This window comes from Massilia niabensis (assembly GCF_042655085.1).
Classification (GTDB): Bacteria; Pseudomonadota; Gammaproteobacteria; order Burkholderiales; family Burkholderiaceae_D; genus Telluria; species Telluria niabensis.
The window spans coordinates 1-115,343 of sequence record NZ_JBHSMU010000005.1 but is presented as its reverse complement, the minus strand read 5'-3'; the positions used below and the strand labels follow the sequence as shown (position 1 = coordinate 115,343).

At 62.7% G+C, this 115,343-nt stretch carries 86 protein-coding genes and 3 pseudogenes (1 of these 89 running past the window's edge); 38 read left to right on the top strand and 51 right to left on the bottom strand.

Features of this window, described 5'->3' with window-relative positions; translation table 11 throughout:
- Both ACFPN5_RS05925 and ACFPN5_RS05920 read left to right on the top strand, forming a co-directional pair.
- A protein-coding gene (locus ACFPN5_RS05925) for an RNA polymerase sigma factor (protein WP_379781101.1) crosses the window boundary here: on the top strand, positions 1–186 show its final stretch. The gene continues 417 nt to the left of window position 1, outside the view; only the last 186 of its 603 coding nucleotides appear in the window; its start codon lies off the left edge, out of view; the stop codon is at positions 184–186.
- Positions 173–1,141, top strand: a complete 969-nt coding sequence (locus ACFPN5_RS05920) for a FecR family protein (protein WP_379781099.1) — start codon at positions 173–175, stop codon at positions 1,139–1,141. The genes ACFPN5_RS05925 and ACFPN5_RS05920 overlap by 14 nt, the downstream gene beginning before the upstream one ends.
- A 310-nt stretch (positions 1,142–1,451) precedes the next feature.
- On the opposite strand, the gene ACFPN5_RS05915 is transcribed toward ACFPN5_RS05920, so the two are convergent.
- Entirely contained in the window at positions 1,452–1,829 is a 378-nt protein-coding gene (locus ACFPN5_RS05915; RefSeq protein WP_379781097.1) for a hypothetical protein, read from the bottom strand.
- Between ACFPN5_RS05915 and ACFPN5_RS05910 the strand changes: the two genes are divergently transcribed.
- From ACFPN5_RS05910 to ACFPN5_RS05895, 4 genes are all read left to right on the top strand, one after another.
- The gene (locus ACFPN5_RS05910; protein WP_379781095.1) at positions 1,810–5,361 is read left to right on the top strand and encodes a TonB-dependent receptor; all 3,552 of its coding nucleotides are present in this window, start codon (positions 1,810–1,812) and stop codon (positions 5,359–5,361) included. The two genes, ACFPN5_RS05915 and ACFPN5_RS05910, sit on opposite strands and share 20 nt — an antisense overlap.
- Before the next feature lie 205 nt (positions 5,362–5,566).
- Positions 5,567–7,402 carry a hypothetical protein gene (locus ACFPN5_RS05905; RefSeq protein WP_379781093.1) on the top strand — a complete coding sequence of 612 codons (1,836 nt, stop codon included), beginning with the start codon at positions 5,567–5,569 and terminating at the stop codon, positions 7,400–7,402.
- A gap of 15 nt (positions 7,403–7,417) precedes the next feature.
- Complete coding sequence (locus ACFPN5_RS05900; protein WP_379781091.1) at positions 7,418–7,687, top strand: hypothetical protein; 270 nt, start codon at positions 7,418–7,420, stop codon at positions 7,685–7,687.
- Entirely contained in the window at positions 7,684–9,471 is a 1,788-nt protein-coding gene (locus ACFPN5_RS05895; protein WP_379781089.1) for a glycoside hydrolase family 28 protein, read from the top strand. The genes ACFPN5_RS05900 and ACFPN5_RS05895 overlap by 4 nt, the downstream gene beginning before the upstream one ends.
- A 16-nt stretch (positions 9,472–9,487) precedes the next feature.
- Here ACFPN5_RS05895 and ACFPN5_RS05890 read toward each other — a convergent pair whose 3' ends face one another.
- On the bottom strand, positions 9,488–11,803 hold the full coding sequence (locus ACFPN5_RS05890; protein WP_379781087.1) for a hypothetical protein: 2,316 nt from the start codon (positions 11,801–11,803) through the stop codon (positions 9,488–9,490).
- Positions 11,804–12,071: 268 nt separating this feature from the next.
- On the opposite strand from ACFPN5_RS05890, the gene pelA reads away from it, so the two are divergent.
- From pelA to ACFPN5_RS05870, 4 genes are read left to right on the top strand one after another with little or no spacing between them, the layout of a single operon-like run.
- Positions 12,072–13,412 (top strand): pectate lyase, encoded by a 1,341-nt coding sequence (gene pelA, locus ACFPN5_RS05885; protein WP_379781085.1) that lies wholly within the window; start codon positions 12,072–12,074, stop codon positions 13,410–13,412.
- Entirely contained in the window at positions 13,409–14,842 is a 1,434-nt protein-coding gene (locus ACFPN5_RS05880) for a glycoside hydrolase family 88/105 protein (protein ID WP_379781083.1), read from the top strand. The genes pelA and ACFPN5_RS05880 overlap by 4 nt, the downstream gene beginning before the upstream one ends.
- On the top strand, positions 14,839–16,218 hold the full coding sequence (locus tag ACFPN5_RS05875; protein WP_379781081.1) for an oligogalacturonate lyase family protein: 1,380 nt from the start codon (positions 14,839–14,841) through the stop codon (positions 16,216–16,218). Before ACFPN5_RS05880 ends, ACFPN5_RS05875 begins: the two co-directional genes overlap by 4 nt.
- 23 nt (positions 16,219–16,241) lie before the next feature.
- Positions 16,242–19,226 carry a TonB-dependent receptor gene (locus ACFPN5_RS05870; protein ID WP_379781079.1) on the top strand — a complete coding sequence of 995 codons (2,985 nt, stop codon included), beginning with the start codon at positions 16,242–16,244 and terminating at the stop codon, positions 19,224–19,226.
- A 77-nt stretch (positions 19,227–19,303) separates the two neighbouring features.
- Here ACFPN5_RS05870 and ACFPN5_RS05865 read toward each other — a convergent pair whose 3' ends face one another.
- Together ACFPN5_RS05865 and ACFPN5_RS05860 are read right to left on the bottom strand one after the other, a co-directional pair.
- The gene (locus tag ACFPN5_RS05865; protein ID WP_379781077.1) at positions 19,304–19,987 is read right to left on the bottom strand and encodes an SOS response-associated peptidase; all 684 of its coding nucleotides are present in this window, start codon (positions 19,985–19,987) and stop codon (positions 19,304–19,306) included.
- Between the two features lie 39 nt (positions 19,988–20,026).
- Positions 20,027–20,566 (bottom strand): hypothetical protein, encoded by a 540-nt coding sequence (locus tag ACFPN5_RS05860; RefSeq protein ID WP_379781075.1) that lies wholly within the window; start codon positions 20,564–20,566, stop codon positions 20,027–20,029.
- Positions 20,567–20,815: 249 nt separating this feature from the next.
- On the opposite strand from ACFPN5_RS05860, the gene glgB reads away from it, so the two are divergent.
- The 5 genes from glgB (at position 20,816) to ACFPN5_RS05835 (ending at position 30,360) form a co-directional block, all read left to right on the top strand.
- Positions 20,816–22,981, top strand: a complete 2,166-nt coding sequence (gene glgB, locus ACFPN5_RS05855; protein WP_379781136.1) for a 1,4-alpha-glucan branching protein GlgB — start codon at positions 20,816–20,818, stop codon at positions 22,979–22,981.
- A 46-nt stretch (positions 22,982–23,027) separates the two neighbouring features.
- Positions 23,028–25,109: a glycogen debranching protein GlgX gene (gene glgX, locus ACFPN5_RS05850; RefSeq protein ID WP_379781072.1), complete on the top strand. Its 2,082-nt coding sequence runs from the start codon at positions 23,028–23,030 to the stop codon at positions 25,107–25,109.
- Positions 25,109–26,380 (top strand): glucose-1-phosphate adenylyltransferase, encoded by a 1,272-nt coding sequence (gene glgC / locus ACFPN5_RS05845; protein WP_379781134.1) that lies wholly within the window; start codon positions 25,109–25,111, stop codon positions 26,378–26,380. Before glgX ends, glgC begins: the two co-directional genes overlap by 1 nt.
- Before the next feature lie 13 nt (positions 26,381–26,393).
- Positions 26,394–27,857 carry a glycogen synthase GlgA gene (gene glgA / locus ACFPN5_RS05840; RefSeq protein ID WP_379781132.1) on the top strand — a complete coding sequence of 488 codons (1,464 nt, stop codon included), beginning with the start codon at positions 26,394–26,396 and terminating at the stop codon, positions 27,855–27,857.
- Between the two features lie 64 nt (positions 27,858–27,921).
- Positions 27,922–30,360 carry a glycogen/starch/alpha-glucan phosphorylase gene (locus ACFPN5_RS05835; protein WP_379781070.1) on the top strand — a complete coding sequence of 813 codons (2,439 nt, stop codon included), beginning with the start codon at positions 27,922–27,924 and terminating at the stop codon, positions 30,358–30,360.
- Between the two features lie 406 nt (positions 30,361–30,766).
- Here ACFPN5_RS05835 and ACFPN5_RS05830 read toward each other — a convergent pair whose 3' ends face one another.
- On the bottom strand, positions 30,767–31,009 hold the full coding sequence (locus tag ACFPN5_RS05830) for a hypothetical protein (RefSeq protein ID WP_379781068.1): 243 nt from the start codon (positions 31,007–31,009) through the stop codon (positions 30,767–30,769).
- A gap of 152 nt (positions 31,010–31,161) precedes the next feature.
- On the opposite strand from ACFPN5_RS05830, the gene ACFPN5_RS05825 reads away from it, so the two are divergent.
- Positions 31,162–32,079, top strand: a complete 918-nt coding sequence (locus tag ACFPN5_RS05825) for a LysR family transcriptional regulator (protein WP_379781066.1) — start codon at positions 31,162–31,164, stop codon at positions 32,077–32,079.
- A 151-nt stretch (positions 32,080–32,230) separates the two neighbouring features.
- Here the strand turns inward: ACFPN5_RS05825 and ACFPN5_RS05820 are convergent, their stop codons facing one another.
- The 4 genes from ACFPN5_RS05820 to ACFPN5_RS05805 all read right to left on the bottom strand — a co-directional run bounded on the left by ACFPN5_RS05820 (position 32,231) and on the right by ACFPN5_RS05805 (position 42,662).
- The gene (locus ACFPN5_RS05820; protein ID WP_379781064.1) at positions 32,231–34,675 is read right to left on the bottom strand and encodes an outer membrane beta-barrel protein; all 2,445 of its coding nucleotides are present in this window, start codon (positions 34,673–34,675) and stop codon (positions 32,231–32,233) included.
- A gap of 33 nt (positions 34,676–34,708) precedes the next feature.
- Positions 34,709–37,156: a glycoside hydrolase family 2 TIM barrel-domain containing protein gene (locus ACFPN5_RS05815; RefSeq protein WP_379781062.1), complete on the bottom strand. Its 2,448-nt coding sequence runs from the start codon at positions 37,154–37,156 to the stop codon at positions 34,709–34,711.
- Positions 37,157–37,162: 6 nt separating this feature from the next.
- A complete protein-coding gene (locus ACFPN5_RS05810; protein WP_379781060.1) occupies positions 37,163–40,129 on the bottom strand; it encodes a TonB-dependent receptor in 2,967 nt (988 codons plus the stop codon).
- Between the two features lie 178 nt (positions 40,130–40,307).
- Positions 40,308–42,662 carry a glycoside hydrolase family 2 TIM barrel-domain containing protein gene (locus tag ACFPN5_RS05805; RefSeq protein WP_379781058.1) on the bottom strand — a complete coding sequence of 785 codons (2,355 nt, stop codon included), beginning with the start codon at positions 42,660–42,662 and terminating at the stop codon, positions 40,308–40,310.
- Between the two features lie 301 nt (positions 42,663–42,963).
- Here ACFPN5_RS05805 and ACFPN5_RS05800 point away from each other — a divergent pair, with 301 nt between their 5' ends.
- From ACFPN5_RS05800 to ACFPN5_RS05780, 5 genes are all read left to right on the top strand, one after another.
- The gene (locus tag ACFPN5_RS05800) at positions 42,964–44,631 is read left to right on the top strand and encodes a sodium:solute symporter family transporter (protein WP_379781056.1); all 1,668 of its coding nucleotides are present in this window, start codon (positions 42,964–42,966) and stop codon (positions 44,629–44,631) included.
- A gap of 46 nt (positions 44,632–44,677) precedes the next feature.
- Positions 44,678–45,760, top strand: coding sequence for a UDP-glucose--hexose-1-phosphate uridylyltransferase (locus tag ACFPN5_RS05795; RefSeq protein WP_379781054.1), 1,083 nt, complete (start codon positions 44,678–44,680; stop codon positions 45,758–45,760).
- Positions 45,753–46,916, top strand: a complete 1,164-nt coding sequence (gene galK, locus ACFPN5_RS05790; protein WP_379781052.1) for a galactokinase — start codon at positions 45,753–45,755, stop codon at positions 46,914–46,916. The genes ACFPN5_RS05795 and galK overlap by 8 nt, the downstream gene beginning before the upstream one ends.
- On the top strand, positions 46,913–47,914 hold the full coding sequence (locus tag ACFPN5_RS05785; RefSeq protein WP_379781050.1) for an aldo/keto reductase: 1,002 nt from the start codon (positions 46,913–46,915) through the stop codon (positions 47,912–47,914). The genes galK and ACFPN5_RS05785 overlap by 4 nt, the downstream gene beginning before the upstream one ends.
- A gap of 91 nt (positions 47,915–48,005) precedes the next feature.
- Positions 48,006–50,126 carry a putative bifunctional diguanylate cyclase/phosphodiesterase gene (locus tag ACFPN5_RS05780; protein ID WP_379781048.1) on the top strand — a complete coding sequence of 707 codons (2,121 nt, stop codon included), beginning with the start codon at positions 48,006–48,008 and terminating at the stop codon, positions 50,124–50,126.
- Here ACFPN5_RS05780 and ACFPN5_RS05775 read toward each other — a convergent pair.
- Positions 50,123–52,327 (bottom strand): OsmC domain/YcaO domain-containing protein, encoded by a 2,205-nt coding sequence (locus ACFPN5_RS05775; RefSeq protein ID WP_379781046.1) that lies wholly within the window; start codon positions 52,325–52,327, stop codon positions 50,123–50,125. The two genes, ACFPN5_RS05780 and ACFPN5_RS05775, sit on opposite strands and share 4 nt — an antisense overlap.
- Before the next feature lie 157 nt (positions 52,328–52,484).
- Here ACFPN5_RS05775 and ACFPN5_RS05770 point away from each other — a divergent pair, with 157 nt between their 5' ends.
- From ACFPN5_RS05770 to ACFPN5_RS05745, 6 genes are all read left to right on the top strand, one after another.
- Positions 52,485–53,993, top strand: a complete 1,509-nt coding sequence (locus ACFPN5_RS05770; protein WP_379781044.1) for a right-handed parallel beta-helix repeat-containing protein — start codon at positions 52,485–52,487, stop codon at positions 53,991–53,993.
- A gap of 131 nt (positions 53,994–54,124) precedes the next feature.
- Positions 54,125–55,723, top strand: coding sequence for a carboxylesterase/lipase family protein (locus ACFPN5_RS05765; protein WP_379781042.1), 1,599 nt, complete (start codon positions 54,125–54,127; stop codon positions 55,721–55,723).
- 36 nt (positions 55,724–55,759) lie between these two features.
- Positions 55,760–57,094 (top strand): pectate lyase family protein, encoded by a 1,335-nt coding sequence (locus tag ACFPN5_RS05760; protein WP_379781040.1) that lies wholly within the window; start codon positions 55,760–55,762, stop codon positions 57,092–57,094.
- A gap of 158 nt (positions 57,095–57,252) precedes the next feature.
- Positions 57,253–60,165 carry a TonB-dependent receptor gene (locus ACFPN5_RS05755; protein ID WP_379781038.1) on the top strand — a complete coding sequence of 971 codons (2,913 nt, stop codon included), beginning with the start codon at positions 57,253–57,255 and terminating at the stop codon, positions 60,163–60,165.
- 387 nt (positions 60,166–60,552) lie between these two features.
- The gene (locus tag ACFPN5_RS05750; protein WP_379781035.1) at positions 60,553–61,068 is read left to right on the top strand and encodes a hypothetical protein; all 516 of its coding nucleotides are present in this window, start codon (positions 60,553–60,555) and stop codon (positions 61,066–61,068) included.
- Positions 61,069–61,140: 72 nt separating this feature from the next.
- Entirely contained in the window at positions 61,141–61,872 is a 732-nt protein-coding gene (locus ACFPN5_RS05745) for a hypothetical protein (RefSeq protein ID WP_379781033.1), read from the top strand.
- A gap of 238 nt (positions 61,873–62,110) precedes the next feature.
- Here ACFPN5_RS05745 and ACFPN5_RS05740 read toward each other — a convergent pair whose 3' ends face one another.
- Together ACFPN5_RS05740 and ACFPN5_RS05735 are read right to left on the bottom strand one after the other, a co-directional pair.
- The gene (locus tag ACFPN5_RS05740) at positions 62,111–63,409 is read right to left on the bottom strand and encodes a glycoside hydrolase family 28 protein (protein ID WP_379781031.1); all 1,299 of its coding nucleotides are present in this window, start codon (positions 63,407–63,409) and stop codon (positions 62,111–62,113) included.
- A gap of 186 nt (positions 63,410–63,595) precedes the next feature.
- Positions 63,596–63,847 carry a hypothetical protein gene (locus tag ACFPN5_RS05735; protein ID WP_379781138.1) on the bottom strand — a complete coding sequence of 84 codons (252 nt, stop codon included), beginning with the start codon at positions 63,845–63,847 and terminating at the stop codon, positions 63,596–63,598.
- A gap of 14 nt (positions 63,848–63,861) precedes the next feature.
- Between ACFPN5_RS05735 and ACFPN5_RS05730 the strand changes: the two are divergent.
- Positions 63,862–64,044 (top strand): annotated as a pseudogene (locus ACFPN5_RS05730) (DDE-type integrase/transposase/recombinase); the annotation flags it as partial.
- 123 nt (positions 64,045–64,167) lie between these two features.
- Here ACFPN5_RS05730 and ACFPN5_RS05725 read toward each other — a convergent pair.
- The 9 genes from ACFPN5_RS05725 to ACFPN5_RS05685 form a co-directional block, all read right to left on the bottom strand.
- Positions 64,168–65,403, bottom strand: a complete 1,236-nt coding sequence (locus tag ACFPN5_RS05725; protein ID WP_379781029.1) for a dienelactone hydrolase family protein — start codon at positions 65,401–65,403, stop codon at positions 64,168–64,170.
- Between the two features lie 28 nt (positions 65,404–65,431).
- Positions 65,432–66,559, bottom strand: a complete 1,128-nt coding sequence (locus tag ACFPN5_RS05720) for a Rieske 2Fe-2S domain-containing protein (RefSeq protein WP_379781027.1) — start codon at positions 66,557–66,559, stop codon at positions 65,432–65,434.
- A 7-nt stretch (positions 66,560–66,566) separates the two neighbouring features.
- Positions 66,567–67,040, bottom strand: a complete 474-nt coding sequence (andAd, locus tag ACFPN5_RS05715; RefSeq protein WP_379781130.1) for an anthranilate 1,2-dioxygenase small subunit AndAd — start codon at positions 67,038–67,040, stop codon at positions 66,567–66,569.
- Positions 67,041–67,086: 46 nt separating this feature from the next.
- Positions 67,087–68,364, bottom strand: coding sequence for an anthranilate 1,2-dioxygenase large subunit AndAc (gene andAc / locus ACFPN5_RS05710; RefSeq protein ID WP_379781025.1), 1,278 nt, complete (start codon positions 68,362–68,364; stop codon positions 67,087–67,089).
- Positions 68,365–68,509: 145 nt separating this feature from the next.
- A complete protein-coding gene (locus ACFPN5_RS05705) occupies positions 68,510–69,229 on the bottom strand; it encodes an ABC transporter ATP-binding protein (RefSeq protein ID WP_379781023.1) in 720 nt (239 codons plus the stop codon).
- On the bottom strand, positions 69,226–70,011 hold the full coding sequence (locus ACFPN5_RS05700; RefSeq protein ID WP_379781021.1) for an ABC transporter ATP-binding protein: 786 nt from the start codon (positions 70,009–70,011) through the stop codon (positions 69,226–69,228). Before ACFPN5_RS05700 ends, ACFPN5_RS05705 begins: the two co-directional genes overlap by 4 nt.
- Positions 70,008–71,024: a branched-chain amino acid ABC transporter permease gene (locus ACFPN5_RS05695; protein WP_379781128.1), complete on the bottom strand. Its 1,017-nt coding sequence runs from the start codon at positions 71,022–71,024 to the stop codon at positions 70,008–70,010. Before ACFPN5_RS05695 ends, ACFPN5_RS05700 begins: the two co-directional genes overlap by 4 nt.
- A 5-nt stretch (positions 71,025–71,029) precedes the next feature.
- Positions 71,030–71,953, bottom strand: coding sequence for a branched-chain amino acid ABC transporter permease (locus ACFPN5_RS05690; RefSeq protein ID WP_379781019.1), 924 nt, complete (start codon positions 71,951–71,953; stop codon positions 71,030–71,032).
- A gap of 2 nt (positions 71,954–71,955) precedes the next feature.
- Positions 71,956–73,140: an ABC transporter substrate-binding protein gene (locus tag ACFPN5_RS05685; protein ID WP_379781018.1), complete on the bottom strand. Its 1,185-nt coding sequence runs from the start codon at positions 73,138–73,140 to the stop codon at positions 71,956–71,958.
- 471 nt (positions 73,141–73,611) lie between these two features.
- Between ACFPN5_RS05685 and ACFPN5_RS05680 the strand changes: the two genes are divergently transcribed.
- Complete coding sequence (locus ACFPN5_RS05680; protein WP_379781016.1) at positions 73,612–74,631, top strand: AraC family transcriptional regulator; 1,020 nt, start codon at positions 73,612–73,614, stop codon at positions 74,629–74,631.
- A gap of 43 nt (positions 74,632–74,674) precedes the next feature.
- Here the strand turns inward: ACFPN5_RS05680 and ACFPN5_RS05675 are convergent, their stop codons facing one another.
- The 7 genes from ACFPN5_RS05675 to ACFPN5_RS05645 all read right to left on the bottom strand — a co-directional run bounded on the left by ACFPN5_RS05675 (position 74,675) and on the right by ACFPN5_RS05645 (position 81,456).
- On the bottom strand, positions 74,675–75,787 hold the full coding sequence (locus ACFPN5_RS05675) for a porin (RefSeq protein WP_379781014.1): 1,113 nt from the start codon (positions 75,785–75,787) through the stop codon (positions 74,675–74,677).
- A 164-nt stretch (positions 75,788–75,951) separates the two neighbouring features.
- Positions 75,952–76,944, bottom strand: coding sequence for a PDR/VanB family oxidoreductase (locus ACFPN5_RS05670; RefSeq protein ID WP_379781012.1), 993 nt, complete (start codon positions 76,942–76,944; stop codon positions 75,952–75,954).
- A complete protein-coding gene (locus ACFPN5_RS05665; protein WP_379781010.1) occupies positions 76,941–77,768 on the bottom strand; it encodes an SDR family oxidoreductase in 828 nt (275 codons plus the stop codon). The genes ACFPN5_RS05670 and ACFPN5_RS05665 overlap by 4 nt, the downstream gene beginning before the upstream one ends.
- Entirely contained in the window at positions 77,765–78,361 is a 597-nt protein-coding gene (locus ACFPN5_RS05660) for a cysteine hydrolase family protein (protein ID WP_379781008.1), read from the bottom strand. The genes ACFPN5_RS05665 and ACFPN5_RS05660 overlap by 4 nt, the downstream gene beginning before the upstream one ends.
- A complete protein-coding gene (locus ACFPN5_RS05655) occupies positions 78,358–78,891 on the bottom strand; it encodes an aromatic-ring-hydroxylating dioxygenase subunit beta (protein ID WP_379781006.1) in 534 nt (177 codons plus the stop codon). The genes ACFPN5_RS05660 and ACFPN5_RS05655 overlap by 4 nt, the downstream gene beginning before the upstream one ends.
- Complete coding sequence (locus ACFPN5_RS05650) at positions 78,881–80,254, bottom strand: aromatic ring-hydroxylating dioxygenase subunit alpha (RefSeq protein WP_379781004.1); 1,374 nt, start codon at positions 80,252–80,254, stop codon at positions 78,881–78,883. The genes ACFPN5_RS05655 and ACFPN5_RS05650 overlap by 11 nt, the downstream gene beginning before the upstream one ends.
- Before the next feature lie 20 nt (positions 80,255–80,274).
- On the bottom strand, positions 80,275–81,456 hold the full coding sequence (locus tag ACFPN5_RS05645; protein WP_379781002.1) for an ABC transporter substrate-binding protein: 1,182 nt from the start codon (positions 81,454–81,456) through the stop codon (positions 80,275–80,277).
- A 798-nt stretch (positions 81,457–82,254) separates the two neighbouring features.
- Between ACFPN5_RS05645 and ACFPN5_RS05640 the strand changes: the two genes are divergently transcribed.
- Complete coding sequence (locus tag ACFPN5_RS05640; protein WP_379781000.1) at positions 82,255–82,569, top strand: hypothetical protein; 315 nt, start codon at positions 82,255–82,257, stop codon at positions 82,567–82,569.
- A gap of 67 nt (positions 82,570–82,636) precedes the next feature.
- Positions 82,637–82,900 (top strand): hypothetical protein, encoded by a 264-nt coding sequence (locus tag ACFPN5_RS05635; protein ID WP_379780998.1) that lies wholly within the window; start codon positions 82,637–82,639, stop codon positions 82,898–82,900.
- Positions 82,901–83,002: 102 nt separating this feature from the next.
- On the opposite strand, the gene ACFPN5_RS05630 is transcribed toward ACFPN5_RS05635, so the two are convergent.
- On the bottom strand, positions 83,003–85,126 hold the full coding sequence (locus ACFPN5_RS05630; protein ID WP_379780996.1) for an FUSC family protein: 2,124 nt from the start codon (positions 85,124–85,126) through the stop codon (positions 83,003–83,005).
- A 146-nt stretch (positions 85,127–85,272) separates the two neighbouring features.
- On the opposite strand from ACFPN5_RS05630, the gene ACFPN5_RS05625 reads away from it, so the two are divergent.
- The 3 genes from ACFPN5_RS05625 to ftsZ all read left to right on the top strand — a co-directional run bounded on the left by ACFPN5_RS05625 (position 85,273) and on the right by ftsZ (position 88,071).
- Positions 85,273–85,887: a flavin reductase family protein gene (locus ACFPN5_RS05625; protein ID WP_379780994.1), complete on the top strand. Its 615-nt coding sequence runs from the start codon at positions 85,273–85,275 to the stop codon at positions 85,885–85,887.
- A 316-nt stretch (positions 85,888–86,203) separates the two neighbouring features.
- The gene (locus ACFPN5_RS05620) at positions 86,204–86,515 is read left to right on the top strand and encodes a hypothetical protein (protein WP_379780992.1); all 312 of its coding nucleotides are present in this window, start codon (positions 86,204–86,206) and stop codon (positions 86,513–86,515) included.
- A 428-nt stretch (positions 86,516–86,943) separates the two neighbouring features.
- Entirely contained in the window at positions 86,944–88,071 is a 1,128-nt protein-coding gene (gene ftsZ / locus ACFPN5_RS05615) for a cell division protein FtsZ (protein ID WP_379780990.1), read from the top strand.
- A gap of 201 nt (positions 88,072–88,272) precedes the next feature.
- On the opposite strand, the pseudogene ACFPN5_RS05610 reads toward ftsZ, so the two are convergent.
- From ACFPN5_RS05610 to ACFPN5_RS05525, 18 genes and pseudogenes are all read right to left on the bottom strand, one after another.
- Positions 88,273–88,563: pseudogene (locus ACFPN5_RS05610) on the bottom strand (hemagglutinin repeat-containing protein); the annotation flags it as partial.
- A gap of 15 nt (positions 88,564–88,578) precedes the next feature.
- On the bottom strand, positions 88,579–88,953 hold the full coding sequence (locus tag ACFPN5_RS05605) for a hemagglutinin repeat-containing protein (protein WP_379780988.1): 375 nt from the start codon (positions 88,951–88,953) through the stop codon (positions 88,579–88,581).
- Between the two features lie 279 nt (positions 88,954–89,232).
- Positions 89,233–89,631 (bottom strand): hypothetical protein, encoded by a 399-nt coding sequence (locus ACFPN5_RS05600; RefSeq protein ID WP_379780986.1) that lies wholly within the window; start codon positions 89,629–89,631, stop codon positions 89,233–89,235.
- A gap of 54 nt (positions 89,632–89,685) precedes the next feature.
- The gene (locus ACFPN5_RS05595; RefSeq protein ID WP_379780984.1) at positions 89,686–89,985 is read right to left on the bottom strand and encodes a hypothetical protein; all 300 of its coding nucleotides are present in this window, start codon (positions 89,983–89,985) and stop codon (positions 89,686–89,688) included.
- 172 nt (positions 89,986–90,157) lie between these two features.
- Positions 90,158–90,322, bottom strand: coding sequence for an immunity protein Tsi6 family protein (locus ACFPN5_RS05590; protein WP_379780982.1), 165 nt, complete (start codon positions 90,320–90,322; stop codon positions 90,158–90,160).
- A 207-nt stretch (positions 90,323–90,529) separates the two neighbouring features.
- Complete coding sequence (locus tag ACFPN5_RS05585) at positions 90,530–90,796, bottom strand: hypothetical protein (protein ID WP_379780980.1); 267 nt, start codon at positions 90,794–90,796, stop codon at positions 90,530–90,532.
- On the bottom strand, positions 90,796–91,494 hold the full coding sequence (locus ACFPN5_RS05580) for a hypothetical protein (protein WP_379780978.1): 699 nt from the start codon (positions 91,492–91,494) through the stop codon (positions 90,796–90,798). The genes ACFPN5_RS05585 and ACFPN5_RS05580 overlap by 1 nt, the downstream gene beginning before the upstream one ends.
- Before the next feature lie 37 nt (positions 91,495–91,531).
- Complete coding sequence (locus ACFPN5_RS05575) at positions 91,532–92,080, bottom strand: PAS domain-containing protein (protein ID WP_379780976.1); 549 nt, start codon at positions 92,078–92,080, stop codon at positions 91,532–91,534.
- 37 nt (positions 92,081–92,117) lie between these two features.
- A pseudogene (locus ACFPN5_RS05570) lies at positions 92,118–92,345 on the bottom strand (PAS domain-containing protein); the annotation flags it as partial.
- Between the two features lie 164 nt (positions 92,346–92,509).
- The gene (locus ACFPN5_RS05565) at positions 92,510–94,204 is read right to left on the bottom strand and encodes a methyl-accepting chemotaxis protein (protein ID WP_379780974.1); all 1,695 of its coding nucleotides are present in this window, start codon (positions 94,202–94,204) and stop codon (positions 92,510–92,512) included.
- 134 nt (positions 94,205–94,338) lie between these two features.
- The gene (locus ACFPN5_RS05560) at positions 94,339–96,051 is read right to left on the bottom strand and encodes a methyl-accepting chemotaxis protein (protein ID WP_379780972.1); all 1,713 of its coding nucleotides are present in this window, start codon (positions 96,049–96,051) and stop codon (positions 94,339–94,341) included.
- A 31-nt stretch (positions 96,052–96,082) separates the two neighbouring features.
- Positions 96,083–96,559 (bottom strand): chemotaxis protein CheW, encoded by a 477-nt coding sequence (locus tag ACFPN5_RS05555; protein ID WP_379780970.1) that lies wholly within the window; start codon positions 96,557–96,559, stop codon positions 96,083–96,085.
- 624 nt (positions 96,560–97,183) lie between these two features.
- Complete coding sequence (locus ACFPN5_RS05550; protein WP_379780968.1) at positions 97,184–97,537, bottom strand: response regulator; 354 nt, start codon at positions 97,535–97,537, stop codon at positions 97,184–97,186.
- Positions 97,538–97,694: 157 nt separating this feature from the next.
- The gene (locus ACFPN5_RS05545; protein WP_379780966.1) at positions 97,695–98,939 is read right to left on the bottom strand and encodes a GGDEF domain-containing protein; all 1,245 of its coding nucleotides are present in this window, start codon (positions 98,937–98,939) and stop codon (positions 97,695–97,697) included.
- 567 nt (positions 98,940–99,506) lie between these two features.
- Positions 99,507–100,127, bottom strand: coding sequence for a hypothetical protein (locus tag ACFPN5_RS05540; protein WP_379780964.1), 621 nt, complete (start codon positions 100,125–100,127; stop codon positions 99,507–99,509).
- Between the two features lie 524 nt (positions 100,128–100,651).
- A complete protein-coding gene (locus ACFPN5_RS05535) occupies positions 100,652–100,780 on the bottom strand; it encodes an ATP dependent DNA ligase (protein ID WP_379780962.1) in 129 nt (42 codons plus the stop codon).
- Positions 100,744–100,902 carry an ATP dependent DNA ligase gene (locus tag ACFPN5_RS05530; RefSeq protein ID WP_379780960.1) on the bottom strand — a complete coding sequence of 53 codons (159 nt, stop codon included), beginning with the start codon at positions 100,900–100,902 and terminating at the stop codon, positions 100,744–100,746. Before ACFPN5_RS05530 ends, ACFPN5_RS05535 begins: the two co-directional genes overlap by 37 nt.
- Before the next feature lie 351 nt (positions 100,903–101,253).
- Complete coding sequence (locus ACFPN5_RS05525) at positions 101,254–101,532, bottom strand: hypothetical protein (protein ID WP_379780958.1); 279 nt, start codon at positions 101,530–101,532, stop codon at positions 101,254–101,256.
- A 126-nt stretch (positions 101,533–101,658) separates the two neighbouring features.
- Between ACFPN5_RS05525 and ACFPN5_RS05520 the strand changes: the two genes are divergently transcribed.
- Positions 101,659–102,744 (top strand): zinc-binding metallopeptidase family protein, encoded by a 1,086-nt coding sequence (locus ACFPN5_RS05520; RefSeq protein ID WP_379780956.1) that lies wholly within the window; start codon positions 101,659–101,661, stop codon positions 102,742–102,744.
- 58 nt (positions 102,745–102,802) lie between these two features.
- On the opposite strand, the gene ACFPN5_RS05515 is transcribed toward ACFPN5_RS05520, so the two are convergent.
- From ACFPN5_RS05515 to ACFPN5_RS05505, 3 genes are all read right to left on the bottom strand, one after another.
- On the bottom strand, positions 102,803–103,618 hold the full coding sequence (locus tag ACFPN5_RS05515; RefSeq protein ID WP_379780954.1) for a transglutaminase domain-containing protein: 816 nt from the start codon (positions 103,616–103,618) through the stop codon (positions 102,803–102,805).
- Positions 103,619–103,704: 86 nt separating this feature from the next.
- Positions 103,705–104,739, bottom strand: coding sequence for an alpha-E domain-containing protein (locus ACFPN5_RS05510; protein WP_379780952.1), 1,035 nt, complete (start codon positions 104,737–104,739; stop codon positions 103,705–103,707).
- Between the two features lies 1 nt (position 104,740).
- Positions 104,741–106,153, bottom strand: coding sequence for a circularly permuted type 2 ATP-grasp protein (locus ACFPN5_RS05505; RefSeq protein WP_379780950.1), 1,413 nt, complete (start codon positions 106,151–106,153; stop codon positions 104,741–104,743).
- A 198-nt stretch (positions 106,154–106,351) separates the two neighbouring features.
- On the opposite strand from ACFPN5_RS05505, the gene ACFPN5_RS05500 reads away from it, so the two are divergent.
- Genes ACFPN5_RS05500 through ACFPN5_RS05490 form a run of 3 tightly spaced genes read left to right on the top strand, consistent with a single transcriptional unit; the run spans position 106,352 to position 113,184 of the window.
- Complete coding sequence (locus ACFPN5_RS05500) at positions 106,352–109,684, top strand: transglutaminase family protein (RefSeq protein ID WP_379780948.1); 3,333 nt, start codon at positions 106,352–106,354, stop codon at positions 109,682–109,684.
- 39 nt (positions 109,685–109,723) lie between these two features.
- Complete coding sequence (locus ACFPN5_RS05495; protein WP_379780946.1) at positions 109,724–112,261, top strand: circularly permuted type 2 ATP-grasp protein; 2,538 nt, start codon at positions 109,724–109,726, stop codon at positions 112,259–112,261.
- The gene (locus ACFPN5_RS05490) at positions 112,258–113,184 is read left to right on the top strand and encodes a transglutaminase family protein (protein WP_379780944.1); all 927 of its coding nucleotides are present in this window, start codon (positions 112,258–112,260) and stop codon (positions 113,182–113,184) included. The genes ACFPN5_RS05495 and ACFPN5_RS05490 overlap by 4 nt, the downstream gene beginning before the upstream one ends.
- Positions 113,185–113,190: 6 nt before the next feature.
- On the opposite strand, the gene ACFPN5_RS05485 is transcribed toward ACFPN5_RS05490, so the two are convergent.
- A complete protein-coding gene (locus tag ACFPN5_RS05485; RefSeq protein WP_379780942.1) occupies positions 113,191–114,060 on the bottom strand; it encodes an SHOCT domain-containing protein in 870 nt (289 codons plus the stop codon).
- Between the last annotated feature and the right edge of the window lie 1,283 nt (positions 114,061–115,343).

The following is a 115,343-nucleotide window of genomic DNA, read 5'->3' as shown; positions in this document are numbered from 1 at the left end:
ACGGCGGAAACGCTGGGCCTGACAGACGGCGTCGTGGAACACGAAATGATGAAGGGCATGCGGCTGATGTCGGAAATGATCGCCATGAACGGCATGGATAAGGAGACCGCGGACACCGCGGCAACCGGAGACAAAAAACCGATCGCAAAAAAACGTCCAGCCAAGAGAAACAATGTCAACGATTGATAACGAAGCCTTCGAATGGGTAGCGCGCAAGCATGCGCGCGGCCTGGGCGACCTTGAAAGCAGCGTATTCGACGCCTGGTATGCGGCCGATTCGCGACACCAGGGCGCCTATGCGCGCGCCATGGCGATTTATAACGCGATCAACCTGGCGACGGTCCCGCAAGCGCCGGCACCCGAGCTGCCCCGGGCGGCGGAGCAACCGGCACGATCGCGCCGCAGCATGTGGGTGTATGGCGCAATCGCGGCCTGTTTCGTCGCCGCCGTTGGAACGGTGCATTTTTCCGCCCTGCGCGACGACCAGGTCCTGAGCACGGCGAAAGGCGAATTCCGCAAGGTCCCGCTGCAGGACAAGTCGGTCGCCACCATCAACAGCGGCAGCCGGATCGAAGTCGAATTCACGAAGGACCAGCGCAAGATCAACCTGAGGGAGGGCGAAGCCTGGTTCGAAGTGGCCAAGGACAAGTCCAAGCCCTTCATCGTCGAAGCAGGCGACGCGCGCATCCGCGCCGTCGGTACCGCCTTTTCCGTGCGCCGCTTCGCCAGCGGCGCGGAAGTACTGGTCACCGAAGGAACGGTCGAGGTCTGGAGCCGCGGCCGCACAGCCCAGCGGCGCCAGCTGATCGCGGGAGAGCGCGCCTTCCTGGCGCAGGCGGCGAGCGCGATTGCCGTCAGCCGCCAGCCTATGGAAGTGGACCGCAAACTGGCATGGAGAGAAGGTAAATTGATCCTTAAAAATCAGACCCTGCATGACGCGGTGGCCGACTTCAACCGCTACAGTCCGCGCGAAATCGTGATCGTCGACGCGACGCTCAGGGACAAGCGCCTGTTTGGCCAGTACAAGCTCGATGCGCCCGAGTTGTTTGCCCGGGATGTCAGCACGGTGCTCGATGTCCCGATCGTCATCACCGCCGATACGATTTTCATCGGCCAGGGCAAGGCCCCGGACGGCAGCTGATGTCCCGTCGCCGAACAGCATCTTGACCACCATCCTTTCGATCAATCCGGACGCGCCTGTCGTGGCGCGTCCGGATTTTTTTTATTCATTCCGCATGACGCGCATTTTCCTCAGGAGGACGTCAAGACAATCATATTCTTGAGTATTCAGGTGTTTCATCCGCTGGGCTTGAGGAAGAGTCCTTCGTTAGAAGTCTTTGGTATTAACGGGGCAGCATAGTTCCGAAAATCAGATTAGAGGAGATGTGCATGATTACCATGCACCAATGCGCTTACGCGGCGGGAATTACCCTGGCCGTGAGCGTGGCAGCTCATGCGGGCACGTCGACAGCCCAGGAATTGCCGCGGCCATTCAATATCCCTGCGGGTGTGGCGACCGATTCCATTCCGGAATTCGCGCGCCAGGCCGGCATCAACATATTGACGTCGGCGGACATTCTGCGGGGCGTGAGCACCAATGCATTGACAGGCGCATTTGCCATTTCCGAGGCGGTCGAGCGATTGCTGGGCTGCACTAATCTGGTCGGTAGGGTTAACACCAGCGGCACCGTGGTGATTTTAAGGCGTACGCCGGGCTCATCCGGAAACGACACCAACGACTCGAAAATATCGGAAGAGACAATGACGAAAAATAATCTCCCCAGCCAGCGAAAGGCGACCTGCGTCGCCGTGTCGGCCGCCGTCCTCATGATGGGCGCGCCGTCGGCGCAGGCCCAGGTGCAGGCGCCGGTGCAGGCCACTGCGCCGGCACCGGCATCGGTACCATCAACCACCACGGAACCTGAGGCGATACAGCAAGTGAAGGTGGTCGCCACCCGCGCATCGCAGCAGTCGAGCATCGACCGCAAGAAGAACGCCGCCACCGCCATCGATTCGATCGTCGCCGAAGACGTCGGCTCGCTCCCGGACCGTAATGTCGGCGAAGCGATCTCGCGCATTGCCGGCATTTCGCTCGACCGCGGTGACTTCGGCGAAGGCGTCAGCGTCGCCGTGCGCGGCAACGGCCCCGACTTGACCCGTGTCGAGCTCGATGGCCAGGCCGTGCAGTCTCCCGGCGGCAGCGACTTTGGGGAACAACCCGGCGAAGGCCGCGCGGTCGAGTTCCGCCAATTGTCGGCCGACCTGATCAAGAGCGTCGACGTGGTCAAGGGTTCGACCGCCGACATGACCGAAGGCGCGCTCGGCGGCGGCATTATCATCAAGACCCGCACCGGCCTGGACTTCAAGAAGCCATTCGCCTCGCTGCGCGTGGCTGCCACCCAGGGCAATCTGAACAAGAAGTGGGAACCGGACGCCAACCTCATTCTCTCGAATAAGTTCATGAATGGCCGGCTCGGCGTCCTGGTCAACGCCTCGTCCACCACGCTGCACAACGAAGGCCATGTGGCCCACGTGTCGGGCGCCAAGCAGGGCTATTACCGCATTTACGACTTCGACAACTCGCCTGAGAAGACGTTCACCTTCCAGCCAGGCACGGTCAATACGGACGACCCATCGGTCCACTTGCCCCTGACCCAATCGGCAATGACCGGCGGCGGCTTTTTCAATTCGGCCACGCCGCTCGACCTGATCACCCGCTCGGCGCAGGCCCAGAGCAAGGCAGCCTGCGACACGACCTTTCCGGCCCTCACCACCGCCCAGCTCAATCTGCTCACCAACGGCGCCCGCACCGGTGCCCAGAACGCACGCAGCGCCGAGCGCAACACCTGCCTGAACCAGTGGAATGACTACACCCCGTCGGGCCCGCGTTACGCGATCAAGCGCGAAATCGACCGCCGCAAGAACCTGGACTTGCGCGCCGACTTCAAGGTCAACAACGAACTGACCGTGTATGCAAAGGGCAGTTACAACAAGCGCCACAATGACCTCAACCAGCTGGCTTTCTCGATGGGGAATTTCTCGATCCCGAACGGCGTGGTCAACGTTGAGCCGGGCTCGGTGGTCGTCGATGCCAAGCACCACGTGACGAAGTACACCTTCAATAACACCGCCACCAACGGCGTGGCCAGGACCGACCAGATGCATGGTATTGGCGAGACCAGCGCGCGCTACCTGCAGTTAGGCGGTAGCTTCAAGCGTGGCGGCCTGAGCGCCGAGTTCTTCGTCGGGGATGCCCGGTCGGACTTCAAGCGCGGTGTCAAGAACCTGTCCTTCAACGACTATTACGGTTCCGGGACACTGAGTCTGTTGCCGAACGGCCTGTGGGGCTACACCTTCCCGGGCTATGACCCGACCGACAATTCCAGCCTCGAGCGCTTTGCCACGCTGTATCCGCGCGGCGCCAGCGCTGCCCAGACCCCGAACCAGTACCTGACGGCGACCATTCCGGCATACACCGCTGCGCAGCAAAACGCCGTCACCTCCTCGCCGAATGTGACCTGGGCGCCGCAGATTCGCGAGTCGGGTGAGCGCACCGCCAAGGTGGACCTGATCTGGAAAACCGACGTGGTTCCGTTCTTCAAGAACTTCAAGGGCGGCCTCAACCTGCGCGACACGACCTCCAGCAACTGGTCGCTGAACGGCAGCGGCTACGTCCTGCGCGACCCGATCGGCACCTACGGACGACCTGGCTATGTAGCGCCGCTCGTCCTTCCCTCGCCCACGCTGCGCAGCACGCTGTTCGGCTGCGCCGACACGCCCGGCTCGCTCGCGCCTGGCGGCAATGCCTGCCAGTTCGGCTGGATCCCGAAACCGGATATCCGCCAATCCTTCGACGGCTCGGCCGTGATGACGATGGAACAGTTCGCCGACATGCTCAGGCAAACCATGACCATGCAAGCGACGCCAACGCGCTTCTTCAACGGCGCCAGCGACCGCCCCGACGGCCTGATCGATAACTGGACTCAGATCGACCTCGAGAAGATCTTCACGATGCTGAATATTCCGAACGCGAATTTCGACTGCGTCAAGCGTTGCATGGCCAATGACGGCAAGGTGTACGACCAGCCATCCCAGCTTCTGAAAGAGCGCACCGAGTCGTTCTACCTGATGGGTAACTTCGGCCTCGATCATATCCCCTTCACCACGACCCCGCTGCCGTTCGGCCTGGAACTGGAAGGCAATATGGGCGTGCGCTACGTGCGCACCAAGATCCACGGTTCCGGCCGCATGCAATTTACCTCGATCCACAAGACCGACGCCTACAATCCGATCACCCGTGACGATCCGGCAGGCATCGTCACGACCAGGGTGCAGCAGTACACCGAAACCACCGCGACCACGTCTGACCTGCTGCCGAGCCTGAACCTGGCGACCTGGCTGGTGCCGGACAAGCTGGTGCTGCGCTACAGCGGCGCCAAGACCGTTGCGCGGCCACCGGTATCGCGCCTCCTGGCCTCCGGCGCCTGTATTTATGACGAACGCCTGGAGGACGAGAACGACGAAGACGCCACCCGCTGCACCAGCGTGGTCGGCAATCCGGCCCTCAAGGCGCAGCGCAACTTTAACCAGAACCTGTCGGTCGAGTGGTATCCAAACAAGGACACCAGTATTTCGATCGCCGGCTTCCGCCAACAGGGCAAGATCGGCGCCGCGACCACGCAGGCCGTGCCCCGCTCCGCCCTGTTCGCCGGGACCAACCTGACCGACCCTGCCACCGGAGCGTCGCTCGCAAACCTGCTGTTCGACTACTCGACCTGGATCAATGGCGCCGTTACGGGCCGCAAGGGTGTCGAGTACGGCACCAGGACCGCCTTCACCTTCCTGCCATGGCTGTTGCGCTACACCGGCTTCGACGCCAACTACAGCAAGATGCATTCGGCCACCACGTCGAAGAACATCGTCGACCTGCTGACCGGTACGCCGTTGCCGCCGCAAAACGAGTCGAAGTACACCTACAACGCGGCCTTGTGGTACGACGACGGCAAGCTGTCGGCACGCATTGCCTTGCAGGCGGTGGCGATGAGCTTCGATTGCATCGCGAACTGTGGCCAGACGTCGAGCATGAACAACTACCCCAACGTCGGCGGCGGGCGTATCGGCGTTCCCTACAACCCAGGCTCGCCAGTCTACAAGGATGCGACCCGCTACATTGACGGCAAGATCTCGTACAAGCTCAATCCGAACGTCGAGGTATTTATCGAGGGCCGTAACCTGGGCAATGCGACGACCACCCTCAGCCAGGGGCCGTACACGCCATTCGCCGATGGCACGCCTGTGCTGCTGAACATGGGTTACTCGGGACGTCGCATGATGGTCGGAGTAAATTTCCGCACCATGTAATCGCAAAGCGGCGAGTGCACCGCATGGGCGGACGAGCCGCCCATGCGGCCTCAGCTTGCCCTCAGGGGCACACATCAACACGTCACGCGGACAGAGCAACACAGATGCATAGAATACCAGTCGAGGTGGGCGAAACGAGCCGTATCCAGGGCCTGCCGGCGAGCGCCATCGTCATTAAAGCCAACCCCGGGAAACCTGACCACCGATGAAGCACGCATACTTTACGCTCACCCTCCTGCTGGCGGCGGCATCGACAGGCGCGCCCGCGCCAATCGACCGCCCGGCCGTCGTCGCGCGCCACAACCCGCACCTGACCGCAATCGACCCGATGGCGCCGCTCAGCGTCGGCAACGGGCGCTTTGCCTTCACTGCCGACGTGACCGGCCTGCAGACCTTCCCCGGCCTGTATCACGCCAAAGGCACGCCGCTCGAAACGCAGGCGCGCTGGTCGTGGCACGAGGACGCCAATCCGAACGGCTACAAACTCTCGGACGCCAACCTAGATTACACCGCCCACGGGCGCACGGTCGGCTATCCGACCAACGCGAAAACACCGGCCGGACAGTGGCTGCGCGAGAACCCGCACCTGCAGCCGCTGCCGCAGATCGGCTTCGTGATGGCCGGCAAGGGGGCGCGGCCCCTGACAGCGGCGGACGTCGGCGCCGTCGACCAGCGCCTGGACATGTGGCAGGGCCGGCTGGACAGCCGGGTGCGGCTGCTGGGGCAACCGGTCCACGTCAGCAGCGCCGTCAGCCCGGACAGCGACACGCTGGCGCTGCGGATCCGCTCGCCGCTGCTGGCCAGCGGGAAGCTCGCCGTGCGCATCGCCCTGCCCCTCGGCTACACAATGGCGGGCCATCACGCGCCGCCGCTGGACTGGTCGCGCCCGGATGCGCACCGGACCACGGTGCTGGCGCAGACCCGGCGCAAGCTGGTCGTCGAACACCTGCGCGACGGTTCGCCCTATGCCATGACCCTCGCCGCCGGCGCGCCGATGACAATCACCCGCGCTGGCCCCCATGCGTTCGAGATCGCGCCGGCCTCGGGCCAGTCGCTCGACCTGACCGTCGCCTTTGTCCTGGACGGCACGGCACCGGCCCAGGACGGCGCGCGCACCTTCGCCGCCAGCGCGGCCCACTGGGGCAGCTACTGGCGCAGCGGCGCCGCCGTCGACTTCAGCGGCAGCAGCGACCCGCGCGCCCATGAACTCGAGCGGCGCGTGGTGCTGTCGCAGTACCTCGCCGCGCTCCAGCTGGGCGACACGACGCCGGCGTCGGAAAGCGGGCTGACGACCTCCAGCTGGTACGGCAAGCACCACACCGAAATGGTCTGGTGGCATACGGCCCACTTCGCGCTGTGGGGCCGCCCTGTCTATACCGCACGCACCCTGGGCTGGTACGGGCGCACGCTGCCGGCCGCGCGGCTTGTGGCCGCCGGGCGCGGCCTGGCGGGCGCGCGCTGGATGAAGATGACCGGTCCGGGCGGGCGCGAGAGCCCGGGCGGCAATCCGCTGATCATCTGGAACCAGCCGCACCCGATCCACCTGGCCGAACTGCTGTACCGCGCCGATCCCTCGCCGGTAACACTGGCGAAGTACAAGGAGCTGGTATTCGAGACCGCGCAGGGCATGGCGTCCATGCTCAACTGGGACGCGCCGGGCAAGCGCTATGTGCTCGGGCCGCCGATGTGGATTGCGCAGGAAATCTACGACCAGTCGACCAGCATGAATCCGACCTATGAGCTGAGCTACTGGGCGCGCGGCCTGGAAATTGCCCAGCAATGGCGCGAGCGCCTCGGCCTGCCGCGCGACCCTGTCTGGGAGCAGCGGCGCACCAACCTGTCGGCACTGCCGCAGAAGGACGGCAAGTATGTGGCGCTGGAGTCCCACCCGGACACCTGGGACAACGCCGCCAGCCGCCACGACCACCCATCCTTCCTGATGGCGCTGGGCCAGTTGCCGGGCGACGGCGTTGACCGCGCGACCATGCGGCGCACGCTCGACGCGGTGCTCGCGAAGTGGGACTGGGCCACCAAGATCTAGGGCTGGGACTACCCGATGATCGCCATGACGGCGGCCCGGCTGGAAGCGCCGGGACTGGCGGTGGATGTGCTGTTGAAGTCGGACGGACCGAACAACGCCTACACGAAGGCCGGGCACAATCCGAACACCCGGCTGCCGGTCTACCTGCCGGGCAACGGCGCCCTCCTCGCCGCAGTGGCCATGATGGCCGGTGGCTGGGATGGCGCACCCGCGCGTCCCGCACCGGGCTTTCCCGCCGACGGGAGCTGGGTGGTTCGCGCCGAAGGATTCCAGAGGCTGCCATGAGCATGCGCGACGCCACCAGCGCGCAGCGCCGCGCCTTTCTGGCCTGCCTGGGGGGCGCCGGGCTTGCCCTTACCTTCGCCGCGGCCGGAGCACGCCTTGACCCCTGGCAGCGCGCACGCGACATTGCCCGCCGCTGCTCGCGGCCGCTGAACTTCCGCAAGCAGGACTTCCCGATCGGCGCCTTCGGCGCAAAGCCCTGCCGGATGGTCGCCGCCACCTCGACCTGGCGCAAGGAGCAGTGGGCGGTGCAGACGCCGGCGCCGGGCTCGCACGACTGCTACCCGGCCATCGCTGCGGCCATCGCGGCCTGCCACGAGGCGGGCGGCGGGCGCGTCCTGATCCCGGCGGGAAACTGGTACTGCAAGGGCCCGATCGTGCTGCACTCGAACGTGCACGTGCACCTGGCCGCGAACGCCCAGGTCTGCTTCAGCGCCAACCCGCTCGACTACGCGAAGTACGGCGACATCGACTGCGGCGAGCGCGGAAAGCTGGTGGTCTCGCGCTGGCAGGGCAACGACGTGCTGAACTATTCGCCGCTGGTGTATGCCTACCGGCAGTCGAATATCGCGCTGACCGGCGCCGACTGGACCAGCGTGCTCAACGGCCAGGCGGGCGTCCCCTTCGAGTCCGGCGACGGTTCCTGGTGGGGCTGGGTCGACCGCAAGGGCGACGAGGTCTCGGCCGCTACCGTCAATCCGCTCAACCTGCCGCTCGAGGCCATGGCCCCCGGCCTGGATCCCGAACAGCGCCGCCTGATCCAGGGCGAGCACCCCCGCTGGAACGGCGACACGCGCTACCTGCCGGCGCTGTCCGAGGCCGGCGTACCGCTGGCGCGGCGCATCTTCGGCATCGGCCATCACCTGCGGCCCTGCCTGGTCGAATTCATCGGCTGCAGCGACGTGGTCCTGGAAGGCTACCAGGCCGTCGCCTCGCCATTCTGGCTGCACCACCCGGTCGCCTGCCGGAATGTCCGCTTCAGGAATGTCAGGATGGAGAGCACGGGCCCGAACAACGACGGCTTCGATCCGGAGTCGTGCGACACGGTGCTGGTCGAGGGCTGCACCTTCAATACGGGCGACGACTGCATCGCGATCAAATCGGGCAAGAATCGCGACACCGGGTATGGCCCGACGCGCAACGTGGTGATCCAGTACTGCATCATGAACAGCGGTCACGGCGGCGTCACCCTGGGCAGCGAAATGGCGGCCGGGATCGAGCACGTGTACGCGCAGGACATCGAGTTCCGCAACGCCCACTGGGCCCTCGACCCACTGGGCAGCGCGATCCGCCTGAAGACGAACATGAACCGCGGCGGCTTCCTGCGCCACCTGTACGTGCGCAGGGTCGTGCTGCCCAACGGCGTGGATGCGCGCGACCGCCGCGGCAAGGCCGATCCGGCCAACCCACTCAAGGGACTGGCGACCGGGGGCGGCGCAATCGTCACGATCGACTGCAACTACGCGGCCGGCGACGATGGCGTGCGCATTCGGCCGCCACAGGTGTCGGACGTGCACATCTCGGAGCTGCGGGCCGGGAACGTCAAGATGGCGGACGGCGACTATTCGGCCTGGCAGGCGGTGCTCATCCTCGGTCCGGTCGCAGCCAGTTTCAACGGGCCGGCAGGCACGCCGATCCTGCCGGTGACGGGGGTGTCGATCACCGACTGCGACTTCGGCACGGTGAGGAACGCCGGCCAGCCGGTGTTCCTGCACAACGCGCAGGGCGTTGTGTTGAAAAACGTCAGGATCAACGGCCAGGTCATCAGCCGGACGCTGTCCGGCTGAACGGCTGGTTTCCCCCTCAGAGCGAGGGCAGGATGCCTTCGCTGCGCACCTTCCAGCCGCTTTTCGGGAACCCGGGGTTGGTGCCGGCCGGCCCATCCCAGCCGCCCGCCATCAGGGCCACCGCCAGCAGCAGCCCGCCGTTCGAGGGGAAATAGGTCTCGGCCGCGCGCTGGTAGCCCGGCCCGTCCGGCCCGGCGCCGGCCTGCGCATCTGCCGCCACGCCTGCCCCGGTGGCCGTCGGCACAAAGGCGGCGGCATGGGCGTCGAGGTGCACGCGCGGCGTCATGCCGGTCTTGCCGAACTGGTTGTTCTTCGCACGGAAGAACAGCCAGTCGATGGCTTCTTCCGGCGCGTTCAGGCGCGTCGCGGTCATGGCCATCATCGGGTAGTCCCAACCCCAGGTCTGGCGCAGGTCCCAGTCGCGCTTCATCCGGTCGAAGGTGCGGCGCATGGTCGGCTTGTCGACACCCCGGCCCGGCAGCCATCCGAGCGGCATCAGGAAGGACATGTGGTCGCGGTTCTGGCAGTGTTCCTCGAGCGCGTTCGACTTGCAGGCGCCGGCCGCCTTGTCCCAGAAGCCCGGTTCGGAGCGCACCGGCAGGTACAGGCCGTCCTTCTGCGGCAGGTCCGGCCACTTCGCCAGCGCCGCGTCCCAGTCGGCGCGGCGGGCCTTGCCGGCGCGCTCGCGCCAGGCCTGGGCCGTCTCGATACCCCAGCGGAAGTAGGCCAGCTCGAAGGCCGGATCGAAGGTGGCCTTCGGCGGGAAGTTTTCCTGCACCGGGATGATCGGCGGGCCGAGGCGCATCTTGCCGCTCGCCTCGTCCAGGTGCGCGTACGACGCCAGCAGGGCCGCGCTTTCCTCGACCAGTTCGCCATAGGCTTTCAAGACGCGTTTGCCGCCGCTGCTCTCCTTAGCAGCGCGGTACAGCAGCTCGCTCATGTAGATCGGATGCGGCTGCTGCCACATGATGAAGGGCGAGACCTTCGACGGGCTGTCGACGCCATCCGGGCCGATCATCTTCGGCCACCAGGCGCCCGCCAGCCCCTGCTCGGCCGCGCGCGCCCTGGCCTTCGGCAGGAAGCCGACATACCAGCCGAGGCTCCTCTCGAGCAGCTGCGGCCGGCCCCACAGCGCGAAGTGTGCCGCGTGCCAGGGATGCATTTCCAAGTGCGACTTGCCGTTCCAGCTGTTGGAAAACAGGCCCTCCTCCTGCGGCGCGAAGCTGCCGGCGGCATTCACCGCCATCAGGTACTGCGACAGGATGACGCGGCGCTCCAGTTCATGCGCGCGCGGGTCGGTCGAACCGGAAAAGTCGACCATGCCGCCGTTCGTCCAGTAGTCAAGCCAGTGCTGCCGCGTCGCCCGTGCCGCCGCAGCCGGGGCGGGAAAGGCGGCCCCCGCTTCCGGCGAAAACTGCGCCATGACGCTCAGGGTCTTGCCTTTGGTAGAAGCCCGCCAGGCATGGGTGCCCGTTTGCTCGATCGACGCGCCCGGCGCGGCGATGGCCGCATGGTAAATGGTGCTGTCGACCTGGCGCCGCAGCCGAACCTCGCCTGCCTTGCGCGAGAGCTCGGTCGTGGCATGGGAGGCGTCGTTCGTCCAGTCGGACGGGTCGGGATTGAGCGTTTTCGACACGCCCGGAAAGCGCACGGCAACGCCGAGGCGACCCTGCGCCAGCAGCGCGGAACTCACCTCGGCCATGATCGTGTCCTGGCCCGGCAGGACGCGGGTGAGCACCAGCACCGCTTCGCCGTCATAGACGAAGCGGCTGGTGAGCGTGCCGGTCCAGAGGTCGAGCGTCTGGTGCGTGTCCTTGATGTCGGCGAAGCGCGCGGGCGAGCCGTCCCTGGCACGCAGGTCGAGCGACACGCGGCCCAGCGAAAAACGGTGCGGGTTTTCGCGGATCCACGCCACCGCAGGATTCTTCGCGGCGTCGGCCCAGTCCTTGATATAGCCATAGCGGCGGGCCTTGCCGCGCACGTCAACCTCGACCTGGGTATCGCGCACCGTAAACCCTGCGGGATTCGGGAAGCTGTGCCAGGCCCACTGCGCCTCGACCAGCAGCGGCGCGATCTTGCTGTAGGGCTCTGTAAAAGTCTGGAGGCCCGTGATGTCGGCCGTGAAGCCGATATTGCCGTTGCCCAGCATGAGCGGGGCGGATGGGTCGACGCCGGTCAAAACCGGATTGTGGCGCATGACCAGGGCCTTGCGGTCGATGCGGCTGGTGGCGGCGCCCGCCAAAGGCGGCAGGGCCAGCGCTGGACTTGCCACTGCCGCTGCCGCTGCAGCGGCAAGCATCAGGCGGCGGCGGGAAAATCGGATCGGACCCATGAGTGGCTAGCCTTCCATTATCGGTTTACTTCGCGTTGACCATTGCCTTCGTCCGGCGCCGCCGTTCGCAGGCCCGTCGCACCGGAAGCCGGTAATTCAACCATATGAACCGGCAAAAAGTGAAGGCTCGCGGATAGCCGGGGCCAATTCAATCGTCTTGTTGCGCGTTTCTCATTTTCATCCATTTTGCTTGAGGAAATCCCAGCGCCGGCAGTCTTAGTGTTAACGGGACAGCAAAGTCCCGACACAAACAGACGATGGAGACAGCATGAAATTTTCCACAGGGATGGGCGCAATGGGCGCCTTGTATCTCGCGCTCGCCGCGCCGGCCGCACCGGCGTTTGGCGCGGTCATCGGCACCAATACCCCCGCACCGGAAGTGAGCGCAGCGCGCCTGGCCGAACTGCCCGTCGCACAACGCGCCGCGTGGGCCCAATACATTGCGCGCTCGTACAAGCAGCATATATTCGACCGCGCTACCCTGGCGGCCGAGTTGAAGCTTGGCGAGCCGGCGCCCCGCGCGCCAGTCGCCGGCAGCGGCAAGATGCCGCTCGACAAGGACGCCGCATGGTACGGCTCGCCCCAGGCGCGCGCCATCGCCGACACCATCGTCAGCTACCAGACACCTTCCGGCGGCTGGAGCAAGAACCAGGACCGCACCGCGCCTCCCCGCCTGCGGGGTCAGCGCTTCGGCAACGATGCCGAGACGATGGAGGTGAACACCACCAATTTCGACGCGCCGAAAGACCGCTTCTGGACCTATATCGGCACCCTGGACAATGGCGCGACGACCACCGAGATGCGCTTCCTGGCGCGCGTGCAGGCGCAATTGCCGGGCAAGGAAGGCGACGCCTACCGTGCCAGCATCGCCAAGGGGATCCATTACCTCCTGATGGCGCAATATCCGAACGGCGGCTGGCCGCAGATCTATCCGCTGCAGGGCGGTTACCACGACGGGGTCACCTTCAACGACAACGTCGTCGCCGAGGCCGCCATGATCCTCGAAGATATCGCCGAGGGCCACGCCGACTTCGCCTTCGTGCCGAAAGCACTGCGCCAGCAGGCCGGCGCCGCCAGCGAGCGCGCCATCCGGCCGATCCTCGACTCGCAGGTCGTCGTGGACGGCAAGAAAACCATCTGGCCGCAGCAAGTCGACGCCCTGACCCTCAGGCCCATCTCGGCACGCAACTACGAGATGCGCTCGCTGGCGAGCGCCGAAAGCGCCGAGGTGCTGATGTTCCTGATGCGCCAGCCCAAGCAGACGCCCGAGATCCGGGCCGCGGTCGACGCCGGCATCAGCTGGCTCAAGGCCCACGCCATCTACGACAAGGCGTTCACGAAAGTGAACGACGAGGAAGGCCGCAAGCTGGTCGACAAGCCGGGCGCAGGCCCGATCTGGTCGCGCAACTACGATATCCAGACAGGCAAACCCATCTTCGGCGACCGCGACAAGTCGATCCACGACGATGTCAACTATATCTCGAAGGGGCGCCGCAACGGCTATTCCTGGTACAACTCGGCGCCGCAGAAGGCGATCAACGCCTATGCGCAGTGGATAGCCAGGGCCGGAGCGGCCGGGAGCGAACGTCTTTCGGACAAGCGGCCATGAGCATGCGCCCCACCCGCCTGTCGCTCGCCCTGTCCGTCCTGTTGGCGACATCGCTGCCCGCCTTCGCCGCTGACGCGCTCCTGAAACCCGGCCCGGCCGCGCCGGTGGCCGGCATCGAGGCGAGCTGGCTGACCCCGCCGGCGCGGCCAGCGACCAGCTTCGCACCGGACCGCCTGCCGGCGCGCGCGGCCGTCCTGCCAATGCTCGACTATGTCGCCGCCGCCCAGATCGCGGACATGAGCCGCCACCCGATCCAGTTGTCGACCGGTTCCAACCTGGCCGAAATCTCGTCCAACTGGGTCGCCGCCACCTTTTATGTCGGCGCGGCGCGTCTTGCCCGCGTTTCCAGCAACCAGGACATCCTGCGCTTCCTCACCGCCACGGCCGAGCACTACAACTACGCCCTGCGTGGTGCGCGTGCCGAGCGCCTGCTGCTCAATGCCGACGAGCTGGCCATCGGCGACCTGTACCAGGAGCTGTATGCCAGGCGCGGCCAGCGCGGCGTGATCATGCCGCTGCAGCAGCGGCTCGACTTCATGCTGCCGCACCTGAACCGTTCGCAGGAAACCCCGGCCCTGGTCTGGTGGTGGTGCGACGCCCTGTTCATGGCCCCGCCGGTCCTGGCGCGCCACGCCAGCCTGACGGGCAATCCCGCCTACCTGCGCGCCATGGACAGGGAATGGCGCCGCACCGCCGCCCGCCTGTGGGTCGAGCAGGACCGCCTGTTCCTGCGCGACGAGCGTTTCAAGGACGGCAGCCACCTCGGCGCGGGCGGCAAGCCGATCTACTGGGCACGCGGCAACGGCTGGGTGATGGGCGGCCTGGCGCGCACCCTGGAGGCGATGACCGCCAACTTCGAGGGCCGCAGCTTCTATACCGGCATCTTCACGAAGATGGCCAGCCGCGTCGTCGAACTGCAGCAGCCCGACGGCCTGTGGCGCAGCGACCTGAACGACCCGAAGAGCTTCCCCGAACCCGAAACTTCCGGCTCCGGCTTCTTCGTCTACGCGCTGGCCTGGGGCATCAACCACGGCCTGCTGGACCGCCAGACCTACCTGCCGGCCGTCACGAAAGGCTGGGCGGCCCTGAATCGCCACGTCCTGCCGAACGGCCTGGTCGGCGCGGCGCAGAAGACCGGCGACCGCCCGGTGCCGACCCGGCTGGACGATGTCGGCCCCTACGCCACCGGCGCCTACCTGCTGGCCGGCCTGGAAGTGATGGACCTGAACGGGCCGGTGCAGGCCCTGCCCGACGCGCCGCTCGCGCGCGACGACGAGGCCACCATCCTCGCCACAACGCCCCAGCCGATCGCGCCGAAAACCGTGGTCGGCGACGCGGAAAAAGCGCGTCGCGAGCAGGAGATGCGCGCGACCCGCGCCCTCGCCTACGACCCGGACACCCTGCAACAGGCTCCAAGGAACACGAAATGAAGCAAGCAAGCCGCCGCACCATACTGAAAAGCGTCCTGGGCGCCTCCGCCCTCTTCCCATTGGTGATGTCGTCCGCACAGGCCCAGACGCCAGCGCCGGACGCGCCGCCAGCCCGGACGGGGCCGCTGCCGAAGGACTGGATCGACCCGAAGACCGGCCGCCGCATCGTGCGCGTGTCGGATGAAGCCGGCTCGGGCGTGCTGTATTTCTACCGCCACGCCTATACGCCCGAGGGCGATATCATGGTCATCAAGTCGCCTTCGGGCATTGCCAGCGTGCGCCTGAAGGACTGGAAGACGACCCTGCTGGTGCCGGGCCGGGAGAGCGACCTCCTGTTCATGCTGCGCACCGCGCGCGAGGCGGTGTATTCGGTGACCGACCCCGGGCCGGGAGAAGCGCGGGACCGCCCGAAAACCATCTACGCCGTCCACGTCGACACGAAAAAGGTACGCAAGCTGGCGCGCATCGCGGCGGGCGGCATCACCGCCTCGAATGCCGACGACAGCCTGCTGCTGGGAGAGGTCGCCTATGGCGCCAAGCCGCTGCAGCCGAAGGACGCGGCCAGCGTCGCGAAATTCGGCAAGGACGAATACGCGGCCCTCGGCCCGGACGGCAAGCCGCTCAACTTCGCCAAGGCCAAGGGCGTGCGCATGCTGGAACGCTGGGCCGCGCGCGTGCCGGCCGAACTGTTCACCATCGATCTCAAAAGCGGCGCGCGCAAGGTCCTGCACCAGACCGAGGAATGGATCGGCCATGCCCAGTTTTCGCCGACCGACCCGAACCTGATCCGCTTCTGCATGGAAGGCCCATGGCACCGCGTCGACCGCATCAAACTGATCAAGGCCGACGGCACAGGCCTGCAAAGCGTCCATACCCGCACCATGAACTTCGAGATCTGGGGCCACGAGTTCTTCGGCCATGACGGCAAGTGGCTGTGGTACGACCTGCAGACCCCGCGCGGCCAGGTGTTCTGGGTCGCGGGGCTGGAACTGGCTACCGGAAAGCGCGTGTGGAAGCGCCTGGAGGCCAACGACTGGGGCGTGCACTTCAACATCGCCCCGGACAACCAGACCTTCGCCAGCGACGGCGGCGACGCCGACATGGTGGCGCACGCCCCGGACGGCAAGTGGATCTCGCTGCTGCAGGGAGAAACCATCGTCGACGCCGACCTGGCGTCCTACGACGACAAGCTCATCACGATCGAAAAGTTCAGGTCGACGCGGCTGGTCGACATGTCGGCGCACGACTACCGGCTCGAGCCCAACCTGCGCTTCACGCCGGACGGCAAGTGGCTGGTCTTCGCTTCCAACATGCACGGGGTGAATCACGTGTATGCGGTCGAGGCCCATGCGCCGGCGAAAACCGCTGCCATCTGAACCATAAAAATACAGGAGACGACATGGCACGAGTAATGAAGACAAGGCAGGCGGCACCCGTGCGCCTGCGCCAGATCGCACTGGGCGCGGCCGCCCTGGTAGCGCTCACGCAGGCACATGCGCAGGCACAGGCCCAGGCGCAGCCAGACAGCACGGCGGTCGCCGCCGAAAACGTCGTCGTCGTCAAGGGTTTCCGCGAGAGCCTGAACAATGCGCTGAACATCAAGAAGAACTCGGACGGCATCATCGACGTCATCAAGGCCGAGGACATTTCCAAGTTCCCGGACGCCAACCTGGCCGAATCGATGCAGCGCGTGCCCGGCGTGTCGGTGGCCCAGGGCGACGGCGGCGAAGGCAAGCAGATCACCGTGCGCGGCCTGAACGCCGGCTTTACGCGCGTGCGCATCAACGGCATCGAGAGCACCACGGCCACCGGCGCCTCCGACATCAACGGCAGCACCAACCGCGGCCGCGCCTTCGATTTCAGCGTCTTCTCGGCCGAACTGTTCAACAGCCTGGCGGTCCGAAAAACCTCGGAGGCCAGTGTGGAAGAAGGTTCGCTCGGCGCCACCGTCGACCTGCGCACCGCCCGCCCCTTCGACTTCAAGGGCCGCACCGCCAGCATCGGCGCCGAGGGGCTGTACAACACGGTCTCCGAAAAGGCGCAGCCACGCCTGACCGGCCTGTATTCGAACCGCTGGGATACACCGATCGGCAAGGTCGGCGCGCTGGTGTCGCTGGCCTACGCCAAACGCAGCGCCATCGAGGAAGGCTACGAGGCGGTGGACATCGTCGCCGCCTCGGTCAACGGCGGCTTCTGTTCGCCGATCGGCGCCGCCACCCAATACCCGCTGAATAACGCAGTCAAGGGCATCGATGCGCGCAACTGCGGCTTCGGCGTGCCGCGCTCGGGCGACCTGGGCGCCTACAACGACGTGATCGGCCGCAGGGACGATTTCGGCGGCACGGTGGCCAGCCCGCTGGCCGGCTCGGGTTCCTTCCACCCGCGCATTCCGCGCTACCGCCGCTCGCAGACCGAGTACGAACGCGCCGGCATCACCAGCACCCTGCAGTGGCGCCCCGACCGCGCCACCGAGTTCAACCTCGACCTGATGGGCGGGCGCTACAGCAACGAGCGCTACGACAACTACATCCAGGCGATTTCCTTCGGGCGCGACATGGTCGAAAACGGCAAGGGCCAGACCTCGATCGTGGAGGCGCGTTTCGACGACAAGGGCAGCTGGACCTACGGCAAATTCAACGGCGTCGACGTGCGCAGCGAAGCCCTGGTGGACGTGTACAGCACCCTGTTCAAGCAGGCGGTGCTGTCGGGCCGGCGCGACATCACCGATCGCCTGGCGGTCGACACGATGTTCGGCATATCCGATTCGCGCCTGAAGAACCCGCGCCGCACCACGGTCCAGATCGACGCGCCGAACGTGAATGGCTTCTCGTGGCAGGACGCGAAGAACGGCCTGCCAACCCTGAACTTCGGCATGGACGTGTCCAATCCAAACAACTTCTCGTTCGGCCCGCAGGACGCGGACGGCACCGTGCACGGCAACTTCGTCGGCCGCACCCTGGTCACCTCGAACCGGCTCAAGACCAGTGCCGTCAACGTCAGCTACCAGCTGAACGACAATTTCACCGTCCGCAGCGGCCTGTCCGTGCGCCGCAACAGCTGGTTCAACTATGAGGCGCCCTCCGGCGGCATCCCGACCAAGGGGCTGCCTGCCGGGACCAGCCTGGCCAGCCTGACCCGCCAGATCCCCGGCTTCGGCAGTTCCCCGTCGTCCTGGGCGGCGGTCGACATGGACAAGTTCCTCGCCGTCTACAACGTCGAGTGCCACTGCGCCGACATACCGCTGTCGGAATACGTGCTCGCCAACCAGGTCAAGCGCCAGGTCGACGAGAGCATCGATGCCCTCTACCTGTCCGGCGACTTCAAGCTCAATGCATGGGGCATACCGCTGCGCGGGAATGTGGGCGTGCGCGGGGCCGACACCAAAACCACGGCCATGCAGCTGATCCGCGACCCGGCCGGCCAGCTGGTGCCGCGCGTGGTCGAGCACTCCTACCGCGACTGGCTGCCGGCCCTGAACGTGACGGCGACGCTGCCGAAGGACCTGCTGGTACGCTTCTCGGCCGGCAAGACCCTGTCGCGCGCGGAATACGTGGATCTGTCACCTTCGGCCTCGATCAACGTGACCAACCAGTCGGTCTCCATCGGCAACCCCACGCTCGACCCGATCCGCGCCAACACCTTCGACCTGCAGGCCGAATGGTATTACGCGAAGAACGCGATGATCTCGGCGGGCTTCTTCCACAAGGACATCAAGACCTTCATCCAGCGCACCAACGAGCTGGCGTCGTATGCCGAGACCGGCCTGTCGAACGCTTACCTGACCTCGACGGGCTGCTCGATCACGGGCGGCACCCCGGCGTGCCAGATCCAGCCGGGCACCCAGGTCAGCGTCAGCCAGATGGTCAATACGGAGGGCGGCCCGCTCGACGGCTTCGAGTTCAACTGGCAGACGCCGTTCAGCTTCCTGCCTGGCGCATGGAGCAATTTCGGCGCGCTGGCCAACTACACCCACGTGAAGTCGCGCATCACCTACATCACGCGGGTGGACAACCCACGCACGCCGGCCAATGAACAGCTCACCCAGGAAGCCAACTTCATCGGCCTGTCGCCCGACGCCTACAACCTGACGGTGTATTACGAGGACAAGCAGTTCAGCGCCCGCGTGTCGGCCACCCACCGCTCCAGCTTCATCCGCGACGTGCTGCGCAACGCCAACGGCAGCGACCACTCGTTCGCGGTGCCATCGACCCGGGTCGGATTGTCGATGTCCTACAACGTGTCGCCACAACTGCGCGTGTCCTTCGAAGCGCAGAACCTGACAAACGAGCCGCTGCGCTACGGCAAGGACACCGAGCGCGACGACACCCTGCTCTTCGGGCAATCCGGCCGCACCTACGTGCTGGGGGCAAGCTACAAGTTCTGAGCCTCCGGCCTTTCCGAACACTACGTTGTCATCACGTAGTCTCCTTTGGTGCGTTCTTCGGGACGCACTTTTTTTTCTTAGAACAGCTCGAGGTTCGGCGATGCTTGCGCCGCCTTGCGCGATGCGGCAGGCGCCGGCCGGTCGCGCATGCGCGCCGCCGGATAATGGGCCAGGTAGCTGCGCGCCAGCTCGATGTCGGTGCAGGCGAGCCAGTCGTCCACCTGGTCGCGCGGCAGGATCACGAGCGAGCGCTTTTCATCCTCAGGCTTGTGCATGCGCCGCATCAGCGGATGCTCGTCCGCGTTAATGGTGATCTGGGTGAACGATGATTGGATAGTGCCGTGCGCATCCGGCCAGTCGCGCCATAGCCCGGCCACGAAAAACAGCGACTCGTCCGCCATGCCGATCGCATGGCGCACGGCGCGCCCGGTCTCGTAACAGGGTTCGTAGAACCAGGCCATCGGCACCGCGCACAGCTGCAGACGGCGCCAGGCGGGCGCGAAGGAGCGCCGTTCTCCGAGCGATTCGGCGCGCGCGTTCATGGTGTCGAAGGGCTTGATCTCGGGCGGGATCTGGCGCCGCGGCACCATGCCGTAGCTGGCCAGGCAGGCCTGCGGCCGGCCGCCAGGGCCCGCGCGCAGGATCGGGGCGGCATAATCCTTCCAGGTTTCTTCCGGCCAGCGCCAGTCGGCCGGCAGGTCGCTGAAGGCGCCGAGCGTGCCGAACTGCTCAGGCGTAGGGGGACGGTAATTGACGCACATGGGTCGAATGGTTCAGGACGATGCCCCGCCGCCGGGTTTTTACTCCGCCGCGTCGAGGAAGAAAATGGCGTAGGCCCTGGCCGGCGCCTGTTCGGTCGGTTTTTCCACCTGCAGCTGGGCGCAGTCTTCCGCGACCAGGCTGCGCCAGTTGCGCACGCCCGCGTTGGCGAACATCGGATTGGCCTTGGCGCCGAGACTGATGTCCAGCGCCAGCCGGGCATTGCGCGGTCCGGCCTTGTCATAGCTGACGCCCCGCAGTTCGATCCCGAACGCGGTCAGCCATGGCTCCCACAGGCCCGATTCGTTGCCCTGCACAATGCGGCCCAGCATGTCGTTCAGCGACACGCCTTTCTTGACCACGCCGCGCAGCAATTCCAGCGAGGGCGCAAAGCGCGCGTCCGTGCCCTGCTTGCCCGCGCCGCGTTCAGCGATCGCCTTCAACTCTTTCGAGAACGTCGCGTCGCGCTCGGTGTAATCGCGCACTCGGTCGTAGAAGCCGCCGTCGAGGAAGGGGTTCTCTGGCCGGCCGGCGGGCGCGCCCGCTGGTTTGCCCGCGGAAGGCTGCTTTTTGTTTGTCATGGCTTGTTGAAACGTCGCTTTCTTAAAACTTCGCTTATTTTGAAACTTCGCTTAGTTGAAACTCCGGTACGAGGACCGGAGTTTAGCACTGTATCGGTGCGATCGATTACGGGGCCAGCCGATGCGCCGCCGCGCTCGGGAAATCATGCCGACAGCATTGACGCCGTAAATATCAGCGTAATGACCAATCGTGCACGCGAAACAATGTAAGATTGTCATTAAAATAGGCCGAGATGAACGAACCATATGATGTTTGACCATAAAACCATTGCTGCGCTGATGCAAGGCGACCATGGCGACCCGTTTTCCGTCCTCGGCATGCATTCCCAGGATGGCGAATTGGTGGTGCGCGCCCTGTTGCCCGGCGCCGTCGGGGTCGAGGTGATCGAAGGGGCGCGCACGGTGGCCAGCCTCGAGCGGATTGAGGGCAGCGACCTGTTTGCCGCAACCCTCCCCGGGACTCATCCCCAGCCCTTCCCTTACCGCTTGCGGGTCGACTGGGGCAGCCACCAGCAGGAGGTGGAAGACCCCTACCGCTTCGGGCCCGTCCTGGGCGAGATGGACATCTGGCTGCTGTCCGAAGGAACCCATTACCGGCCTTACGAAAAACTCGGCGCGCACCTGGCCGACATGGACGGGGTTACGGGCGTCAATTTCGCGGTATGGGCCCCGAATGCGCGGCGCGTCTCGGTCGTCGGCAGCTTCAACAACTGGGATGGGCGGCGCCACATGATGCGCCGGCGTGGCGAATCCGGCATCTGGGAGATGTTCATCCCGGGCCTCGCCGCCGGCGACCTCTACAAGTTTGAAATCAGGACCCAGGAGGGGCGTCTCCTGCTGAAGGCCGATCCTTTCGCGTTCCGCGCCGAGCTGCGGCCCGATACGGCGTCGGTGGTCGCCGGATTGATGCCGGTGTATCCGTCGACGAGCGAGCGCCGGCTTGCCAACAGCCTTGGCGCCGCGATCAGCATCTATGAAGTGCACCTCGGCTCCTGGCGCCGTGTACCGGAGCAGGGCAACCGCTGGCTGACCTACCGCGAACTCGCGGCAGAGCTGATTCCCTACGTGAAGGATCTCGGCTTTACCCACATCGAGCTGCTGCCGGTCAGCGAGCATCCTTTCGACGGCTCCTGGGGTTACCAGCCGGTCGGCCTGTATGCGCCGACCTCGCGCTTCGGCAGCCCGGAAGACTTCCGCCATTTTGTCGAAACTGCGCACGCCGCCGGCATCGGCGTCCTGCTCGACTGGGTGCCCGGCCATTTCCCGTCCGACGCCCACGGCCTGGCCAATTTCGACGGCAGCTGCCTGTACGAGCATGCGGATCCGCGCGAAGGTTTTCACCAGGACTGGAATACGCTGATCTTCAATTATGGCCGCCGCGAAGTGCTCAACTACCTGGTGGGGAATGCCCTGTACTGGATCGAGCGCTTCGGTATCGACGGCTTGCGGGTCGATGCGGTCGCCTCCATGCTGTATCGCGACTACAGCCGCAAGGAAGGCGAATGGATTCCGAACCGGTTCGGCGGCCGCGAAAACCTGGAAGCGATCGATTTTCTACGCAAGCTCAACGAAATCGTCTGCGCCGAGCGCCCCGAAGCGATCATGATCGCCGAAGAGTCGACCAGCTTCCCGCAGGTGTCGCGTCCGCTGGAGATGGGCGGCCTGGGTTTCCATTACAAGTGGAACATGGGATGGATGAACGACACCCTGAAGTACATGGGGGAAGACCCGGTCCATCGCCGCTATCACCACGACAAGATCTCCTTCGGGCTGGCCTATGCGTTCAGCGAGAATTTCATGCTGCCGCTGTCGCACGACGAAGTGGTGCATGGCAAGGGGTCCATCCTCGGGCGCATGCCGGGGGATGAATGGCAGCGCTTCGCCAATCTGCGGGCGTACTATGGTTTCATGTGGGGCCATCCCGGCAAGAAGCTGCTGTTCATGGGCTGCGAGTTCGGGCAAACCGGCGAATGGAAGGTCGAGCGCAGCCTGGACTGGCATCTGCTCGACCGCGCCCCGCACGCGGGCGTACAGCGCCTGGTGCGCGACCTGAACGCCGTCCAGTGCCACTTCCCCGCCTTGCACGAGCTGGACCTCGAAGGCCGGGGTTTCGAATGGATCACCTACGAGGACCGGGACAATTCGGTGTTCTCGTTCATCCGCAAGGCGGCCAATGGCGATACTGTGCTGGTACTGTCCAATTTCACGCCGGTGCCGCGGCATGGCTATCGCATCGGCGTGGCACAAGAGGGACGCTACCGTGAAATCATCAATACCGATGCCGCGATCTATGGCGGCAGCGGCGTCGGGAACGGCCTCCTGCAGAGCGAGACGTTCCCGGCCCACGGCCGCGCCTGCTCGCTCAGCCTGAGCGTGCCGCCGCTGGCGACGATCATGCTGGTACTGGACCATTGAACGGATGACGGGTATCAGCGAATTCAAAGCAGGATTGACCCCCGGGATGGCCTATCCACTCGGCGCGCACTGGGACGGGCGCGGGGTGAATTTCGCCCTGGTTGCGCCGCAGGCCCAGTCGGTGGACCTGTGCCTGTTCGATGTCGACGGCCTGCAGGAACTGGCGCGCTTGCCCCTGCCCGCTTGCGAGGATGGCGTCTGGCACGGCTATCTCGAGGGCGGCGTGCCCGGGCAGGTCTATGGCTACCGGGTCCACGGGCCGTATGCACCGTCGCGCGGGGACCGTTTCAACCCGAACAAGGTCCTGCTCGATCCGTACGCGCGCAGGGTGGTTGGCGAATATCGCGCACAGCCGGGTTTCCAGGACCAGCTGGCCGGCGCCGATCCGCACGCCGGGCCGAACCCGTCCGACAATGCCGCCATTGCCCTCAAGGCGCAGGTCGTGCATGAACCCTATGACTGGGGAAGCGATGTTCCGCCGCGCGTGGCGGCGGCCGACACTATCCTCTACGAACTGCATGTCAAGGGATTCACCAGACTGCATCCCGATGTGCCGCCGGCGCAGCGCGGCAGCTATGCGGGAATGGCGCACCCGGCCGTGCTCGATTACCTGCAACTGCTCGGCATCACCTCGGTCAGCCTGATGCCGGTGCACTTTCGCGCCGACGAGATGCGATTGCAGCACCTGGGCCTGTCGAATTACTGGGGGTATTCCAGCATCGGCTTCTTTGCGCCGGAAAATCGTTACTGGTCCGGTCAAGCCGGCACCACGCCGATCAGCGAGTTCCGCGACATGGTCAAGGCCCTGCATGGACGCGGCATCGAAGTGGTGCTCGACGTGGTCTACAACCATACGGCCGAAACCGACGAATACGGTCCCACGCTGAGCTTTCGCGGCATCGACAATCAACTGTATTACCACCTGCAGCCCGGCCACCCTGGACTGTATGAAAACTGGACGGGTTGCGGTAATTGCCTGAACCTTGCCGAGCCGCGCGTCTTGCAGCTGGTGATGGATTCGCTGCGCTACTGGGTACAGGAGATGCACGTCGATGGTTTCCGCTTCGACCTGGCGCCCGAACTGGCGCGCAATGCGCATGGCTTTTCCAGCAGTTCGGCTTTCCTGGCGGCGCTGCGGCAAGACCCGGTGCTGGCGGGTGTGAAACTGATCGCCGAGCCCTGGGATATCGGCCACGGCGGCTATCAGCTTGGCCGCTTTCCGCCGGGCTGGTTCGAGTGGAACGACAAATACCGCGACACGATGCGCGCCTTCTGGCTGCGCCAGGGGGAGCCACCGGGCTTGCTGGGGGAATTCGCGCGCCGCTTCGCCGCGTCGAGCGACGTATTCCAGCACTATCTGCGCCTGCCCGCCGCCAGCATCAACTTCATCGCGGCGCACGACGGCTTCACCTTGCGCGACCTGGTCAGCTATAACCACAAGCATAACGAAGCGAACGGCGAAGACAACCGCGACGGCCACCATCACAACCTGAGCTGGAACTGCGGGGTCGAAGGTCCCACCGAAGATGCCGAAGTGCTGCAGCTGCGCGCCCGCCTGCAACGCGCCATGCTGGCGACCCTGTTTTTTTCGCAAGGCACGCCGATGCTGCTGGCGGGCGACGACATGGGCCACTCCCAGCACGGCAACAACAATGCGTATTGCCAGGATAACGAATTGTCCTGGCTCGACTGGCGCCACGCCGATCATGAACTGGCCGTCTTCACCGGCCGGCTCGCTGCGCTACGGCGGCGCTACCCCGCCTTGCGCCATGCCCGCTGGTACGACGGCGCGGCACAAGCCGATGGACAGCCGGACATCCTGTGGCTGCAGCCCGGCGGCGCTCCCCTGGACGATGCCTCGTGGCGGGAGTCCGGGGCGATGGGCATCCGGCTCGGCGCCGATCCCGCCGGGGAAACCTGCCTGCTGCTGGTCAATCCACAAGCGCAGCCAACCGATTTCACCCTGCCGGAAGGCAGGTGGCAAGTCCTGATGAACACTGCCAACCCGGCCCTGCCGCACGAGGACGTGAGGGGCAGCATGGTGGTGCCGGCGCACGCCGTGTGCCTGCTGGTCGCGGTACCTGAAGAGAAGTCATCGAACGATCATAAAAAATGGGAGACAACATGATGCAATCGGAAACCGACAAGGCCATCCTTTCCCACCGCCTGCCGGAACGTGCCATCGTCCTGGTATTGGCCGGTGGCCGCGGCTCACGCCTGGAGCAACTGACGAACCGGCGCGCCAAGCCGGCGGTCTATTTCGGCGGCAAATTCCGGATTATCGATTTTGTCCTGTCGAACTGCATCAACTCGGGTTTTCGCCGGATTGGTGTCGTGACCCAGTACAAATCGCACTCCCTGCTGCGCCACCTGCAGCGCGGCTGGAGCTTCCTGCGTGGCGACGGCAACGAATTCGTCGACCTGCTGCCTGCCCAGCAGCGTGTCAATGAAGAGCATTGGTACCGCGGCACGGCAGACGCGGTGTACCAGAACATCGACATCCTGCGTTCCTACAATCCGGCGTTTGTCGTGATACTCGCGGGGGACCATATCTACAAGATGGATTACTCGCTGATGCTGCGCGACCACGTCGCCACGGGCGCCGGCTGCACCGTCGGCTGCATCGAGGTGCCGAAAGCGGAAGCCTCGGCCTTTGGCGTGATGGCGATCGATACCGAGCGCAAGGTTACCGCGTTTGTCGAAAAACCGGCCGATCCGCCGACCATGCCGGGAAAACCGGACGTCACGCTGGCGAGCATGGGGATTTATATCTTCAATGCCGAATACCTGTTCGACCTGCTCGACGAGGACGTGGCGAATTGCGAATCGAGCCATGATTTTGGCAAGGACATCATTCCCCAGGTCGTGGCCGGGGGCCGCGCGGTCGCGCACCCGTTCAGCATGTCCTGCATCCCGTCGGTGGACGGCGCCGCCGGCTACTGGCGCGATGTCGGCACCGTCGACGCCTTCTGGTCCGCCAATCTCGACCTGGCCTCGATTTCCCCGGAACTGAATATCTACGATGCCGACTGGCCGATCTGGACCCACCAGGAACAGCTGCCGCCGGCGAAATTCGTGCATGACCGCAGCGGCCAGCCCGGCATGGCCGTGAACGTGCTGGTCTCGGGCGGCTGCATCGTGTCGGGCTCGCATGTGGCGCTCTCGGTGCTGTTCTCAAATGTCCGGGTACACTCCTTCTGCCACATCGACCAGTCGGTGATCCTGCCCCATTCCGAGATCGGCGAGGGCTGCCGCCTGACCAAGGTGGTGGTCGACCGCGGCTGCAAGGTCCCGCCCGGAACCGTCATCGGCGAGGATCCCGATCTCGATGCCCAGCGATTCTTCCGTAGCGCGACCGGCGTGGTGCTGGTGACGAGCGACATGCTGCGCAAGCTCTGAAAAATAAACAGGAATCATGATGCGTGTATTGCACGTTTGTACTGAAATTTATCCATTGCTGAAAACTGGCGGGCTGGCCGATGTGGCGGGAGCCCTGCCGGTGGCGCAGGCGAAAATGGGATGCGATGCACGCGTGCTGGTGCCGGGCTTCCCTGCCCTGCGCGCCGGCATCCTCGACCAGGAGCTGGTGGCAGAACTGCCGCCGGCGTTTGGCACCGACGCGATCCGGCTGTACCGCGGCTTCCTGCCCGGCAGCCGCATCCCCGTGTATGTAATCGACGCGCCGGAGTTGTACGACCGCCCGGGCAATCCGTATGCCGACGGCGCCAATCACGGCTACCACGACAATTACCGCCGCTTCGCCCTGCTCGGCTGGATCGCCGCCCGCATGGCGGAAGGGCTCGATGCACCGTGGCGGCCCCAGGTCATCCATGCGCACGACTGGCACGCCGGCCTGGCCGCGCCCTACCTGAAAGCGGCGGAACAGGCCGCCGGCCACCGGCTGGCCGGCAGCGTGCAAACGGTGCACAACCTGGCTTACCAGGGGAGCTTCCCGGGCCATGTGTTCGGAGAATTGCGCCTGCCCTGGCATTTTTTCGACGTCCATGGCGTCGAGTTCCATGGCGATATTTCCTTCCTCAAGGCCGGGCTGTTCTACGCGGACAAACTCACCACGGTCAGTCCCACCTATGCGCATGAAATCCAGCGCAGCGAACAGGGCTGCGGCCTCGACGGGCTGCTGCGCAGCCGCGCGGGCGACCTGGCGGGCATACTCAACGGCGTCGACGAGACGGTGTGGAACCCAGCCACCGACCGCTTGCTGCCCAAGGCCTACGACACCCGCTCCCTGGCCGGCAAGCTCAAGGGCAAGACGGCGCTGCAGCAGGAAGCCGGGCTGGCCATCCAGAACGATGCGCCCCTGTTCTGCGTCGTCAGCCGTCTGACCGAGCAGAAGGGGCTGCACCTGGTGCTGGAGGCCCTGCCTGAAATCATCCGGCGCGGCGGCCAGATCATGCTGCTGGGCACTGGCGATGCGAGCCTGGAAGCGGGCTTCAGCGCGGCCGCCGCCGCGCATCCGGAATCCGTGGCGGTGAAGATAGGGTACGACGAACAATTGTCGCACCGCCTGATCGCAGCGAGCGATGTGATCCTGGTACCCTCGCGCTTCGAACCGTGCGGGCTGACCCAGCTGTACGGGCTAAAATATGGCACTTTGCCGTTGGTACGAAGGGTTGGCGGGCTGGCCGATACGGTCGTCGACTGCTCGCTAGAAAATATGGCCGACGGTTTGGCCACCGGCTTCGTATTCGACTCCTTCGATGCCGCAGGAATTACCGCAGCGCTGCGCCGGGCATTTGCGCTCTATAACCGTAAAGCCGAATGGAAACTGGTACAGAAACGCGGGATGCAGCAACAGTTTGGCTGGGATGCCGCCGCGGCAGAGTATATTGCGCTCTATCAGCAGATCGCCGTCTGAAACCCACCAGCGCTACATGTTCCGGCAACATGCACCACTTACTCATACTGAACGCGAACATGCAATGAAGCTAACCGATTTAAACCAGGACAACGTTTTCAACCTCAAGCGTTCAATTACCGACAAGCTCATTTATATAATGGGCAAGGATCCGGGCGCGGCCCAACCGAAGGACTGGCTGCACGCGACCGCGCTGGCGGTGCGTGACCGGCTGGTCGAGCGCTCGCTGAAAACCGCGCAGGCGCAAAACGCGCAGGACGTGAAACACGTCTATTACCTGTCGATCGAATTCCTGATTGGACGCGCTTTTACGAACGCCATGCTGGCGCTCGACATCCAGCGCGACGTGCAGCAGGCGCTGGCCGAGCTGGGCGTCGATGCCGAATCCCTGCCCGACCTCGAACACGACGCGGCCCTCGGCAACGGCGGCCTGGGCCGGCTCGCGGCCTGTTTCCTCGATTCGATGGCCACGCTCGGCATTTCGGGTTTTGGTTACGGCATCCGCTACGACTATGGCATGTTCAAGCAGCAGATCGTCGATGGGCAGCAGGTGGAAGGCCCCGATTACTGGCTGGCCGACGGCAATCCCTGGGAGTTCCCGCGCCCCGACGTCCAGTACCGGGTGCGCTTCGGCGGCCGCGTCGAGCAGACCGGTGAGACCATGACCTGGACCGACACCCAGGATGTGCTGGCCATGGCCTACGACATCATCATCCCGGGTCACGCGACGCAAGCGACCAATACCTTGCGCCTGTGGTCGGCCAAGGCCGCCAGCGAACTCGACCTGTCGGCCTTCAACCGGGGCGATTACCAGGCCGCGGCAGCGGAAAAGAACCTGGCCGAAAACGTGACGCGGGTGCTCTACCCCGACGACTCCACCCCGGCCGGCCGCGAACTCCGCCTGCGGCAGGAATACTTCTTCTGCGCCGCCAGCCTGCAGGATCTGATGGGCCGTTTCCTGGCCCAGTACAGCGATCTCGACCGCTTGCCCGAGCATGTCGCCATCCACCTCAACGATACGCATCCGGTGCTCGCCATTCCGGAGCTGATGCGCATCCTGATCGACGAGCACGGCCTCGCCTTCCCGCGCGCCTGGGCGATCACGCAAAAAGTCTTCTCCTACACCAATCACACCTTGATGCAGGAGGCGCTTGAAACCTGGCCGGTCGACATGCTCGGCTATGTCCTGCCGCGCCACCTGCAAATCATCTTCGACATCAACGCCGCATTCATCGACGCGATCCGGGCCGAATTCGGCGCCGATTTCGACCTCATGCGCAACGTGTCGCTGATCGATGAAGAAGGCGACCGGCGCGTGCGGATGGCCTACCTGGCGGTGGTTGCCAGCCACAAGGTCAACGGCGTCTCGGCATTGCACTCCGAATTGATGCAGAAATCGATCTTCGCCGATTTTGCCAAGGTCTTCCCTGAGCGCTTCAATAACAAGACAAACGGCATCACGCCGCGGCGCTGGCTGTCGCAGGCCAACCCGGCCTTGTCCAAACTGATCGACGACCGGATTGGGCCCGACTGGCGCTGCGACCTTGAAAAACTCTCCAGCTTGAAAGAGGCCGTTGGCGAGCCCGCTTTTGCCGAGAAATTCCGCGCCGCGAAACTGCTCAACAAAGAGCGCCTGGCGAAATGGGTCGAGACTCACATGGGCATTACGCTCAACCCGCATTCCCTGTTCGACGTGCACGTCAAGCGCATCCACGAATACAAGCGCCAGCTGCTCAATGTGCTGCACGTGATCACGCGTTACAACCGCATCCTCGCCAATCCCGACGCGAATTGGGTCCCGCGCACGGTGGTATTCGCCGGCAAGGCAGCATCGGCTTACCACATGGCCAAGCAGATCATTAACCTGATCAACGACGTCGCCACCACGATCAATGCCGATCCGCGCGTCGGCGACAAGCTCAAAGTCGTCTTTATCCCGAATTACAGCGTCAGCCTGGCCGAACTCATCATTCCGGCAGCCGACCTGTCCGAGCAGATTTCCACCGCCGGTACCGAAGCCTCGGGCACGGGCAACATGAAACTAGCCCTGAATGGCGCACTGACGATCGGCACGCTCGACGGCGCCAATGTCGAAATGCGCGAAAGCGTCGGCGCGGATAACATCTTCATCTTCGGCAATACGACGGAAGAGGTCGCGGCCTTGCGCGCGCGTGGCTACCAGCCGCGCGAGATCTACGAGCAAAGCGCCGAGCTCCAGGGTGTGCTCGACATGCTGCGCGACGGTGCGTTTTCGCCGTCCGAGCCGGGGCGTTTCCAAGCGATCTACGACGTCTTGCTGGAATGGGGCGACCATTACCTGCTGCTCGCCGATTACGCCGGTTATATCGACATGCAGGACCAGGTCGACACGGTGTATCGCCAGCCGGACGAATGGACGCGCAAAGCCATCCTGAATGTGGCCGGAATGGGCGTGTTTTCTTCCGACCGGACTATCGCCGAATATGCCGGGGAGATTTGGCACGCCGAGCCATTGGCGCTGTAATCCAATTGCATAATTGAAAGAACAAAAGCCTGCTGAAGAGCGGGCTTTTTTTTTGCCCGCGTTATTGCATCCACAATAATTACAGGACCTGCGGCGTGCGCACTCGCCGTCGAAGCTCCCCGGCCGCACCGGCACGGCGATCATTATGCGTTGTTCCTCTTCGCGGTCAGCTTTCGGCTGCAGGCCCCTTCCTGATTGCGCATTCTTGTTTGACTGTCCGGTCGTCAAAAATTTTGTTATGGGTGTCGAAGTTGTTAGCCGTCGAGTACCTGGTACTACGGTTCGACGTGTTGGTTAGTTACTTTTTTCGAGACCGGGGCCGGCATGCGCGCGCCACAGCCTGACGTAAAAAAGCCCACCGAAGTGGGCCTTCCGGGAATAGCAGCGAACCTGCCCGCTCTGCCGGTCAGTTCTTGTATTGCTCGAGCTGGAGCGCCAGCGCCGTCTTGTAGTTCTTGACGACATCGACGGCCTCGGCCTTCGTTTCCTCGCGCGGGGTATCCGATGGCGCGCCAAGTGCCGGCAGGTTGAGTTTCGAGGCGGTTGCGGTAGCGGCGCTGGCGGCGGCCACGGTTTCCGGCGCATCTGCGGCGAATGCGGTACCGGCAACAACAAACATGGCAGCAGCAATGAGACTCTTGGTGTTCATGACTTTCTCCTGAAAAAATCAGCCGAGCGGTGTCGCTCGATGGAGAGCACTTTCGCTCTGGTATGGAAAACAGTCTAACCCTTGCGGCGCTTGCAATAAAGTGCATTTCCGGCAATGTATAATTGCGAAATATGGAATAATCGGAGACTTACATGGACAGGCTGGGATCAATGCGCGTGTTTGCCAGGGTGGTTGACCTGGGCAGCTTTGCGGCGGCGGCGAGCGCGCTGGGGATGTCCGCTGCGGTCGTGACGCGCAACGTCGCCGACCTGGAAGCCCACCTCGGCACGCGCCTGCTGAACCGCACGACACGCCGCCTGTCGCTGACCGAAACCGGCCAGCAATACCTCGAGCGGGTGCGCCAGATCCTGCTCGACATCGACGACGCCGAGGCCGCCGCCACGTCGAGTTCGCGCCAGCCGAGCGGCACCCTGCGCATCTACTGCCATCCGACCTTCGGCAAATCGCAGCTGGCGCAGCTGCTGCCGCGTTTTGCGCAGGCGACCCCGGAGGTGGTGCCGGACGTTACCCTGGCCGACGACGACGTCGACCTGGTCGAGCAAGGCTTCGACGTCGGCATCTTCATCGGCCTGCAGAAATTCGACGCCAGCATGATCGTGCGCCGCCTTGCGACCTCGAACGTGGTGCTGACCGCGTCGCCGGACTACCTGGCCCGCCGCGGGGCACCCGCCCGGCCCTCGGACATCGCGCAGCACGACTGCCTGAACTTCGCCTTCGAGCAGTTGCGCCATGTCTGGCCGGTGGCATGGAACGACGAGGTGGTGAACGTGCCCGTCACCAGCCGCATGGTGTCGAACAGCGGCGACATCCTGCGCGAGGCGGCGCTGGCCGGGATGGGCATCATGCCGCGCTCCTCGTTCACGCTCGGCGCGGACTTCGACAGCGGTGCTCTGGTGCAGCTGCTGCAGGGCCACCATGTGGGCCAGCTGTCGGTGATGATGGTCTACCCGAGCCGGCGCCTGCTGTCGGCCAAGGTGCGCAGCTTCGTCGACTTCATGAGCGCGCAATTCCCGCGGCCGGAAAGCGACCCCTGGCTGCCCGGCGCCTGAGGCCGATTATTGATCCATATCAAACGCCGAGAATCTGAGGAATCTACTATCTGGGCTGCTTGGGGAGATAGAGGAGACAAGCATATTAATGCCCGACAGAGGCATTACTACCGGCGCCGGCGGTCGGGAAATATACCGGCACCAACAACCCTCAACTGGAACCCCGGCCGCCGCGATTGGCGCCGGGGCCGCCGATACCACTGCCGCCGCCACCCTCCCCCGTCCTGCCGCCCGTTCCGCGCAGCATCCCGCGCCTGCCATTGCGAATCCGCTCATCGCCCGTCACGCCGCCCCACTGATAGCGCAATCCGAGCGAGAACACCCGCGGCTGGGTCGTCGACAAGGTATGCAGGCGCAATACCTCGTTCTCGACAAAGCTCTCGGTATTGCCCGTCTCGAACAGGTTGTTCACGTCCATGGTGAGCGACAGCGCCGGCGTGAACCGGTGCATCCAGGTGAAGTTGGTCATCGTCATCGCCCCATTCACCCCTTGCCCGTTGAGGCTGCGCCCATTGCGGTTCACGCTCAGCTGCAGCGACTCCTTGCTGAACTGGTAGGCCAGGCGCAGGCGGGCGTTTTCGCGGCGGTTGGTTTGCTCCACCGGCATGCCGCCCGTTCTCAGGTTGAACACGCGCATGCGCGTCTCCTTGCCGATCGTCGTGCCCAGGTTGGCCGACAAGCCCTGGATAAACAGCTTGCGCACGTTGAGATTGAGTTCCACGCCCACCGAATCGTTGGCGCCGAAGTTGATAGGCGAGGTAACGATCACGTTCGAGTCCGTCGCCAGTGGATAGCTGCGGTTGCCGATCACGGGCGATTCGCGCCGCTTGTACAGCGTCACGCTGGTGTCGGCGCCGAAGAAGCGGTCGCGATAGGCCAGTTCCGCGGAATCGTTGTTCACCGGTTCCAGGTCGCGATTGCCCTGGCGTGCGTAGAAATCGCTCAGGTACACCAGGTTGGGATTGAGGTCGCGCTCGTTCGGCCGGGCGACGCGCCGGCTCAAGCGCAGCTGCATTTGCGCGGTCTCTCCCATGCCTTGCGAGACGAACAGGCTCGGCAGCCAGTTCGTGTAGCGATACCTGTCTTCCTGCCCCAGCCGCGGCTGGCGCACCGTCATTTCCGTATATTCGCCGCGCAGGCCAGCCTGCACCCGCAGGTCCGAGAAGAACTTCGTGCTCAGGCTGGCAAACAGGGCGGCGTTGCGCTCGTCTGTCTGGAAATCGCTGATCCGGCTCGGAACCGGCTCGTAGTTGCCGCTCAAAGGATTGACCGCCAGGTAATTGGTGGCGTTGTCGTTCCTGCTGCCGGATACCTTGGCCCCGGCTTTCAGTTGCCAGGAAGTCCATACAAGATTGCCGTAGTCGACCGACAAGTCGAGGATACGGTTGTCGCGGTCGTTCTCGCGCAGGTTGTTGGCAGGATAGCGCTCCGGACGCAAGCTGTAGTCGTACCGCACGTCGCTATCGCTATCGTTCTTCTGTCCCGTATAGCGCAGGTCGAGCTTCAGTTCTTCGCCTGGCGCGCCGGTCTTGTGGAGGTAGGACAGGCTGAGGCCGAAGTTGTCGGCGGGCGACCTGCTCCTTGAAAAAGAGGTAAAGCCGGCAATCGGGCGCATGGCGGGACCGAAACGCGCCGTCATGCTCGTGTTTTCGTTGTCGTTCTTCATCTTCGAATAGCTGAAGGTGGCGCCGGCCTGGTCGCCTTCGCCGAGGTTGACCGTCAGCGTCGAGGCAAGCATGAGCGCGGTGGACGGCGCTACGCCTTCGCTGCTGGACGTCGTACCGCCGATGACCTCGCCGGTTTGCGGGTCCAGGTCCTCGCGCTGCGATTCGCGATAGTGGGTGCGCTGGTTCCTGCGCACGTTCATGTTGCCGCTGATCGAATAGCGCCCGGCCGCGTATTCCCCGTTCAGGCCGGCGTTGTAGCGCTCCTGCGTGCCCTTGTTGGCATTCAGGCTGACTCTGGAACCCGGCTTGCGCGTGCGTTTCAGCACCAGGTTGATGATCGGACCGCTGCCACCTTCGTTGCCGAACTCCGCGCCGGGCACGTTGATCACCTCGATCGATTCGATGTTTTCGGCCGCGAAGGAATTGAGCGCATCCCCGCGGTTCTGCCCCTGGAACTGGGCATCGCGCTTGCCGTTGACCATGATCTGGACGTTCGGATTGCCGAGCAGCGCCACCGTGCCATCCTGGTCGACCGAGACGGAGGGCACGTTGTTCAGGACATCGGCCGCCGAGGCATTGCCGACGCTGATATCGCTTTTCAGCTCATACACGTCGCGATCGACCTTGTTGGTGGGACGGGCCGCCACCACCTCGACGGAGGCGATCTCGTCCGGCGTCGCGGACTGCTCCGGTTCGGTCCTGGCAGTGGTGGCGGTGGTGGCGGCGCTGGCCGTGCCGGGCTGCGCCGGGGCCGGTGCCGCCGGCGCCGTGGCGGCGGGACGTGCGGCCGCTGGTTTAGTCGGCCGGGCCGGTGCCGCCGTCTGCGCACACACGGGCTGGACAACAAAACAGCCCAGCAACAGCGCCGGCAGGATTTTCGGCACGAGCGTGCAGGGGCCGGCGCAGCTAGCGTTCGAAACAGGCATCATGCGGAACATCCCCAAAATTATTTGTATCGGTAGCTACTGTGCGACGGCGTCGACCTGCACCCGCTGAACCGGAATGCCGTCTGCAGCAAATTCGATCTCAATCGGCCCGGCTTGGAGCCCCGCGCGCACCACCGCGACCAGCCGGCCGTGAAAAGTACTGCGCTCACCAAGCTGAAAGCTCGACGCATCCATCGGATGCCCGTTGCCGACACCGGCCAGGGTGCCGGCGCCCTTCACGCTCACGCGAAATTTGCGGTCGCCGTCCTGCGCGTACACGGGACGGCCATCCCTGTCCGCCAGCTCGGCGGTAACATACACCAGGTCCTGGCCATTTGCACGGACCTGCCGGCGATCGGCATGCAGCTTGACCCTTGCCGGCGCCCCGGCGGTATTGAGTTCCCACTGCCCCGCGGCCTTGCCACCGCTGTAGCCGACGGCCAGCAGGCGCCCCGGCTGGTAGTGGACGCTGTACTCGGCCTTGTATTCGGTCTCGCGGCCGGCACGTCGGCGGCCCAGGCTAACCCCATTCAGGAACAGCTCCACCTCCGGGTGCTCGGAATAGACAACCACCTTCAGCGGCTTGCCTTCCTGGCCGTTCCAGGTCCAGCTCGGGTGCAGGTCGTGCAGCGACCAGTCCAGCTCGGGATGCTGCTTGAAAAGGTCGCGATCGGGCAGGTCCGCGGTGCCCGGCGGCTGCTCGACGAAGGCCGCCACCGGATCGATACCGGTCTTCCACAATACCTGCCGGTAGTAGGCGGCGGGACGTTTGCGGCCGGTCGCGTCGATTTCGCCGCAGTAGGCCAGGTGCCACGGATAGGGGCCGAGCTGCTTCCAGTCGTGCGAATAGCCCATCCAGCCAATGCCGGACTCGCCGATGTAGTCGATCGCAGTCCACACGAAGTCGCCGATCACCCAGGGCACCGTCTCGACCGGCTCCCAGTAACGGAAAGCGTCCTTCGATGTGGATTCGGACGTGTACATCACCCGCTGCGGATGGGTGGCGTGGTCCTTGGCGAACAGGTGGGCGCGGTAGTTGTAGCCCGCCACGTCCACTTCGGCAAACTGCGCTGCGTTGCCGGGGCTGTCGATATTCACGCCCTGTGTGACGGGCCGGGTCGGATCGAGTTTGCGGATCCGGGCGACGAGCTCGCGCGCGGTACGCACGCCCGCCGGCGAGCCCTGCTCCGGAATCTCGTTCCCGATGCTCCACAGGAGGACGCTGGGATGATTGCGTCCGCCGAGCACGAGGCCGTCGATATCCTGTTCCCAGCTCTCGTCGAAGAAGCGGGCGTAGTCTGCGTCGCGCTTCGGCTTGCGCCACATGTCGAAGGCCTCGTCGATGACGAGCATGCCGAGTTCGTCGGCCGCGTCCATCATCGCCTGGCTGGCCGGGTTGTGGGCAATGCGGATCGCGTTGTAGCCGGCCGCCTTCAGGAGCGCGACCTTGCGCGCCTCCGCATCCGGCCACCCGGCCGCGCCCAGCATGTAGTGATCGTGATGGACGTTCCCGCCGCGCAGCAGGGTGCGTTTACCGTTGATCCGCAGGCCATGCTGCGCGTCCACCGTCACGGTCCGGATCCCGACGCGGGTGCGGCGCACGTCGCGCGCCTGGCCCTCCACCCGCACCTCCTGCTCCAGGGTGTACAGGTTCGGCGCCTCGGGCGACCACAGCTTCGGCTGGTCGACACCCAGGCTGGCGCCCATGTCCGCCCTGCCCTGCGCCGCGATGGTGAGCCGGCGGCGCTCGCGCGCCACGACGCTGCCGTCGGCCCCAAACAGTGTGGACACCAGTTCAGCTCGTGCCGGCGCCGGCCTGCGGTTGACGACCGTGGCGCGCACGTCGAGTTCGGCCTTCTTGGGCGAGGCCGTACGGGTGCTGGCAAACACGCTGTCCGGCGCCAGGTGGACCGGGTCGAGCAGCTCGAGCGTGACCGGCCGGATCAGGCCGGAACCCGCATACCAGCGCGAGGACGGGTCGACATGGTTGACCCGCACCACGATGACGTTGTCCCCGCCCCTGGCCTTGCCGGTCAGGTCGAAGGTGAACGGCGTATAGCCATAACGGTGCCGGCCCACGCGCTCGCCGTTGAACCAGATCTCGGCGTCCATGTAGACGGCCTCGAAATGCAGGCGCAGCACGCGCCTGGCGTCGGCGCCGCTCAGGGCGAGGTGCTTGCGGTACCAGCCCTGCCCGCCCGGCAGGTAGCCGGAGTCCTGCCCGCCCGCGGTCTTCGGATCGAAGGGGGGCGTGCGGTCCGGACGGTCCATGATCGAGTAATCATGGGGTACCGCAATGCGCTGCCAGCCGCCGTCGGGAAATGCCGGCTGTTCGGCGCCCGCCGCATCGCCCTTCCTGGACAGCCAGTCCTGCGACAGCGTGCGCTGTTCGGCCAGCGCGTGGCCGCAGGAACACACGGCCAGCACCAGCACGGGGGCCAGCGCACGCAGGCGATGAAGCAAGGAAGCTTCGCGTAACGGCATGGGCAATCAGAACTTGTAGTTCGCTCCGAGGACGAACGTGCGTCCGGAATGCACGTACAACAGGGTATCGTTGCGTCCGGTGTCGCGGCCGTAACGCAGCGGCGTGTCGGTCAGGTTCTGGCCCTCGAAACTCAGGCGCAGCTGCGGCGTCAGGTTGTACGACACGCTGAAGTCGATGCTGGTCGAGCCATCGACGACCGTGTAGTCATGGCCGTTGATGTCGCCCAGCACGGCCAGGATGTAGCTGGAACGGTGGGCCGCCGAGACGCGCGCGCTGAACTTCGGATCGTCGTAGTACAGGGTCAGGTTGTGCGCGCGCGGCGACAGGCCGGTGAAGTCAGCGACATCTGTCACCTCCTCGTTGGCCGGGGTGGTCAGGTTATCCGGGCGCACGATGTAGTGGATCTTCGACTTGACGCGCGTGTGGTTGGCCAGCAGGCCGAAGTTCTTGCCGATCCCCGGCAGGAAGTTGAACGGCGCCTGCAGGTTGAATTCCAGCCCGTTGAGCGGGCCGCCCGGCGTGTTGAACTTGCGGTTGACCACCACCGTGGTATCCGGCAACACGCCGCAGGCCGGGGTGCCGCCGGTGATCGAGCAGCCGCCCGCCGTCAGCAGTTCGTTCGGGAAGCCGAGCGAGGAATACACCTGGCGTTGCTGGACGTTCTGGATGAAGGTACCGATCTCCTTGCGGAAGTAACCCACCGAGACCATGGCGTTCTTGTCGTAGTACCACTCGGCCTGCAGGTCATAGGTCCTGGCGCGGATCGGGTCGAGGGTCGGGTTACCGACCGAGACCGTCTGGAACTGGTGGTTCACGCTGGCGCTCGGGCGCAGGTCGCCGTATTCCGGCCGGGCCAGGGTCTTGCCGGCCGAGAAGCGCAGGAACACATCCTTCGGCAGCTGGGCGGTCAGGTTCAGGGCGGGCAGCCAGTCGCGGTATTTCTTGGCGACGGTGACGAACTGCATGCCGCCGCCGACATTGACCGGGGTGCTCGAGGTGGCCGTGGTCTCGACCCCGCGCACGCCGGCGTTGCCGCGCAGGCCGACGCCGAACAGGTCGTAGTTGAAGTCGGCCATGGCATACACGGCGTCGATGCGTTCCCCGATGCGGGTCGTGCCCGCCGTCGACAGGTTGAACTCGGAGCCCGGCACCGCCGCGCAGTGGCATTCGATGTTGTGCACCGCCAGCAGCTTGTTCAGGTCGACCGCCGCCCACGAGGATGGGAAGCCGCTGCCATCGAGGCCGCGCCCGAAGCCGGAGATCTGGCGCGAGATGTCGGCCATGCCGACGCCGGCCGGCAGGTTCAGGCCGCCGCTCGAGCCGTTGCCGACCTCGTAGTTGGTCCACAGGTTGCTGCGGCGCGAGACGCCGGTCTTCAGCGTCAGCCTGTCGTTCATTTCCCATGCCAGGTTGACGGCATCGGTCTTCAGCTTGTTACCGGACTGCAGGTAGCGGCCGAAGAACTGGCCATGCCAGGTGCCGTTCGGCTCGGTGTTGGCGAAGGTGAAGCTGTTCGGGTTGCTGGGGTCGATCCCGTAGTTCAGGGCCGGCACGTTGCGGTTGTCACGGAAGTCGAAGGAGAAGCCGTTGACGTTCGGCGCGTCGAACATGACCGTGGCGCGCATCGGGTTGTCGAGCGAGGTGTTCGACACGCCGTGCAGGACATCGACTTTCAGGGTATCGGTGATCTTGTGGCTGGCCGAGAGCACGTTCTGGCGGAACTTCGTCGTGTACACGTCCAGCAAGCCTTCGGTGCGCACGTCGACGCCGTTGAAGCGACCGTAATCCCAACTGCCCTGGTCATTGAAATGCGCTTCGAGGATCGAGGTTTGCGGCTTGCCGTTGGCCGCCGCCAGGCTGCGCCCGAAGGAGATGGCGCCGAGGTAGTTGTCGTAGCGTTTATTCGCGAACTTGCCGTACATAAGGTCGAGGTTGACCTCGGTGCCGCTCTTCGGGCGCCACTGGAAGGAACCCGTCAGGCCGGTGCGCTCGTAATCGGTCTGGGAGCGGCGGAAACGCGGAATGCGCGGATGGAAGGAGCCCGAGCCAGCCGCCGGCGTTGCCACCGTCCCGCCGAAGTTATCGGTACGGCCCATCACCGCGTTGTAGGCGGCCGGGTTGCTGGTGCGCGGCACGCCGAAACCGCAATCGGCCGCGGTCACGCCCTTGACGGCATTGTTCCCGGGGACCTGGGGAGCGGCGCCCAGCGGCGAGCAAAATCCATCGTCGAAGCTGGCCGGGTACAGGTCGACCGCCTCGTAGCCTTCTTCGGTGGCGCGCCGTTTCGAATGCGCGGCCGAGACCAGGGCGCCGAACTTGCCCCAGGCGGTGTCCCAGCGGTCCGAGACCAGGCCCGTGAAGCGCGGCTGGGCCTTGCGCGACACCGAGTTCCATGATTCCTGCACGCCGATGTTGACGGTGCGGCCCTTGAAGTCGAACGGGCGCCCGGTGCGCAGGTCGACGGTCGCACCGAGCGAGCCCTCTTCGACGGCGGCCTCGGAGGTCTTGCGCACTTCCAGGCTGTTGAACAGTTCGGACGCGAAGACGGAAAAGTCGAAGCCGCGGCTGCGGTTCGAGTTGCCGTTGATGTCGGAGGCGCCGGTCATCGACATGCCTTCGATGCCGTTGATGCGCACCCGCGTGAAACCGGCGTTCAGGCCGCGCACGGTGATTTGCCGGCCTTCGCCGCCCTCGCCGCGCGCCAGCGACACGCCCGGCACGCGCTGCAGCGATTCGGCCAGGTTCGCATCCGGGAACTTGGCAATGTCCTCGGCCTTGATCACGTCGACGATGCCGTCGGAGTTTTTCTTGGCGGTCAGCGCGCTGTCCAGGCTCGCCCGGAAACCGGTCACCTTCACCACGTTCACGGGTTCCAGCGGCTCTGCCTGCTGGGCCTGGCTATTGGCTGCCATGGCGGCGGCCAGGGCAAAGACGGTGAGGCGCAAATGCTTGTTTCCGGTTTCTTGTTTCATGGTCTCGTGTGTTGTTGTGAAGTTGCGGACAATCGGAGACCTGCATCTTATTCAAAAGATATTGTTTGTATGTACCAGGGAAGCGAATAATCATTCGCTTGAGAGATCGGCCGATTGTCCGCCGACGCGCACCAGGAAATAACGGGAGCGCGGCGGCGGCGGCAATGCCGTGTGTGGACTAGCGGCCGGTCGCGAGGACCGCCCTGAGTGCGCCTGCCTGCGCAGACATTCCGGCGCGCGGCCCCTGCACCCGCACCAGCACGCTGGCGATCCCGGCCTCGCTGATGGCGACCGCGCTGCCGACGATTTCCGCGCCCGGACCGCTCGAGAAGCTCACCGGTTGGCCGCTCGCCGGCACCGTCGTCCCGTTGGCGTCGACCAGGCGGGCGCGCGCGAAGACCAGGTCGCCCGCCACCGCAGGCACGCCAAGGTCGTCCAGGGCCAGCGCCAGTTTCACCGGCTCACCCGGTGTACGGACCTGGTGCCGGGCCACGACGCGCCCGCCGGAATAGGCGACCGCCACCAGCTCGCCGGGCGCGAAGCCGCCGGTATCGAATTCCAGCGGTGGATGCGCCAGGCGCGGGTGCGCCGGCGATGGCGCGCTCTTTTTCCGTCCAACGACCTTGCCGTTCAGGCGCAGCTCGACTTCCTCGGCATTCGTGAAGACGCGCACGCGCGGCGAGGAGTCGGCTTGCCAGTAGCTGGCGATGAAAACCATCGGCCCGCCGCCCCATTGCGGCGAGCGCTCGGCCGCGTCGCGCTGGGAGCGGAAGAACTCGGCCGAGAACTTCGGCAGGCGCTCGATGCTCATCGCGCCCGACTCTTCGAGATCGGTGGCGTAGCCGCGCGCGTAATCGAACATCACCCAGTAGCCGTCCGCGAAGGCGGGCGTGGTGGCATTCTCGTCGTGGGCCTCGACCACGTTCCTGGCCTGCTGCAGCAGGCGCGCTTCGCCCTGCCCCAGCGCTTGCCGGCTCGATCGGTCGGCGGGCTTCAGGTCGGCCCATGCGGTCTGGTTCAGGCCCGCGTTCATGGCGTAGTACTCCCAGTCGCCGTATTCGGAGACGATCAGCGGCTTTGCCGGCAGCGCATGCTCCCTGCCCAGCCGGTGCTGGCGCGCCTGCAGGTAGATGTCATAGGGCTCCGGCACCCATCCTGCCGAGAAGGCCTGGTCGCCGGGGTATTCGGCGTGCACGGTGCCGTGCAGCGCCTGCAGCAGGGCATCCGGCATCTTCGTCTCGTTCAGCGAACACTCCCAGGCCAGCACGCTCGGATGGTTGCGGTCGCGCCGGACCATGTCGGTGCAGGTACGCAGCACCTGCTGGCCGAAGGCCGGGTCCGGATTGTAGAACTGCCACCCGGGGATGCCGGGCAGGACCATGAGGCCAAGCGCGTCGGCCGCCTTCATGAAGGCGGGCGAATGCGGATAGTGCGAGAGTCGCACGTAGTCGAACCCGTATTTCTTGATCAGGAGCGCGTCGCGGTAATCTGCCTGTTCCGACAGGGCGTAGCCGACGTACGGATATTCCTGGTGACGGTTCACGCCGCGCAGCGTGAGCGGCTCGCCGTTCAGCAGCAGCTTCCCGCCCTCGAAGGCCAAGCGGCGCACGCCGATGCGCGCCCTTACAACATCGGTCCCCGTATCCTTGGCGCCGTCCGCGCGCACGGTCGTGGTCAGGTCATAGAGGTTGGGCGCCCTTGGCGACCACAGTTTCGGCGCGCTGATCCGGATCGGGGTCGTGACATGCAGGCGCTGGCCAGCCGCCAGTCGCACCCGCTGCTCCGTGCGGGCGACCTGCCTGCCTTTCCAGCTCAAGGTATTGCTGACGGTGACGAGTCGCTCGCGGCTTGAGGTATTGCTGACTTCGGCCTTGACCTGCACCACGGCCGCCGCCTTGTCCGCCTGCGGATAGGTCACGAACACGCCGCCGCCCGCCGGCGTGTTTGAAACCATTTCATCGGTGATGTGCACCGCCGGCTTGATGATGAGCTGCACGCCGCGGTAGATGCCGCCGTGCTGGATATAGTCCAGCTCCTTGAGCGGTTTCGGGCCGGTGATCGGGTTGTCCTCATTGTTGGCGCGCACCACGAGCTCGTTGTCGGCACCCGGTTTCAACACATCGGTAATGTCGAAGGCGAACGGCAGGTAGCCGCCCAGGTGTTGGCCCAGGTGCTTGCCGTTGAGCCAGACGTCGGCCACGTTCATGACGGCCTCGAAGCGCAGGATGGCGCGCTCGCCCGGGCGCAGCTTGACGTTCAACTTCTTCTTGTAGAACACGGTGCCCTGCCAGGGCGCCGTGGGGACGCGCGCTTCTATCCGCGCGGCGTGCGGCAGGCTGACCTGGGTCCAGGCAGTGGACGGTACCTGCTGCGCTGTGGTGACGCTGCGGCTGTCGTCACGATGGAACAACCAGGAATCGTTCAGGCTGATACTTGCCGCCTGCACCCGACACAGCGCCAGTGCGCACAACAGCAACAAGGTGGCGGCAGCCTTGCGCCGCAGGCCGGCGCTGGCGAAATCGACAGGAATCATTGTGGTGCAATCGGCAACATGGGTGGGCTGTCAGTCTATGTAGGCTCTGCCATTTGCCGCAAGCAATATCGTGGCCGGTCATCAAACGCTCACGTTTCTGACATTTTTTCCTGGATCGGCCGTGCGGAGTCCGGCGCCACCGGCCCGGATGTAAATGATCAGCCCACTGAGAGTTTCAGTTCGTTATCACTTTCACACTGTCATCTGTGTAAAGATCCCGTCGATGTGGGCCGCGTCAGGACAGCGGCCCTGACCAGCTACCGCGCGGCATTACCGCGTGCAACCCAAACGGCGCCGTTTCATGACCCTCTTTTCCGCCCTCGATTCCTTCGTTTTCCTTGTCTATTTCCTGATCGTCGCCGGCTACGGCCTGTGGGTCTACCGAAAAAAACGCGCCACCTCCGGCAAGGCCTCGCACGACTATTTTCTCGCTGAAGGCTCGCTCACCTGGTGGGCCATCGGCGCCTCCCTGATCGCCTCGAACATCTCGGCCGAGCAGTTCATCGGCATGAGCGGCGCCGGTTTCAAGATCGGCATGGCGATCGCCGTGTATGAACTGATGGCCGCCGCCACCCTGGTCATCGTCGCCGTGTTCTTCATGCCGGTCTACCTGAAGAACCGCATCTACACGATGCCGCAGTTCCTCGAGCAGCGCTACGGCAAGGCGGTGGCCACCACGATGGCCGTGTTCTGGCTGGCCCTGTACATCGTCGTCAACCTGACCGCGATCCTGTACCTGGGCGCGCTGGCGATCAACAGCATCGCCCCGATCGGCATGCTGCCGTGCATGCTGTTCCTGGCGATCTTCGCCACCGTCATCACCCTGGGCGGCATGAAGGTGATCGGCTACACCGACGTGATCCAGGTGCTGTGCCTGATCATCGGCGGCCTGGTGACCACCTGGATCGCGCTCGACCTCGTCGCCCGCCTCTCGGGCGGACAAGGCGCCATGCACGGCGTTACGGAACTGTTCGCCAGCACCCGCGGCCACTTCGACATGGTGCTCTCGCGCGACAACCCGAACTACATGGATCTGCCCGGCCTGTCGACCCTGATCGGCGGCCTGTGGATCGTCAACCTGAGCTACTGGGGGTGCAACCAGTACATCACCCAGCGCGCACTCGGCGCGGACCTGACCACGGCGCGCAAGGGCCTGCTGTTCGCCGCCTTCCTGAAGCTCCTGATGCCGATCATCGTCGTGCTGCCCGGTATCGCCGCCTTTGCCCTGGACCGCTCCGGCACCCTGGGGGATGCCATGCGCGTCGGTGGCGAACTCAATCCGGACCGCGCCTATCCAACCCTGCTGGCCATGCTGCCGTCGGGCCTGAAGGGCGTCGCCTTTGCCGCGCTGACGGCGGCCATCGTGGCTTCCCTGGCCGGCAAGGCCAACAGCATCGCCACCATCTTCACGCTCGACATCTACAAGCCGAAGTTCAACCCGGAGGCGAGCGAAGCGCGCATGGTCTGGGTCGGCCGCGTGACGACCGTGGTCGCCATGGCGATCGCCGTGCTGATCGCCCCGCTGCTGGGCATCGACAAGAAAGGCGGCTTCCAGTACATCCAGGAATACACGGGCTTCGTCTCGCCGGGCATCCTGGCCATGTTCCTGCTGGGCTTCTTCTGGAAGAAGACGACGGCGCCGGCGGCCATGTTCGCCACCATCGGCGGGCTGGTGTTCTCGATCTTCCTGAAGTTCCTGCCGGGGATGATAGACCTGTCCTTCCTGGCGCCGATCGGCTTTGCGGTCGACAACGGCACCGGCACCTATGAGATTCCGTTCCTGGACCGCACCTTCATCGTCTTCTGGCTGGTCATTGCCGGCATGGTCCTGATCAGCACCTTCGGTGCGCGTGACCGGGTGCGCAGCTTCCACGTGGACCGCAAGCTGTTCCGCGTGGATGGCGCCTTTGCGCTCGGTTCGGCGGTAATCTGCGTGCTGCTGTCCGCGATCTACGGCGGACTTTGGTAAGCATGCGCCAGTGCGCAGCATTTGATCTGATTTATTAAGGAGCTCCATGTTCACCTCCCCGAACGACCCACACCGCCGCTTCAATCCACTGTCGGGCGAATGGGTGCTGGTATCGCCACACCGCGCCAAGCGTCCCTGGCAGGGACAGCAGGAAGCGGTCGACCGCAGCGCTCGTCCCAGCCACGACCCGGGCTGCTACCTGTGCGCCGGCAACCTGCGCGTCAACGGCGAGCGCAATCCGCAGTACGAAGGCACCTATGTGTTCGAGAACGATTTCGCCGCCCTGATGCCCGACACGCCTGACGCGCAGCCACCAAAAGATCCGCTGTTCCAGGGCATGAGCGTGCGCGGCACCAGCCGCGTCATCTGCTTTTCACCCGACCACGGCAAATCGCTCCCTGAGCTGACGCTGCCGGCCATCGGCCAGGTCATCGACACCTGGTGCGAGCAGAGCGCCGAGCTGGGCGCGACCTATCGCTGGGTACAGGTCTTCGAGAACAAGGGCGCGGTGATGGGCTGCTCGAACCCGCACCCGCACGGGCAGATCTGGGCGACGAGCTTCCTGCCGAACCTTCCCGCGGCCGAGGACCGGCAGCAGCGCGCGTATTTTGCCGAGCAGGGACGCCCGATGCTGCTCGATTATGCCGAGCGCGAGGCGGCCGATGGCGAGCGCGTCGTCGTCAGTACCGAATTCTGGATCGCGGTCGTACCCTACTGGGCCAGCTGGCCTTTCGAGACCCTGTTGCTGCCCCGCTTCCCCGTGCAGCGCCTCGATCAACTCGATGCTGCGCAGCGTGCCGACCTCGCGCTGGCGCTCCAGCGCCTGACCACCCGTTACGACAACCTGTTCGAGTCCTCCTTCCCGTACTCGATGGGGTGGCATGGCGCGCCTTTTTCGCCAGATGCGTTGCCCAATGAGTCTTCGGACGATGCCCAGCCCTGGCAGCTGCACGCCCATTTCTACCCGCCGCTGCTGCGTTCGGCATCGGTGCGCAAGTTCATGGTCGGCTTCGAAATGCTGGCCGAGGCCCAGCGCGACCTGACCCCGGAACAGGCGGCGGCGCGCCTGCGCGAACTGTCCGACGTCCACTACCTCCATTCCACTCCAGCGCGAGAAGACAATGCATGAATCCCCGATGGCGCGCACCAGCGCCGTATTCCAGGCCGCCTTCGGCGCAGCGCCGTCGATCGTGGTCCAGGCCCCGGGCCGGGTCAACCTGATCGGCGAACATACCGACTACAACGATGGCCTGGTGCTGCCCTGCGCGATCGACTACCGCACCGTGATCGCGGCGCGCAGGCGCGACGACGGCGTGGTGCGCGTGATCGCTGCCGACTATGACGATGCCGTCGACGAATACCGGCTCGACGCGCCGATCGACAGGCTGGACTCCCCGATGTGGGCCAACTACGTGCGCGGCGTCGTGCGCGAACTGGTACAGCGCGGCCTGCCGATGTCCGGGATGGACATGGTCGTCGCCGGCGACGTCCCGCAGGGCGCCGGGCTGTCGTCCTCGGCCTCGCTGTCGGTTGCGGTCGGCATGCTGTTCGCCACCCTGCCGGGCTTCGAGGAGGTGCGCCCGATCGATATCGCCCTGGTCGCCCAGCAGGCGGAAAACGACTTCGTCGGCTGCAAGTGCGGCAACATGGACCAGATCAGTTCGGCTCTAGGGGCCGCCGGCCACGCGCTGCTGATCGATTGCCGCTCGCTCGAAGTACGGCCGGTGCCGATCCCGGCCAACGCCGCGATCGTGATCCTCAACTCGCACGTCGCGCGCGGGCTGGTCGACAGTGCCTACAATGCGCGCCGCCTCCAGTGCGAGGAAGCCGCCCGGCATTTCGGCGTAGCCGCCCTGCGCGATGTCAGCCTCGAGCTGCTGCGCGCGCGCGGCCCCGAGCTCGACCCGACCGTGCTGCAGCGGGCGCGCCACGTCGTGACCGAGAACGCGCGGGTGCTCGGCGCGGCGACCGCGCTCGCGGCGGGCGACCTGGAACGCATGGGCGAACTGATGGAGGAGTCGCACGCCTCGATGCGTGACGACTTCGAGATCACCGTGCCTGCCATCGACGAACTGGTGGGGATTGTCAAGACAGTCATCGGCGGCGCGGGCGGCGTGCGCATGACCGGCGGCGGATTCGGCGGCTGCGTCGTGGCGCTGGTGCCGCACGCACTCGTCGGCGCGATCCAGGAGGCCGTCGGGCGCTCCTACCGCGCCCCGAACGGCGAGCAAGCCACCATCTACGTCTGCAACGCGGCCGCGGGCGCAGGCACGGTCGCAGCATGAGGTGGCAGGCCGCGGCAAGCAGGTACGACGCGATGCCCTACCGCCGTTGCGGAGCCAGCGGGCTGCGCTTGCCCGCCATCTCGCTCGGCCTGTGGCATAACTTCGGCGACGCCGCCGACCCTGCGCGCCAGCGCGAGATCGTGCGCACCGCCTTCGACCTCGGGGTCACCGCCTTCGACCTGGCGAACAACTACGGACCGCCCCCGGGGTCGGCCGAAAGCAGTTTCGGCCGGATCCTCGCGCAGGACCTGCGCCCCTACCGGGACGAGATCGTCGTCAGCACCAAGGCCGGCTACACCATGTGGCCCGGCCCCTACGGCGACTGGGGCAGCCGCAAATACCTGGTTGCCAGCCTCGACCAGAGCCTGGACCGAATGGGACTCGAGTACGTCGACATCTTCTACCACCACCGCCCGGACCCGGCCACGCCGCTCGAGGAGACCATGGCGGCACTCGACCATATCGTGCGCAGCGGACGCGCCCTGTATGTCGGCGTATCGAATTACACGGGCGAGCAGACCCGCCTGGCCGCCAGCGAGCTGCGCCGGCTGGGCACGCCCTGCATCGTCAACCAGTCGCGCTACAACATGTTCGTGCGCAAGGCCGAGTCCGACCTGCTGCCTGTGCTGGAGCAGGAAGGCATTGGCGGCATCGCCTTTTCACCGCTGGCCCAGGGCCTGCTGACCGACCGCTACCTCGGGAGCGCCCTGCCCGGCGACTCGCGTGCCGCAGGCAACAGCGCGTTCCTGCGCACCGAACACCTGACCGAGGACAGCCTGCGCGTCGCGCGGGCCCTGCACGCCATCGCAGAGGGAGGCGGCCAGTCGCTGGCGCAACTGGCCCTGCGCTGGGTGCTGCGCCAGCCGGCCGTCACATCGGCGCTGATCGGGGCCAGCAAGCCGGCCCAGGTGCTGGACGCCGTACTGGCCGCGCGCATGCCGGCGCTGGACGCCGGTGAAGTCGAGGCGATCGAGGGTATTTTGCGCAGGGATGCATGACCTGCCCGTGATCCGGTGTGCGCGGCGCGGCGGGCGAAACTGCTAGTATGACGCGATTGCTTGCGGATAAACGCCCCCACCCAGAACCGCCATGCTGCCCATTTCCCCTGCAGAAGCACTGCGCTGCTCCGACACCCTGTACGACCACCTGCCGGCCGGCGTTGTGGTGCATGCGGCGGACGGGCGCATCCTCTCCGCCAACCGCCTGGCCCAGGAACTGCTGGGCCGCAGCGAGCTCGAGCTGCTCGGCGATAATCCCAGCGCGAGCGCCTGGGCCGTCCTGCGCGACGACGGCTCGGCCATGCCGGTGGAGGAATTTCCGGCCTACGTCGTGCTCCGCACCGGCCGGAAACTGTCCGGACTCGTCGCCGGCGTTGTCCGCCAGGGTCCGACCTGCTGGCTGTTGTGCAATGCCTTTCCCGAATTCGACGACGCCGGGTGCGTGCGGCAGGTCGTGGTCTGCTTCACCGACTGTACGGCGCTCAAAGAGACCCAACACTCGCTGGAAAAGTCCGAAGAGCGCTTGCGGCTGGTGCTCAAGGGTTCCACCGATGCGCCCTGGGACTGGGACCTGGTCACAGGCCAGGTGTATTACTCGGAGCGCTGGTGGAACATGCTCGGCTACCCCAGTGGTGAAGGAATCGAGGACTCCGGGGCCTGGCGCCGCCTCCTGCACCCGGATGACGATGTGATGATCACCGGCTACCTGGCGGACCTGCTGCCCAGCACGCGCGACAGCTTCGGCCTGGAATTCCGGCTACGCCACCGCACTGGGCACTACGTACCGGTCCTGTCGCGCGGCTACGTGCTGCGCGACGACAACGGCAAGGCCGTGCGCATCTCCGGCGTGAACACCGATCTCACCGAGCGCAAGCGCACGGAAAGGCATATCTACGAACTGGCGTATTTCGACCACCTGACCGGCCTGCCGAACCGCCGCTTCCTGATCGGGGAGCTCGAACACGTGCTGGCACGCAGCCGGCGCCTGGGCCAGTACGGCGCGCTGCTCTATCTCGACCTGGACAACTTCAAGCTGCTCAACGACACCATGGGACACGACCTGGGCGACATGCTGCTGCGCCAGACAGCCGAGCGGCTGCGCTGCACGGTTCGCCACAGCGACCAGCTGGCGCGGCTCGGCGGCGACGAATTCGTCGTGGTGCTGGAGGGCCTGGGGGTGGCGGAGCGCGGCGCGGCCAGCGAGGCGGACCGCGTGGCAACGAAGATCCTGTCGGCCCTGGGCCAGCCCTACCAGCTTGGCGCGTACATGTTCAAGAGCTCGGCAAGCATCGGCATCACCCTGTTCGACGCGCACGGAACCAACAGCGATACCCTGCTCAAGCAAGCCGACCTGGCCATGTACCGCGCCAAGGCCGACGGGCGCAACGCCGCCCGCTTCTTCGACCCCAGCATGCAGGATGCGGCCGACCACCGCGCCGCCTTCGACGCTTCGATGCGCAACGGCCTTTCGATGGGCCAGTTTCGCCTGTTCTGCCAGCCACAGTTCGATACCCGGGGGCGACTGGTCGGCGCCGAGGTCCTGCTGCGCTGGCAGCGCGACGACGACCTGATCGGTCCGGAGCATTTCATCGGGTTTGCCGAAGAATCGGGCCTCATCCTCCCCCTTGGCGAGCATGTGCTGGAGGAGAGCTGCCGTGCGCTGGCGCGCTGGCAGCATGACCCGGCGCTTGCGCGCCTGAAGCTGGCCGTCAACGTCAGCGTGCACCAGATGCGCGATGCCGACTTTCCCGCGGCCATGGCGACCATCCTCGACGGCACGGGAGCGCCCGCCGGGCGGCTGTGCCTGGAACTGACCGAAAGCGTCTTTGCCGAAAACATGCTGGAGATTACCCACCGCATGCACGAGATCTGTTCGCAGGGCGTCTCCTTTTCGCTCGACGATTTCGGCACCGGTTACTCCTCGCTGGCCTATCTCAAGCGCTTCCCGCTCTCCGCGCTGAAAATTGACCGCTCCTTCGTGCACGACATCGGTATCGACCCGGGTTCGGGGTCGATCGTCGAGGCCATTATCGCGCTGGCACACAAGTTCAAGCTCGATATCGTCGCCGAGGGCGTCGAGGACGAGGCCCAGCGGCGTTTCCTGGTCAAGGGCGGCTGTTCCTCGATGCAGGGTTTTCTATTGGGCCGCCCGCTCCCGATGGCCGAGTTCGAGCAGATGTACCGCACCGCCGGGAGCGGCGTGGTTTCCTAGCGCAATGCAGCCGCGGCCTTCGCCCGCGCCTGATGCAGTTTCCTGTAGCTGTCGATCAGGCGGTGGTGCCGGTCGAGGCCCTCGAGTTGCATGCTCGTCGGCGTGAGCCCGAAGAAGCGCACGCTGCCGTCCACCGAGCCCAGCGCCGCGTCCATTCGGGCGTTGCCGTACATGCGGCGGAAATTGACGACATAATCGTCCAGTTCCAGCTCGTCATCGAGCACCACCTCCAGCACCACGTTCAGGGCCTGGTAAAACAGGCGGCGCTCGACGGTGTTGTCGTTGTATTGCAGGAAGGCGCCCACCAGCTCGTGCGCCTCGTCGAACTGCTGCAGGGCGAGGTTGATCAGCAGCCTCAACTCGAGCACCGTCAACTGTCCCCAGTCCGTATTCTCGTCAAACTCGATACCGATCAGGCTCGCGATGTCGGAATACTCATCGAGCTCGTTGTTCTCCAGGCGCTCGAGCAGTGCCGCGAGCGCGGCATCGTCCAGGCGATGCAGGTTCAGGATATCGGAACGGAACAGCAGCGATTTATTGGTGTTGTCCCAGACCAGGTCTTCGACCGGGTAGATTTCCGAATAACCGGGCACCAGGATGCGGCAGGCTGTCGCGCCGAGCTGGTCGTACACCGCCATGTAGACCTCCTTGCCCATCTCCTCGAGAATGCCGAGCAAGGTCGCCACTTCCTGGGCATTCGAGTCTTCGCCCTGGCCGGAAAAGTCCCATTCGACAAAATCGACATCGGCTTTGGCGCTGAAAAAGCGCCACGACACCACGCCGCTGGAATCGATGAAGTGCTCGACGAAGTTATACGGTTCCGTTACGGCGTTGCTGGCGAAGGTCGGCTGCGGCAGATCGTTCAGGCCTTCGAAACTGCGCCCCTGCAGCAATTCCGTCAGGCTGCGTTCCAGCGCCACCTCGAAGCTCGGATGTGCGCCGAACGAGGCAAACACGCCGCCGGTGCGCGGATTCATCAAGGTCACGCACATGACCGGATAGGTGCCGCCGAGCGACGCGTCCTTGACCAGCACCGGGAAGCCCTGCTCTTCCAGGCCCTTGATGCCGGCCAGGATGGCCGGGTATTTTGCCAGCACCTCATCCGGCACATCCGGCAAGGCCATTTCGCCTTCCAGGATTTCGCGCTTGACCGCCCGCTCGAAAATCTCGGAAAGGCATTGGACCTGCGCTTCGGCCAGCGTATTACCGGCACTCATGCCATTGCTGGCATACAGGTTTTCGATGAGGTTGGACGGGAAATACACCGTCTCGCCATCCGAGTGCCGCGTGAAGGGCAGCGAGACGATTCCGCGCTCCACGTTGCCGGAATTGGTGTCGACCAGGTGCGAGCTGCGCAGTTCGCCGTCCGGATCGTAAACGTCCAGGCAATATTCGTCGAGGATCCCGGCCGGCAGTGCATCTTTTTTGCCCGGCTTGAACCAGCGCTCATTCGGGTAATGGACAAAGTCGGCATTCGCGATGTCTTCGCCCCAGAATACACCGGCATAAAACTGATTGTTATTCAGGCGCTCGATATATTCACCCAGGGCCGACGCCAGCGCGCTTTCCTTGGTCGCGCCCTTGCCATTGGTAAAACACATCGGCGAGTGCGCGTCGCGGATATGCAGCGACCACACATTCGGAACGATATTGCGCCAGGATGCGATCTCGATCTTGATGCCCCAGCTGGCCAGCATGCCGGACATATTCGCGATGGTCTGCTCCAGCGGCAGATCCTTGCCCGGGATATAGGTAGCCGACTCGGTACCCGGCTGCAAGGTCAGCAAAGCCTGCGCATCGGCATCCAGGTTCGCTACCTCTTCAATCACGAACTCCGGCCCGGCCTGCACGACTTTCTTGACCGTACAGCGCTCGATCGAACGCAGGATCCCCTGGCGGTCCTTGTCGGAGATATCGGCCGGCAACTCCACTTGGATCTTGAAAATCTGCTGGTAGCGGTTTTCCGGATCAACAATATTATTCTGCGACAGGCGGATATTTTCGGTCGGAATATTGCGGGTGTCGCAATACAGCTTCACGAAGTAAGCCGCGCACAAGGCCGACGAGGCCAGGAAATAGTCGAAGGGACCCGGCGCCGAGCCATCGCCCTTATAGCGGATAGGCTGGTCGGCTATAACAGTGAAGTCATCGAACTTGGCTTCGAGACGAAGCTTGTCGAGAAAGTTGACTTTAATTTCCATGAAAGAATTCCAAATGAGTACTTCAGTGTTAGTGCCACGGCCATCCGCTTGACGCCTGCGCGTCAGCGCAAAACATAAAGCCCTGGAGACCAGGGCTTATCGGAGTTGATACTTCATAACAGCCCAGCCATTCGAGCGGACTAAGCTGCCAGACATCATGCCCACCTTCTACGTCGACCCCAGCGCTGCCGGTCCCGGCGACGGCAGCTTGTCCAATCCCTTCCAGTCCTGGACGGGCGTCGCCTGGGCCCCTGGCAACACTTACCTGCAAAAACGGGGCACCACCTATGCGGGCGTCTTCAGGCTGGGTGCCAGCGGCACGCGCGCCGCACGCATCACCGTCGGCGCGTATTACCGGGACGACGGTTCCGACGATCCAGCGCAGCCCAGGCCGGTCATCCTCCTGCCGGGCAGCCCTGTCACGCCGCAGGAAGGTGGCTCGATCGCAGTAGCTGGCCAGGAGCGCGATTTTATCACCTACCGCGACCTGGACATCCGCAATCCCGCCTTGCCGGAAGCGAGCGACGTCGCCATCATCTGGCTGGGCAACGGCTGCGTATTCGAGAACATCGCGCTCACCTCGAACTGCGCCGGGGTCTATATGTATCAAAAAAACGAGGTGACCGTCGCCGGCTGCGTGCTCGACGTGGTGAGCTGCGACCCCGCGTATGCGAACCATGGCATCCTCGTCGCCGGCAATACCGGCGTCGATGACATCCAACTACGCGGCAATACCGTGGTTCACCGCGGCGGCGGTTCGGCCTTATCGCACTGCATCCGCTGCGAAACCTACGCCGGCGCCGCCACGCTCACCAGGCTCCTCGTCCGGGAAAACCGGATTTCCCCGCCGCCGGGCGTCACCTACAATGCGAACCGCGGTGCGATCGGCATCTATCTGGTGAACGGTGTCGCGGCGCGCCTCGAGCGCAATACGGTCACCGGAATGCTGAGCGGGATCTTCGTCGGCAGCGGGGAGCGCAACCGCATCAGCAACAACGACTGCAGCACCAACATGAATTTCGGGATCCATGTCACCGGGTTCGCGACATCCTTCCTCATCGAAGGCAACTCCTGCAACCACAACGGCGGCGCCAGCAGCCCGAACTTTTATGGGCGCGGCATCGAGCTGTCGTCGGCCGCCGGTCCCGGCGCCGTGGCGGGCCATACCATCCGGTTCAACACCTGCTGGTTCAACGTCAACTACGGCGGCCCGCTCGACAATGGTACCGAAGGCGTCGGCATCGGCCTCGATGACGGCGTCGTCCGCTGCGCCGTGTACTGGAACCATGTGGCCAACAACCAGGGGAACGGCATCCAGCTCTACGGAGGCGGCGCGCCCGGCAGCATCCCCGACACGGGCGGCCATACGATCGCCGGCAATCTCCTGGATACGAACTGCACCTATTCCGTCCTGAACCGGCGCAGTGGCGGCACCGCGCCGAGTCCCTTCTACGCGCACATCCAGCTCGCCTACATCTACGGGAGCCGCACCCTGATCACGAATAACGTCTTCGCCGGGCCCACGCGCGGCGGTGTCCACGTGGGCGACACCTCGTCGAACGTGGTCGTGGTCAACAACGTCTACTGGGGCACGCCCTATCCGGTGGCTGCAGCGAACCGCGATGAGGGCCGGTGGCGCATGCAGTTGAATCAATCACCGCATTGATCATTTGAATGCGGCGGCTTGCCCGGTGCGTCGGCTAGCATAGCTCACCGTGTCGCGCACTGGCTGGTCTTGCCAGCCAGGCGTGCGCATCTGCTCAACTTCGCTGCCCAACATCGTTACGCCAGCCTTCCATGACTGCATTGATCCGTCGCGCCTTCCTCCAGCAATCCCTCCTCGTCGCCTCCAGCATCCTGGGTGCCAACGCCTTCGCCGCCACAGCGCAGGCACCCGTCGCGACGACCCGTCACGGGCGGATCCGGGGCTACCGCGACAACGGCATCAACGTATTCAAGGGCGTGCGCTATGGCGCCGACACCGCTCCACGGCGCTTCATGGCGCCCTTGGCACCGCAAGCCTGGGACGGGGTGGCCGAGGCGCTCGAGCATGGCCCTTCCAGTCCCCAGTCCAGCCGTGAAGAGGCGGTCAGCGAAGATTGCCTGTTCCTGAACGTCTACACCCCTGGCCTGCGCGACCGCGCCAGGCGCCCGGTCATGTTCTACATCCACGGCGGCGCCTACAACAATGGCTCGGGCTCGAGCCCGCTGTACGACGGCGTGCGCCTGTGCCGTCGCGGCGACGTGGTGGTGGTGACGGTGAACCATCGCCTCAACGCCTTCGGCTACCTGTACCTTGCCCGCCTTGGTGGCGCGGCCTCAAACAGCACCGGCAACCCCTGGGCCGATTCGGGCAATGCCGGCCAGCTCGACCTGATACTGGCCTTGCGCTGGGTGCGCGACAACATCGCCGAATTCGGTGGGGACCCGGATAACGTGACCGTGTTCGGCCAGTCCGGCGGTGGCGCCAAGATCGCCACCCTGATGGCCATGCCTCTCGCCGCCGGCCTGTTCCACCGCGCCGCCACCATGAGCGGCCAGCAGGTGACGGCCAGCGGCCCCTTGAATGCCACGCTGCGCGCCCAGGCCATGCTGGACGCCCTCAAGCTGCCACCGGAACGGGTTGGCGAGATCCGCACCATGCCGTTTCAAAGGGTGGTCGCGGCCCTGGGCACGCGCGATCCGGTGCTGCCGTTCGGCGGCATCTCGTTCGCGCCGGTGCTGGACGATCGCAACCTGCTGCGCCATCCCTTCTACCCTGACGCACCAGGCCAGTCTGCGCACATTCCGATGATGATCGGCAACACGCACGACGAAACACGCGCCTTCCTGGGAGGCGATGCCAGCAACTTCAACCTGACATGGGAGCAGCTGCCGGCGAAGCTGGTGCCCAACATGCGCGTCGACATCCAGCCCGAGGCGGTGATCGCGGCCTACCGCAAGCTGTACCCGAGCCTGTCGCCGAGCGACCTGCTCTTCAAGATCACCACCGCCTCGCGCTCCTGGCGCGGCGCGATCATCGAAGCCGAAGAGCGTGCCAGGGCCGGCAGCCCGGCCTTCGTCTACCAGCTGGACTGGGCGACGCCGAAAGACGGCGGCAAGTTCGGCGCGCCGCATGGGTCCGACATCCAGCTGGTATTCGATAACGTCGCCAAGCCCGGGGCCACGGCGATCGGCCCGCAGGCCCAAACCATGGCCGACATGATGAGCGACGCCTTCATCGCCTTTGCCAGGAGCGGCGCGCCAGGAGCCAAACTGCTTCCACGCTGGGAGCCCTACGACCTGGCGCGCCGCCAGACCATGATCTTCGATGTCCCGGCGCGCATGGAGGACGACCCGCGCGGCGCCGAACGGCGAATCTTCGCCAAGGTGCCGTATGTCCAGCCCGGAACCTGACCGGCTAATTCACTTACAACAGAACGGGAGACGAGGATGCGATTCGCACTACGCGTGGCGGTGCTGACGATGGCGTGCTGGTGCCTGCACGCACCGGCGGCCGAACCTTTCAAGGAATTGCGCGGGATGTCGCGCGCGGGCATCGACGTCAAAGGCTGGGCTGATACGAAGGGCGGCGCCGGCGGCAGGATCGTACGGGTGACGAACCTGAACGCGTCCGGCGAAGGCTCGTTTGCCGCCGCGGTAGCCGAGACCGGCCCGCGCATTGTCGTGTTCGAAGTGGGCGGCGTGATCGACCTGCAGGGCAAGAGCATCCGCATCAGCGAACCGCACCTGACGATCGCCGGCCAGACCGCCCCCAATCCCGGCATTACCTTCATCCGGGGCGGATTCGCCCTCGCCACGCACGATGTGATCGTCCAGCACATCGCGGTGCGGCCGGGCGAATTCGGGCGCGCGAAGCGGAGCGGCTGGGAAGCCGATGGACTGTCCATCAGCGCTGGAGACAACGTCATCATCGACCATTGCAGCTTCAGCTGGGCCACCGACGAAAACCTGTCGGCGTCCGGTCCGCGCTTCAATGGCGCGACGCCCGAGGCATGGCGCCAGGCGACCTCGCGCCGCATCACCTTCAGCCACAACATCGTCAGCGAAGGGCTGCGCGATTCGACGCACAAGAAAGGCGAGCATTCGAAAGGCACGCTCATCCACGACAATGCCAACCGCGTGCTCATCTACGGCAACCTGTACAACGCCAACCACGAACGCAACCCGCTCATCAAGGGCGGCGCGCACGTCGCCGTCGTGAACAACCTGATCCATGACTTCGGCGCCAGGGCCATCCACTACAACCTGATCAGTCATGAATGGGGCGCCCGCGCGCCGCAGCCTGGGGTCGTGACGCTGGTCGGCAATGTGGCGCGCGGTGGCGCCGACACGCTGCCGGGCGTACCGCTTTTCAGCCTGGGCGGCGCGGGGGACGTGAGCCTGTACCTGCGCGACAACCTGGCCGTCGATGCCAACGGCAAGCCCTTGCCGCAGACCGGCAGCTATACTGCGTCCGGCGCGCGGATCCTCAAGGCCGGAACGCCCGACATGCCACCCGGTCTCAAGCCGATACCAAGCGCACGGCTGGAAAACGCGATCTACATCAGCGCGGGCATGCGGCCCTGGGCGCGCGATCCGGTCGACTTCAAGGTCCTCTCCGACGTAGCCGAAGGGCGCGGCCTGATCGTTGATTCGGAAGCGCAATCGAGCGGCTACCCGGCCTATGCGCCGACGCGCCGCGACTTCGACCCGAGCGCCTGGAACCTGGCCGACATGTCGCCCAAGGCAGGTTGGGATTCGCTGTTCCCGCGGCCTGACCAATAAACTCTCGGGCGAAAAGTGGTTTGATTACAACGCCAAAGTGGCTAGACCACATTGAAATCGTGTGTGCCACTTGTATTTACCGAAGATTCAAGCAATATGGAGTTTCCTTACCGCATTGCTGTACCACAACACCAAATAATACCCACAGGAGACTCCGCATGCATCGTCACAAGCTTCCGCTCAAGCACACCATCATTGCCTCGGCCTTGCTGGCCATCGGCGCACCGGCCCACGCGCAGGAGACCACGGACGCCCCCCAGGTCGTCGTCGTGACCGGACTACGCGCCTCGCTCGAGAGTGCCCTGAGTGCGAAGCGGACGGAAAACAGCATCGTCGATGTAATCAAGGCCGAGGACATCGGCAAGTTCCCCGACACCAACCTGGCCGAATCCTTGCAACGCGTGCCCGGCGTGGCGATCGACCGGGACGCCGGCGAGGGGCGCAGCATCACCGTGCGCGGCCTCGGCTCCGACTTCACGCGTGTGCGCATCAATGGCATCGAAGGCCTAGCGACGACGGGCGGCACCGACAGCTCGGGCGGCAACAACCGCGGCCGCGGCTTCGACTTCAACGTGTTCGCCTCTGAACTGTTCAGCTCCCTCACGGTGCGCAAGAGTTCGTCGGCCGAGATCGAGGAAGGCTCGCTCGGGGCCACCGTCGACCTGCAGACCATGCGCCCATTCGACACCCCCAAGCGCGGCTTCAATGCCACCGTCATGGCCAAGGCCCGCTACAACGACATCTCGAAGAAAACCGATCCGCGTGCCGCCTTCATGTTGTCGAATACCTTCAACAACAACACGATGGGCTTCCTGATCTCGGGTGCCTTCTCCAAGCGTAACGTGTACGAGGAAGGCTTTTCGACCGTGCGCTGGGATAACGGACCGTCCTCCGGCGGCTGGTGCGCCCCGCTCGGCGGCAGCGTGACCGGCGCCAACTGCTCGGCCCCGGTGGCCGGCTTCCCCACGGCGACCCGCCTGCCGGCCAGCGCCGCAGCGCTTGATGCCTACAATACCGCCTCCAGCGCCGCCAACTTCCATCCGCGCCTGCCGCGCTACGGCCGGCTGACACACGACCAGGACCGTGTCGGGCTGACCGCCTCGTTCGAGTGGAAGCCGATGCGCGGCACGCGCATCTCGCTCGACATGCTGTACGCCGACCTCTCGGCCACGCGCGAAGAGAGCTACCTGGAAGCGATCTCGTTCAGCCGCTCCGCCTCGCAGGGCGGCAAGCCGCAGACCTCGGTGGTGCAGGCGCAGTACGACACCCTGGGCCGCTTGCAGTACGGCGTATTCAACGGCGTGGACATCCGTTCCGAGACGCGTTTCGACGACCTGTCCACCAAGTTCACCCAGCCGACCCTGACGGTGGCCCACCGCATCAACGAGGACCTCGAGATGAACGCCCGGGTCGGCCGTGCCAAGTCGGATTTCAGGAACCCCTACCAGACCACGGTGACGCTGGACGCGCCGAACGTCAACGGCTACGCGATCGACTTGCGCAGCAGCGACCGCCTGCCGCTCATCACCTATCCGTTCGACGCGGCCACCGGCGGCGGCGTGCTGGGCATTTATGGGGTGCCGGCCGGCGCCGCCAGCGTCACCACGGTCACCCCGAGCGAGATCCGGATCCGCCCACAGGGCTCGGTCAACCAGAACGACGTGGCCCACCTCGACCTGGCCTGGCGCGCCAACGACACCTGGACCATCAAGGGCGGCGCCGACCTGAAAACCTACAAGTTCAAGACCTACGAGTCGCGCCGCGCGACCACCTCGGGTGAAGCCATCTACAACCTGCCGGCCGGTACCAGCCTCTCCAGCGTGACACGCGTGCTGTCCGGATTCGGCAACGGCCTGGACTTACCAAGCGGCAGCGCCACCAGCTGGCTGATCCCGGACGTGCAAGGCATCACCAGGGCGTACGACGCCTACTGCAACTGCCTGAAGAGCGGCCCTGCAGGCGGTCCTGGCGACTTCACGCTGACCTCGACCACCAACGGCAACGCGCGCGGCAGTAACCGTGACATCAAGGAAGAGGACCAGGGCGTGTTCCTGCAGGCCGACTTCGACAGCGAACTGGCCGGCATTCCGCTGCGCGGCAACATCGGCGGACGCTATGTCAAGACCAAGCTGACCGCCCAAGGCTACCTGGCGACCGGTGGCGGCACCCCCGTCACGGCCACCAACGCCTACAACGACTTCCTGCCGTCGTTCAATGTGACCGCCAACCTCACGCCGGATTTCCTGGTGCGCCTGGCTGGCGCGAAGGTGATGTCCCGTCCGCCGCTGGGCAACCTGAACCCGGGCGGCTCCGTGGCCACCTCCGGCTCGCTGTCGATCAACTCCGGCAATCCGACCCTGGAACCGTTCCGCGCCAAGACGATGGACGCATCGTTCGAGTACTACTTCAAGAACAAGGCATTCCTGGGCCTGGGCCTGTTCCAGAAAAATATCGACAGCTACATCCAGGGCATCCGCCAGTCGCTGCCGTTCAACCAGACCGGCCTGCCCTCCTCCCTGCTGCCGGCAAGCTTTAACGGCTCGGAAGTGTTTGACGTCACCTCGTTCGCCAACACGCCGGGCGGCAAGCTGCGCGGCTACGAGCTGAATTACCAGCAGCCCTTCACCTTCCTGCCGGCCTGGGGCCGGAATTTCGGCCTGATCGCCAACTACACCAAGGTGAAGTCGAAGATCAACTACCTGATCTCGACTACCGCGGCCAACAGCGGCACCGTGACGGACGACCTGGTGAACCTGTCGCCGGAGTCGTGGAACACCACGTTCTACTATGACGATAACAAGTTCAGCGCCCGCCTGACCGGCGCCTCGCGCTCCGGCTACCTGCAGGTCGTCCCGGCGCAGAACAACAACGACGTGCAGGGCAAGAACGAAACCTTCAACGTCGACCTGTCGGTGTCGTACAAGTGGAATGACAACCTCGAGTTCACCTTCGAGGGCGTCAACCTGACCAACGAGAAGAACGACCAGTTCGTGAGCCGTGCGCGTAACAGCGTCCTGGTGAACCACGTGACCGGCCGCGAATTCCTGGTGGGGGCCCGCTACAAGTTCTGATAAGCGGTCCGCGTGCCATGATGGCAAGGGCGGTGCAGCCATGCTGCGCCGCCTGACGCGCATTCACATCAAGCTCGCCTTGGCGTAATGCCAGTCAGTTAAGTTGACTGGCATTTTTCAATTGGAAATCCGGATCAGGGTGCCTGCCGGCCCGCTGGCCTGCCAGGACCATACCCACATGTTGCGCACAGGCAACACAAGGTAATATCCGCGTTCTTATTATCCATATCGCCCGTATTCGTATGGGAAAATATTTCACCCTGCCCCGAATATGAGCAAACCGCGTATTCTGCGGGCTCGAGCAGCCGCGTTTAAAACCATCGCTCGGGTGACTTTGCAATAATGCGCCTTCAGCAATTTGTACTCTTTTACTACGATTTTGGTCCTATGGATATTGTAAACCCAGATTTTTATGTCTCGTGGCCTGACCACGTCGATATCGTCGCCCGGATCGAATGGACGATCCCTTCGACACATGATGTGCTTTTTTCAGGATTGCTCGAGCAAGACGCGACCGCATATTTTTACGCGATCGTTTCTCTGCAAAAGAGACAGTGGATAACGCATTACATTGGAAAAGTGTATGCGCAGCGATCCTCGCAACGCCACCGGGGCGCTGACCACATTGCACGGTTAAACGAGTTGAAAAAATCCTATCCTAATCAGGTATTCCACCTGACCTTGGGCACGCCGGAATTTATTGACGCCAGGGGAAAGCCGGATGAAGCAACCATTGATCAAATCGAAGGCTTGCTGATTTACTCCAACTGGAGCGATGCGATGGTGAACCGACAGAAAATTGAATCGTTTGCCTGCTCACGTCAGATCGTCATCGAAAACGTCGGCTTTGATCAGCATTTATGGAAGCGTGCGGCGTACGGCGTTGTGGCAAGCAATCACTGACAACAAATCGTCCCACCTTTATCGCGAGCCAACTTACGAAAGCATGACATGCAGGAAATGGTAGTAGATTTCATGAACAGCTTCTACGGCTACGGAAACCTCGAAGGCCGATATTGGTTCATCGGGATGGAAGAGGGTTGCGGAGGAAACTGGCAGGCAGACGTCTTGCCCCGATTTACGACCTGGCATGCTTTGGGACGAAAAGAAACCGAGGATTTACGGGGTTTTCACTTTTCTATCGGAGTAAGAAAGCATTGGGAAAGGGTCAATAATAAGGCCGTTAGTGTTCAATTCACCTGGAGACGGCTGATAGAAACCATACTCAGCGCCCAGAACGGCTCCGAAGTACCGATTGAACCCCATGACATCGTGACCTATCAGTCTCAACACTTGGGCACTCAAGATGGTGACAGTTGTCTTCTGGAGCTGCTGCCGCTACCCTCCCCCAATATTGCTGGATTCGCGTACAAGAATTTAGCAAACGAACAATATCCTTTTTTCGCCACCCGTGCCTTGTATCGCAAGCACATCATGACGACACGCATCGACCATATTCGCACACTCATGGAAAATAGCGGCACGGGTCACGTTGTTCTCTACGGAACGACCTACATGCCCGAATGGAACGCGTTGGTGATGAATGCGCAGTGGGAGCAGATGAACGAATTCATCAAACGGTGTCCGGTGTTCGGACGGTATGTATGGTGTGTTCCCCATCCCCGCGCATGGGGAAATCCGCGAGATCTCTTCCAGACTTTGGGTTATATGATCAGGGAAACCGACGCAGGGAACCAGGCTCATTGAAGTAATGCACGGCTGACGATTACAGGTCGTCAGCCGCAGCTAACGCCGGCGCAGATGAGCAGACCTGTACAGCGGCGACCGCACCACGCGCTCGCCGATCGCCCTCTTCGCCCTGGGTGAGAATGTATCAGGATCCAGCCGGCAAGCATCAGCCTGTGAACAGCGCCGCGTCGAGAAGTAAAGAGCCCGCCGAAGCGGACAAAGGCGGCGCAGCCATGCTGCACCGCCCTACGCTCTTCTACGCGCCCACCTTCTTGCCGTTGACGACGACGTTCTCCAGCCGCAGGTTGGCGACGCCCGCCGTGTCGAGCTTCTCCTTCTCCAGCTGCACGTCGAAGTCCTTCAGCAGGATGTCGCTGATCGTGGTCTGGCCGGGGTTCGGCTTGATCGTGCCGAAGGCCTTGAGGCGGCCCCGGATGCCGACGACGCTGATGTTGCGCACGATCGACTTCGGCGGCGGCACGCCCTTCAGGTCGAAGTACTGCGTCCAGGGCTGGATGGTGATGATCTGGCCGCCGGAGGAATCGACGCTGATGTTGCGGAAGTGGATGTTCTCGTAGTGCTGCGGCGTATCCGGCCGCAATTTGAAGACGGCGAGGCTGTCCACCTTGCCGGTCACCCTGCAGTCCTCGATGACGATGTCGCGCACCAGGGTCGCCTCGCTGCCGAGGGCCAGCATGTGGTGGCCGCGCCGAAACTCGCAATTGCGCACGCGTACGTCCACCACGGGCGGACTGTCCTTGTCCTCCATGGCGAACGGGCCCTTCGAGCCCTTGGCGGCGATGCAATCATCGGTGACGGAAAAATAGCAGCCTTCGATCAGCACGTGCTGGCAGCTGTCGAGGTCGATGCCGTCGCTGCTGGGGGCCTGGTGGTAGTCCTCAGGCACCTGGAAGCGGGCATTGCGCACCGTGACCTGCTGGCAGCGGTACAGGTGCAGGTTCCAGAACTGCGAATCCTTGAAGGTGACGCCCTCGATCGTGACGCCGTTCGAGCGTTCGATCAGCGCCAGCCGCGCGCGCGGGATGCCGATGTTCCTGAAATTGTGCGGATCGGGCGCGGCGTTGCGCAGCTTCCAGAACAGGTCCCAGATCGGCCGCCCGGCGCCGTCGAGGGTACCTGTCCCGCTGATTTTCAGTTCGTCGCAGCCGTTCGCATTGATCAGCGCCGGATTGAAGTTGGGAGCGAAGTGCCCCTCGATGCGGGTACGGCCGGCCGGAAAATGCTTCAGGTCCGTCGAACAGCGCAGCACCGCGCCCTGCTCCAGGTGCAGGTTGACCTTGGGCTTGAGGAACAGCGCGCCGCTGACGAAGACGCCGGCCGGCACCACGACGGTGCCGCCACCCAGGCCAGCCAGGTGCTCGATGGTTTTCTGGATGGCCGCGGTATTGACCGTGGCGCCGTCGGCGACGGCGCCAAAATCCGTGATGGAGGCTTTATCCGATCCGGCGGCCAGCGCCGGCAGGGAACGGCCCCAGAGCGGGGCCGTCAAGGACGCCAGGGCGAAGGCACGGCGGGAAATTGAACGTTTTGGCATAGTGGTCTCCTGGCCTGTTGTTTTGCTTGAGCTAGATCGTCCTACATATAGACGAAAAGCGGCCGTGAATCTCCATCCAGGGCACCGATAATCACATTCTTGATCGTTTCCGAAGTGGCGCCCCGTCCATCTCCCAAGCAGCCGCGGCAAAAAAAGCCCCTGAAATCAGGGGAACATCTTGGCAAACTAGACCGCGGCCTTCCTCAAGATGTTGCGCTCCTCTGTGACGCGCTTCAATTCGGTCTTCAGGCGCCGCATTTCATCGGCCTGAGAATCCACAGCCTTGCGCTCCTCTTCAGGCACGCCATAGCGCTTTGTCCAGGTGTACAGACTGGAGTGTCTGCAATTGTCGTGGCGATTCAAGTTCGCGATGGACAAGAGCGGCGCCAACAAGGCGGCGATCGACGAGATAAATGCCGGCCGCGCAGTGCTGATCACTGAACGCCAAGTCAAAATACCTCAACAATATTGTTGAACAGGACCATCGAGCGATCAAGCGTGTAACCAGGCCCATGCTAAGCATTAAGTCATTCCAGCCTGCAAGCAATGTACTGGCCGGCGTCAAGCTCATGCACATGATTCGCAAGGGCCAGTTCAATGTCGGTGGCGTAGCTACTATGTCGTTCGCGGACTAATCTTATGAGTTAGCAGGGCAAGCCCGTCCAGTGTAAGCCGGAGCCGCGCCCGGGATGGACAAATCTGTGTTTGGCTCAACAACGCGACAGAATCCGGCATGGCCATCCGCCCCACGATGTCGCTTACAAGCCTTCGCTGCCGCTCCACCGTTTCATCATATCGTTCGATGGAATGGTCTCATCGAGCAGCTTGCGCGCCGACTCGATGCCGGCCACCGGCAGCATTGCCGGGTCCAGCAACCCAACCTGCACCAACACGCTGGCCTGATCCCAGTAGATATGTTCGTGATACAGCTTGTCGCCACGGAAGTTGATGATGCCAACCATCGCGATCTCGACGTATTTACCGGTCGGTGCCACGCCCGGCAGCATCCAGTCGATCTCGCGGTCGTGCGTGAAACACATGATGAATTCATCGACCACCTGGAGCGCGCCAACCGTGCGCGAGATCGGGGTCATGCGCATGTCAGACGGGTTGGCCTGCACGAAGTGATGCTGGTAGAAGCGCGCCAACTGCTTGGCGCCCACGCCGCCGGTCAAGGTAGGGATATGGTTCACGTAAGGCTCGGCCACCATGGTCGCCATCGTCGACGGCACATCGCGCGTAGCGAACTCGTGGTACACGTGCTGGTCCCACAGATATGAGAGATTGAAGTGCGGGCCAACTTGCGACTTGAGCGCAGCGATGGTGCGGCCGTGCGCCATCAGAGCCGACGGCTTATCGAAGTGCATGCCGCCGACGCGGGCAAAGGCATGATCGGCGCCGGGATATACGTACATCTCCGCTTTTGGCAGAGACGACAGCGCCGCGATGACCTTTTCACGCGCGGCGGCGTCACAGTAGGCGTCGTTCTCGGCGAAGTGCAGCACCAGCTTGCCGCGAATGTTCGCCGCTTCGTCCAGCATGTTCTCGATACCCATGCCGTAGTAGCCCACGGCGCAGGCCACGTCCGTGCGCGCGGCGGTCAGGTAGGCCAGCTTGCCGCCCAGGCAGAAGCCGACGTAACCGATGTCCGGCCCAGCCACTTGCGGCAAGGCGCGCAACGTGTCGATCGCCGCGCCGATGTCCTGCACCGCCGCGTCGACGTTCAGCTCCGAAAAATAGCCGAAGGCGCGCTTGAAGTCACCTTCGGTGTAGCCCAGGTCCACGCCCGGCTGCATGCGCCAGAACAGGTCCGGCACCAGTGCCACGTAGCCTTCTTCGGCGTACATGTCGGCGACCTCGCGCACATTCTGGTTCACGCCAAAGATTTCCTGTCCTACCACAAGGCCAGGGCCGGTGCCGCTGCTTGGGATCGCAAGGTAAGCTTTAAAACTGCCCGCGCCGTCGCGCGATGGAATGTCAATGTAATACGCCATGCGTGAAACTCCTTAAAATTATCAGGCCTTACGCCCGCTGTCGCAAGTCCGCCTGCGACAGGAAGGCGTCGGCGAAAAAGCTCGTTGCCGGCAGCGCGCGCAACGTATTGAAGTCATGCTGCGCTGCCGTCACCATCTGCGGCGCGCCGCAGGCATACACTTCGTGCGCCGACAGGTCGGCGTGGTCTTCCAGCACCGCCAGGTGCACGAGACCCGTGCGGCCTGTCCAGCCATTCTCTGCAGCCGGGTCGGACACCACCGGCACATACTCGAACCACGGCAGGCTCGCCGCCCAGCCGCGGCACAACGCGTCGTGATACAGGTCAGCCGGCTGACGCCCGCCCCAGTACAGGCGCATCGGGCGCGTATTGCCGCTGGCGATCGCCTGCTCCACCAGCGCCTTGACTGGCGCGAAGCCTGTGCCGCTGGCCAGCAGCACCACCGGCGCCGCGCTTGGCCGCAAATAAAAGTCGCCGGCCGGACCGTCGAGCACCAGGCGCTGGCCCGTGGCCAAGTTACCGAACACGCGATCGGTGAATACGCCGCCCGGCATATGACGAATATGCAATTCGAGCACGTTCGCGCCGCCCGGCGCGGCCATCGAGTAACTGCGTCGGCTGCCGTCTTCCAGCACCACGTCAAGATACTGACCGGCAACATAGTCCAGCGGCGCGCCATCTTCCAGGCGCAGTCGTAGCACCGCCACATCGCGACCAAGTTTGTCGATGCTGTCGATCACGGCGCCCAGCTGGCGATTCGCGGCTGTGACGTCAGCCGCGATTTTCTGCACTGACGCGCAGGCTGGGCCGCAACTTGTGCCGGCGCCTGTGCTGCTCGCTGCCCCGTCAGCCATGTCGATCTCGACTCGCCCTGCCACCACCCGCACCGGGAAGCTGCGTACCGGCTCGGTAACCGGCGCACTTTTTGGCGCGCCGCTGCGGATCTCGATCAGGCCCTGGTGCAGTGGGCACTCCACGCAGTTGTCCTCGATATAGCCATCGGACAGGCGCGCATTGCCATGGCTGCACTTGTCGCGCAGCGCGAACAGTTCGCCATCGAGCTTGAAGAGCGCCAGCGACTGGCCGCCAGCCACCACCGGCGCCACGGCGCCTTCGTCAAATCCGTCGGCCGCGCCGACATCGAACCAGGTGTTCATGATGACCTCAGATGGGTGTGGCCAGCAGCGTCTGCACGCGCGATGTGTCGTAGATCACGCGTTTGCTGGCGTAGCGCCAGCCAGCTGGAGTGCGCACGACGCGGTCGATGTAGCGGCCAGCCTGGTACACGGTCGAATCGCCATTCTGCAGCGTCTGCACCACGACGTAGCTCGATTCGCTCTCCACGGTGTCGGCATCGATGGGGCGGATGCTCAAGCCGGACGTCATGTGACGGTAGCTGTGCGCCTCGAAGATATTCGCGTGGCGCAGGGCGACGACGCGGTCGCGCAGCATGCGCTGGCTGTCGCAATAGATAATCCCGATTGGCAGGCCGGCATCGGCGTTTTCGCGCGGGACGATCTCGTACAGGCAGTCTTCGGTGAAGAACGTCGCCCATTCTTCCAGGCGGTCGTTATCGAGCGCGGCGACGTACTGCTGCTGCAGCTGGTACACGTCGAACCACAAGGCCATCTGTTCCATTTGCTTTTCCACTCCCGTGTTCATTGCTGTCATTTCATCGCTCCGATTAAAAGGCCATCAGTTTCTGGTAGCCCTGCCAGAACTTGCGGATCAGGCTTTCGGTGATGAGGGTGTCTTCCTGGTCCGGCTTGTCCTTGGCCATATCGATCACCGAGCAGGCGTCCGGATCGCGCCGGGTGCCGTTCTGCACCAGTTCCGTCGCCTCGGTGTCTTCCATCGAGATGTAACCGGCCGGGCCCACCAGGTTGGCCTGCTTGATGCGCAGCGCGCGCATCTCGGGCGTGTCGTCCTCGTAGCCGAAGAAGTGGAAGATCAGCTCGAAGTTGTCCGGGCCTTTCGGCAGCAGCTGGCGCGCCACCAGCGTGTTGTGGATCTGCTGCACCACCAGCTGCGGGAAGATCGGCTGGATGTGGTTTGTTGTCAGTTCGTCGAATTCCTGGATCTGGCCCAGCACCGACGGATCCTCCAGCGAGAAGCCTTCGTCGAACGAGCGGATGGCCTGCTGCTTGTAGGCGTCGGACGTCTCTTCCTGATTTTTGGTGGCCGTAATAATGCTGTGCAGGCCGTGACGCTTGTCGGCCATCGAGCGCGCCTTCATGCCGACGCGGAAGATGTTGAAGGTGGTGTGGAACAGGTGCAGCAGGCTGGCATGGTAGGGGTCCTTCACGTTTTCCAGGTACAGCTTCCAGTTCGATTTCGAGTACTGGCGTGTGCAGCCCAGATACACGATCGGCTTGTGGAAAATGCGGTCGATCCACGGACGCATCTCGGCGCCGATGTAGTCGACCAGCGGCTCGACGGTTTCGCTAAAGGTGGCGAACACCAGGCCCTTGTAGCTCTCGACGCGCAGCTGGCGCAGGCCGTGGCACTTCGGATCGAAATCCTTCGGCATGCCGGCCATGCCGTTCTGGCCGCGCTTGAACGGCACACCCAGCAGGTTGCCGCGCAAATCAAAACTCCACTGATGGTAGGCGCAGCTGTGCGAGCTGGCATTGCCGCGCGGGGTGCGGCACACCATGGCGCCGCGGTGCGAGCACTTGTTGACCCAAGCGGCCAGACCGCCATCTTCGGTACGCGTGACCACGACCGGGGTGTCGCCGACAAAGGTGCTCTTGAAGTCGCCCGAGTTGATGATTTCAGCTTCGAGGGCCAGGAAGCTCCAGACCGGACCGCGGAAGATGCGCTCCTGTTCGCGCTCGTAGACTTCCTGCGAGCTGAAGACTTTATAAGGGGTGCGCGAGCCGTCGGCGCGGGGGAATTGAACCAGGGGGTGGACCGTGCCCTGGGTGACTGGCGCGATGGCTTGCTCGTGTTCGATCGACATGGAACTTCTCCGTTGCGGTGACTGTGTGATACCAGTCTAGCCAGCGGTGGAGGGAGTCTCTAGCCGGAAACGGCAAACATTGGCGTGTGCGGTATCCGTTTTCGGCAGCCGGATTGGGAACGCCGAGCTGACTGCCTGCAGGGCTTCACACCCCGAGGTAGGTGCTCCACAAGCTGCGATCGGCTTCCAGCTCGGCCGAACTGCCCTGCCATGCGACGCGTCCACGCTCCAGTATCACGTGCCGGTCCGCCAGCTTGAGCAGCCGGTTGACGTACTTGTCCACCACCAGCGTCGTCTGCCCGGCCGCCTTCAGCAGCGCCAGGCATTGCCAGATCTGCTCGCGAATCACTGGCGCCAGGCCCTCGGTTGCCTCGTCCAGGATCAACAGACGCGGGTTGGTCGACAACGCCCGGCCGATGGCCAGCATCTGCTGCTCGCCGCCCGAGAGCTGGTTGCCCAGATTGCGCTCGCGCTCCTTGAGCCGCGGGAACAAGTCATAGATGCGTTCCAGGTCCCAGGCGTCGCGCTGGCCATTGCGGTTGTCGGCAAAGGCCACCAAGTGTTCGCGCACCGTCAGGTTGGGGAACACGTGGCGCCCCTCCGGCACGATCGCAATCCCCATCCGCGCGATACGGTCCACGGCGCTGCCGGTGATCTTCTCACCGCCAAAGCGCACCTCGCCCGCCTGCGCCGCCAGCGTGCCGGTCAGCGTCTTGATCGTGGTGCTCTTGCCCATGCCGTTACGGCCCAGCAGCGCCACCACTTGGCCGGCGTAAATCTCGAGGTCGACGCCAAACAGGACCTTGCTGGCGCCGTAGCCGGCCTCGATCCCGCGTGCACTTAACAATGCTTCACTGCCAATCATGCAACCTCCCTGGCCAATGCGGCGATGGCGGCGTCCGACCCGGCCTCATCGCCCAGGTACACCGCCTGCACCTGTGGATCGTTCTTGATCGTGTCGGCATTCCCCGAGACGAGCACCTTGCCGTAGACGAGCACTGAAATCCGGTCGGCCAGTGCAAACACCGCGTCCATATCGTGCTCGATCAGGAGGATTGCCATACTGCCGCGCAGCGATTCGATGAGCGCGAGCATACGCGCCGATTCATGCGGCCCCATGCCGGCCATCGGCTCGTCGAGCAGCAGCAGCTTGGGGTTGGCCGCCAGCGCCAGTGCGACGTCGAGCGTGCGCTGCACGCCGTGCGGCAGGTTACCGGCAATCTGGTCCAGGCTGGCCTCCAGGCCACAGCGCAGCGCCAGCGCTTCAGCGCCCTGCGCCAGGGCGGTGTTGCCCGCACGCGAGGCAAACAGTTGGAAACTGTGGCCCGTGTGCGCCTGCAACGCCATTTTCAGATTGTCGCGCACGCTCGCCTTGGGGAAGATGCTGGTGATCTGGAAGCAGCGTGACAGCCCGCAGGCGACGCGCTCGTAGGCGTCCTTCCCGGTCAGTTCGACGCCATCGAGAAGCACCCTGCCCTCGTCCGGATCGAGCACCCCGGAAATCAGGTTGACCAGCGTGGTCTTGCCGGCGCCGTTAGGGCCGATCAGCGCGTGGATCTCGCCGCGTTCGACATGCAGGTCGACGTGATCGGTGACCAGGAGGCCCCCGAAGCGCTTGACCAGTCCGTGTAAGGTAAACAAACTCATTCAGCGCCCTCCTTCTTGGTACGGGTTCGCCCCGGGTTCGGCCAGCGCAGCGCCGCCAGGCCGCGCGGCAGGAACAGCGCGATTACGATCAACAGCAGGCCAAGTGGCATGTGCCAGTACTCGGTTTGGAGCTTCAACCACTCTTCGAGCACGAGCCACACCACGGCCCCCAGCACCCCGCCCCAGATACGGCCGACGCCACCTATAATCAGCATCACGATCAGCGTGGCAGACTGCGTCCAGTGCATCATCGACGGGCTCACGAAGCTGTTATTTGCGGCGAGCATGGCGCCGCCCAAACCCGCCAGCGCGCCGGCCAGCGTGAACGCCAGCAGGCGCAGGCGATAGACCGGGTAGCCCAGCGCGTGCATGCGCTTCTCGTTGTCACGCGTGCCGCCGAGCGCATGGCCGAAGCGCGATACGGTGATGCGCGAGAACAGCCAGAACGCCAGCGCGCACAGCGTCAGCACCAGCCAGTACAGGCCGTTTTCTTCGAGCGACTCGCCGCCGCCCAGCATCGAAGGGCGCGCGGACAGCGTGTAGCCATCGTCGCCTCCATAGTTGCGCAGCGACGCGAACACGTAGTACAGCATCTGCGCGAACGCCAGCGTAATCATGATGAAGTACACGCCGCGCGTGCGCAGCGAGATGGTGCCGATCGCCAGCGCCGCCATCGCGCCGGCAACGATGGCGGCCGGCCAGGCCGTTGCCACCGACGTGATGCCGATGCTGTCGAGGACAACTACCGTGTAGGCGCCGACACCGACAAAGCCGGCATGCCCGAGCGCTACCAGGCCGCCGTAGCCGAGAACCAGGTTCAGGCTCGTCACGAGCAGCGCGAAGATGACGATGCGGCGCACCACGCCGACGTAGTAATCCAGGCCAAAACTGTCGGCCACCAGGGGAAAGGCGACCAGCAGCGCCGCGAGTAGCAGCGTGGCCAGGGCCGGCTTCCGGGAAATGGGCGGACGCGGCGAGACAGGAAGCGCCTGAGCGCTGGGTAATTCAATCATCCGATTCATGTGCTACGCTCCGAAAACAAGCCGCTCGGCTTGAACAGCAGCACCGCCGCCATCAAGACGTACATCGACAGCGCGGAAAACGTCGCGCCCAGGTCGGCCGCGAGCGGACCGGGAATGGCAAGTTCGAGCAGCAGCGGCAGGAACGCACGCGCGACGATATCGACCACGCCCACCATCAGGCTGGCAATGAAGGCGCCGCGCACCGAGCCGATGCCCCCGATGACGATGACCACCAGCGCCGGGATAAGGATCTCTTCGCCCATGCCGATCTGCACCGCGACCAGCGGCCCCATCAGGGCGCCTGCCAGCGCGGCGAGCATAGCGCCGAGCACGAACACATTAGTGAACACGCGCGCAACGCGCACGCCCATTAACTCGGCCATCCAACGGTTCGAGGTGCCGGCGCGCACCAGCATGCCTACCCTTGTGTGGCTGACTAGCAGGTACAGGCCAAGCGCCACCACGAGCCCGGCACCGATGATCAGGAGCCGATACGATGGATAGTAAAGTTCAGGCAACAGCTGCACGGGACCAGACAGGCTCTCGGGCAGGTTCGCCATCATCGGCGACGTCCCCCAGATCATCTTGACCAGGTCGTCGGCCACGAGAATCAGTCCAAACGTGGCCAGCACCTGCACCAGGTGGTCGGCCTTGTACAGGCGCCGGATCAGGACCTGCTCGACCAACACCGCGATGATCGCCATAAGGATTACCGCCATCAGGCAGGCCAGCGCGAACGAGCCGGTGTGCACCTGGACCTGGGCGGCGATATAGGCGCCGCCCATGAACAGCGAGCCGTGCGCCAGGTTCATCACGTCCATAATGCCGAACACCAGGGTCAGGCCGGCCGCGATCAGGAACAGCATCAGGCCATAGCCCAGGCCATTCAGGAGCTGTTCGGTAATGAAGACAACGCTCATCGTCAGCTCCGTACCGGCGCCGGCAGCTTGCACTCGGCGGCGTAGGCGTCGCCGTAGTTGGTCAGCACGGTGCCGGCCAGCTTGTTGCTCATAGTGCCCGTGGCATCCTTGGTGACGACGCGCAGGTAGAAGTTCTCGATCGGGTAATGGTTGTTGGCGTACTTGAATGGACCGCGCACCGATGCGAAGTCGGCCTTCGCCAGCGCCGCCACGATGGCCGGCCGGTCGCTCATCTTGCCCTTCACCTGGCGCACGGCAGCATCGATCGACATGACCACGTCATAAGCCTGGGCCGCATAAATCGACGGCGCCTTGCCGCCGAAGTCCTTGCGGTAGGCGGCCACAAACGCACGGTTGGCGGCGTTGTCCAGGTCATGCGCCCAGTGCGCCGTGTTGTACAGGCCCTCCATCGGTGCCCCAACGGCGCCGATCACGTCTTCGTCGGCCGAGAAACCCGTGCTGACCAGGGTGATGTCCTTTTGCAGGCCGGCGGCGTTGAACTGCTTGATGAAGTTGATTCCCATTGCGCCGGGCAGGAAGAAGTACAGCGAATCAGGTTTCTCGGCGCGCAGCCTGGCCAGTTCAGTCGAGAAGTCGAGCTGGCCGACTTTCACGTACAACTCGTTGGCCACTGCGCCGCCGTAGGTGCGCTTGAAACCGGTGATGCCGTCGCGCCCGGCCGGGTAGTTCGGCGCGATCACGACCATCTTCTTGAAACCGCGGTCTTTCGCGAACTTGCCGGCCGCCTCGTGGAACTGGTCATTCTGGTAGGCAGTGCCGAAGAAGTAGGGGTTGCACTTGGCGCCCGCGTACTGGCTTGGGCCGGCATTGTTCGACAGGTAAGGAATCTTGGCAGCGAACATGACGGGGCCGGCGGCCAGCGCTACATTCGATGCGATCGGGCCGGAGAAGAAATCGACTTTATCCTTGCGTACGAAACGCTCGGCCAGCTGGCGCGCCTGGTCCGGGTTGCCGGCCATGTCGACGCGGATGAATTCCGCCGCCTGGCCACCCAGCTTGCCGCCCAACTGCTTGATGGCGAGGTCGAAGCCGCGCTGCGCATCCTGGCCGGGGCCGCTGAATGGACCGGACGTGTCTAGCGCCAGGCCCACCTTGATCGGTACGGGCTGCGCAGCAGCAGTGGTGACGGTCAGCGCCAGGGTGGCGACAAGACCAAGAAGGGTCATGGAAACGAGCGTACAGCGGGGTGCATGCATAGTTTTTTCTTCCTGAGAGTACGTTCAATAAAATGCCTGCCGCCGCCAGCACGGTCGAGCCTGAGCAAAGTCTACGGAGGCTCTACGCGCCGGACTATCCACATCCGGCAACGCAGGGACACTTTGCTATCCATTTCTTGCTTGGAATATCAGTGGTAGGAAACGAATGCGCCAGCACGGTGCGCCAGTGCAAGGTAAGGGTTAGCCTCGCACCGGGATTGCGCATCGTGCAGCGCGGCGCGCTGCCGGCTTGCGCATCCTGTGCGATTGCACGATCCAGATCTGGCCTGTTTCGTGCGCTGCGCGCGTCTACTATCCGCATTCGGCAACGGCGGGCGCCATCGGCTGTGGCACGAATATTGCAGCTCGCTTATCCACATATTCGACGAGGTGTTGTACATCAAACCATCGCGCCCACCATCAGCCAGAACGGGAAGTCATATGCATACGCTTAGGGAATCGATCGAACATGCGCAGCTGTACCAGCACTGCGTTTTCCACAGCAACGAAAAGGTGGCGTCGCATTGCCATGTTGCCGAAGCGCTGGCCGACCATGACGTGCAATGGCAGCGCGGCGCGCCCGACACCGCCCTGTTCACTGCGCGCATCAATCGCCTGCAGCTATTCGTGCTGCGCTACGGCGCGCAGGTCCAGATTACGCCGACCGGCTTTAACGATTTCGCCTTGGTGCACATGTCGCTCAAGGGCACGGCCGAATTCGAATGCGATGGCCAGCGGGTGTATCTGCCCGAGGGCCAGGCGGCGATCGTCGCGCCGAGGAAAAGCATTCGCCTGTGGTGGGAGGAAGGTTCGGAACAACTCATCCTGAAGGTGCCGCATGTGCTCGTGCGCGAGCTGCAGCCGCCCGGCGTCGGCCGCAACGCCAGCCCTGTCCTGCAATCGGGCCTGATGGGGGCGAACACGCCCGATTCGCAGTGGAACCTGCTGCTGCAATCGCTCCTGCAGATCCTGGCCCAACCGGGCGAGCAGCGTCCACATCAGGCTTGGATCGATCACTTCGAACGCAATATCACGATGTTTCTGATGCACCAGCAAGGGGGGCTCGGCCGGCTGCCCGTGCCCTCTGCCGGGACGCTGGCAGCGATCGACTCCGGCCAGGGCCTGGTGGCCGCGTCGGCCTGCGACCGGATGGATGCGCTCGAGCGCTATATGCGCGCCAAGCTCAGTGCGCCCGTGTCGCTGGTCGACCTGGCGCTGGCTGCGGGCGTGAGCGTGCGCACGCTCAACATGCTGTGCCACCGCCATCACGGCGTGCCGCCGATGGACTTGCTGCGCAATATGCGGCTCGATGCGGCGCAGGCCGTGCTGCAGGCGCGGCCAGATGCCAGCGTGACGGAGACGGCGCTGGAATTCGGCTTCGGTCACCTGGGGCGCTTCTCGGCGTATTACCGCGAGCGCTTTGGCGTGCTGCCCAAGCACACGGCCTTACTGGCGCACTGAATCAGGCCCGCCATCCAGGCGGGCCTTGACCACCTTGAATACCTCAGAACGAGTGCCGCAAACCGGTGCGCAGTACCGCCTGCGAGTCGCCACTCGAACCAGCCGCAAACGCCGTGATCCATGCGCGCGCGGCCGACCCGCCATTGACCTTCTGGTAAATCGCATTCAGGTACACGTCGCTGCGCTTGGACAGTGCATAGTCGAGCAGCAGCCCGGCCTGATGCGACGTGTTGTCGGTCAGTTCGGCGTTGCCCTTCATGTGGTGGTAGTACGCGCGCAGACCGGTTGTCGCGGACAGTGCGGTGGCCACGCCGCCTTCGATCACGTCGACTTCGGCACGGGTGAAGGTGTTGGTGGTGTTCGTGTAAAGCAGATCATACGTTTGCTTGCCGAGCGTGTAGCGACCCCCGAAGCCCCAGTTGCGGATGCCGCCATTGCCGTTGTCGATCGTCGGCAGCTTGGCGTAGGTGTAGGCGGCGTTAAGCATCAGCGCGCCGTTGCCGTAGTTAACGCCAGCGCTGGTGGTGCCGTTGCGCCCGAACCTGTCGGACTGTTCACCCAGGCCGATCATGGCGCCGCCACTGAAGCCGTTGACCGGCTTGCTCACGTACTTGATGGAGTTCTGCACGCGCGTAGCGCCGGCCACGCGGTTGAAGTCCATGCCGTTGCGGTCCACGCCCAGCGCCTGGAAGGGGCCCTGGTGCAGGTCGTGCAGGCTAACCAGGCGAATGGTCGGCCCGAAGCGCGTCGCTGACAGCGACTCGAACATGAACTCGTACTGGTTGCCAACCGTAACCGTGCCCCAGTCGCCCGTCACGCCGACCCAGGCCTGGCGCCCGAACAGGTTGCCGACCTGGGCGCCGGTATCGAGCTGAAACTGGCTCTGCAACATGAACACCACCTTGTTGCCGCCACCCAGATCTTCCGTCCCACGGATGTGGAACAGGTTGGGCGACTGGATGCCGGTATCGACCACCGTGTTGTTCGAGCCGTTCTGGTTGGTGATGTACGACACGCCAGCATCGATCACGCCGCCGATCGTGATGTTGGTCTGGGCTTGCGCCATCAAGGGGGCCGCCAGGGCCAGGCCAATTAACAGACCTGCCGGTGTCGACGCGGCAGGTGCACGGTCCGGGTAATCCAATTTGTCATTCATCGTGGCGCTTTCATGGTAGTGGTCAAGGGTCGATCGCAGTCGATCTTACGTAGGAGCCCTACCCCGTACTATCCGGAAAATGCCGACTTCAACAGCTCGCCTATCCATATCCTGCGATAAGAAAAGGTACCCGCCGGGAGGCGCTTGAATAGTGCGGAAAACCGTCAGGCATCGAGCACGAGACGCCCGCTTCTGGCGCGTGAAATGCAGATCTGGATCACATTGCCGGCCGCGCGTTCTGCCCTGGTCTGGCAGCTATCGCGGTGATCGGCTTCGCCATCGACCAGGCCGACCGTGCAGACGCCGCAGTCGCCGCGCCTGCAGTCGTACATCGGATCCAGGCCAGCGGCGATCATCGCGTCGAGGATGGTCTCGTGCGCGCCCACCTGCACCGTGCAGCCCGATTGCAGCAGCTCGACCTCGAACGGCGCATCCCCCGCCTCCGCCACCGCTTCGGCGAACAGTTCGTAGCGCACCATGTCCGGCGCCCAGCCCAGCTTCTGCGCGTTCTCGCGCACAGCGGTGATCATGCCTTTTGGACCGCACACATACAGTGGCTGCGAAGGCCGACAGGCGCCCAAGAGCAGCGCCAGGTCGAGCCGGCGTTCGGCATCGTCGCCGTACAGCGTCAAAGCACTGCCGGCCAGCGCCTGCAGTTCCGACACCAGCGCCAGGCCCGCCACGCTGCGGCCGCTGTAATGCAGCGCATAGCGCTTGCCGGTGCCTTGCAACACCGCCGCCATCGATGCCAGGGGCGTCACGCCGATGCCGCCTGCGATCAGGACCACGTCGTCGTCTGTCTCCTTCAGACCAAAGGCATTGCGCGGCGCGCCCACGCGCAGCCGCTGGCCGACTTGGATCGCGGTGTGCAGATAGAGCGAGCCGCCACGCCCGCCGGTGGCGCTGCTTTCGCGCCGCACGGCGATCACGTATTCCAGCGGTGCGGCGCAGGCTGCGTGATCGAAGTCGATCAGCGAGTAGTGGCGCCACGCGTGCTGGCCCTCGACCTGCACTTGCACCTTGATGTGGGCACCGGCCTGGTAGCCCGGCAGCGCCGCGCCGTCGGGTGCGCGCAGGCGGATCAGGATGATCTCGGGCGTGAGTGCGCTCACCTTCTCCACTTCAAGCAGCATCTCGCCGGCTTCGATCGTGTTCATGGCGCCTCCGCTTGCGCGAACCAGGTACGCGGCGAGATGCCGCGATCCGGGCCGAGAATCGAAAAGCCACCGTCGACCGGCAGATCTATGCCAGTGATCCAGGACGCCGCCTCGGACGCGAGGAACGCCACCGCATTGCCCACCTCATGACCGTCGCCAACGCGTCCCAATGGATGAAACGGCGCCGCCACCGCATCGGCCGTGGCGCGCGAATCGCCGCTCATCGCAGCAATCGCGGGCGACCAGGTCCATGCTGGCGAGACGGCCACCACGCGAATCCCGCGCGGCGCCAGCGTCACGGCCAGGCTTTTGGTCAGTTGCAGAAGCGCAGCCTTGGACGCCGGATACAGTGCGCGGCCGGCGGCGCCGAACTTGCCGCCGGTGCTGCCCAAGTTGACGATTACGCCACCCCGCCCCATGTGCGGTACGGCCTTCTGGGTGAAGATCGCGGCCGAGATCAGGTTCACGCCCAGTGTCTGGTGCCACTCTTCGCGGCTCGAATCGATGCCGTGATCGAGATAGACGCAGGCGCTGTTGACGAGGATGTCCAGGCGTCCGAAGCGTACCAGCGCCAGGTCGATGCAGCGCTCGATGTCTTCATCACGCTCGATGTCGGTAGCGCAGTACAGCGCACCGGCGGCGCCGCCAGCGAGCAATTCGGCGGCCAGTGCGCGGCCGGCATCGGCTTCGTGACCGAGCAGCACGACGGCGGCGCCGCTGGAGGCGAGCGCACGCGCGATGTCGGCGCCGACGCCCTGGGTGCTGCCGCTAACGATGGCCACCTTGCCGGCAAGGGCCGCAAGTGGCAGGGAAGATGGGATCATGGTGAAGCCTTTCGGGTGAGATGGGCCAGCGTGGTGGCGCCGTCGCAGACCGTAGCGATCAGGCGCATGCTCGCTAGCGACGCGTCATGCGCCTCCGGCGCGCCGGCCGCACAGGCGTCGCTGTTGACGAGCACCTCGAAGCCGGCATCCACCGCGTGCCGCACGGTTGTCTCTACCACCGAATGGGTCGCCACGCCGGCGACGACCAGGCGACGTACCCCTAGCGCCTGCAGTACGACGTTCAGCGACGAGCCATAAAAGGCATTGATGCGGGCGTGCTTTACGACGAACTCGCCGGGGAGTGGTTCGAGGCCGTCATGAAACCGCGCGCCCCAGGTATCTTCAATCACGGCGCCGCTTGCGGCGACGTTGCGAAAGATTGGGGCGTTCTGCAACAGGTCGGCATAGTCCGGCCGGTACGCCACCCGCACGTGCACGACTGGCACGCCGCAGGCGCGCGAAGCGCCGATCATGGCACGCGCCGCTGCGATCACGCCGGCGCGGCGCGTGCTGCCTTCACGGAGACCGACCTTGATCTTGCCGTCTTCATGCAGCACGTCGTTCTGGTAGTGCAAGGCTAGCACTGCGGTCATGCGAACACCTGCAGGTTCGAGAACACGGCGTCGCAATTGACCAGGTCAATGCGTTTGAAATGCAGGCGCCAGCTTTCGCCTTCGGGCCGCAGCTTGTAGGTCAGGCTGCCCGAGAGCTGGCGCAGTTCACCATTGCGCCATTCGCTCAGCTGCTGCACCGCGTGCACGACCCAGTTGCCGTCGCGATCACGCCCGGCCACGGTGACATTGCCGACCAGGCGCGCAGTGCGCGTGTGCGGCTGCTGCGACCAGTTGCGAACATTGTTCAGGCGCCGTGTGCGCACTTCGCGCAGCATCTTGCCTTCCCAGACCAGCGAAATATGGTCGTGCGGGCTTTTCTGGCCGTACTGCTGCGGGATCCAGTACATGCCTTCGTCGGTCCACAGTGCCATCCAGGCAGTGAGCTCGCGCGCATCGAGCAGGCGCGCTTCGTGATACAGGAACTGTTCGACGCGGTGTTGGTCTTGCAGCGTGATGGTCAGAGGCAACAGGTCGTCGGTCGAGACATCGAATTCGTCGTCAAGCAGCATGGCAATCGTCCCCGAGTTGTGCGGCACTGCAGGCTTCGACGGCGATCGGGATCGTGGTCCGATTCGACGCCAGCATGTACGTCTTCCAGGCCTTGAACTGATTGCGCATCGGTAGTTCGCTGGTGCCGTTGGTCGACTGCATGCCGCCGTCGACGACGCGATCCTGGCCCGCGTAACGGTGCAGGCTGGTCCACTCGCCGCCGCGCGTCTGGTTGCCCTTCTGGCAACGGTCGTACAGCTCGACGTCATCGGCCATCACGTTCGACGACGGCGAATTGATCACGTTGGCATACATCAGGCTGCGCTTGAACACGGCCTCGGGCGCGCCCTTGAGGCGGAAGGTCTGGATCTCGATCAGCGTCCGGTCGACCGCCATTGGCCGGATCACGCGAAACTGCTGGAACACGGTGTGCGGCGAGCCGCTGCCGTAGATGATCGTGTTGTGGCGATTCTGGCCGAGGATGGCGCTCGCGCGCTCGGCGCCATACGCTTTCTCGAGCACTTCGTAGTGCGCGCGCGTGACGGCATCGGTGTTCGCCGCGCCCGGGTTGAAGATCCCTTCCATATAGCCGTGGCCGTGTTCGTAGGCATGCAGCTCGAGCTTTTCCCAGAAGCTGTATGGCTCGCCGTTGCCGTCCATGATGTGCAGCTCGAGGGGCATCTCGCCCATCTCGGCGGCCTGCTCGCGCGCTGCGACGAACGACGATTCGTGCGTGACCGGCGCGTGCATCGTGTCATGCAGGTTCTCGTAGAACACCTTCCAGTTCGAGGTCTGCATCACGCGGAACACGCCGCCGGCCACTTCCACTTCACCGACCGGTGAGCGGTCGCACAGGTTGTCAATCGACGAGACCACGCCACCCAGAAAGTCCACCAGTTCAGGGCCGCCCGGCGCCTGGCTGGCGAACACGAAGCCACGGTAGCTCTCCACGCGCGCCAGCTGGCGCATCGCAAAATCAGGGTGCTTCGCGTCGAACGCGGTACCTTCGTAGCCGCCCTTCATCGGCGCCGACAGGTGCGCGCCATCGAGCTTGAAGGTCCAGGCGTGGTATGGGCAGCGGAAGAATTTGCCGGCATTGCCGCAGCCGTCCGGCACCAGCTTGGCGCCCTTGTGCGGGCAGCGGTTGTACAGCACGTACACTTTTTTATCGCTGGCGCGCACCATGACCACGTCCTGGTCGCCAATGCGGGTGGCGTGGTAGTCGCCGAGATTGGGCACCTGGCTGTCGTGGCCAACGTATATCCAGGCCTGGCCATAAATGCGGTCCATCTCGAGCTGATACAGCGCCGGATCGGTGTAGACCGATTTGTGCACGCTGTCGGCGCGCACCAGTTGCGCGATGCGTTCATTGGTGTAAGACATCGGGTGGTTCCTCACTCTCTTCAGTTCATCCTGCAGCTGACCGCGAACGGGTCGCTGTAGTCCTTCATAATCGTGCCGACGATCTTGTTGTCCAGCTGTCCCTGCGCGTTGGGACCCACCTGACGCATGTAGAAGCTCTGGATCGGATACTGGTTGGTGTTGAACTTGAAGCTGCCGCGCACCGACTGGAAGTTGGCCGCGCGCAGCGCACGCCGCAGCGCGTCCTTGTCTTCGATGTTGCCCTTGACGTCGCGCACCGCGCCATCGAGCAGCATGCCGGCGTCATAGCCCTGGGCCGCGTACATCGTCGGGATGCGGCCATGCAGCTTCTTGAAGTCGGCCACGAAGCGGCGGTTGGCCGCGTTATCGAGGTCGGTCGACCACTGCGAGGCGTTGAGCAGGCCCGTCATCGAAGCGCCGACACCCTTGATGGTGTCCTGGTCGCCCGAAAAACCCGGCGTGTAGATCGACAGCGTCTTGTTCAGGCCCACGCCCGCCATCTGCTTGAGGAATGCGCCCCCCATGCCTCCAGGCAGGAAAAAGAACACGGCGTCGGCGCCGGATGCGCGCAGCTGCGCCAGTTCGGCCGAGAAGTCCAGCTGCCCCATCTTGACGTAGCGTTCATCGGCCAGCGCGCCCTTGTAGAAGCGCTTGAAGCCGGTGAGCGACTCGCGCCCGCCCGGATAGTTCGCGCCAATCAGGAACACCTTCTTGTGGCCCCTCCCGGTCACGTACTTGCCCATCGCGGCGGGCAAGTCCTCGTTCTGCCACGACACCACGTAGAAGTTCTTGTTGCACTTGGCTCCGGCGTAGTCGGCCGGGCCGGTGTTAGCCGACAGATAGACGGTGTCATTGGCCAGGATGCTCGGAAGGACTGGCAGCAGCACGTTGGAGAACACGGTGCCGGTCATCACGTCGACCTTGTCGCGCTTGAGCAGGCGCTGGGTTTCCTGGCGCCCAACGTCGGGGCTCATCTGGTCATCGCGCACGGTGAGCTCGACCGGCAAGCCGCCGAGCTTGCCGCCGGAATGCTTGATCGCCAGCTCGAAGCCATCGCGAATATCGGCGCCGAGCGCGCCGCCGGGCCCGGACAAGGTACTCAGGAAGCCGACCTTGATCTGGTCGGCGGCATACGCGGTGGTGCAGCACAGGGCGGACATCACCGTAGCAACTGAGGCGGCTTTCAACGACGTAGGGTTCATGCGGGTTTCCTGTAAGAGTCACATGCGAAGACGGCGTGGGCGATGGGAAAGGCACGCGCCGGCCAAGGAAGAACTTGCTGCTGGAAACCACTATAGGACGGCGGAATGGGTGCGACTATCCGATTTCGGCAGTGCAGCAAAGGAAAAAATGGGCGGGAAGAGTGAGCGCAAAATGCGGATATTCCGCGCCGAGCGACGCGGAAAAGAAACGGCCAGTGTTTCCACCGGCCATTCTGGCTTAGCTCATGCTACGAATCGTATCCCGAGCGTCCGATCGCCAGACGACAGGTTGGCTGACTCCAGGTTTTGGGACATACCCCGTTCGGACTAAAGGAGCTGAACCGCCTGGCTATGGCTGTCCTTGACGGTCGAAGCCCTGGGCGATTTTTTCTATTCCGGCGTTGCCTGGAGCCGCCCGATGAAGTTGTTCGATCGTGAGATTGGTTGGCGGCTCGTTCGGGCGAGACGACGAAGACATCCAGACAACGAGGCCAACAATGGCTGCAAGCACGGAGTAGAAGCGGAGCGCCGACATGATATTTCCCTTTCGAAGAATGTCCACCAGACAGGCTCCCAAGCTACTCCTGCAGCACGCGCATTTAATCGTCCGTTCGGACGAGACAGTCAGGCGCAGTGCCGGATGGCCGGCGTTCACGCTCTGGCACGCCCTGCTCCTGCTGATCTGCAATGCAGGATCGCGCCGCGATGCGTTACGGCAGGATGAAATCACTAACGGACGCCACTACTGTATATTTATACAGTATCATGTCTACTGTTCGGTTATTGACGAGAAGCAGCATGACGACATGGCGCGCGGCGAGGACTGTTTACACCAGTGTTCCATCCGATTTTCCACAGGAACCCGGCGGCACGCCACTGAATCGCTGCCTGAACTGGAATATATGCGAGGAGCTGGCGCTGCACCTCGCGAGCGAATGCGCTCAAGTCCAGGCAGAGGCGGATCAGTCTGCAAGGCCAATCGATGTACTGCTGAAAGCGTACCTTGTTGTCGAAACGCTTGGCTGGGGCGAGCCACCTTTACTGCGGTGGGTAGTCCGGCGCGTCGCGGCCCTGCTGAACTGGCCGGTGCCGGACATTGCCCGACAACTATGAGCACAGACGCCTGGTTTGGTATGTCCATGCCAGGGTCGACTTCAACTTCATTTACAGAGGATTAATTATGAACTTCAGCCTGAATTTTCTGGAACACAACGTCTCCGTTGCCGAGGATACATGGACCGCTTTGGCTACGACAGGTAGCGATGTTTCGCTTGCAAATGTTCGGGCAACGATCATGGGCGTTTTAGAGCGGAACGGTAGCTTTACTGTGGAAGACAGTAATGACCAGGTTGTGCGACGCATTGAGACCTCTGCTGAATTTGAAGGATTCATGCAAGAAGTCGAAATGCAGCGCAAACAGTTCCAACAGGATCAAGCGCTATAACGGTGCAGGTGAACGTTCGACACTGACCAATAGCGCACAGGAGTCGGCCGTTTTTGGCCGAGTGCTGACCAGGTACGATCCGCTCTCGGGCAAACGCCGGTTTTATCCCCGGCCAAGCGCATCGCCGACGGCGGCGTGGCTCAGCGCCACTTGCGCGGCATCCTCCTGCAACAGCCGCAGCCGCCGTTGCAGCGGCGCCCAGCCGGGCCAGTCCGCGATCCAGGTCGTCCGCTGTTCGGTCGGTGCCGGGACGACATCGCGGGCCGGGGCCAGGCTGCCGGCGACCCGCGCGAACATGCCCTCGAGTGCCGTCTCGACTTCAGCCGCCGGCACCTTATCGGGGTAACGCTGCAGGAGCAGGCGCAGCGCCGCGATGTGGGCCACCAGCACGTAGTTCTGTACGATGAACCCGTTCAGCTCGGCGGACGCACGGCGCTTGGCCGCCGGCTCGTCCAGCATGCGTCCAAGCGCCGCGCCGAGGGTTGCGAGGCTATCCATGACCTGCTTGCGGCTGACGCGATATTCAATATCGTCGCCGGTGCGTTTCAGGAGCAGGTCGGCAGCCGCAGCCATGTACTTGCGGTTGGCGTCCAGCACCGCATCCACCAGGCGTGGCAAATTCTGGTACTCCCAGTTTGGCAGCACATAGCTGAAGAAGGTCGCGATCAGGGTGCCCAGCACCGTGTCGAGCAGGCGCTCGCCGATGCCGCTGCCGCCCTGCGGCACCGTCAGGCCGATCAGCAACAGCGCCTGCACGCTGGCGGCGATTGCCGTGTAGCGGTATTTGATGGACAGGAAGGCCGCCCCCGCCACCGTCGCGACGAACATGAAGCCCATCAGCAGCGCCGGCGAGTGGACGACATGCAGGATCACGGCGGTGATCATGCAGCCAATCAGCGTACCGATGAAGCGGTCGGCGCGGCGCTGGCGCGTCATGCTGAAGCTCGGTTTCAGGATCACGGCGATGGTGAGCGCGGTCCAGTAGCCATGCGAGGTCCAGGGGAGCCAGCGCGACGACACGAGGCCGACCGAAATCGCCATCGCCACCCGCAGCGCGAAGCGAAAGACCGGCGAACTCCACCGCAGGTTGGCCAGCAGCATGCCGATGCTGTAGCGCTGCTGGGTGAGAAAAGGCGTCATGTCCGAATAGGGAACCATCGGCAGCGCGCCATAGGGCGCGCGGCTCGCGGCGTGCAGGCGCGCGATCATCGCGATCACCTCGCGGATCTTGTTGGCCGTGGCGCGCAGCGCCGCCTGCGCGTCGGCACCGTCGCCCTCTCCCGCTTCCAGCTCGCGCAGCACGGTGTCGAGCGCGCGCAGTTCGCTTTCGTAATCGACCGGGGAACGCGACGGCTGGTCGCGCGTCATCGCATACGCCACCGCCTCGATGTCGCGCGCCGCCTTGCCGATCAGGTCCCCCAGCAGAGGCAGGATGGGACCGCTGGCGAAATGCTGGCGCAGCGCGCCGTAGTCGGTGTCGGTCGACAGGACCAGCTCGTACAGGTCGAACATGGCGTAGTGCACCTGCACCAGGATCGCCTCGCCTGGCGTGGGCTTGCCGCGCAGGATCAGGTCGCGCGACGCCTGCTGGCGCTCGGCCAATATGCTTTGCTCGCGTACCAGCTTCTCCATCTGCCGCGGCAGGCTGGTGGCCATGTCGTAGCAGCCCGCCTTGAGGTTGGTATAGACCGCCAGCTCATACAGCGCCTCGGCCAGCACCTGCTGCTTGAGGCGGCGCTGCAGGCGCCACACCACCACCATCGCATACGCCATGTAACCGGCGCCCCCTAGAAAAAACAGCGCGCCGTGCTGCAGCGCCTGCAGCGGCGTGCTTGGGGCTTCGCTCGAGAGCATCATCACGAACAGCGCCGCGAACTGAAGCGGCATCGCCTTCCTGCCGTAGACCACCATCATGCTGGAGAGGAAAGAGACCAGCACGATCACGGTATACAGCAGCCACCCTACTTGCGAACTCAGGCTGACCAGCAGCGCAACGACCGAGCACAGGAGCACCCCGGCCAGCATTTCGTTGAACTTGTGGCGCAAGGGACTGGGCATGTCCATCAGGCTGGTGCAAAGGGCGCCCATGGCGACGGCGACCGCAGTTGGCAGGTCGGCGATCGCATAGGCCAGGAAAGTGAGGCCGAGGATGCCGGTGGCGATGCGCAGGCCGGTGTAGAAGTAGTGGCTGAAGAGGAAGGTGCGGGGAGCGAGGGCGTAGTGCATGGGGTGGGTCGCTCGCTTTCGTGGCGTGGATGGCGCGACTTGGATTGATGAGTTGATTATAGCGGTGCTGGCGGGCGTCGGTCGCCGGCTTCGGCTTGCTGAGCGAACTGTTATCCTGAAGCTTTAACAGCGCCACTAGCCGCCTGATGTCTACCCATTTCTACGAGCCTCGCAACGGCCACGGACTTCCCCATGATCCTTTCAACGCGATCGTTGGGCCGCGTCCGATCGGCTGGATATCTTCCCTCGGCAGCAACGGCATACCCAATCTTGCGCCTTACAGTTTTTTCAATGCCTTCAACTATGTCCCGCCGATCGTCGGATTTGCCAGCATTGGGGCGAAAGACACGCTGCGCAACGTGCAGGAGACTGGGGAATTCGTGTGGAACCTCGCCACCCAATCTTTGGCGGAGGCGATGAACAGCACATGCGCAGCAGTGCCGCCGGAGACGGACGAATTCGCCCTGGCCGGCCTGACGCCGCAAGCTTCGCGATTGGTCAAAGCGCCGCGCGTGGCCGAAAGCCCGGTAGCGTTCGAGTGCAGAGTGACGCAGGTCGTCCAACTGCAGCGCGCGAACGGCGACACGGTACCGACCTGGCTCGTACTGGGTGAAGTGGTGGGAATACACATTGCGAACGCGCTGCTCAGGGATGGCATTTACGACACCGCCGCGGCCGGCCATATCCTGCGCGGCGGTGGTCCGGCCGATTATTTTACGATCGGGGCGGAGCAGCTGTTTCGGATGCACCGACCGCGCTGAGGACCGTGCCGCCACCCTACTATGCCTTAGAGAAATATCTCACATCACCACAAAAAATTGGCGCGTGATGGTGCGCTGCACAATAATTGCTCTGTCTCCTCTATAACCCTTCAAGAAAATAGACTCAGCTCGCTAGTTCGCTAGCGGGCTTTTCCCCAATAGCTCAACAACTTGCGGGAAGTGCGAAGCAATGCCATGAAAGCAAGTCCAAGCAGCCCGAAAAGTGGTTAGCGGCAACAGCGCTGTCTGGCAGACCTATCCCAGCGCTTCCTCGATACAGCAGCTCACTATCCACTCTAGAATCAAAGGACTGAATATGAATAAATCAATAGCACTTTTCTGCTTCGCGCTCTGCACCGGTATCGGCTCCGGAGCCCAGGCCGCAAACAACAGCGACGCCTTCTGCACTCAACTCTCTTCCGACATCGCTGCTCAGAGCGCCCTCTTCCTGAAGGTGGCCGGCGGTGCGCCGGAGCTGACCGACATGACGCCGTCGGCCCCTGCAGCCGTGCTTCAACGCGTCCACGGAAAAGATGTTGCACTGCATAATATTGCCAATGAAATCTGGTCGTTGCGCACGCGCATGGCCTATTTCGGTTGCACCCAGGCCAAGGCGTTCGCTTACTGAGCGGTATTCGCCGACTGCTCCAGCAGTTGGGCCAGCCGGTTGAGTCGATCGGCTTGATAAAGTAATGGAAGTGCGGAAGCGGCAGACCGTGGGGCACCGGGCTGCTGCGCGGCGCGTGCTGCCAGGCCACGGAATGAGAAAGCAGCGGACTCTGCCCTCGATCGTGCGATTGTGGGTCAGGCGCGAAGAGGATGCCAAGCAAAGCAGGCCACGGACATGCTTGCCTAAAAGGCAACGCGCAGTTTGTTTTTGCCTTGCCAGCCTTTCGCCTCGATTGCACGGTCCGTTACAAACGGTTTCGATTGAAACGTTTACACGCTTTCGCGTGCGCGCCTCAGCAAGTAGTCTATTGGGGTTCAGCATGAGCCACCGCGCGGCGCAGCAGGCCCGCGGTCGGCCGAACGCTATTTCCTCAAACGGAGTCTTCCTTGTCCGAATCAAAAATTCCCACCCCGGCGACGGTCATCAAAATCATCGGTGTCGGCGGTGCCGGCGGTAATGCCGTCAACCATATGGCGCCGTCCGGACTGTCCACCTTCGAATTCATCTGCGCGAATACGGACGCGCAAGCCTTGTCGAATACCCAGACCGAAAAACGCATCCAGCTTGGCGAAAGCGGCCTTGGCGCCGGCAGCGACCCGATGGTCGGACGCGAAAGCGCCATCCGCGAACGCGCGCTCATCGCCGACGCGCTCAAGGGGGCCGACATGGTCTTCATCACCGCCGGCATGGGCGGCGGCACCGGCACCGGCGCCGCCCCCGTCGTCGCCGAAGTAGCACGCGAGCTGGGCATCCTGACCGTCGCCGTGGTGTCGAAACCCTTCGAATTCGAAGGTCCGCGGCGCATGCGCGTGGCCGAAGAAGGTATCGCGACACTCGCGCGCTGCGTCGACTCGCTCATCATTGTCCTGAACAGCCGACTCGAGGAAGTCCTGGGTGACGATGTCACGCAAAAGCAGGCGTTTGCCGCCGCCGACGAGGTGTTGAGCAACGCCGTTACCGGCATCGCGGACATCATCGCCGTGCCAGGGATGATCAACGTCGACTTCGAGGACGTCCGCACGGTGATGCGCCAGACCGGCATGGCGATGATGGGAACTGCCCAACACGCCGGCGACGACCGTGCCATCAAGGCGGCCGAGGAGGCAATCGCCTGTCCCCTGCTCGATGGTGCGAACCTGCGCGCCGCGCGCGGGGTGCTGGTCAACATCTCCGCATCCGAGGAAACGCTGAAACTGCGCGAAACCAAGCTCGTGATGAACACGATCTGCTCGCAGACCAACGACGACGCCATCATCAAATTCGGCGCGGTCTTCGACGACACGCTGGGCGACGCCATGCGCGTGACGGTGGTCGCCACCGGCTTGAACCGGCCGAGTGACTTGACGCTTGGTACGAGAAGGTCATCGATTTCACGTCCGGGTGTCCCGCCACAATCGGCCCTGCGACAGGGCGCATTACACGCGCCAGTCCGGGCGGCAGCGGCTCAGCAGGAGATGCGGGCTGGATCGATGTCGCGCCAGTCCGCTTCGGGGTCCCGCGAGGATGCCCAGTAAGGCTGGCGAGCATGCTCAACAAAAAGGCTGCTGATCATCAAGATGATCAACAGCCCATGCGATTACCTATCGAATTCAGTTATTTACTGAATTCCCGTCACTCCCACTCGATGATCAATGGCTGAGCTAATCCTTTGATTGATCGGGAGATCTCATCAATACTCAGCGGTCGATACCACGCGCAGTACCATGCCGGCTCGCCTATAGGTTCGCGCTACCGGACGAGGCACTGCTGGACGTTCCGTCCTCGGTCGTCTTGACCGTTCCCAATGCGGGTTGCCAGGCCGAGCCGATGAAACCCGACTTCTTGCTGCTGCTATCCGATGCACTGTCGCGGGTATCCTGCGCGCTGACGATGCTGACGTCGCGCGCCGCCACCAGCGCGATGTCGGCATCGGCCACGAGATTGCTGGCCTGCACCGACAGATCCCGTCCTGCGATAGCGACGATGCTGTCGCCGCTGAGGGTGCTACCCAACTGGGTGGTACTGTGGACACTGCTGTTTTGCTACTGCCGGGATTGGCTGTGGCCGATGCCCGCCGTCGGACTGAACGAAAAGCCGCTCTTCTTGCTTTGCGCGCTGTGCCGCTCCTCCTCGACCTGCATTGCATTGCCGACCAGCAAGTCACGGCCCGCTGCCAGCGTCAGAGCTTTGTTCGTCAGGACCTCGCTGTCATTGATCTTGACGTCGTTACCCGCGTTGATGGCAACCGAGCCCCCGGTCACGCTGCTGCCGACGACCGTGGTGCTGGCCAGGTAATCGCTGGCGCTGCTGCTGCTTTTTCCTGAGGGCGCTGCTCGATTCCCGGTGCGACGCAACGTCGAGCAGGTGCTTCCCTGCGCTCCTTCGATGTTGACGTCGCCACTGGCGCTGATCGGCACGGCGCCGCCTGCCGCACCCCGCTCGCGCTCAGCGTCAGCGTCAGCGTCAGCGAGGCAGTTTCGGTGATGCCCGCGCGCAGTTTCAAATCGCCGCTTGCCCCGATGCTGGAACCAACGTCGGTCTGGTTTTCGTAGCCCCGCTTGTCGTATGTATTACTTGCAGGATCGTTATGCTGGTCGGTCTTGACCTCGTTCGTCACAGAAGCACAGTCAATGCCCGCCCGGCCACTAGAGCGCCGCTACCGCCGGAAACGGAGCCACACGAATAACGGCCTTACGTCACAGGATTGCTAGAATACTCGGGCTAGGCCTAACTGCAGGCCACGAATATGCGCTTATCCATGTCTTTGAACCGCTTAAAATATCATGTGCTGCAACGCGAAGATGTTGTAACAGACTGGCCAATTCACTATCGATAAAATCGGTGTAGGTGCTTGGGACGGGTTTCTCTCCGACAAACAAGAGCAGTTCCCGGCGAGCCTTTAGCAGGTACAAGAACACGTTATACCCACGTAATGGAACCGCGTCCCTATCAAAATATATTATAGCAACACCATCTCTGTCGGCAACAACATCCAAGACATAAGCGCGCGTTTTTAGAATTACTTCATTTGCGTTAAGCTCAACAATTTCCATCTCATATTTTTCAACCACATCCCCCAGGTTGGACTCGACCAAGTCTCTCAAGCGGAAATTTATGGCCATCTAATTAGCGAGCCTCGTGAATTTTTATTAGCCCCCTGTTTCAGCAAGATAGGTCAGATTAAAATCCAAGCTACCGCCTGGCGTAAAGACGGAAATTATCACCCCATCAATTTCATCGCCCACATATTGAAATTTCCCACCTTTTAGATCTACAGCGACTGGGTGCTTCGCAAGCTGATTCCATTCCTCCAAGGAGGGAGCGTCTCTGGCCCATTTTACGCGACCATCTACAAACCGGCAGGTCACGCATTTCCCGTCGATAGATATCTCGGCTGTTGCGCGGCACTGAACCATTTTAAATTTTTCTTCGTCAAGCGCGTCATTCAAATACCGGTTTAGGAGTTATTCATAAGTACCGTCGGATGGAGCTTTGTGAAAAGTGTCCAGTTTTATAAAGCATCAAATTCCGATCGAAAACCAATTCCTCAGGGAACGGCAGGTCCAGATGTAGGACTTGTTTACCACGAACAGATAGTGAATTTTATGGCAAATGACAACGTTAAACATTAAGTCCCTTAGTAGCCTGAGACGCAATTTTTTGTGCGGCGTATAATGCATCAGCTAGCTCAGGATCACTCTCCGCAAACTCTCGGACAGCAAAATGGCCGACAATAATACTCTTTAGACGGGAGCGATTTTTCTCATCTCCGCGCATCACCGACAACAAGTACTCTAACTAAGCAATAGTCGAGGCGAATATCTGGAACTCTGGGGCCTCCCTAGATCGAATATATGCAAGCGCAAGAGCTTTCTCTAATGTTTCTATGGCAGTCACATTCCTATCCTTATTTTCCTGGAGTTGACACAAATGCTGGTTGCCGTGGCAGAAACACTTGTCGTGCACCGACAACAAGAAGATAATTCGCCTTCATCAGGAGCTGTCTCCTTCAAGTGCATCCGCAAAATCAGCAGCGGCTCCGCATAAGTCGGGGTAAGCCAGGAGATTATTTTCCCCTCTAAAAAAAATCCAGCCAAAAGGAAATTTTGTAGGAAGCACTGCGCTGCCTGAATCGACAGCATCGAGAAGCGAGCTTACCCAACCATATGCTTCCTTTACGTCTGCATCATGGGGCGCATACTGCTCAAGCAAGCTGCGTAGCGTTAGCGCCTTCGCTTGCAAATTCTTGGCCCTATCCATTATTTTTCTCCCGGCGGATGTAGTGTTATGAGATTCACTGGTTTCGGCGTAGTCCAGAGGCTTCTATTTGGAACGATTACCTGTTGTGCCCCTCCCGGCATTGCTACCTTTCCCTGCGTGGTACTAGCGACGTTGGAAACAAAAACACTGGGCGTCGTCCCAACTTTTGGCATAATCGCGTAGACGTCCATGCCATTTTTCAGGATATTTGCCGCCTGAGCCGACGGCAATCCGAGTAATTGGCCTACTTGCTCCGGATTCATCGAACTAATTGCACGCGCTTGCTGCGGACTCATCCAATAACCCGTGTAAGGCGAAACGCTTTCGCCCTTCGGTACAACTTTCAGCAATACTGTACCCTGCGCCGCAATTCCCGGTTGTGGCAGACCAGAACCGGACTCGATATACTCTCTCGTAAATCTCTCAACCGCACTTTGCGGCAAATTTGGATTTGCAGCCTGGATCTCATTTTTAAGCGCCTGAGCGACTGGCGTCTGCATTACCGTTTGGTTTGCCTTGACCCCATTGGTAGCGAAATTATCATAACTTGCCGCACTCAGCTTACTATACGTTATTGTCTGATCGACAGACTTGCTTAGAACGGCACCCGCTACTGCTGCCGAGCCTATCCCAAGTCCCGCTTCCACCCACCCCGCGGCCTGTGGTGACATGCCCAGGCTTTGTAGGCCTTGGTTCAAATAGGTATCCGTGGGAATGCCGTACCAAGCCTGCTTGCTACCGGAATACGCTGTGTCCAAGCTGATCGTTGCTACGGCCGCATTGGCGAAACATCCGATCCCCGTCGCGCAGGATGCCGGCGCGGTGCGTGCCAGCGTAGACCAGCACGATTTCGTGTTCCTTGCGGGACGTAATGTCCATGAAGAAAACCGTAAGCCCATCCGCTGCAGGATACGCTCTGGCTTCCAGCCATTTCCCCAAAGGGGCGTAGAAGGTCTCGCACTGCCCAAACTGCTGCGTGCGCATCGCTTCGTGATAGGTCGCGTAGAAGGCTGAGTCGACCGCTTCTGGAAATTCAGCCCATATGTTTTTACCGACGATATCCTCTGGCCGCCTGTCCAGCCACTCGCCAGCTTGCGCGTTCATGTACGTGCAGGTCCAGTTACGATCAAGTGAGAAGCACCCTTCGGTAATACTGTTTAGCACAGACGCTACCTGCGCGCTGGCCAGGAGCGCGGCTTGCTCGGCCTCCTGGCGTTCTGTGACGTCGTGCTGAATGCCGACAAAGTGGGTGATGGTGCCGCACTCGCCGGTAACCGGAAACATGTAGAGGTGCGTCCAGCAACCGGCCGTCTTTACGGTAGTTGCGAAACAACGCCTCGCAAGGCATACCGGTGCGAATCCCTTCCGATACGATGGAGCGTCCCGGCTGCTCCCGGTCGTTGCTTTGAAGAAACCGGCAGTTTTGCCCAAGGACCTCGTCAGCCTTGTAGCCGGTCACCTGCTCGAACGCTGGGTTGACGAAAATAATCGGATTGTCGCGAGCTTTAGCGTCAGTAATCAATATTGGTGAACTACTGAGCTGTAGCATCGCGCGAAAGAATCTCTCTGTGTTTTCGGCGTTGCTACGGAATTACATTTAGTCTCCTACATCGTTTCAGCCATCTTACTTTACGGTCCTTTTCCCAACTAGCACGCCAGAAGCGAAAACAAAAACGCCCTTGAATGGTCATCGTGAAGCAGAGCAATCCAGGATCAGAACTCTTCCCAGTCCCCAGCTGATGCCATTGCCGACTTGCGTGGTGCTCCGGCTGGACGCGGCAGGGATACACGCGGCGCTTTGGCTACTGGCTTGCCCGTCTTCGCTATTGTCTGCGGCACCCCAACAGCAGCTACCACAGGCAACTGAGCACCAAGCTTGAACACGCTCACGATTTCGGCCAGGTGGGCTGCCTGCTCCTGCATTGATTCCGATGCCGCGGCCGCTTCTTCCACCAAGGCTGCGTTTTGCTGGGTTACCTGATCCATCTGCGAAACCGCCTGGTTGATCTGCTCGATACCTGACGTCTGTTCTTGGCTTGCCGAGGAAATCTCGGCCATGATGTCCGTCACGTGCTGAACGCTTTGAACGATCTCATCCATAGTCGCGCCGGCATTGGCAACTAACTTCGTGCCGGCTTCGACTTTTTCGACAGAGTCGCCAATGAGGTGCTTGATTTCTTTCGCGGCATTCGCAGAGCGCTGGGCCAGCGTGCGCACTTCCGACGCAACGACTGCAAAGCCCCTGCCCTGCTCGCCCGCCCGGGCCGCTTCAACTGCTGCGTTCAGAGCCAGGATATTGGTCTGGAAGGCGATGCCGTCAATGACAGTGATGATGTCCACGATCTTTTTTGCCGAATCGTTGATCTGATACATCGTTCCGACGACCTCACTGATCACCACGCCACCTTTGACTGCTACTGCCGAAGCAGTGGCCGCAAGTGTATTCGCCTGGTGTGCATTTGATGCGTTTCCCTGCACCGTGGAAGTCAATTCTTCAAGCGACGAAGCTGTTTCCTCCAGCGAGCTCGCCTGCTGCTCAGTGCGCGAAGACAGGTCAAGGTTGCCGGCAGCAATCTGTTGCGACGCTGTTCCGATGGTTTCGGTGCCAGAGCGCACCTGGCTAACAAGGCCGGACAGTTTCGTGTTCATATCGCGCAGCGCCGCAAGCAACTGGCCAATTTCGTCGTTCGAATCGATGCGGATAGTCTGGGTCAGGTCGCCCTCGGCCACGCTACGCGTCAGGCGCAAGGCCTCGGCAATAGCCCTGGTGATTCCGCGGATCAGGAACCAGGCGAACAGGCTGCCACCGAATACACCGCATACGATGAGCGCGATGGATAACTTGCGTGCGTGCTCGTAACGAGCAAGAGCCACGTCGTATTCCTGTTTGGCGACGTCCAGCTGCAGCTTGACCAAGGCTTGCATGTTCTTCTGGGCCGGGAGATAGAGTTCGTTAAGCTTCCCCCCGACTAGTGTCTTTACAGCGTCTGCGTCTTGAGCCTTGAGCGCGGCCATCACAGGTTTCAGGCCCTGCGCCACGAAAGTTCCACGGCTGTCGATGAAGGTCTGGGCCCGCGCCTTTTCCTCTTCGGTTAGAAACGTTGCCGTGTACGTGGTCCAGATGCTTGAAATCTGTTTGATACGATCTTCTACTTCGGTAATGGCGGCCTGGTCATCCGAACCGCCATCAAGAGCCGCCCGGGCCAGCGTGTTCTGGTTCTGCTGCATCAGCGACAGAATATGGCCGAGATGGTCCAGAGCCACGAGGCGGTCGTTGTAGACCGTCCCGAGGGCCGTGTTGGTTGCACTCTGATTCACAAGACCGACAACGCCAACGAGGATTGACAGTGCGCTGAGAACGACCGTTAGAAGCGTGAGTCGAAACTTAATGGTGAGATTTTTGAACATGTTGATGTATGGACTTTTAATAAGCGGCCGCCGTTGCTTGTCTTCGCCGGCAGAGGAAATCTTGCGTGTGAGACCGGAACTACGTTAGGGGCGACGGAACATCTTCGCATCCATGCCAATAGGTCCATCGCACATCAGAACTCTTCCCAATCAGCCGTAGCTGCTGCGGCTGCTTTGCTAGGCGCGACGGTTGGGCTTGGCAGAACCGCTCGCATGCCCTTGGCTGCCGGTTTGGCTGGCTTTACCACTTGACGCTGCACAGCAGCGTCGCTCACTGCAGGTTGCGACGTGCCGAGCTTGAAGACGCTCACCACTTCGGCCAGATGCGCGGCTTGCTCCTGCATCGCTTCGGATGCCGCTGCCGCTTCCTCGACCAGGGCCGCGTTTTGCTGCGTGACCTGATCCATCTGAGCCACCGCTTGATTGATCTGGTCGATACCTGTGGTCTGTTCCTGGCTGGCCGATGAAATTTCAGCCATGATGTTGGTCACGTGCTGAACGCTCTGGACGATTTCGTCCATGGTCGCGCCGGCTTCAGCAACTAACCTGCTGCCGGTTTCGACCTTCTCGACCGAGTTACCGATAAGTAGCTTGATCTCTTTTGCGGCGCTGGCCGAGCGCTGCGCCAGCGTACGCACTTCCGAGGCCACCACTGCAAAGCCACGGCCCTGCTCGCCAGCCCGGGCCGCCTCGACCGCTGCGTTCAACGCCAGGATATTGGTCTGGAAGGCGATGCCGTCGATGACCGTGATGATGTCCACGATCTTCTTGGCTGAATCGTTGATCTGTTCCATCGTGCCGACGACCTCATGGATCACGGCGCCGCCTTTTACTGCAACTTGCGATGCTTTGGCTGCCATCGTGTTTGCTTGACTGGCGTTCTCGGCGTTTTCTTTGACGGTCGACGTCAGTTCTTCCATCGACGAGGCAGTCTCTTCAAGCGAGCTGGCCTGCTGCTCGGTACGCGAGGACAGGTCCTGGTTGCCTGCAGCGACCTGCGCCGAAGCTGTGGCGATCGCCTCGGTACCAGTACGCACCTGACCGACGATCGTGGCCAAGCTGTCGCGCATCTGCTTCATGGCGAACATCATGCTCGACTTGTCATCTGGATTGGTGGTGATCGTAACGTTCAGGTCGCCGCCCGCGATCTGTGCCGCGATGCTCGATGCTTCGTTCGGCTCCCCGCCAAGTTGGCGAGTCAGGTTACGCGTGATGAGTACGCCAAGCGCAATACCTGCCAGCGCGCTGCCAAGAGTAAGCATGAGCATGAACAAACGGCTCGATTCGTACATGCTGGACGTTTCCGCTGCAGCGTCCTTTGCCCGGGCTTCTTTTTGCTTGGCCAACAGCGTCAACAGATCGTCAAGCGTGTTGGCGTGCTTGCGCGCCGAAGTAAGGGCGTCCGACAGCTCTTCATTACGTTGCAGCAGGGGTTCGGCCCCTGCCAGCGCGAGCGTCCGGGCCAGCTCCTGCTCATAAAGAACGGAGACAGTCTCAAACTCGCTGAAGATGCGATTGGCTTCATCGCTCACAAAAAGCGGCTTGGCAATGGCCAGGTGCTCTTTGATCGATGCGGTGTACTTCTGGATGTTGGCGCGATGCGTTTCACGTTCCTGCTCGGTTGTCGACAAGAGGAACTGAGCCCGGCCGCGGCCGGCGTAAATCAGGTTAATGTTTGCTTCCTTGATATGCGAAAGGCCGAGAAGCTCCCTTTCATACATGTGGTGCGCAAGGTCGTTGATACGGCTCATGTTGAAGATACCGATTGCAGCAACGATTGCGCCGAGAATCGCAAGGGACAGGAACCCTGCGATCAGCTTGGTACCGACTTTTAGCTTGGTGAACATGTTTTAATTGGATGAGGTGTATGTGAATGGTCTATGCACCGATACGGTCATCAAACCCCAGCAGCTCGGCGGACGACATCAGGGCGACGATGTCGACCAGGATGAGCGTGCGTTCGTCCAGCGTGCCGAGGCCGGTCAGGTAATCCGCGCTCAGTGCGCCGCCCAGGTCAGGCGCCGGGCGGATCTGCTCGTTAGTCAGGTTGGTAACGTCGGACACGCTGTCGACGACCATACCGACGGTTTTCTTTCCGAGGTTCAGGACGATCACAACTGTTGTACTGTCGTAGGTAGGGTCGGCCAAGTTGAACTTGATCCGCATGTCCACAATCGGAACGATCACGCCGCGCAGATTGACGACGCCCTTAATGAAGTCAGGCGCATTGGCAATTCGTGTGACCGGCTCATACCCTCGGATTTCCTGTACTGCCAGAATATCGATGCCGTACTCTTCCTGGCCAAGCTTAAAGGCGAGCACTTCCCTGCTGAAGTCTTCGGTAGTCGTAGTCATTTTTTGGGAGATGGCGTCAGGCTTTGCAACCAACGCTTAGAGTGTTTGATCTAATCATGGTATCCCAATGTAAGAGATATCCTACAAAAAGGATACAGATATGACAACGACAATTAACGATTGCGTTGCCAGTTGGCAACGGAAGAGGTCCATGGGGCGACTACGAATAGTTCTTGATGGGGCGTGCTACGCCCCCAAGTAAGGTTGAACCGTCACTGGACCGGAGAATGAATGGATACGGCTGACTCACTCTGTGTGCTTTGTGACCTCCCTGCGTCGATCATCGACACCGACCGGGGGAACCGGCGTTATGTGGCGTGCTCAAGCACCTTGTGCGGAGACTACGAGATATCGAGGCTAGCGGCAAAAGAACTGGCTAGGGAGTCCCACCGAAAAGCAGAGTTAAAGACGCAGGTAGTGTGTGCGAATATGCAAGGAGCGGTATTGGAGATCATCATCGGCGAAGCTGGCAAAATCGAAGTCACTTGCTCCAGGCGCGGCTAACGTAGTGCATTCCAGCCGGACGGCATCGAAAGCTAATTGCTGAGATGATGAAATTCTCAGGTCGGCTGAGACTTGCCCGCTGCGCGGCCGGATGGCCCCAGCGGTTTTTTCGCCAAGTTGTCAGGCGACGGCCTTCTCCACCAGCTCCAGCATCACTTCGACCTTGGCCGGCTTCGTCAGGTGTCGGTTGAATCCTGCGGAGACAACCTGCTCCCTGGTTTTCGGATCATTCCACCCGGTTAGGGCCGCAATGTAAACTCGGGCCAATCGAGGGATTTTGCGCAGGGCCACAGCTACTTCGTAACCGCTCACCCGAGGCATTCCCAAATCGAGAAAGACAATGTCCGGCTCAAACGAGTGAGCCAATTGAACACCCTCGGGGCCGCTATACGCGACAGCCGTTTCATGGCCGTAGGCACTCAAGCACACTGAGAGCACCAAGGCAGCGTCGGCATTGTCGTCGACGATCAGCACCTTTCGTATTGCCGTTCCTTCTCCCGCTCCCACGACCGCACCATCACCTTTCGTTCTTGCAGCCAGCGCAGGCGATCCGCGCTATACGTTAAATGCAATGTACGCTTTATTTAACATAGTGGCCGTACGGTTCACGCTAGAACCGCGGAATGGAGGGTCAGGCAGCGCGTGCTACCAGAGCAACGGAGCCGAGTTTTACTTTGCGGGAGGTCAGGCGCGAAGCAACTATGCCTTTTGACAAGTAAACCATCCCCCGGCCATTGTCCTTAGCTGCGTACAGAGCTATATCGGCTGCTTCTGCTACTGATGCGAGTTCCTCACCGTCTACTGGGAAGGCGGCCACACCGATACTGGCACCGACAGCGTTGTTGGGAAGTTTTGGGTGCAGCGCCGGTGACAAGCATGCGATCAGGCGAGCGCCCAAGCACGTCGCTTCTGCTTCGCAGACGTCACCTTCGATTAGAAGGCCGAACTCATCACCGCCGAGCCGTGCCAGGAACTCGCCCGCGCGTAAGTTACTTTGGAGGCGTGAAGCCGCCTCTACGAGCACCTGGTCGCCGACTGCATGGCCGAGCGAATCGTTGACCCCTTTGAAACCGTCCAGGTCGATAGCAAACAGTGTGAAGGTCTTTTCCTCTCGCTGGCTTTTGGCAAATAGCCTTTTCGCCCACCTCTCGAAGAAGCGTTTGTTTGGCAGGCCTGTCAGCGAATCGTGCGACGCTTCGATGGCAAGGCGGTTGGCCAGATCGTTGTTCTCCTGTGCGGCGTGCGAAATCGAGCGCCAGGTCTGAATTGCTATGCAGACCACGGTTGAAAGGATCAGCACCAGGATGATGGCTGCCCGCAGTAGGCGATCGTCAAACGCCTGCATCGCGTGGTCGCGCTCTAGCCGTAGGCGGTCCAGTTCCGTCTGGACTGTTTTGCGCGCTTCACGCATCGTCGCCCTGCCGCTCCCTTGGAAAACAACGTAGATCGCGCTGGCGTCGTCCTTTCTCTTCTTGAGCAAGATCGTATGTTCCAGCTCATCGAGCTTCTTTTCAGTCAGCAGCGCCAGCTTGCGCACCGCGGCTAGATACTGCGGCGACTGGTAATCAGACTGCTCTGCCGTTCTTAAACTATTGCGGACGTCCTGCCGGCCCATGATGTACGGTTCGAGATAGTTTTCATCACCGGTGATCAGGAAACCCCGCTGTCCGGTCTCTGCGTTAAGTAGGTTCGCCAGCACGTTTCGAACGTGTACTTTTGCCGCCTCCGTGGCACGCAGTTCCTCCATTGCCCGACGTAGGTCGACAACCTCGCGCACGAAGAAAATAGTGAGGCCAACGATTAAAGCCAGGGCGACCAGCAGGGGAAATGCGCGCTGGCGAAGCTCCAGCGCAGGAACTGTGTAAGAAGTAGGCATGATGCAAGATTCCAAAGGATCATGCATCTTAAAATCAATGTAAGACTTATCCTACAAGTAATTTAATGATTTCTGGCAAAACTCACTAATTGTATTCAAAGTGCAACAAAGGTTGCTTTGTTGAAGCTTTGTCTTCGCTGGGGCCGCGTTACATGGCAGACAAGTCGAGCGTGCGAGGACCGACAGAGAGTTCTGCTCGAGATTAGCCGTGGGAGGAAAATGCGCGGCCTTCAGAATAGTTGCCTCTGTCATTGCGCGTGCGACGTCCTGCGTAAATTCAGCAGAACCGGCGGCACTGTGTGCGCCTTCTGCACCGCGGCATGTAGCAACGTTTGCGGCCAGGACGGCAATGACTGAATCTGAAACATGCAGCGACAGCGTAGCGCCTTGGGCAGCGAGATTGGAGTGAGAAGGCAGTTGAATCCTATCGACTGAAGCTGTTCAATAGCGTTCGTCAAGATAGCGGTGGCGGCCTTGTTGTTCGAAATCTTCATGCTAGTAATCGTACAGCCTGGCATGTCTTTCGGGTAGAGGACCGGTAAGGCTGTGTGCCGGGCCCCTACCAGCTTAAGCAGTAGCGGATGCTAAAAGTCTGGACTCACACGCAACAGCCTTCGCGCCGAGCGTCACTGCCTGGACTACCCTTGACGAGAATGCCTGGCGACGGAGGGGCGCGCCAGACAGCACACGCAAGATGACCTCCTGGCTAATGCCGTGCCGGCTCATAAAGGCCCAAGCGGCAACCGCTCCTTGGTCTGCGTCTAGTTCAATGCCATGCTCGACAAGACGCTCGTGCACAATGTTCTTTCTCTCTACCAGCGCCATCATCGACCTACATATATTTATCGAATACATCAGTCTAAAGAAGCGCTGATCGGAAATCTCGCTAAAACCCACGATGCATGTTGCGACGCAACAAAAAACAACAGAGCTTTGGGCCGCAATGAGTTGGTCATACTGCGCCCAAAAGCGACGTGCTTCAGAATTCCGGCATGAAAACATGCGTGCGCTTTCGCGCATGGGGCCGCAGAATGTTATCTTTATATCAATAGCGAAGGTGGCTTGGTGACCGCGTTTGAGATGGAGCGTCGCGCGGAAATCACGCGGGCCGAGATGAACGTCGCCAGGAGCTTCGGCGTGTCGATCGGCTTGCTTACTGCACTGGTCGCGTTCCTTCTTTCGATTCATGTAGTCTTCTGGATTCCCCATTGCAGCTACCGCGTATTACTGCGTGACCTGTCGCTACCGACGCAATGCTGCTCGCGAAAAGGACGACTAACACCAAGTCGCGCACCTCGGGAAGCACGACACCTTTACAACGAACTTTTAGCTGCGACGAGAACACGTAAGCTAGCTATTTGACTTTGTTATGTCTGACAGCACGGACATGCAATTGTATTTATATGCCGCGATGCAGCATGATGCTTGTGTCTCCTCTACTTTCTCCTCTAAGAAAATAGATTCTTGCCCGCCCTCCAGCGGGCATTTTTTAAGTGGGCCGGAATTGCACCGCGGAGATGAATGTGCGTGTGTGAACAGTGACCGCGCCAACGACAACATGACAATAGGTGACAAGTCAAATTCCGAGCTTCCCGTACTTGTGATTTTGAGGGCCGGCGCTGCTCGCGGCCGGGCTCGTGCCTTAGGTGCTGGCGGCGGCGCCGCGCTCTCGCGCACCACGGACGCCGCGGCTTGTCCGATCGCAGTCCCCGCTACGTCGCGTGCCGGACGGAATCGGAATTCGTCCAGTCAGCAAAGGCGACCTCGACAACGAACTTTGGCTTGACCCATACAGCTTTTTTCTCTATTTCCCGGCTCGGCGCGAAAGGACTGTCCGGCACACCGGCGGCTTGAGCCGCTTGAACAGGTCCCGCAGCGTTTTATTGTTGAAGCCAGTGCCAACACTGCCGGCGTAGACCAACGTCCCCTTCTTGTCGTAGACGCCGAGAAGCAACGAACTCATGCCGAGCCGAGACCCGCTGGGCTTGGAAAATCCCTTAACGACGAACTCCTGGCGCAGGCCACATTTTAGCTTGATCCATTCGGGCGATCGCCGGTGCACATAGCGTGAGTCCTTGCGTTTCCCGATCAGCCCTTCCAGCCCAAGCTAGCATGCAGCCACCATCACTTCCGCAGGCGGCGCGTCAATCTGTTCGCTGAACCGCAGCATCTCGGTGCTCGCCTGTTCCAGCGCCACACCCACACGCTCGCGACGGTGGATCAGCGCCAGTTCGCGCAGATCCTCCCCAGCTAAACAGGGCGCGTCAAAGACGTAATAGACGATTTTGTCGGCGCTCAGCCAATCGAATGCGTTTTACAGCAGTCCGAAGTCCGGGCGGCCATTTGCATCGAGCACCGCAATCTCGCCGTCATACCAGCCATTCGGTAGACCGCTGCCCGCAATATCGTCCTGCAGGCGAGTGAGCTTGGAAGTCCAATCGAGCCCACTACGAGAGAAGATACGAACGTCGCCGGCATCGACGCGGGCAAAGCGCGAGTAGCAAACGCGACCAGAGCGATGCCACACCGAATAATATGCTTTGAATCGCCACGGCGATCGCCGACACTCCTGAGCCAAAAATTCCGAGCGCATGTAACTACTGTGCATAATCCGGACTTCGAAAGTGCGGCGTTGTCCGACACAAGCATAGCGCGCCTGGATTTGCTGTTAAATTGTAATTATCGAACACTCACAACCATGCCAGTTATTGACCTGCTCATGAAAACCTTTCATTGCGACAAGTGCTCCCACCAAATTTTTTTTGAAAATACGTTCTGTTTCAAGTGCGAAAGTATGCTGGGCTATCAGCCGGCCACGCGCAGCGTGAACAGCTTCGAGCGGACCGAGGACGGCCAGTGGCGCAGCCTGAACCGCACTGACGCGGGCAAATTGTATAAACAATGCAGCAATTATGTGCAGCACAACGTCTGCAACTGGATGTTGTCTGCAGACGATCCGCACGAGCTGTGCGAATCGTGCCAGTTGACGATCGTCATTCCGGCACTGTCGACCGAGAAGAACCACATTCTCTGGTGTCGCCTCGAAGCGGCTAAGCGCCGTCTGCTATTTTCACTGGCAACGCTGAACCTGACCCCAGCCTCGAAAGAAAAGGAGCCCGAGACAGGCCTGGCTTTCCAGTTCCTGGAAGACGGCGTGTCGGATCAGTGCGTCATGACCGGCCACGACAATGGTTTGATCACCCTAAACATTGCCGAAGCGGACCCAGCCGAGCGCGAACGTACGCGCGAACAGATGCACGAGCGCTATCGCACTCTATTGGGACACTTCCGCCACGAAAGCGGGCACTACTATTTTGACCGGCTTGTCGCCGACAGCGAATGGATCGACGGCTACCGTGCCCTGTTCGGCGACGAGCGACAGGATTATGGCGAGTGCCTCAAGCGTCACTACAGTGACGGTCCGGCCGCCGACTGGGAGTCGCGCTTCGTGAGCAGCTACGCCAGCTCACACCCTTGGGAAGACTGGGCCGAAACCTGGGCCCATTATCTGCACATGCTCGATACGCTGGAAACGGCAAATGCGTGCGGCTTGTCTCTCCATCCTGTCAAGGCTGACGAACCGGCGCTGGAAAGCGTGACCCTGCCCACGAGAACAGATGCGTTCGACGACATCCTAAGGGAATGGTTCGCCCTGACCTACGTGCTCAATAGCCTGAACCGCAGCATCGGGATGCCGGACTCGTATCCGTTCACGCTCAGCACACCCGTCTTGGAAAAGCTGGGATTTGTGCATAAGGTAGTGCGTGCGCAGATAGTGCAGGCCCCGGCGCAGGCTGCGGCATAAGGCATCGCGGGACCGGGCATGCACGCGCGGTCGAATGATGCCCGGGCGCGCCAGTGGGTCAAGTCGATGCCATTTCCAACAGCTCGACCGTTACCTGCATGTCGTGCGGCGCCAATGCCGGGCCGAACTGGTTGAAGATCGCCACATCGGCGGCGTCGTGCCCATAGGCGACGGTCACGCGGCCACCGCGCGGGGCATCTTGGGTCGCATCGAACGTATACCAGCGTCCGCCCACGTAGGCTTCGAACCATGCATGCAGGTCCATCGGCGTGAGGCCATGCAAATAACCCACCACCATGCGTGCAGGAATGCACAGGCCGCGGCACAGGGCAATGCCCAGATGTGCTAGATCGCGGCATACGCCTTCGCGCCGCGCGTTGATTTCAGTTGCCGCCATTTGGACGTGGCTTGACTCCTGAGTGAAACGCACCTCGCGCCGGATCCAGTCACAGATTGCGGCGACCTGGTCGTACCCCGGCGTGACGCCGGCGACGATGCTACTCGCCATATCAAAAAAACGCTCGGATTCGCAATAGCGGCTGGGCAGCAGGTAGGTTAGCACCCCATCGGGCAGGTTCCGTACTTCGTCGAATGGCGCACCGGGCGCGACATCGATCGTATCGGCGGTCATCACGTCGGCCGAGGTATGGATCGAAAATTCGCCTTGCGGCGCAACCAGGCGCTGGCAAAGGTTGCCATATGCATCGGTAAATTCGAGCACTGGCACGCTCGGGTTCAAGGTGTAGGTTTCACGCCCCACCCATTGCTGAGCACCGCTGCGGGGACGCAACATCAGGATGAACGGCGTCGGACTGGGGACGGTAAAACTGAGCTTGCAATTCGTACGCAGCCACATGGCCGGTTCGCTTTCCATGTCGTGAATGATGCACCAAGGTGACGCACACGCTGCCGTTGTTCATCCTGACGGTGCGATGCGCCTCTGTTTGGTGCGTTAGTCGGTCAACGCGTCTGCGTCTGCGTTTGCGTCTGAGTTTGAGTCTGAGTCTGAGTCTGTGTCTGCGTTTGGGACGGTGCTTCTTCATGCACTTCCGGCGCCACTGGTAGCAGGAAGTCGCGGCCAATGCCGTCGCCCAGTTTTGCAATCAACGCCAGAAACCTCGTCAGGAATTCGTGCAGGCCTTCTTCGAGGATGTCATCGATCTGCGACGATTGAAGCGTGGTATGCAACGTTTCGGCCAAATCTTCGGTGTGATGCGAGAGGTCATTGCGCACTTCCTGCAGGTTGGCGACAACGCCGCACATGCAGGCGACCAGCGAACGCGGCATTTTCGCTTGCAGTATCAACAGTTCGGCCACCCGCGTCGGAGTGATAGCGTCTCGGTAGACCTTGCGATAGGTTTCGAACGCTGACACCGAGCGCAACAGGGCCGCCAAGTAATAAAATTCGCCCTGGGCGCCGGCCTGAATCGTGTCGGAAGCGAGGAACTTGAACTTTACGTCGAGGATGCGCGCCGTGTTGTCGGCCCGTTCAAGGAAGGTACCAAGGCGAATGAAGTTGAATGCCTCGTCCTGGAACATGGTGCCCAACGTGACACCGCGCGACAGGTGGGAGCGGTACTTAACCCATTCTAGGAACTTGCCCGGATTATGCTCAAACATGCGGCTCTTCAGGTGCTGCTGCAGCATCAGCCAGGTCGAGTTTTCGGTCTCCCAAACTTCTGTCGTCAGGGTGCCGCGCACCGCTCGCGCATTCTCGCGCGCGGCCCGCAGGCAGCTGGCGATTGACGACAGATTGTCCGGATCGCGGACCATGAAGTCTATCACCTCCTTCTGGGTCGGCGCGGCGTATTTAGCATCGAATTGTGCCTCGAGTTCGGACACGCCCAGCATCGTACGCCAGCCCTGCTGCTCGGCGAGCGTCGATTGTGGCATCAGCGAATACTGTACGCGCACGTCGAGCATGCGAGCCGTGTTTTCAGCCCGTTCGGTGTAGCGGGCCATCCAGAACAAATGATCTGCGGTGCGGCTTAACATGTTAGTTCTCCAATACCCAGGTATCTTTGGTGCCGCCGCCCTGGGACGAGTTGACCACCAACGATCCTTCTTGCAACGCCACGCGCGTTAGTCCGCCTGGCACCATCGACACGGTCTTGCCGGACAGGACGAATGGGCGCAGGTCGATATGGCGCGGCGCGATACCCGATTCGACGTACGTGGGGCAGGCCGACAAGGCTAGCGTGGGCTGGGCGATGTAGCCTTCCGGATTGGCCAGCAAGCGCTGGCGGAAAGTCTCAATCTCGGCATGCGTCGATGCGGGCCCGACCAGCATGCCGTAACCGCCAGCGCCGTGCACTTCCTTGACCACCAGCGCGGGCAGGTTTGCCAGGGTGTACTCGAGCTCTTCTTTTTTCCTGCACTGGTAGGTCGGCACGTTTTTGAGGATCGGTTTCTCGCCCAGGTAGAACTCGATCATGTCCGGCACGAACGGATAGATTGACTTGTCGTCGGCAACGCCGGTGCCAATGGCATTCGCCAAGCCAACCCGGCCGGCACGTACGGCGTCGAAAAGCCCCGGCACGCCCAGCGTCGACTCCGGGCGGAACGCTTGCGGGTCCAGGTAGTCGTCGTCGATACGGCGATAAATGACATCGACGCGCCTCGGGCCGCGCGTGGTGCGCATGTACACGGTATCGTCGCTGACGTACAGGTCCTGCCCCAGCACCAGCGCCACGCCCATTTGCTGTGCCAGGAAAGCATGCTCGAAGTAAGCCGAATTGTGCATCCCGGGCGTAAGCACGACCACGGTCGGGTCATCAACGTCCTGTGGCGCCACGCTGCGCAAATTGTCGAGCAGCAGGTCGGGATAATGGTCGACCGGCGCTACACGGTTACTCGCGAATAATGCGGGGAACAAGCGCATCATCATCTTGCGATTTTCCAGCATGTACGAAACGCCAGAGGGCACGCGCAAGTTGTCTTCCAGTACGTAGAACTCGCCCTCGCCTGCCCGCACGATATCGACCCCGGCAACGTGGGCATAGATATTGGATGGAACCTTGATGCCGCTCATGGCGGGCCGGTACTGCGCATTATTCAAAATCTGTTCACGCGGAATGACACCCGCCTTCAGGATGTCCTGGTCATGGTAGACATCATGGAGGAAGCGGTTCAGCGCAGTGACACGTTGGACCAGGCCTGCTTGCAGCCGGGCCCACTCGGCGGCATTGATCACGCGAGGAATGATATCGAACGGAATCAAGCGCTCCTTTCCGGCATTGTCGCCATACACAGCGAAGGTAATCCCGACGCGTTGGAAGTTCAGCTCGGCTTCCTCCCTCTTCTGTTCGATCAGATGGGGCACTTGTTGCGAAAGCCATTTAGCGAACGCACTGTAGTGAGGCCGCGCGGTTGCCGTAGTGGAATACATTTCGTCATAAAAGTTCGGCATCAGTTCCTCCTGTGCCAGAATACTAACAAGAAACGTGCCAGGCCTGTGGTCCGAATAACAAGTCAATCGAAGCTCAGGTATGAATCATGCTTAAATAGATAATATTGCGTCCATTTAATTGTGTTCCTGTAACTGGAACCATTCTGAGTGCGCTGATCAGGCCTGCATCGATCAGGCCACATCGAAAGGCACTACCACATGGCTATCCGTATCGCGCTTCATCACAAGACCAGTTACCATTATGACCGGCAGGTCGCCCTGTCCCCGCATGAAGTACGTCTGCGCCCTGCGCCCCATGCGCGTACCCCGATCCTGTCATATTCGCTGACGGTTCAGCCGAAAGACCACTTCATCAATTGGCAGCAAGACCCATACGGAAACTACATCGGCCGTTTCGTATTCCCAGAAAAAGCGGACACGCTCGAATTCACGGTCGACCTGGTGGCAGACATGACCGTCATCAACCCGTTCGATTTCTTCGTTGAAAAATATGCTGAAACGTTTCCGTTCTCCTACCCGGAGCAACTGACGGCGGAACTAAGCGCTTACCTGCAAGTAGAGCCGTCGGGTCCGCGGTTGACCGAATGGGTGGCGGCAACACGCCGTGACCTGCTGGCGCACCCCATCGCGACAAATGACTTCCTTGTAGCCATCAACCAGCGTCTGCAGGGCAACATCGGGTACCTGCTGCGGATGGAGCCCGGCGTCCAGACCCCTGAAGAAACCTTGGAGAAGTGTTCCGGCTCGTGCCGTGACAGCGGCTGGCTGCTGGTGCATATCTTGCGGGAGCTGGGACTGGCTGCGCGCTTCGTGTCCGGCTATCTGATCCAGCTGCGTGCCGACCAGGAAGCGCTCGATGGCCCTAGCGGTGCAGCCGAAGATTTTACGGACCTGCATGCGTGGACCGAGGTGTACATCCCCGGAGCCGGGTGGATCGGGCTTGACCCGACCTCGGGCATGCTGGCCAGCGAAGGCCATATTCCGCTGGCATGCACGGCGATGCCCTCATCGGCGGCGCCGGTGACGGGCTTCACGGACCAGGCCGAGGTTACGTTCTTCCACGAAATGAAGATCACTCGCATCCACGAGGACCCGCGGGTGACCAAGCCCTATACGGAAGCTGACTGGCAGAAAATCGATCGCCTTGGCCAGCAGGTCGATGCCGACCTGAAGCGCCAGGACGTGCGCCTTACCCAGGGCGGCGAACCTACCTTCGTCTCGATCGACGATATGGACGGGGCTGAATGGAACACCCTTGCGCACGGCGACAAGAAGCGCGAGCTGGCGGGCAACCTGATGCACCGGCTAAAAAATCACTTTGCGCCGGGCGGCATGCTGCATTACGGCCAAGGCAAGTGGTATCCGGGCGAGCCGCTGCCGCGCTGGGCGCTGAATATTTTCTGGCGCGTCGACGGCCAACCGATGTGGCTTGATCCCACCCTGTTCTCGGACGAACACGTCGACGACAGCTACGGCAGTGACGAGGCCGGCCGATTTGCGGCGGAACTGGTCAAGTCGCTCGGCCTCCCCGCAGGCAGCGCTATTCCCGCTTACGAGGATGTGCTTCTGCAGGCCCAGCGCGAGCAGGCGCTGCCACGCAACCTGGACCCGCTGCAGGCCGACCTGAAGGCGCCGGAAGAACGGCGGCGGCTGGCGCGCCTGCTCGAGCGCGGCCTGGGCCAGGTGGCTGGCTACGTCTTGCCCTTGAAGGCTGCGGACTACGACCCGGCCGTCATGCTCGGTACCAGCTGGCGCACATCAAGCTGGCCGATCCGTCGCGAGAACCTGTATCTGATCGAGGGCGACTCACCGATTGGCTTGCGCCTGCCGCTGACCACGCTGCCGTGGGTGCTGCCGGAAGAACGCGATCTCGATTTCGATGTAGACCCGTTTGCGCGACGCGACGCGCTACCAGTCGAAAAAAAGGACCGGCGGCCGATCCTGGGCGTAGCTGCCGGTAAATCGGTGGACAAGGCCCGCAAACAAGTCGACCCGGTTGCGCGCGAGGTGATTCATACCGCGCTATGCGTCGAAGTGCGCGGCGGTCGCCTGCACGTCTTCATGCCGCCCTTGAAGCGCATCGAGGATTACCTGGCGCTGGTCACGGCGATCGAAAACACTGCGGCCAAGTTGAAGATGAAGCTGCGGATCGAAGGCTACGCGCCACCACGCGACCCCCGCATCAAGCTGCTCAGCGTCACGCCCGATCCTGGCGTGATCGAAGTCAATATTCATCCCGCAGCGAGCTGGAACGAACTGGTCTACAACATGTCGACCTTGTACGAGGAGGCACGCCTGACCCGACTAGGGACAGAGAAATTCATGCTCGATGGCCGTCATACCGGCACCGGTGGCGGCAACCATGCTACTTTGGGCGGCGCCACCGCTGAGGACAGCCCGATGCTGCGCCGGCCGGACTTGCTCAAGAGCCTGATCACCTACTGGCAGGTGCATCCGGCCCTCTCTTATCTGTTCTCGGGCACCTTCATCGGACCAACCAGCCAGGCGCCGCGGGTCGATGAAGCGCGCGACGACAACCTGTACGAACTGGCGATCGCGTTCCAGCAAATGGACAAGGTGCTGCCGACCATGCACCCGGGCGACAAGCCGTGGATGGTCGACCGCCTGCTACGCAACCTGCTGGTCGACCTGACGGGCAATACACACCGCTCCGAGTTTTCGATCGATAAATTGTATTCGCCGGACGGCCCGACTGGCCGCCTCGGCCTGGTCGAATTCCGCGCCTTCGAAATGCCGCCGCACGAGCGCATGAGCCTGTTGCAGATGCTACTGCTGCGCGCACTGGTAGCGCGGTTCTGGAACCAGCCCTTCCAGGCCAAACTCGTGCACTGGGGCACAGCGCTGCACGACCGCTGGATGCTGCCGCATTTCGTCGCCCAGGATATCCGCGACGTTGCCAAGGACCTGCGAGCGGCCGGCTACGCGTTCGAAGACCATTGGTTCGAGCCGTTCATCGAATTCCGCTTCCCCCGCTTCGGCACCGTCGTCTACGAGGGCGTCGAAATGGAGCTGCGCCAGGCGATCGAGCCGTGGAATGTGCTCGGCGAGGAAGTCAGCGCCGGCGGGACTGCGCGCTACGTCGATTCGTCGGTCGAACGGATGCAGCTACGGGTAACAGGATTAACCGACGGCCGCCACGTCGTCGCCTGCAACGGCCGCATGCTTCCGCTGCATCCAACCGGCATTCCGGGTGAATATGTGGCCGGCGTGCGCTTCCGGGCCTGGAGCCCGTGGTCGGCGCTGCACCCGAGCATCGGGGTGCAGGCGCCGCTGGTCTTCGACCTGGTCGACACCTGGAGCGGGCGCGCGATCGGCGGCTGCACCTATCATGTGGTGCATCCGGGCGGACGCAGCGAAACGGGCTCGCCGGTCAACGCGAATGCCGCCGAGGCCCGCCGTTTCGCGCGCTTCTGGGCGCATGGCCACACGCCAGGCCCAATGACGGTGCACAAGGAGGAGCGCAATCCGAGTTTCCCGATGACGCTCGATTTGCGTTGGCAGCCATATTGACCTATCGTTCCGTTTCACCCGTAGAGCCGCTGCGTGCCCATGCTTAACCAACTACTTGCCCACTATCTGGCCGCGCCGGATGGTTTCGATGAAATGCTCGACGCCGCCAGGGTGCCGCGTGCGCACTGGCGCGCGCTGCTCGCCAACCTGGAGCACGGGGCACCCGACCTGATGCGCCAGCGCCGCGAAATGGTGCGGCACCAGGTTCGCGAAAACGGCGTGACCTATAACGTCCTGGCCGATGCCGACGGCACGCAACGGCCATGGGACCTGAACGTATTGCCGCTGATCCTGCCGCACGAGGAATGGAGCGGCATCGAGGCGGCAGTGATCCAGCGCGCCACCTTGCTCAACAAGATCCTCGGCGACGTCTACGGCAAGCAGGAAATGCTGCGCGAAGGCCTGTTGCCTCCGGCGCTGATTCATGGCCATGCCGGTTTCCTGCGCCCTTGCCACAACATGCGGCACCATGACGACATCGCCCTGCATTTTTATGCCGTCGATCTGGCGCGCGCCCCCGATGGGCGCTGGTGGGTCATGGCCGACCGCACCCAGGCGCCATCGGGTGCCGGCTATGCGCTGGAAAACCGCTCCATCATCACTCCCATCTTTCCTGACCTGCTGCGCGAGCTAAAGGTGCAGTCGCTGGCAAGGTTCTTCCGTACCATGCACGACAGCCTGGTGCACTGGGGACGCCTGTGCGCGGCCAGCGGCGACGCGCCGGCGCCACTACGCGATGGCGCAATGCCGCTGATCGTGCTACTGACCCCGGGCCCGCGCACCGAAAGCTACTACGAACAGGCTTACCTGGCACGGTATCTCGGCTTGCCTCTGGTCGAAGGCGGCGACCTCACTGTGCGCGACGGAGTGGTCTACCTGAAGACCCTGGCCGGCCTGCACCGGGTCCATGTGATCATGCGCCGGGTCGACGACGAAGCATGCGATCCGCTGGAATTACAAAGCTCGCTGCTGGGCGTCGCGGGGCTGACCCATGCTGCCATGCGCGGCAATGTGCTGGTCGCCAACAGCCTCGGTTCAAGCCTGCTCGAATCCGGCGCATTGCTCGGCTTCCTGCCGGCGCTGTCCAGGCGGCTGCTCGGCGAACCCTTGAAGATGCCATCGGTAGCCACCTGGTGGTGTGGCGAACCGGCAGCGTTGGAAGCGGTGATCGGCAAGCTGGACCGGCTGGTCATCAAGCCGAGCTTTTCCCAACTGCCGCAATTTGCTGTGTTTGGCCAGGACCTCATTGGTGATGCGCGCGCCGCGTTCATCGCGGACCTGCGCGCCAATCCAAACAATTATATCGCCCAGGAACTGGTGCGCCTGTCGCAGGCGCCGGTGTGGAAGGATGGTGCGGCGCCCGGCTTGCAGGCGCGCGCCATCGGCCTGCGCGTGTTTGCCTGCGCCACCCCGAATGGCTACGTGGTGATGCCAGGAGGCCTGACCCGGGTGGCCACCGGGCCGGATGCGCGCGTACTGACGATGCAAAAAGGCGGCGCCAGCAAGGACACCTGGGTCCAAGCGCGTGCCAGGGTGGAACTGCACCGCCTGCAAAAACGCAGCATCACGAGCGCAGACCTGGTGCGTGAGGATACTAACCTGTCGAGCCGCATGGCGGAAAACCTGCTGTGGTTCGGGCGTCATGCTGAACGCTGCGACAATATCGGCCGCCTACTGCGGGTGGCGCTCAATATCCTGTTCAACGTCCGCTTCGAACAGCGCGGCGCTGAATGGCCGACCATCGAGGCGCTGTGCATCTGGTTCCAGTTGATCGGTGCGGAGACGAAGCCGCTGGCGCCTGGCGCCCTCCCCACCGCCATCTTTACCGATGCCGAGATCGAGTCCGCCCTGCTGCTGGCGGTGGTGTCCCCTGGCGTCCCAGGCCTGGCCCGGCAGCAGCAGCAATTGCATCGGATTGCCGGCCAGCTGCACGAACGCTTCTCGGTCGACAACTGGCGTGCATTGAACCGCCTGGCGCAGCCCGCCGTGCTCGCCGGCGCGCGGCCGTCGCAATCGGAGGTGATGACGATACTCGATGACGCCACCGCCGCGCTGATGACGCTGGCAGGGTTTGCACTCGACGGGATGACGCGCGATCTCGGCTGGCGTTTCATGTCGATCGGGCGCCGGCTGGAGCGGCTGCAATTCCAGAGCGTCGTGCTGCAGCGCGCGCTTGCAATGAACGAGGACGGCAACCTCGACTGGCTGCTCGACCTGTCCGACAGTATCATCACCTATCGCGTGCGTTACCGTGCCCAGCCCGAGTGGCTACCGGTGCTTGACCTGCTGCTGCGCGACGAAACCAATCCGCGCTCGATCCTGTTCCAGATCAACGGCATCCTTGGCACCCTGAACAAGATTGCGCAGACTCACGGCGCGTGCGGCGAACACCTGCTCGGCTCCTTGAAGGAAGAATTGATCGCGCTCGATCCAGGCGCCGACTTGAACCATGATAATGTGATGCTGAGCGATCTGTTGAACCGGATCCAGCTTGCCAGCGCAGCCCTGTCCGAGCAGATCAGCGTGCAATTTTTCAGCTATACCGACAACGGCCAGCATAGGAACCGCACATCATGACCGATTTACCGGCGAGCGCCGGGGTGTGCGCACGCTATCGCGTAGTGCATGAAACACGCTACAAATACCAGAGCACGGTCGGCCTCTCGCAGCAATACCTGCACATGACGCCACGCTCGTTTCGGTTTCAAGAGACTGAATCGCACCTGGTCTGGCTTGACCCGGCCCTCAGCGACAGCAAGGACGGTGTCGACTACTTTGGCAACCTCACCCGGCATGTGTCGCTCACCCTGCCGCATGACAGCTTGCTGGTGCACGCGGAATCGACAGTTGCCCTGCGCCCGCGCCACAGCCTGGCGCAGATTGCAGGGACGCTGCCATGGGAAAGCGTGCGTGACATGATGGGGAAAGAAAAAAGCGCAGCCACGCTGGAAGCTTGCCGCTACCTGTACGCGTCGCCCCATGTCACCTGCTTCCCGGAGCTGGAAGCATACGCGCGCCTGAGCTACACACCGGGCCGGCCGCAACTCGATGCGGCGCTCGACTTGACGCAGCGGATCTTTGACGACTTCGAGTTCGATGGCAAAGCGACCGACATCTCGACGCCGCTCGAACAGGTACTGCGCGGCCGGCGTGGCGTCTGCCAGGATTTTGCCCAGCTGATGATCGGCTGCCTGCGCAGCATCGGCCTGCCGGCGCGCTACATGAGCGGCTATATCCTGACCCACCCGCCGGCGGGCGAGCCGCGTCTGATTGGCGCCGACGCGTCGCATGCCTGGGTGTCAGTATTTTGCCCGGCGCTGGGCTGGGTTGATTTCGATCCGACCAATCGCTGCCTAGTGCAGCATGAACATATCACGCTGGGCTGGGGGCGCGATTTCAGCGACGTCACACCGATGCGCGGCATCGTGCTCGGCGGTGGCCAGCAGGAGCTCGACGTGCAGGTGACAGTGACGCCGCTACCGCTGCCCGGCGCGACCTGAAACCCACTACAGGCGCGCCAGCAACTCAGCCTTTTTAGTTTCGAATTCCGCTTCGGTCAGGATATTCCGGCTGCGCAGTTCAGCGAGCTTGTCAATCGTTGCGAAAATGTCCAATTCGGCCACCACATTACCCGTGTCGGGCCGCTGCGCAGCAACGCCAAGCACTGCTGGTGCTGCCGGTTTGGCGTGGCCGGATTCCGGACCCTGAGCCACGCCATCGATCGACACGACCGGCAGGCGCGCCACGTCGATCAGGCCGTGCTGGCTGTTGAAGCTGAGCGAGCCGCCATAGGATTGTTGCTGCGAAAAGCCGCCGATCTGGTGATCCAGCGTATCGTAGATCGTGACCCTGCCATTCAATTCGATGGCCAAGCGTCGAGCCTGGGCGAAATAAGCATACCGAACGCCATTTTGGGCGCCAGTACTGTTCGGCCAGCGCAAACCGGCACCCCACCAGTCAGCGCCGCTGCTAAACGCGGGCGAAACGAAAAGACTTGCGCTGCTGACAGGCGCGTCATTGCGCATACCATCACCATTGCCGCCGGAATAGCTGTTCTGTTGCTGGCCACCCTGGTTTTGCGACTGGAAACCGCCGCTTCTTAGGAAGTCCGGTTGCGACGCTATTAGCTGCGATAGCTCGGAACACAGGTTATTGATGCTGCTTTTGAGATTGTTGTTGAACATGTCGGAAACCATCGTCATGCCCCCACGCATCCATTGACCAGAGCCAGCAAATTCTGGGTGATTGAACTGCGCCATACTGCCATTGCCATTAATTACCGATTGCAACAAGCTAAGGACCGCATCCGTGCTGTACCCATAACGCTTGGCGATGTCGTCGATGGTCTGCTGCCCAGTTGGGGAAAGTTGTTGCATGGTCGTCTCCTAACATGAGATTGTTGCTGCTACATAGTGTCGCCTGGATCAACTGCTACGGCAGGGAAATAAAAACCTCAACAAGATAGCACGCACTTGAATCGCTACTGCTCTGTAGACATCCGAGAGCCACTTTACAAAGTTCCACTGGCTCTTGAACAGCCCGCATCCAGTGCTCAACATTGTCCACTACGCAGCTGCATTATCAGCTTTAGAAACCTGAAAGAGTCTACTCGAATAATCCTAACCCTCATTCTCAAGCGTCATTTGTGCCTGGGTTCATCGTTGTCAGTTGGATTTTTGCTGATCGTCTTAGTCGGCCAGATACTTTTCTTGGCTACTTTGATGGTTTACCGGTTCTGGCCGGGTACCCTCTCCGCAAAACTGTCAAGTTTGGAAGTGACGCCTGGGGCGGTCGCCGAAAGTTCCAGCATAAGGTGTGGTGGAGCTAACCGGTCGCCTCCGCTGTGGACCCTTCACTCATTGAATAATTGCCCATCAATGCTTCGAGGAGCTAGGCGCCACGAGCGCGGCCAGTCGCTTTGACTAGTCTCATGGCCAGGAAGACTAGGTCGGCCTGCCCCGCCTCGTACGCCCTCATTGCGCTTATGCGCGGACCGGGTTCTACTGCCAAGCCGACAAAAGTCGCCTACTGCGGCTGTTGGGGATGCATGTCGCCACGCCTAGGCGGGCCAAGCCGCATCGATCGCGAGCCGATTGTGGCGGCGCTCACAATGCCATGGAAGAGGCCGCACCAGCAAGGCGAATGGCGCGGGTAGGCTATCGATCTCCGGAAGAGCGTCATCGGAACGAATAGTTAGCGCTAGGCATGGCTAGAAGAGGACGTTCACGACGATTCCCTGTTGCAACGCCTGGGAAACCGCTCTCGATAACTGATGAGCGCTCAAAAGTCGGGTTAGCGGTCGAAGGTAGCTCAAATTTGGTCGATATATTGAAAGTTTTGCGGGCACTTCCGTCTAAACTACATTAGCAGTCCGGTGAAATCTCGTCGTTCCCGCCGAAATGTCTGGTCTGCAGAACTGGTTTGATAACGCACAACCTGCTATGAAGAACTAACTTATCGAAAGGGTGACCGAGCGATGCAGGCCATCGAAGGATCTACTCGGCGTACTGCAGACGCACCCAATGGGGCTGCAGCTGGCGTGGCTGCAACTTCCTTGCCTGCAAATAGCGGCGGCCCTTTAATGATCGACATTGAGCTGATCGACGAGGACCCGGCACAACCCCGCAGCCAGAACAACCCAGGATTTCGACCGGATAGC

What these genes read in the sequence shown, in the direction of transcription:
- ACFPN5_RS05920 (WP_379781099.1), top strand. Translation starts at nt 173, where the DNA reads ATGTCAACGATTGATAACGAAGCCTTCGAATGGGTAGCGCGCAAGCAT.
- ACFPN5_RS05915 (WP_379781097.1), bottom strand. Translation starts at nt 1,829, where the DNA reads ATGAGGACGGCGGCCGACACGGCGACGCAGGTCGCCTTTCGCTGGCTG.
- ACFPN5_RS05905 (WP_379781093.1), top strand. Translation starts at nt 5,567, where the DNA reads ATGAAGCACGCATACTTTACGCTCACCCTCCTGCTGGCGGCGGCATCG.
- ACFPN5_RS05900 (WP_379781091.1), top strand. Translation starts at nt 7,418, where the DNA reads ATGATCGCCATGACGGCGGCCCGGCTGGAAGCGCCGGGACTGGCGGTG.
- ACFPN5_RS05895 (WP_379781089.1), top strand. Translation starts at nt 7,684, where the DNA reads ATGAGCATGCGCGACGCCACCAGCGCGCAGCGCCGCGCCTTTCTGGCC.
- ACFPN5_RS05890 (WP_379781087.1), bottom strand. Translation starts at nt 11,803, where the DNA reads ATGGGTCCGATCCGATTTTCCCGCCGCCGCCTGATGCTTGCCGCTGCA.
- pelA (WP_379781085.1), top strand. Translation starts at nt 12,072, where the DNA reads ATGAAATTTTCCACAGGGATGGGCGCAATGGGCGCCTTGTATCTCGCG.
- ACFPN5_RS05880 (WP_379781083.1), top strand. Translation starts at nt 13,409, where the DNA reads ATGAGCATGCGCCCCACCCGCCTGTCGCTCGCCCTGTCCGTCCTGTTG.
- ACFPN5_RS05875 (WP_379781081.1), top strand. Translation starts at nt 14,839, where the DNA reads ATGAAGCAAGCAAGCCGCCGCACCATACTGAAAAGCGTCCTGGGCGCC.
- ACFPN5_RS05870 (WP_379781079.1), top strand. Translation starts at nt 16,242, where the DNA reads ATGGCACGAGTAATGAAGACAAGGCAGGCGGCACCCGTGCGCCTGCGC.
- ACFPN5_RS05865 (WP_379781077.1), bottom strand. Translation starts at nt 19,987, where the DNA reads ATGTGCGTCAATTACCGTCCCCCTACGCCTGAGCAGTTCGGCACGCTC.
- ACFPN5_RS05860 (WP_379781075.1), bottom strand. Translation starts at nt 20,566, where the DNA reads ATGACAAACAAAAAGCAGCCTTCCGCGGGCAAACCAGCGGGCGCGCCC.
- glgB (WP_379781136.1), top strand. Translation starts at nt 20,816, where the DNA reads ATGTTTGACCATAAAACCATTGCTGCGCTGATGCAAGGCGACCATGGC.
- glgX (WP_379781072.1), top strand. Translation starts at nt 23,028, where the DNA reads ATGGCCTATCCACTCGGCGCGCACTGGGACGGGCGCGGGGTGAATTTC.
- glgC (WP_379781134.1), top strand. Translation starts at nt 25,109, where the DNA reads ATGCAATCGGAAACCGACAAGGCCATCCTTTCCCACCGCCTGCCGGAA.
- ACFPN5_RS05835 (WP_379781070.1), top strand. Translation starts at nt 27,922, where the DNA reads ATGAAGCTAACCGATTTAAACCAGGACAACGTTTTCAACCTCAAGCGT.
- ACFPN5_RS05830 (WP_379781068.1), bottom strand. Translation starts at nt 31,009, where the DNA reads ATGAACACCAAGAGTCTCATTGCTGCTGCCATGTTTGTTGTTGCCGGT.
- ACFPN5_RS05825 (WP_379781066.1), top strand. Translation starts at nt 31,162, where the DNA reads ATGGACAGGCTGGGATCAATGCGCGTGTTTGCCAGGGTGGTTGACCTG.
- ACFPN5_RS05820 (WP_379781064.1), bottom strand. Translation starts at nt 34,675, where the DNA reads ATGATGCCTGTTTCGAACGCTAGCTGCGCCGGCCCCTGCACGCTCGTG.
- ACFPN5_RS05815 (WP_379781062.1), bottom strand. Translation starts at nt 37,156, where the DNA reads ATGCCGTTACGCGAAGCTTCCTTGCTTCATCGCCTGCGTGCGCTGGCC.
- ACFPN5_RS05810 (WP_379781060.1), bottom strand. Translation starts at nt 40,129, where the DNA reads ATGAAACAAGAAACCGGAAACAAGCATTTGCGCCTCACCGTCTTTGCC.
- ACFPN5_RS05805 (WP_379781058.1), bottom strand. Translation starts at nt 42,662, where the DNA reads ATGATTCCTGTCGATTTCGCCAGCGCCGGCCTGCGGCGCAAGGCTGCC.
- ACFPN5_RS05800 (WP_379781056.1), top strand. Translation starts at nt 42,964, where the DNA reads ATGACCCTCTTTTCCGCCCTCGATTCCTTCGTTTTCCTTGTCTATTTC.
- ACFPN5_RS05795 (WP_379781054.1), top strand. Translation starts at nt 44,678, where the DNA reads ATGTTCACCTCCCCGAACGACCCACACCGCCGCTTCAATCCACTGTCG.
- galK (WP_379781052.1), top strand. Translation starts at nt 45,753, where the DNA reads ATGCATGAATCCCCGATGGCGCGCACCAGCGCCGTATTCCAGGCCGCC.
- ACFPN5_RS05785 (WP_379781050.1), top strand. Translation starts at nt 46,913, where the DNA reads ATGAGGTGGCAGGCCGCGGCAAGCAGGTACGACGCGATGCCCTACCGC.
- ACFPN5_RS05780 (WP_379781048.1), top strand. Translation starts at nt 48,006, where the DNA reads ATGCTGCCCATTTCCCCTGCAGAAGCACTGCGCTGCTCCGACACCCTG.
- ACFPN5_RS05775 (WP_379781046.1), bottom strand. Translation starts at nt 52,327, where the DNA reads ATGGAAATTAAAGTCAACTTTCTCGACAAGCTTCGTCTCGAAGCCAAG.
- ACFPN5_RS05770 (WP_379781044.1), top strand. Translation starts at nt 52,485, where the DNA reads ATGCCCACCTTCTACGTCGACCCCAGCGCTGCCGGTCCCGGCGACGGC.
- ACFPN5_RS05765 (WP_379781042.1), top strand. Translation starts at nt 54,125, where the DNA reads ATGACTGCATTGATCCGTCGCGCCTTCCTCCAGCAATCCCTCCTCGTC.
- ACFPN5_RS05760 (WP_379781040.1), top strand. Translation starts at nt 55,760, where the DNA reads ATGCGATTCGCACTACGCGTGGCGGTGCTGACGATGGCGTGCTGGTGC.
- ACFPN5_RS05755 (WP_379781038.1), top strand. Translation starts at nt 57,253, where the DNA reads ATGCATCGTCACAAGCTTCCGCTCAAGCACACCATCATTGCCTCGGCC.
- ACFPN5_RS05750 (WP_379781035.1), top strand. Translation starts at nt 60,553, where the DNA reads ATGGATATTGTAAACCCAGATTTTTATGTCTCGTGGCCTGACCACGTC.
- ACFPN5_RS05745 (WP_379781033.1), top strand. Translation starts at nt 61,141, where the DNA reads ATGAACAGCTTCTACGGCTACGGAAACCTCGAAGGCCGATATTGGTTC.
- ACFPN5_RS05740 (WP_379781031.1), bottom strand. Translation starts at nt 63,409, where the DNA reads ATGCCAAAACGTTCAATTTCCCGCCGTGCCTTCGCCCTGGCGTCCTTG.
- ACFPN5_RS05725 (WP_379781029.1), bottom strand. Translation starts at nt 65,403, where the DNA reads ATGGCGTATTACATTGACATTCCATCGCGCGACGGCGCGGGCAGTTTT.
- ACFPN5_RS05720 (WP_379781027.1), bottom strand. Translation starts at nt 66,559, where the DNA reads ATGAACACCTGGTTCGATGTCGGCGCGGCCGACGGATTTGACGAAGGC.
- andAd (WP_379781130.1), bottom strand. Translation starts at nt 67,040, where the DNA reads ATGGAACAGATGGCCTTGTGGTTCGACGTGTACCAGCTGCAGCAGCAG.
- andAc (WP_379781025.1), bottom strand. Translation starts at nt 68,364, where the DNA reads ATGTCGATCGAACACGAGCAAGCCATCGCGCCAGTCACCCAGGGCACG.
- ACFPN5_RS05705 (WP_379781023.1), bottom strand. Translation starts at nt 69,229, where the DNA reads ATGATTGGCAGTGAAGCATTGTTAAGTGCACGCGGGATCGAGGCCGGC.
- ACFPN5_RS05700 (WP_379781021.1), bottom strand. Translation starts at nt 70,011, where the DNA reads ATGAGTTTGTTTACCTTACACGGACTGGTCAAGCGCTTCGGGGGCCTC.
- ACFPN5_RS05695 (WP_379781128.1), bottom strand. Translation starts at nt 71,024, where the DNA reads ATGATTGAATTACCCAGCGCTCAGGCGCTTCCTGTCTCGCCGCGTCCG.
- ACFPN5_RS05690 (WP_379781019.1), bottom strand. Translation starts at nt 71,953, where the DNA reads ATGAGCGTTGTCTTCATTACCGAACAGCTCCTGAATGGCCTGGGCTAT.
- ACFPN5_RS05685 (WP_379781018.1), bottom strand. Translation starts at nt 73,140, where the DNA reads ATGACCCTTCTTGGTCTTGTCGCCACCCTGGCGCTGACCGTCACCACT.
- ACFPN5_RS05680 (WP_379781016.1), top strand. Translation starts at nt 73,612, where the DNA reads ATGCATACGCTTAGGGAATCGATCGAACATGCGCAGCTGTACCAGCAC.
- ACFPN5_RS05675 (WP_379781014.1), bottom strand. Translation starts at nt 75,787, where the DNA reads ATGAATGACAAATTGGATTACCCGGACCGTGCACCTGCCGCGTCGACA.
- ACFPN5_RS05670 (WP_379781012.1), bottom strand. Translation starts at nt 76,944, where the DNA reads ATGAACACGATCGAAGCCGGCGAGATGCTGCTTGAAGTGGAGAAGGTG.
- ACFPN5_RS05665 (WP_379781010.1), bottom strand. Translation starts at nt 77,768, where the DNA reads ATGATCCCATCTTCCCTGCCACTTGCGGCCCTTGCCGGCAAGGTGGCC.
- ACFPN5_RS05660 (WP_379781008.1), bottom strand. Translation starts at nt 78,361, where the DNA reads ATGACCGCAGTGCTAGCCTTGCACTACCAGAACGACGTGCTGCATGAA.
- ACFPN5_RS05655 (WP_379781006.1), bottom strand. Translation starts at nt 78,891, where the DNA reads ATGCTGCTTGACGACGAATTCGATGTCTCGACCGACGACCTGTTGCCT.
- ACFPN5_RS05650 (WP_379781004.1), bottom strand. Translation starts at nt 80,254, where the DNA reads ATGTCTTACACCAATGAACGCATCGCGCAACTGGTGCGCGCCGACAGC.
- ACFPN5_RS05645 (WP_379781002.1), bottom strand. Translation starts at nt 81,456, where the DNA reads ATGAACCCTACGTCGTTGAAAGCCGCCTCAGTTGCTACGGTGATGTCC.
- ACFPN5_RS05640 (WP_379781000.1), top strand. Translation starts at nt 82,255, where the DNA reads ATGACGACATGGCGCGCGGCGAGGACTGTTTACACCAGTGTTCCATCC.
- ACFPN5_RS05635 (WP_379780998.1), top strand. Translation starts at nt 82,637, where the DNA reads ATGAACTTCAGCCTGAATTTTCTGGAACACAACGTCTCCGTTGCCGAG.
- ACFPN5_RS05630 (WP_379780996.1), bottom strand. Translation starts at nt 85,126, where the DNA reads ATGCACTACGCCCTCGCTCCCCGCACCTTCCTCTTCAGCCACTACTTC.
- ACFPN5_RS05625 (WP_379780994.1), top strand. Translation starts at nt 85,273, where the DNA reads ATGTCTACCCATTTCTACGAGCCTCGCAACGGCCACGGACTTCCCCAT.
- ACFPN5_RS05620 (WP_379780992.1), top strand. Translation starts at nt 86,204, where the DNA reads ATGAATAAATCAATAGCACTTTTCTGCTTCGCGCTCTGCACCGGTATC.
- ACFPN5_RS05585 (WP_379780980.1), bottom strand. Translation starts at nt 90,796, where the DNA reads ATGGATAGGGCCAAGAATTTGCAAGCGAAGGCGCTAACGCTACGCAGC.
- ACFPN5_RS05575 (WP_379780976.1), bottom strand. Translation starts at nt 92,080, where the DNA reads ATGTTTCCGGTTACCGGCGAGTGCGGCACCATCACCCACTTTGTCGGC.
- ACFPN5_RS05565 (WP_379780974.1), bottom strand. Translation starts at nt 94,204, where the DNA reads ATGTTCAAAAATCTCACCATTAAGTTTCGACTCACGCTTCTAACGGTC.
- ACFPN5_RS05560 (WP_379780972.1), bottom strand. Translation starts at nt 96,051, where the DNA reads ATGTTCACCAAGCTAAAAGTCGGTACCAAGCTGATCGCAGGGTTCCTG.
- ACFPN5_RS05555 (WP_379780970.1), bottom strand. Translation starts at nt 96,559, where the DNA reads ATGACTACGACTACCGAAGACTTCAGCAGGGAAGTGCTCGCCTTTAAG.
- ACFPN5_RS05545 (WP_379780966.1), bottom strand. Translation starts at nt 98,939, where the DNA reads ATGCCTACTTCTTACACAGTTCCTGCGCTGGAGCTTCGCCAGCGCGCA.
- ACFPN5_RS05540 (WP_379780964.1), bottom strand. Translation starts at nt 100,127, where the DNA reads ATGAATCGAAAGAAGGAACGCGACCAGTGCAGTAAGCAAGCCGATCGA.
- ACFPN5_RS05530 (WP_379780960.1), bottom strand. Translation starts at nt 100,902, where the DNA reads ATGAGTTCGTTGCTTCTCGGCGTCTACGACAAGAAGGGGACGTTGGTC.
- ACFPN5_RS05525 (WP_379780958.1), bottom strand. Translation starts at nt 101,532, where the DNA reads ATGCGCTCGGAATTTTTGGCTCAGGAGTGTCGGCGATCGCCGTGGCGA.
- ACFPN5_RS05520 (WP_379780956.1), top strand. Translation starts at nt 101,659, where the DNA reads ATGAAAACCTTTCATTGCGACAAGTGCTCCCACCAAATTTTTTTTGAA.
- ACFPN5_RS05515 (WP_379780954.1), bottom strand. Translation starts at nt 103,618, where the DNA reads ATGGAAAGCGAACCGGCCATGTGGCTGCGTACGAATTGCAAGCTCAGT.
- ACFPN5_RS05510 (WP_379780952.1), bottom strand. Translation starts at nt 104,739, where the DNA reads ATGTTAAGCCGCACCGCAGATCATTTGTTCTGGATGGCCCGCTACACC.
- ACFPN5_RS05505 (WP_379780950.1), bottom strand. Translation starts at nt 106,153, where the DNA reads ATGCCGAACTTTTATGACGAAATGTATTCCACTACGGCAACCGCGCGG.
- ACFPN5_RS05500 (WP_379780948.1), top strand. Translation starts at nt 106,352, where the DNA reads ATGGCTATCCGTATCGCGCTTCATCACAAGACCAGTTACCATTATGAC.
- ACFPN5_RS05495 (WP_379780946.1), top strand. Translation starts at nt 109,724, where the DNA reads ATGCTTAACCAACTACTTGCCCACTATCTGGCCGCGCCGGATGGTTTC.
- ACFPN5_RS05490 (WP_379780944.1), top strand. Translation starts at nt 112,258, where the DNA reads ATGACCGATTTACCGGCGAGCGCCGGGGTGTGCGCACGCTATCGCGTA.
- ACFPN5_RS05485 (WP_379780942.1), bottom strand. Translation starts at nt 114,060, where the DNA reads ATGCAACAACTTTCCCCAACTGGGCAGCAGACCATCGACGACATCGCC.